At 35.5% G+C, this 115,343-nt stretch carries 125 protein-coding genes, 2 tRNA genes, 1 pseudogene and 2 other annotated features (2 of these 130 cut by a window edge); of the genes and pseudogenes, 119 read left to right on the top strand and 9 right to left on the bottom strand.

Translation table 11 applies throughout. The features are described from left to right. Nucleotides 1–2,678, top strand: partial view of a pyruvate:ferredoxin (flavodoxin) oxidoreductase gene (gene nifJ, locus THEWI_RS11735; RefSeq protein ID WP_014063524.1) — the 3' portion only. 835 nt of this gene lie to the left of the window's left edge; 2,678 of the gene's 3,513 nt are visible here — the last part of the coding sequence; its start codon lies beyond the left edge, outside the window; its stop codon occupies nt 2,676–2,678. Between the two features lie 26 nt (nt 2,679–2,704). Here the strand turns inward: nifJ and THEWI_RS14025 are convergent, their stop codons facing one another. Beyond that, nucleotides 2,705–2,866 carry a CDIF630_02480 family spore surface protein gene (locus THEWI_RS14025; RefSeq protein WP_003870730.1) on the bottom strand — a complete coding sequence of 54 codons (162 nt, stop codon included), beginning with the start codon at nt 2,864–2,866 and terminating at the stop codon, nt 2,705–2,707. Nucleotides 2,867–3,022: 156 nt separating this feature from the next. On the opposite strand from THEWI_RS14025, the gene THEWI_RS11730 reads away from it, so the two are divergent. Beyond that, nucleotides 3,023–3,430, top strand: a complete 408-nt coding sequence (locus THEWI_RS11730; protein ID WP_004400988.1) for a DUF1284 domain-containing protein — start codon at nt 3,023–3,025, stop codon at nt 3,428–3,430. A 6-nt stretch (nt 3,431–3,436) separates the two neighbouring features. Here THEWI_RS11730 and THEWI_RS11725 read toward each other — a convergent pair whose 3' ends face one another. The 4 genes from THEWI_RS11725 to THEWI_RS11710 are packed head-to-tail and all read right to left on the bottom strand — an operon-like array spanning nt 3,437 to nt 6,879. After that, the gene (locus THEWI_RS11725; protein ID WP_014063523.1) at nt 3,437–4,297 is read right to left on the bottom strand and encodes an ABC transporter permease; all 861 of its coding nucleotides are present in this window, start codon (nt 4,295–4,297) and stop codon (nt 3,437–3,439) included. Next, nucleotides 4,294–5,196, bottom strand: coding sequence for an ABC transporter ATP-binding protein (locus THEWI_RS11720; protein ID WP_014063522.1), 903 nt, complete (start codon nt 5,194–5,196; stop codon nt 4,294–4,296). Before THEWI_RS11720 ends, THEWI_RS11725 begins: the two co-directional genes overlap by 4 nt. A gap of 4 nt (nt 5,197–5,200) precedes the next feature. Further along, nucleotides 5,201–6,385: a DUF2275 domain-containing protein gene (locus THEWI_RS11715; protein ID WP_014063521.1), complete on the bottom strand. Its 1,185-nt coding sequence runs from the start codon at nt 6,383–6,385 to the stop codon at nt 5,201–5,203. 2 nt (nt 6,386–6,387) lie between these two features. After that, the gene (locus THEWI_RS11710) at nt 6,388–6,879 is read right to left on the bottom strand and encodes an RNA polymerase sigma factor SigX (protein ID WP_014063520.1); all 492 of its coding nucleotides are present in this window, start codon (nt 6,877–6,879) and stop codon (nt 6,388–6,390) included. Nucleotides 6,880–6,992: 113 nt separating this feature from the next. On the opposite strand from THEWI_RS11710, the gene THEWI_RS11705 reads away from it, so the two are divergent. After that, on the top strand, nt 6,993–7,934 hold the full coding sequence (locus THEWI_RS11705) for a DMT family transporter (protein ID WP_014063519.1): 942 nt from the start codon (nt 6,993–6,995) through the stop codon (nt 7,932–7,934). 270 nt (nt 7,935–8,204) lie between these two features. Here THEWI_RS11705 and THEWI_RS11700 read toward each other — a convergent pair whose 3' ends face one another. Beyond that, a complete protein-coding gene (locus THEWI_RS11700) occupies nt 8,205–9,608 on the bottom strand; it encodes an ISLre2 family transposase (RefSeq protein WP_041589293.1) in 1,404 nt (467 codons plus the stop codon). 146 nt (nt 9,609–9,754) lie between these two features. Here THEWI_RS11700 and THEWI_RS11695 point away from each other — a divergent pair, with 146 nt between their 5' ends. The 19 genes from THEWI_RS11695 to THEWI_RS11605 all read left to right on the top strand — a co-directional run bounded on the left by THEWI_RS11695 (nt 9,755) and on the right by THEWI_RS11605 (nt 28,545). After that, the gene (locus tag THEWI_RS11695) at nt 9,755–10,282 is read left to right on the top strand and encodes a class I SAM-dependent methyltransferase (protein ID WP_014063518.1); all 528 of its coding nucleotides are present in this window, start codon (nt 9,755–9,757) and stop codon (nt 10,280–10,282) included. Nucleotides 10,283–10,350: 68 nt separating this feature from the next. Beyond that, nucleotides 10,351–10,425: transfer RNA gene (locus tag THEWI_RS11690), tRNA-Glu, on the top strand. 143 nt (nt 10,426–10,568) lie between these two features. Further along, nucleotides 10,569–12,914, top strand: coding sequence for a stage II sporulation protein E (gene spoIIE, locus THEWI_RS11685; RefSeq protein WP_003870722.1), 2,346 nt, complete (start codon nt 10,569–10,571; stop codon nt 12,912–12,914). An 85-nt stretch (nt 12,915–12,999) separates the two neighbouring features. Further along, on the top strand, nt 13,000–13,590 hold the full coding sequence (locus THEWI_RS11680) for a vWA domain-containing protein (protein WP_004400971.1): 591 nt from the start codon (nt 13,000–13,002) through the stop codon (nt 13,588–13,590). 79 nt (nt 13,591–13,669) lie between these two features. Further along, complete coding sequence (gene tilS / locus THEWI_RS11675) at nt 13,670–15,046, top strand: tRNA lysidine(34) synthetase TilS (protein ID WP_014063517.1); 1,377 nt, start codon at nt 13,670–13,672, stop codon at nt 15,044–15,046. A gap of 25 nt (nt 15,047–15,071) precedes the next feature. Further along, nucleotides 15,072–15,617: a hypoxanthine phosphoribosyltransferase gene (gene hpt, locus THEWI_RS11670; RefSeq protein ID WP_003867797.1), complete on the top strand. Its 546-nt coding sequence runs from the start codon at nt 15,072–15,074 to the stop codon at nt 15,615–15,617. Between the two features lie 71 nt (nt 15,618–15,688). Beyond that, the gene (ftsH, locus tag THEWI_RS11665) at nt 15,689–17,524 is read left to right on the top strand and encodes an ATP-dependent zinc metalloprotease FtsH (protein WP_003870719.1); all 1,836 of its coding nucleotides are present in this window, start codon (nt 15,689–15,691) and stop codon (nt 17,522–17,524) included. Between the two features lie 162 nt (nt 17,525–17,686). Continuing rightward, the gene (locus tag THEWI_RS11660; protein ID WP_014063516.1) at nt 17,687–19,072 is read left to right on the top strand and encodes an ATP-binding protein; all 1,386 of its coding nucleotides are present in this window, start codon (nt 17,687–17,689) and stop codon (nt 19,070–19,072) included. Nucleotides 19,073–19,090: 18 nt separating this feature from the next. Continuing rightward, nucleotides 19,091–20,758: a formate--tetrahydrofolate ligase gene (locus THEWI_RS11655; RefSeq protein WP_014063515.1), complete on the top strand. Its 1,668-nt coding sequence runs from the start codon at nt 19,091–19,093 to the stop codon at nt 20,756–20,758. Between the two features lie 20 nt (nt 20,759–20,778). Next, nucleotides 20,779–21,144, top strand: coding sequence for a hypothetical protein (locus THEWI_RS11650; RefSeq protein ID WP_003867801.1), 366 nt, complete (start codon nt 20,779–20,781; stop codon nt 21,142–21,144). 122 nt (nt 21,145–21,266) lie between these two features. Continuing rightward, nucleotides 21,267–22,946: an acyl-CoA mutase large subunit family protein gene (locus tag THEWI_RS11645; RefSeq protein ID WP_003870716.1), complete on the top strand. Its 1,680-nt coding sequence runs from the start codon at nt 21,267–21,269 to the stop codon at nt 22,944–22,946. A 12-nt stretch (nt 22,947–22,958) separates the two neighbouring features. Then, nucleotides 22,959–23,360, top strand: a complete 402-nt coding sequence (icmB, locus tag THEWI_RS11640; protein ID WP_003870715.1) for a coenzyme B12-dependent isobutyryl CoA mutase small subunit — start codon at nt 22,959–22,961, stop codon at nt 23,358–23,360. Nucleotides 23,361–23,362: 2 nt separating this feature from the next. After that, nucleotides 23,363–24,298, top strand: a complete 936-nt coding sequence (gene meaB, locus THEWI_RS11635) for a methylmalonyl Co-A mutase-associated GTPase MeaB (protein ID WP_003870714.1) — start codon at nt 23,363–23,365, stop codon at nt 24,296–24,298. A 21-nt stretch (nt 24,299–24,319) separates the two neighbouring features. After that, nucleotides 24,320–24,721, top strand: a complete 402-nt coding sequence (gene mce / locus THEWI_RS11630) for a methylmalonyl-CoA epimerase (RefSeq protein WP_003870713.1) — start codon at nt 24,320–24,322, stop codon at nt 24,719–24,721. A 100-nt stretch (nt 24,722–24,821) separates the two neighbouring features. Further along, nucleotides 24,822–26,372 carry an acyl-CoA carboxylase subunit beta gene (locus THEWI_RS11625; protein ID WP_006569597.1) on the top strand — a complete coding sequence of 517 codons (1,551 nt, stop codon included), beginning with the start codon at nt 24,822–24,824 and terminating at the stop codon, nt 26,370–26,372. Between the two features lie 12 nt (nt 26,373–26,384). Further along, the gene (locus THEWI_RS11620; RefSeq protein WP_003870711.1) at nt 26,385–26,639 is read left to right on the top strand and encodes an OadG family transporter subunit; all 255 of its coding nucleotides are present in this window, start codon (nt 26,385–26,387) and stop codon (nt 26,637–26,639) included. A gap of 17 nt (nt 26,640–26,656) precedes the next feature. Beyond that, nucleotides 26,657–27,055 carry a DUF2118 domain-containing protein gene (locus tag THEWI_RS11615; protein WP_003870710.1) on the top strand — a complete coding sequence of 133 codons (399 nt, stop codon included), beginning with the start codon at nt 26,657–26,659 and terminating at the stop codon, nt 27,053–27,055. 140 nt (nt 27,056–27,195) lie between these two features. Further along, nucleotides 27,196–27,732: an ECF transporter S component gene (locus THEWI_RS11610; protein ID WP_003870709.1), complete on the top strand. Its 537-nt coding sequence runs from the start codon at nt 27,196–27,198 to the stop codon at nt 27,730–27,732. A 45-nt stretch (nt 27,733–27,777) separates the two neighbouring features. Then, the gene (locus tag THEWI_RS11605) at nt 27,778–28,545 is read left to right on the top strand and encodes a type III pantothenate kinase (protein ID WP_003870708.1); all 768 of its coding nucleotides are present in this window, start codon (nt 27,778–27,780) and stop codon (nt 28,543–28,545) included. 6 nt (nt 28,546–28,551) lie between these two features. Here THEWI_RS11605 and THEWI_RS11600 read toward each other — a convergent pair whose 3' ends face one another. Beyond that, a complete protein-coding gene (locus tag THEWI_RS11600; protein WP_003870707.1) occupies nt 28,552–29,661 on the bottom strand; it encodes a GerAB/ArcD/ProY family transporter in 1,110 nt (369 codons plus the stop codon). 96 nt (nt 29,662–29,757) lie between these two features. Here THEWI_RS11600 and THEWI_RS11595 point away from each other — a divergent pair, with 96 nt between their 5' ends. The 14 genes and pseudogenes from THEWI_RS11595 (at nt 29,758) to THEWI_RS11530 (ending at nt 42,689) form a co-directional block, all read left to right on the top strand. Further along, nucleotides 29,758–31,293, top strand: a complete 1,536-nt coding sequence (locus THEWI_RS11595) for a spore germination protein (protein WP_003870706.1) — start codon at nt 29,758–29,760, stop codon at nt 31,291–31,293. Nucleotide 31,294: 1 nt separating this feature from the next. Next, nucleotides 31,295–32,479: a Ger(x)C family spore germination protein gene (locus tag THEWI_RS11590; RefSeq protein ID WP_014063514.1), complete on the top strand. Its 1,185-nt coding sequence runs from the start codon at nt 31,295–31,297 to the stop codon at nt 32,477–32,479. 5 nt (nt 32,480–32,484) lie between these two features. Continuing rightward, nucleotides 32,485–32,712, top strand: a complete 228-nt coding sequence (locus THEWI_RS11585; protein WP_003871473.1) for a hypothetical protein — start codon at nt 32,485–32,487, stop codon at nt 32,710–32,712. A 110-nt stretch (nt 32,713–32,822) separates the two neighbouring features. Then, nucleotides 32,823–33,347, top strand: coding sequence for a helix-turn-helix domain-containing protein (locus THEWI_RS11580; RefSeq protein ID WP_003871472.1), 525 nt, complete (start codon nt 32,823–32,825; stop codon nt 33,345–33,347). Nucleotides 33,348–33,351: 4 nt separating this feature from the next. Continuing rightward, nucleotides 33,352–34,260: a hypothetical protein gene (locus THEWI_RS11575; protein ID WP_003871471.1), complete on the top strand. Its 909-nt coding sequence runs from the start codon at nt 33,352–33,354 to the stop codon at nt 34,258–34,260. Between the two features lie 13 nt (nt 34,261–34,273). Continuing rightward, nucleotides 34,274–35,362, top strand: coding sequence for an NAD(P)H-binding protein (locus THEWI_RS11570; protein ID WP_003871470.1), 1,089 nt, complete (start codon nt 34,274–34,276; stop codon nt 35,360–35,362). A gap of 163 nt (nt 35,363–35,525) precedes the next feature. Then, on the top strand, nt 35,526–35,999 hold the full coding sequence (gene greA / locus THEWI_RS11565; protein ID WP_003867815.1) for a transcription elongation factor GreA: 474 nt from the start codon (nt 35,526–35,528) through the stop codon (nt 35,997–35,999). A 19-nt stretch (nt 36,000–36,018) separates the two neighbouring features. After that, nucleotides 36,019–37,518: a lysine--tRNA ligase gene (gene lysS / locus THEWI_RS11560; RefSeq protein WP_014063513.1), complete on the top strand. Its 1,500-nt coding sequence runs from the start codon at nt 36,019–36,021 to the stop codon at nt 37,516–37,518. A gap of 107 nt (nt 37,519–37,625) precedes the next feature. Next, nucleotides 37,626–38,192: a GTP cyclohydrolase I FolE gene (folE, locus tag THEWI_RS11555; RefSeq protein ID WP_003871303.1), complete on the top strand. Its 567-nt coding sequence runs from the start codon at nt 37,626–37,628 to the stop codon at nt 38,190–38,192. 12 nt (nt 38,193–38,204) lie between these two features. Next, nucleotides 38,205–39,017, top strand: a complete 813-nt coding sequence (gene folP / locus THEWI_RS11550; protein WP_014063512.1) for a dihydropteroate synthase — start codon at nt 38,205–38,207, stop codon at nt 39,015–39,017. Continuing rightward, on the top strand, nt 39,014–39,514 hold the full coding sequence (folK, locus tag THEWI_RS11545) for a 2-amino-4-hydroxy-6-hydroxymethyldihydropteridine diphosphokinase (RefSeq protein ID WP_004400952.1): 501 nt from the start codon (nt 39,014–39,016) through the stop codon (nt 39,512–39,514). The genes folP and folK overlap by 4 nt, the downstream gene beginning before the upstream one ends. 3 nt (nt 39,515–39,517) lie before the next feature. After that, the gene (queD, locus tag THEWI_RS11540; protein WP_014063511.1) at nt 39,518–39,886 is read left to right on the top strand and encodes a 6-carboxytetrahydropterin synthase QueD; all 369 of its coding nucleotides are present in this window, start codon (nt 39,518–39,520) and stop codon (nt 39,884–39,886) included. Between the two features lie 10 nt (nt 39,887–39,896). After that, a pseudogene (gene sfsA / locus THEWI_RS11535) lies at nt 39,897–40,588 on the top strand (DNA/RNA nuclease SfsA). A 103-nt stretch (nt 40,589–40,691) separates the two neighbouring features. Continuing rightward, complete coding sequence (locus tag THEWI_RS11530; protein ID WP_014063509.1) at nt 40,692–42,689, top strand: S9 family peptidase; 1,998 nt, start codon at nt 40,692–40,694, stop codon at nt 42,687–42,689. A gap of 35 nt (nt 42,690–42,724) precedes the next feature. Here the strand turns inward: THEWI_RS11530 and THEWI_RS11525 are convergent, their stop codons facing one another. Further along, a complete protein-coding gene (locus THEWI_RS11525) occupies nt 42,725–43,363 on the bottom strand; it encodes a DUF1614 domain-containing protein (protein WP_003871308.1) in 639 nt (212 codons plus the stop codon). A gap of 147 nt (nt 43,364–43,510) precedes the next feature. Here THEWI_RS11525 and THEWI_RS14020 point away from each other — a divergent pair, with 147 nt between their 5' ends. The 20 genes from THEWI_RS14020 (at nt 43,511) to radA (ending at nt 67,695) form a co-directional block, all read left to right on the top strand. Further along, complete coding sequence (locus tag THEWI_RS14020; protein ID WP_003871309.1) at nt 43,511–43,738, top strand: DUF896 domain-containing protein; 228 nt, start codon at nt 43,511–43,513, stop codon at nt 43,736–43,738. A 20-nt stretch (nt 43,739–43,758) separates the two neighbouring features. Then, nucleotides 43,759–45,186, top strand: a complete 1,428-nt coding sequence (locus THEWI_RS11520; protein WP_014063508.1) for an aspartate aminotransferase family protein — start codon at nt 43,759–43,761, stop codon at nt 45,184–45,186. Nucleotides 45,187–45,207: 21 nt separating this feature from the next. Continuing rightward, nucleotides 45,208–45,693: a thioredoxin family protein gene (locus THEWI_RS11515; RefSeq protein ID WP_004400942.1), complete on the top strand. Its 486-nt coding sequence runs from the start codon at nt 45,208–45,210 to the stop codon at nt 45,691–45,693. A 178-nt stretch (nt 45,694–45,871) separates the two neighbouring features. Continuing rightward, entirely contained in the window at nt 45,872–48,184 is a 2,313-nt protein-coding gene (locus THEWI_RS11510) for a vitamin B12-dependent ribonucleotide reductase (protein ID WP_014063507.1), read from the top strand. Nucleotides 48,185–48,398: 214 nt separating this feature from the next. Continuing rightward, nucleotides 48,399–50,063: a sensor domain-containing diguanylate cyclase gene (locus tag THEWI_RS11505; protein ID WP_003870705.1), complete on the top strand. Its 1,665-nt coding sequence runs from the start codon at nt 48,399–48,401 to the stop codon at nt 50,061–50,063. 220 nt (nt 50,064–50,283) lie between these two features. Next, nucleotides 50,284–52,242 carry a BglG family transcription antiterminator gene (locus THEWI_RS11500; RefSeq protein ID WP_014063506.1) on the top strand — a complete coding sequence of 653 codons (1,959 nt, stop codon included), beginning with the start codon at nt 50,284–50,286 and terminating at the stop codon, nt 52,240–52,242. Next, nucleotides 52,229–52,678, top strand: a complete 450-nt coding sequence (locus tag THEWI_RS11495; RefSeq protein WP_003870703.1) for a PTS sugar transporter subunit IIA — start codon at nt 52,229–52,231, stop codon at nt 52,676–52,678. The genes THEWI_RS11500 and THEWI_RS11495 overlap by 14 nt, the downstream gene beginning before the upstream one ends. A 41-nt stretch (nt 52,679–52,719) precedes the next feature. Continuing rightward, nucleotides 52,720–53,772 carry a PTS fructose transporter subunit IIC gene (locus tag THEWI_RS11490; protein WP_014063505.1) on the top strand — a complete coding sequence of 351 codons (1,053 nt, stop codon included), beginning with the start codon at nt 52,720–52,722 and terminating at the stop codon, nt 53,770–53,772. Between the two features lie 58 nt (nt 53,773–53,830). After that, nucleotides 53,831–54,142, top strand: coding sequence for a PTS fructose transporter subunit IIB (locus THEWI_RS11485; RefSeq protein ID WP_003868415.1), 312 nt, complete (start codon nt 53,831–53,833; stop codon nt 54,140–54,142). Between the two features lie 180 nt (nt 54,143–54,322). Continuing rightward, complete coding sequence (gene ptsP, locus THEWI_RS11480; protein WP_014063504.1) at nt 54,323–56,044, top strand: phosphoenolpyruvate--protein phosphotransferase; 1,722 nt, start codon at nt 54,323–54,325, stop codon at nt 56,042–56,044. Between the two features lie 118 nt (nt 56,045–56,162). Further along, nucleotides 56,163–58,202 (top strand): elongation factor G, encoded by a 2,040-nt coding sequence (gene fusA, locus THEWI_RS11475; RefSeq protein WP_014063503.1) that lies wholly within the window; start codon nt 56,163–56,165, stop codon nt 58,200–58,202. Between the two features lie 106 nt (nt 58,203–58,308). Next, nucleotides 58,309–59,520, top strand: a complete 1,212-nt coding sequence (locus THEWI_RS11470; RefSeq protein WP_014063502.1) for an NAD(P)-dependent malic enzyme — start codon at nt 58,309–58,311, stop codon at nt 59,518–59,520. A gap of 24 nt (nt 59,521–59,544) precedes the next feature. Then, nucleotides 59,545–59,736, top strand: a complete 192-nt coding sequence (locus THEWI_RS11465) for a hypothetical protein (protein ID WP_004404899.1) — start codon at nt 59,545–59,547, stop codon at nt 59,734–59,736. Nucleotides 59,737–59,902: 166 nt separating this feature from the next. Next, on the top strand, nt 59,903–60,367 hold the full coding sequence (locus THEWI_RS11460) for a CtsR family transcriptional regulator (RefSeq protein ID WP_004404897.1): 465 nt from the start codon (nt 59,903–59,905) through the stop codon (nt 60,365–60,367). 14 nt (nt 60,368–60,381) lie between these two features. Further along, nucleotides 60,382–60,897: a protein-arginine kinase activator protein McsA gene (locus THEWI_RS11455; RefSeq protein WP_003868421.1), complete on the top strand. Its 516-nt coding sequence runs from the start codon at nt 60,382–60,384 to the stop codon at nt 60,895–60,897. Nucleotides 60,898–60,906: 9 nt separating this feature from the next. Next, a complete protein-coding gene (locus THEWI_RS11450; protein WP_014063501.1) occupies nt 60,907–61,926 on the top strand; it encodes a protein arginine kinase in 1,020 nt (339 codons plus the stop codon). Nucleotides 61,927–61,938: 12 nt separating this feature from the next. Then, complete coding sequence (locus tag THEWI_RS11445) at nt 61,939–64,389, top strand: ATP-dependent Clp protease ATP-binding subunit (RefSeq protein WP_003870696.1); 2,451 nt, start codon at nt 61,939–61,941, stop codon at nt 64,387–64,389. Between the two features lie 72 nt (nt 64,390–64,461). Continuing rightward, nucleotides 64,462–64,926 carry a metal-dependent transcriptional regulator gene (locus THEWI_RS11440; RefSeq protein ID WP_003870694.1) on the top strand — a complete coding sequence of 155 codons (465 nt, stop codon included), beginning with the start codon at nt 64,462–64,464 and terminating at the stop codon, nt 64,924–64,926. 95 nt (nt 64,927–65,021) lie between these two features. Beyond that, the gene (locus tag THEWI_RS11435) at nt 65,022–66,287 is read left to right on the top strand and encodes an Nramp family divalent metal transporter (RefSeq protein ID WP_003870693.1); all 1,266 of its coding nucleotides are present in this window, start codon (nt 65,022–65,024) and stop codon (nt 66,285–66,287) included. Between the two features lie 46 nt (nt 66,288–66,333). Continuing rightward, the gene (gene radA, locus THEWI_RS11430) at nt 66,334–67,695 is read left to right on the top strand and encodes a DNA repair protein RadA (RefSeq protein ID WP_003870692.1); all 1,362 of its coding nucleotides are present in this window, start codon (nt 66,334–66,336) and stop codon (nt 67,693–67,695) included. A gap of 26 nt (nt 67,696–67,721) precedes the next feature. On the opposite strand, the gene THEWI_RS11425 is transcribed toward radA, so the two are convergent. Continuing rightward, nucleotides 67,722–68,117: a nucleoside triphosphate pyrophosphohydrolase family protein gene (locus THEWI_RS11425; protein ID WP_003870691.1), complete on the bottom strand. Its 396-nt coding sequence runs from the start codon at nt 68,115–68,117 to the stop codon at nt 67,722–67,724. A gap of 282 nt (nt 68,118–68,399) precedes the next feature. Here THEWI_RS11425 and THEWI_RS11420 point away from each other — a divergent pair, with 282 nt between their 5' ends. The 63 genes from THEWI_RS11420 to THEWI_RS11115 all read left to right on the top strand — a co-directional run. After that, the gene (locus THEWI_RS11420) at nt 68,400–69,503 is read left to right on the top strand and encodes a PIN/TRAM domain-containing protein (protein ID WP_003868426.1); all 1,104 of its coding nucleotides are present in this window, start codon (nt 68,400–68,402) and stop codon (nt 69,501–69,503) included. An 82-nt stretch (nt 69,504–69,585) separates the two neighbouring features. After that, nucleotides 69,586–70,269, top strand: coding sequence for a 2-C-methyl-D-erythritol 4-phosphate cytidylyltransferase (ispD, locus tag THEWI_RS11415; RefSeq protein ID WP_006569578.1), 684 nt, complete (start codon nt 69,586–69,588; stop codon nt 70,267–70,269). A gap of 66 nt (nt 70,270–70,335) precedes the next feature. Then, on the top strand, nt 70,336–71,580 hold the full coding sequence (locus THEWI_RS11410; protein WP_006569577.1) for a lipase family alpha/beta hydrolase: 1,245 nt from the start codon (nt 70,336–70,338) through the stop codon (nt 71,578–71,580). Next, the gene (gene ispF, locus THEWI_RS11405; protein ID WP_014063500.1) at nt 71,573–72,070 is read left to right on the top strand and encodes a 2-C-methyl-D-erythritol 2,4-cyclodiphosphate synthase; all 498 of its coding nucleotides are present in this window, start codon (nt 71,573–71,575) and stop codon (nt 72,068–72,070) included. Before THEWI_RS11410 ends, ispF begins: the two co-directional genes overlap by 8 nt. 44 nt (nt 72,071–72,114) lie before the next feature. Next, nucleotides 72,115–73,827: a proline--tRNA ligase gene (locus tag THEWI_RS11400; protein WP_006569576.1), complete on the top strand. Its 1,713-nt coding sequence runs from the start codon at nt 72,115–72,117 to the stop codon at nt 73,825–73,827. 93 nt (nt 73,828–73,920) lie between these two features. After that, entirely contained in the window at nt 73,921–74,160 is a 240-nt protein-coding gene (locus tag THEWI_RS11395) for a hypothetical protein (protein WP_003870687.1), read from the top strand. Nucleotides 74,161–74,493: 333 nt separating this feature from the next. After that, nucleotides 74,494–75,951 carry a glutamate--tRNA ligase gene (gltX, locus tag THEWI_RS11390; RefSeq protein WP_006569574.1) on the top strand — a complete coding sequence of 486 codons (1,458 nt, stop codon included), beginning with the start codon at nt 74,494–74,496 and terminating at the stop codon, nt 75,949–75,951. Then, nucleotides 75,949–76,164: a binding site (T-box leader), on the top strand. Its footprint overlaps the gene before it by 3 nt. Before the next feature lie 34 nt (nt 76,165–76,198). After that, on the top strand, nt 76,199–76,864 hold the full coding sequence (cysE, locus tag THEWI_RS11385) for a serine O-acetyltransferase (RefSeq protein WP_003870685.1): 666 nt from the start codon (nt 76,199–76,201) through the stop codon (nt 76,862–76,864). Then, complete coding sequence (gene cysS / locus THEWI_RS11380; protein WP_004404864.1) at nt 76,851–78,251, top strand: cysteine--tRNA ligase; 1,401 nt, start codon at nt 76,851–76,853, stop codon at nt 78,249–78,251. Before cysE ends, cysS begins: the two co-directional genes overlap by 14 nt. Beyond that, nucleotides 78,236–78,664, top strand: a complete 429-nt coding sequence (locus tag THEWI_RS11375) for a Mini-ribonuclease 3 (RefSeq protein ID WP_003870683.1) — start codon at nt 78,236–78,238, stop codon at nt 78,662–78,664. Before cysS ends, THEWI_RS11375 begins: the two co-directional genes overlap by 16 nt. Nucleotides 78,665–78,673: 9 nt before the next feature. Continuing rightward, complete coding sequence (gene rlmB / locus THEWI_RS11370) at nt 78,674–79,417, top strand: 23S rRNA (guanosine(2251)-2'-O)-methyltransferase RlmB (protein WP_014063499.1); 744 nt, start codon at nt 78,674–78,676, stop codon at nt 79,415–79,417. Then, on the top strand, nt 79,417–79,923 hold the full coding sequence (locus tag THEWI_RS11365) for an NYN domain-containing protein (protein WP_014063498.1): 507 nt from the start codon (nt 79,417–79,419) through the stop codon (nt 79,921–79,923). Before rlmB ends, THEWI_RS11365 begins: the two co-directional genes overlap by 1 nt. Before the next feature lie 81 nt (nt 79,924–80,004). Beyond that, nucleotides 80,005–80,649: an RNA polymerase sporulation sigma factor SigH gene (gene sigH / locus THEWI_RS11360; protein ID WP_004404857.1), complete on the top strand. Its 645-nt coding sequence runs from the start codon at nt 80,005–80,007 to the stop codon at nt 80,647–80,649. Nucleotides 80,650–80,710: 61 nt separating this feature from the next. After that, nucleotides 80,711–80,786 (top strand) — tRNA-Thr (locus THEWI_RS11355). Between the two features lie 133 nt (nt 80,787–80,919). After that, nucleotides 80,920–82,122: an elongation factor Tu gene (gene tuf / locus THEWI_RS11350; RefSeq protein ID WP_003870265.1), complete on the top strand. Its 1,203-nt coding sequence runs from the start codon at nt 80,920–80,922 to the stop codon at nt 82,120–82,122. 184 nt (nt 82,123–82,306) lie between these two features. Then, nucleotides 82,307–82,456: a 50S ribosomal protein L33 gene (gene rpmG / locus THEWI_RS14015; RefSeq protein ID WP_004402360.1), complete on the top strand. Its 150-nt coding sequence runs from the start codon at nt 82,307–82,309 to the stop codon at nt 82,454–82,456. Nucleotides 82,457–82,485: 29 nt separating this feature from the next. After that, nucleotides 82,486–82,683 (top strand): preprotein translocase subunit SecE, encoded by a 198-nt coding sequence (gene secE / locus THEWI_RS11345; RefSeq protein WP_003870275.1) that lies wholly within the window; start codon nt 82,486–82,488, stop codon nt 82,681–82,683. A 32-nt stretch (nt 82,684–82,715) separates the two neighbouring features. Beyond that, nucleotides 82,716–83,240, top strand: coding sequence for a transcription termination/antitermination protein NusG (gene nusG, locus THEWI_RS11340; RefSeq protein ID WP_003868694.1), 525 nt, complete (start codon nt 82,716–82,718; stop codon nt 83,238–83,240). A 46-nt stretch (nt 83,241–83,286) separates the two neighbouring features. Further along, nucleotides 83,287–83,709 (top strand): 50S ribosomal protein L11, encoded by a 423-nt coding sequence (gene rplK, locus THEWI_RS11335; RefSeq protein WP_003868695.1) that lies wholly within the window; start codon nt 83,287–83,289, stop codon nt 83,707–83,709. A 46-nt stretch (nt 83,710–83,755) separates the two neighbouring features. Further along, a complete protein-coding gene (gene rplA / locus THEWI_RS11330) occupies nt 83,756–84,448 on the top strand; it encodes a 50S ribosomal protein L1 (protein WP_003870273.1) in 693 nt (230 codons plus the stop codon). Between the two features lie 47 nt (nt 84,449–84,495). Next, nucleotides 84,496–84,618 (top strand) — a sequence feature (ribosomal protein L10 leader region). Nucleotides 84,619–84,631: 13 nt separating this feature from the next. Beyond that, nucleotides 84,632–85,165: a 50S ribosomal protein L10 gene (gene rplJ, locus THEWI_RS11325; protein ID WP_014063497.1), complete on the top strand. Its 534-nt coding sequence runs from the start codon at nt 84,632–84,634 to the stop codon at nt 85,163–85,165. Between the two features lie 37 nt (nt 85,166–85,202). Beyond that, nucleotides 85,203–85,580: a 50S ribosomal protein L7/L12 gene (gene rplL, locus THEWI_RS11320; protein WP_014063496.1), complete on the top strand. Its 378-nt coding sequence runs from the start codon at nt 85,203–85,205 to the stop codon at nt 85,578–85,580. A gap of 220 nt (nt 85,581–85,800) precedes the next feature. Further along, nucleotides 85,801–89,520 carry a DNA-directed RNA polymerase subunit beta gene (gene rpoB / locus THEWI_RS11315; protein ID WP_014063495.1) on the top strand — a complete coding sequence of 1,240 codons (3,720 nt, stop codon included), beginning with the start codon at nt 85,801–85,803 and terminating at the stop codon, nt 89,518–89,520. A gap of 42 nt (nt 89,521–89,562) precedes the next feature. Next, on the top strand, nt 89,563–93,117 hold the full coding sequence (rpoC, locus tag THEWI_RS11310; protein WP_014063494.1) for a DNA-directed RNA polymerase subunit beta': 3,555 nt from the start codon (nt 89,563–89,565) through the stop codon (nt 93,115–93,117). Nucleotides 93,118–93,212: 95 nt separating this feature from the next. Beyond that, a complete protein-coding gene (locus THEWI_RS11305) occupies nt 93,213–93,467 on the top strand; it encodes a ribosomal L7Ae/L30e/S12e/Gadd45 family protein (RefSeq protein ID WP_003870268.1) in 255 nt (84 codons plus the stop codon). Between the two features lie 54 nt (nt 93,468–93,521). Continuing rightward, nucleotides 93,522–93,896: a 30S ribosomal protein S12 gene (gene rpsL, locus THEWI_RS11300; protein ID WP_003868702.1), complete on the top strand. Its 375-nt coding sequence runs from the start codon at nt 93,522–93,524 to the stop codon at nt 93,894–93,896. A gap of 79 nt (nt 93,897–93,975) precedes the next feature. After that, nucleotides 93,976–94,446 (top strand): 30S ribosomal protein S7, encoded by a 471-nt coding sequence (rpsG, locus tag THEWI_RS11295; RefSeq protein WP_003870267.1) that lies wholly within the window; start codon nt 93,976–93,978, stop codon nt 94,444–94,446. 51 nt (nt 94,447–94,497) lie between these two features. Then, complete coding sequence (gene fusA / locus THEWI_RS11290; RefSeq protein ID WP_014063493.1) at nt 94,498–96,567, top strand: elongation factor G; 2,070 nt, start codon at nt 94,498–94,500, stop codon at nt 96,565–96,567. 14 nt (nt 96,568–96,581) lie between these two features. Then, on the top strand, nt 96,582–97,784 hold the full coding sequence (gene tuf, locus THEWI_RS11285) for an elongation factor Tu (protein ID WP_003870265.1): 1,203 nt from the start codon (nt 96,582–96,584) through the stop codon (nt 97,782–97,784). Between the two features lie 190 nt (nt 97,785–97,974). Further along, nucleotides 97,975–98,283, top strand: coding sequence for a 30S ribosomal protein S10 (gene rpsJ, locus THEWI_RS11280; RefSeq protein WP_003868559.1), 309 nt, complete (start codon nt 97,975–97,977; stop codon nt 98,281–98,283). Between the two features lie 83 nt (nt 98,284–98,366). Next, a complete protein-coding gene (gene rplC, locus THEWI_RS11275; RefSeq protein ID WP_014063492.1) occupies nt 98,367–98,999 on the top strand; it encodes a 50S ribosomal protein L3 in 633 nt (210 codons plus the stop codon). Nucleotides 99,000–99,016: 17 nt separating this feature from the next. Further along, on the top strand, nt 99,017–99,637 hold the full coding sequence (gene rplD / locus THEWI_RS11270) for a 50S ribosomal protein L4 (RefSeq protein ID WP_003868561.1): 621 nt from the start codon (nt 99,017–99,019) through the stop codon (nt 99,635–99,637). Continuing rightward, nucleotides 99,637–99,930 carry a 50S ribosomal protein L23 gene (gene rplW / locus THEWI_RS11265; RefSeq protein ID WP_003870263.1) on the top strand — a complete coding sequence of 98 codons (294 nt, stop codon included), beginning with the start codon at nt 99,637–99,639 and terminating at the stop codon, nt 99,928–99,930. Before rplD ends, rplW begins: the two co-directional genes overlap by 1 nt. A 24-nt stretch (nt 99,931–99,954) precedes the next feature. Further along, nucleotides 99,955–100,782, top strand: coding sequence for a 50S ribosomal protein L2 (rplB, locus tag THEWI_RS11260; RefSeq protein WP_014063491.1), 828 nt, complete (start codon nt 99,955–99,957; stop codon nt 100,780–100,782). 22 nt (nt 100,783–100,804) lie between these two features. Next, nucleotides 100,805–101,086 (top strand): 30S ribosomal protein S19, encoded by a 282-nt coding sequence (gene rpsS / locus THEWI_RS11255; protein WP_003868564.1) that lies wholly within the window; start codon nt 100,805–100,807, stop codon nt 101,084–101,086. Between the two features lie 17 nt (nt 101,087–101,103). Further along, complete coding sequence (rplV, locus tag THEWI_RS11250) at nt 101,104–101,439, top strand: 50S ribosomal protein L22 (RefSeq protein ID WP_003868565.1); 336 nt, start codon at nt 101,104–101,106, stop codon at nt 101,437–101,439. A gap of 13 nt (nt 101,440–101,452) precedes the next feature. Continuing rightward, a complete protein-coding gene (rpsC, locus tag THEWI_RS11245; RefSeq protein ID WP_014063490.1) occupies nt 101,453–102,118 on the top strand; it encodes a 30S ribosomal protein S3 in 666 nt (221 codons plus the stop codon). 3 nt (nt 102,119–102,121) lie between these two features. Continuing rightward, nucleotides 102,122–102,556, top strand: a complete 435-nt coding sequence (gene rplP, locus THEWI_RS11240) for a 50S ribosomal protein L16 (protein WP_003870260.1) — start codon at nt 102,122–102,124, stop codon at nt 102,554–102,556. Continuing rightward, nucleotides 102,546–102,755: a 50S ribosomal protein L29 gene (gene rpmC / locus THEWI_RS11235; protein WP_003870259.1), complete on the top strand. Its 210-nt coding sequence runs from the start codon at nt 102,546–102,548 to the stop codon at nt 102,753–102,755. The genes rplP and rpmC overlap by 11 nt, the downstream gene beginning before the upstream one ends. Before the next feature lie 17 nt (nt 102,756–102,772). Next, nucleotides 102,773–103,027 (top strand): 30S ribosomal protein S17, encoded by a 255-nt coding sequence (rpsQ, locus tag THEWI_RS11230; RefSeq protein WP_003870258.1) that lies wholly within the window; start codon nt 102,773–102,775, stop codon nt 103,025–103,027. 21 nt (nt 103,028–103,048) lie between these two features. Beyond that, entirely contained in the window at nt 103,049–103,417 is a 369-nt protein-coding gene (gene rplN, locus THEWI_RS11225; RefSeq protein WP_003868570.1) for a 50S ribosomal protein L14, read from the top strand. 12 nt (nt 103,418–103,429) lie between these two features. After that, nucleotides 103,430–103,753 carry a 50S ribosomal protein L24 gene (gene rplX, locus THEWI_RS11220; protein ID WP_003870257.1) on the top strand — a complete coding sequence of 108 codons (324 nt, stop codon included), beginning with the start codon at nt 103,430–103,432 and terminating at the stop codon, nt 103,751–103,753. Nucleotides 103,754–103,777: 24 nt separating this feature from the next. Further along, nucleotides 103,778–104,317 carry a 50S ribosomal protein L5 gene (gene rplE, locus THEWI_RS11215; protein ID WP_003870256.1) on the top strand — a complete coding sequence of 180 codons (540 nt, stop codon included), beginning with the start codon at nt 103,778–103,780 and terminating at the stop codon, nt 104,315–104,317. Nucleotides 104,318–104,333: 16 nt separating this feature from the next. Further along, complete coding sequence (locus THEWI_RS11210; RefSeq protein ID WP_003868573.1) at nt 104,334–104,519, top strand: type Z 30S ribosomal protein S14; 186 nt, start codon at nt 104,334–104,336, stop codon at nt 104,517–104,519. An 18-nt stretch (nt 104,520–104,537) separates the two neighbouring features. Further along, a complete protein-coding gene (gene rpsH, locus THEWI_RS11205) occupies nt 104,538–104,936 on the top strand; it encodes a 30S ribosomal protein S8 (protein ID WP_003868574.1) in 399 nt (132 codons plus the stop codon). Nucleotides 104,937–104,958: 22 nt separating this feature from the next. Next, on the top strand, nt 104,959–105,501 hold the full coding sequence (rplF, locus tag THEWI_RS11200) for a 50S ribosomal protein L6 (RefSeq protein ID WP_003870255.1): 543 nt from the start codon (nt 104,959–104,961) through the stop codon (nt 105,499–105,501). Between the two features lie 11 nt (nt 105,502–105,512). Then, nucleotides 105,513–105,878, top strand: coding sequence for a 50S ribosomal protein L18 (gene rplR / locus THEWI_RS11195; RefSeq protein ID WP_012268641.1), 366 nt, complete (start codon nt 105,513–105,515; stop codon nt 105,876–105,878). 15 nt (nt 105,879–105,893) lie between these two features. Continuing rightward, the gene (rpsE, locus tag THEWI_RS11190) at nt 105,894–106,397 is read left to right on the top strand and encodes a 30S ribosomal protein S5 (RefSeq protein ID WP_004402350.1); all 504 of its coding nucleotides are present in this window, start codon (nt 105,894–105,896) and stop codon (nt 106,395–106,397) included. Nucleotides 106,398–106,425: 28 nt separating this feature from the next. Beyond that, entirely contained in the window at nt 106,426–106,869 is a 444-nt protein-coding gene (gene rplO, locus THEWI_RS11185) for a 50S ribosomal protein L15 (RefSeq protein ID WP_003870253.1), read from the top strand. A gap of 1 nt (nt 106,870) precedes the next feature. Next, nucleotides 106,871–108,127 (top strand): preprotein translocase subunit SecY, encoded by a 1,257-nt coding sequence (gene secY / locus THEWI_RS11180; RefSeq protein ID WP_014063489.1) that lies wholly within the window; start codon nt 106,871–106,873, stop codon nt 108,125–108,127. A 13-nt stretch (nt 108,128–108,140) separates the two neighbouring features. Next, nucleotides 108,141–108,794, top strand: coding sequence for an adenylate kinase (locus THEWI_RS11175; RefSeq protein ID WP_014063488.1), 654 nt, complete (start codon nt 108,141–108,143; stop codon nt 108,792–108,794). Further along, entirely contained in the window at nt 108,791–109,537 is a 747-nt protein-coding gene (gene map, locus THEWI_RS11170; protein ID WP_014063487.1) for a type I methionyl aminopeptidase, read from the top strand. Before THEWI_RS11175 ends, map begins: the two co-directional genes overlap by 4 nt. A 15-nt stretch (nt 109,538–109,552) precedes the next feature. Next, a complete protein-coding gene (locus THEWI_RS11165; RefSeq protein ID WP_003870249.1) occupies nt 109,553–109,819 on the top strand; it encodes a KOW domain-containing RNA-binding protein in 267 nt (88 codons plus the stop codon). A gap of 24 nt (nt 109,820–109,843) precedes the next feature. Next, complete coding sequence (gene infA / locus THEWI_RS11160) at nt 109,844–110,062, top strand: translation initiation factor IF-1 (RefSeq protein WP_003870248.1); 219 nt, start codon at nt 109,844–109,846, stop codon at nt 110,060–110,062. A gap of 15 nt (nt 110,063–110,077) precedes the next feature. After that, nucleotides 110,078–110,191, top strand: a complete 114-nt coding sequence (rpmJ, locus tag THEWI_RS11155) for a 50S ribosomal protein L36 (protein WP_003373491.1) — start codon at nt 110,078–110,080, stop codon at nt 110,189–110,191. Between the two features lie 11 nt (nt 110,192–110,202). Next, nucleotides 110,203–110,571 (top strand): 30S ribosomal protein S13, encoded by a 369-nt coding sequence (rpsM, locus tag THEWI_RS11150; protein ID WP_003868584.1) that lies wholly within the window; start codon nt 110,203–110,205, stop codon nt 110,569–110,571. A gap of 18 nt (nt 110,572–110,589) precedes the next feature. Beyond that, nucleotides 110,590–110,982, top strand: a complete 393-nt coding sequence (rpsK, locus tag THEWI_RS11145) for a 30S ribosomal protein S11 (protein WP_003870247.1) — start codon at nt 110,590–110,592, stop codon at nt 110,980–110,982. Between the two features lie 12 nt (nt 110,983–110,994). After that, entirely contained in the window at nt 110,995–111,615 is a 621-nt protein-coding gene (gene rpsD, locus THEWI_RS11140) for a 30S ribosomal protein S4 (RefSeq protein ID WP_003870246.1), read from the top strand. A gap of 47 nt (nt 111,616–111,662) precedes the next feature. After that, nucleotides 111,663–112,610 (top strand): DNA-directed RNA polymerase subunit alpha, encoded by a 948-nt coding sequence (locus tag THEWI_RS11135; RefSeq protein WP_003870245.1) that lies wholly within the window; start codon nt 111,663–111,665, stop codon nt 112,608–112,610. Nucleotides 112,611–112,623: 13 nt separating this feature from the next. Then, entirely contained in the window at nt 112,624–112,962 is a 339-nt protein-coding gene (rplQ, locus tag THEWI_RS11130) for a 50S ribosomal protein L17 (protein ID WP_003868588.1), read from the top strand. A gap of 82 nt (nt 112,963–113,044) precedes the next feature. Beyond that, the gene (locus THEWI_RS11125; protein WP_014063486.1) at nt 113,045–113,878 is read left to right on the top strand and encodes an energy-coupling factor transporter ATPase; all 834 of its coding nucleotides are present in this window, start codon (nt 113,045–113,047) and stop codon (nt 113,876–113,878) included. Continuing rightward, the gene (locus tag THEWI_RS11120) at nt 113,869–114,729 is read left to right on the top strand and encodes an energy-coupling factor transporter ATPase (RefSeq protein WP_014063485.1); all 861 of its coding nucleotides are present in this window, start codon (nt 113,869–113,871) and stop codon (nt 114,727–114,729) included. The genes THEWI_RS11125 and THEWI_RS11120 overlap by 10 nt, the downstream gene beginning before the upstream one ends. After that, nucleotides 114,722–115,343: the 5' portion of an energy-coupling factor transporter transmembrane component T family protein gene (locus THEWI_RS11115; RefSeq protein WP_014063484.1), read on the top strand. It continues 185 nt past the right edge of the window; the window shows 622 of its 807 coding nt (coding positions 1–622); the start codon lies at nt 114,722–114,724; its stop codon lies off the right edge, out of view. Before THEWI_RS11120 ends, THEWI_RS11115 begins: the two co-directional genes overlap by 8 nt.

Below are 115,343 nucleotides of genomic sequence, written 5' to 3'. Positions count from 1 at the left end.
GTGACACGATAGAAGAGACGATTGATTATTTAACAAAAAAAGGAGAAAAAGTGGGTTTAATTAAAGTACATCTCTACAGGCCATTTTCTGAAAAACACTTTTTTGAGGTTTTACCTGATACAGTTAAAAAGGTTGCCGTATTAGACAGGACAAAAGAGCCGGGTTCAATAGGAGAGCCTTTGTACCTTGATGTGGCTAAATTATTTTATAACAAAGATAAAAAGCCCGGCATAGTAGGAGGTAGATATGGTCTGGGCTCAAAAGATACAACTCCTTCTCAGATTATTGCAGTCTATGACAATTTAAAAAAGGACTCCCCCAAAGACCGTTTTACCATAGGAATTTTAGACGATGTGACTTACACATCATTAGAAGAAGGTGAATTTGTAGAGACTACTCCTGAAGGCACTGTAAGCTGCAAGTTTTGGGGATTAGGCTCTGATGGAACGGTTGGGGCGAATAAATCGGCTATTAAAATAATTGGGGACAACACAGACTTGTATGTGCAGGCATATTTTCAGTATGACAGCAAAAAATCAGGAGGCACCACTATTTCACATTTGAGGTTTGGTAAAAAGCCGATTAAATCTTCTTATTTGGTAAATCATGCTGATTATATTGCCTGTCACAATAAGTCTTTTATTTACAATTATGATGTTTTAAAAGGACTTAAACATGGTGGGACTTTTGTATTAAATTGTCCTTGGAGTAAAGAGGAGCTGGAGGAGAAGTTACCTGCTTCAATGAAAAGATATATAGCTAAAAACAATATCAATTTTTATACAATAGATGCCATATCAATTGCCCAAGAAGCAGGTTTGGGTGGCAGAATAAACATGATAATGCAGACAGTGTTTTTTAAACTTATAAATATAATACCTTTTGAAGAAGCAGTTGAGTATTTAAAAGATTCTATACAGAAGGCCTATGGCAAAAAGGGTCAGGATATAGTGGATATGAACTTAAAGGCTGTTGACAGAAGCGTAGAAGCTCTTGTAAAAGTAGAAGTGCCTGAGGAGTGGAAAAACGCAAAAGAAGGGCAAAAAATTGTAAAGCCAGAGCCTGATTTTGTTAAAAATATACAAAGACCTATGGAAAGAAATGAAGGAGACCTCCTTCCTGTAAGTGCTTTTGTCGGCATGGAAGATGGCACATTTCTTACTGGCACGACTGCCTATGAAAAGAGAGGAATTGCAGTATTGATACCCGAATGGCAAATAGACAACTGTATACAGTGTAACCAGTGCTCTTATGTTTGCCCCCATGCAGTAATACGGCCATTTTTATTAACAGAGGAAGAAATGAAAAAAGCGCCTTCAACTTTTAAACTGAAAAAAGCAATAGGAAGAGGATTAGAAGGGCTTTGGTATAGAATACAGGTAAGTCCTTTAGACTGTACAGGATGCGGCAATTGTGCAGATGTTTGTCCAGCACCTACAAAAGCTCTTATAATGAAACCCGCTGAAGAACAAATAGAAAAAGAAGCGAGAAATTGGGAGTATGCTGTAACTCTTGATGTCAAAGATAATTTAGTAGATAAGGCGACTCTAAAAGGCAGTCAATTTGCAAAGCCTCTGTTTGAATTCAGTGGCGCATGCCCCGGCTGTGGTGAGACTCCTTACATAAAGCTTTTGACACAGCTTTTTGGAGATAGGATGATGATAGCAAATGCCACAGGCTGCTCATCTATTTATGGGGCAAGTGCACCCTCTATTCCTTATACTACTAATAAAGAGGGAAAAGGGCCTGCGTGGGCTAACTCACTTTTTGAGGACAATGCCGAATTTGGCTACGGCATGTTTTTAGCAAATAAGCAGATAAGGGAAAGGCTTAGAGATTTGATGAAAGAAGCTATAAATATCCCTATTGACGATGAATTAAAAGCTGCATTCCAAGAGTGGATTGATGGGATGGAGGATGGAGATAAATCTAAAATTGCTTCTAAAAAGATTTTGGATATTATAAATAGAGGCGGGTATACAGAGAATGAGATAATAAAAGAGATACTTGACAAAAAAGATTTTCTTGTAAAAAAATCTCAGTGGATAATAGGGGGAGATGGATGGGCGTATGACATTGGCTTTGGAGGGCTTGACCATGTTATAGCATCAGGAGAAGATGTAAATGTACTAGTGCTTGACACAGAGGTGTATTCCAATACGGGAGGGCAATCCTCAAAATCTACGCCATTAGGGGCAGTTGCAAAATTTGCGGCAGCAGGTAAGAGGACAAGCAAGAAAGATTTAGGCTTGATGGCTATGAGCTATGAATACGTGTATGTGGCGCAAGTTGCAATGGGAGCAAATATGAACCAGACGATAAAGGCTTTTGTGGAGGCAGAAAAATACAAAGGGCCTTCACTTATAATAGCATACGCTCCTTGTATAAACCATGGCATAAAGTCAGGCATGGGGACAAGTATAATGGAGGAGAAAAAAGCAGTGGAGTCTGGTTACTGGCACCTTTATAGATTTAATCCAGAGCTTAAAAAAGAAGGCAAAAATCCATTTGTACTTGATTCTAAAGAGCCGACAAAGTCTTTCAGAGAATTTATTGAGGGGGAGATACGATATTCCTCACTTAAAAACGTATTTCCTCAGATTGCGGAAAAACTTTATCAGATGGCAGAAGATACTGCGAAAGAGAGATACGAAAGATATAGGAAGCTGGCAGAATAACAATTCCGGGCGTATGCCCGGAATTGTTATTTTTTGTTTTCTTCTACCCATTCTTTTGCGTTTATTACCTCATTTTTACTTGGGATAGGCACATTTGATTCTTCTTTTACATTTTGTATATTTGCCCAGGAAGCAGTCTTATGATTTTCTATTGGCACTTTGTGAGGTTTTTTTGGTTTTTTAGTCATACAATCACTCCTTTAAATGTATTATTTTCGATAATTGAAGAAATTATGACTATTATTGTGATAAACTGAGGGATGTAAATTTCTTTTCTTTCTTAGGTTACAGTTCAAATTAGCAGTATAATTATTGTTGTAATCCTGGGATGAGGAGAGATTGAAATGGAGATAAGAGGACATCATTTTTTATGTATATTAGGTTTTAGAGGGCTTGGTTATGATGAAAAATTTGTTAAAAATATGGATGAAATTATTAGAAAATTGAATAATGAACATGATATGTTGATAAAAGCTGTGGATAGTGTGGATAACATTTGCAGCATGTGTCCAAACAATGTAAATGGAGAATGTACAGAGGAAGAGTATCCAGGAAGTGTAAAAGGAAAAGATAGGGCAGTTTTAGAAGTTTTAGATATAAGGCCAGGGGAGATATTGAGCTATAGGGAAGTCACAAATAGAATTAAAGAGAAAATGACTGAAGAAAAAATGGAAAAGATATGCAGTAACTGTCAATGGTTTAGTCTTGGGTATTGTTTGGAAGGGTTTAAAAAGTTAAAAGGCGGTGTGTGACCGCCTTTATAAGTCTCTTTGTGAAAAGCGCTTTGCACCGTAATAGAGGAGAAATACCACGTAGAAAAAGATGTATATGAACATGTAAATACTGGGTTGAGACATGCCCCCAAAGAGTCCTTGTGTAATAAAACTTATCCCACTACTTTGTGTCAAAAGCTCTGCAGTCATTTTTCTATATATGACATCTGTAGGAAGGATGAGGCTTGTAATTATCCCTGCGTTTATAAGGCTTTCTCCGCTTTTTAAGCCAAAGGCACCGACTTGACTTTGTTGCATTGCTGTTCCAATTTGTTCAAGAACACCTCCGACGAGGGCAATTCCATAAGCCATAATAGAGATTATTCCTGTGTTTACAGTCGAAAAAATTGAGCTGGAAGCTATTATAAGGGCTAAAAATACAATCGGTCCTAAGTCGAAGAAAAAAAGTCCTCTTAAAATATTGCTTGCTTCAAAGGTTATTTTAGACCCCATAAAGATGTTTAAACCTACTACAGACAAAAACATGATGGAGCTGTATATTACAATCATAGCGCCTAAGCCTATAAATTTTCCCAACACCAGTTCATATCTTTTTATAGGTTTCGATAAAACGGCGTATATGGTGCCATTTTCTATTTCTCCTGATATAGCATTTACTGATGTCAAAACTACAAGAAAAGCCACTATGAAATTTGCGAAAAATAGACCGGCAGACAAAATTTCTGATTGAAAGATGATGTCATATATAGAATCGTTGGGACGCTCAAATATTTTACTTAAGCCAAAAGTATATATGGAAAGGTAGAGGAGGGACAAAAGGGAGACTAATAGAAAAGCCTGTTTTTTTAGCATTTCTTTAAAGGTGTATTTTATTATGGTAGTCACAAAACCTCATCCTTTCCAATCAAGTTTATGAATAAGTCTTCCAGCGAAGAAGTTTGGGTATTTAATTGATATAACTTGGCACCAGATTCTATTACCATTTTAGCTATAACTGGTATTTTTTCTTTATCATCTACTTTAAAGGTTAGCTTACCTTCTTTAAATTGAAATTCTTTTGATAAGCGAGAAATTTTTTCAATCAACTCTGAAGTATAGTCTGATACAATCATTTCTACATGGGTGTGCTCTTTTAATAAGTCATCCAGCTTTCCTTGTGCTATTACTCTGCCGTGATTTATTATAGCCACTTCATCACATACCATTTCCACTTCACTTAATAGATGGCTGTTTAGAAAAACAGTTTTTCCTTGCGATTTTAATTGTTTTATGATTTCTCTTACTTCAATTCTTCCAACAGGGTCTAAAGCTGAAGTGGGTTCATCTAAAAACACTATTTCAGGGTCGTTTAAAAGGGCTATTGCTATTCCAATTCTCTGCTGCATTCCTTTGCTGTAATTTTTGATGAGTTTATTTTCGTGACCTTTGAGTTTTACCAATTCTAAAAGTTCATCAATTTTTTTGCCTGGATTTTTTATTTTATAAAGCTCAGCATGGAAGCTCAAAAGCTCTTTTCCTGTCATCCAGTCGTGATATCTAAAATTTTCAGGCAAAAATCCTACTTTTTCTCTGGACTCTACAGTGCCTATAGGCTTCCCTAAAATCCATGCAAAACCAGAGGTGGGGTGCAAAAACCCCACCATTGTTTTTACAAAAGTGCTTTTTCCAGCACCATTTGGACCTAAGAATCCAAAAACTTGCCCCTTTTCTACAGAGAGAGTGACTTCTTTAAATCCGCCTTTTCCATTAAACTGCTTTGTAAGATTTTGTGTCTCTAATACCATTTGATCACCTCATTGAATTTGCAATTTGAATTAATGTATTTATATTTTGCTGTGTTATTAATTCATCATTTATTGTTTGTTTGTCTGTAGATGGTTCATAGGGTCCATAGATTGATAGACTATACATTACTCCGTTTTCATTCCATGCTATAGATGCCATATTTGGAGAATATTTATTTGTTAGAATAATAGCTGTATTTCCTCTTATATTTATTTCTTTAACATTTGTAGATTCATCCATTGGTATAGGTAATGTCTCCTTCCAGTCAGTTACACTTGCAATTTGTTTTTTTAAATTGTCGGGCAAAAATGGGAGGTTAGCCAAGGCATCAATTACCTTATCTATATTTGCCCCTTCTGGTACTACAATCTCAGGAGTTTTATTTATGGTAAGATAAATACTTTTTTTGATATTTTCTGTATCATTATTATCCTTTTTTTCTTTTATATCAATATTTATAGATGTGCCAACATTTATTGTAATAGGCTTATTGTTGAGCTCTTTAGGGAAAAGATGTGTGCCGCCAAATGTTTTAATTAATTCATTTATTTTGTCAACATTAAGTTTAAACTCTAATCCATCACCCTTTGATACATATATATGGTTAATTTCAAAATTTTCGTCAGTTGGCAGCTTAAATTTATAATCTACATCGGACTTTAGTTTGTCAATTTCATTTATTGAAACTTCATATCCTTCATAACTTCCAGACCTTAATATTTCACCATATTCTTTTAAGTCAATGTTCTTTATGTTTCTATTATAGAACTCATTTTGAATTTGTGTAATGTCATCAGGTGTAATAGTTATAATCTGCATTTTGTTAAGTCTCAATAAATTTAGAATTTTAGCCTCTGCATTTTTAAGGGGCGGGAAAAGCATTGAGGAAACTACAAATGCCACTACGACTAAGGCGGCAATAGCCTTTTTGTACTTTGTAAACATGGCAAACATTCCTCCTTTATTATTATTTTTACTCAATTTTTCATTTAGAGTAGCCCAAGTTTCATTTAAATCTATATTGCTTGCTTTTAAAGCTTTTGAAGTGAATTCATTTATGGATTTTAGTTGTTCAAGTTTTTCTCTACATACATCGCAAGTTTTTAAATGTTCTTCTACATTTTTTGCAGTGATTTCATCCAGTTCACTGTCTAGATATGCTTGAAGAGTTCCTTCATCGTAGCACATACTTACACCTCCTTTTCATATAATTCTTTAAACTTTTTTTGTGCTCTTGCTATGGTTGTGCCGACGGAGGTTTTCTTAATTCCCAATGATATTGCTATTTCTTCGTAACTATATCCTGAATGTTTAAGTATTAGACACATCATATCTCTTTTACTCATTTTTAGGAGGACTTCTTTCACTTTAGCTCTTTCAAACCTTTTAATTGCTATTTCTTCAGGGTCTTCAAAAAATTCCTCTTGCGTGTTTTTAAAAACTTCCAGTTCTCTTGTTTTTGTGTTTTTTTCACTGCGGATATAATTTAAGGCATGATTTATTGCCACTTTGGATAACCAACCTCCTATATTTTCATTGTGACGGGGAGGATTTTTAAAATACTTTATAAAAACTTCTTGAGTAATGTCTTCCGCTTTGAATTCGTCTTTTATCATCCAAGAAATTTGATTTAAAACTTTTGGATAATATTTTTCAAAGATATCTTTGAAACTTTCCTCTATTTGTCTGAATTTTTCAGATGAAAAGAACCGTCCCCTTCGTCTGGATTTTATTTTTTGTGGGAAGTGCTATATAATTATATCGGTGTTTTTAAAAAGGTGCGGGGGTGTTAAATTTGGAGAGGATAAAGAGTTATTATCCTTATTTAGCAGGAATAGGAATGGCATCAATTTTTGGATTTTCTTTTATGTTTACCTCTATGGGGCTTGATGTAGCTTCTCCTATGGAGCTTATAGCCTACCGCTTTTTACTTGCAGCATTTATGATTACTCTTTTGTGGGTATTTGGAATTATTAAACTTAATTATAGAGGGAAAAATCTGTGGCCATTGTTTTTATTGTCTCTATCAGAGCCTGTTGTGTATTTTATATTTGAAACATATGGTGTAAAATATACATCCTCTTCTCTTTCTGGTTTGATGATAGCTTTAATTCCTGTTGCTGTTACCGCTTTGGCGACGGTATTTTTAAAGGAAAAGCCTTCTTTGTATCAGCTTTTCTTTATTCTTTTGTCTGTTACAGGAGTTGCTTTTATAATTTTTATGACAGGTGTTGAAAGCCGTAATAGGTCAATTATAGGTTTTGTATATCTTTTAGGAGCAGTCTTATCTGCAGCTTTTTACAGTATTTTAGCAAGAAAGTCTTCTTTAGAATTTTCACCTATTGAGATAACCTTTGTCATGATGTGGTTTGCCGCAATTTCTTTCAATTTTTTAAATTTAATTGATAGATTAGCAAAAGGCTATCCTATTTCTGACTATTTCAGGGATTTAACTGATTACAGAGTACTTATTCCTGTGCTATATCTAGGTGTTTTATCTTCTGTTGTAGCGTATTTTTTAAACAATTACGCTCTTTCAAAATTGCCTGCATCTCAAGCTTCAGTTTTTGCAAATTTGACCACAGTAATTTCGGTAATAGCGGGGATCACCATAAGACGTGAAGCTTTTTATTGGTATCATATAATAGGAGCTATTATGATATTGATAGGAGTATGGGGGACAAATTATTTTGGAAAAGTGTCTCAACCGATTATTTCTTCAGAAGAAACACACTGAAATTCTGTATTTACATTACATAGAGAATGTGATATACTTTTAACGTAACCCTATACCATACGGGGGCATATATTAGTCCAAAAAGGATGCGGTATAAAAATACCGCATTTATTATAGAGGAGTGATTTTATTAGTACTTTAATTAGTATAGCATGTTTTTGCGTTTTATTAAAGTACAAAAAGAGAGATGATAGTGTCAAGATACTGTAGGATTTTTTTAAGACAACCCCTGAAACTTAGTTAATTTCCGCCTTCAACTTATCATGCATTTTATATAACTTGCGCATATTTTATTGCTCTTAAAACCTTATATATTGGTGTTACTTTCCCTATATTCAAAACCGTAATATTATTTATTTTTTCATTTGTAGACGTTTTAACTCTCCTTACCGCCTCTTTTATTTGCTTCTTCGTTAATTTGTAGCTCCCTTCATTTATATTCTCTTTCTTACCCCATTCTATTTCTCTCAAATCTCCTCCATTCTTGCTGAATACTCTTAATTTCGCCATTAACTTTAATCCTTCTCTACTCCATCCTAATGGATTCCTACTTAATCTAGAAGAAAATACATGACTTATATGCCCTTCTGCACTGCACCCTATTACATCTTTGTCTTTACTGTATATCTCTACTCCTTCCCAATTATTTAGTATGTACCTCTTCGCCTCTTTTACCTTCTCTTTTTCTCTCTCTTCCTTTGTTACCTTTATTAGTTCATTAAATACCTTCTTTAGTTCTTCTTTATCTCCTTCATTTATTGCTCTCCATATCTTATCCCTGTATTTTGGCTCTTTCGATGTAGCTTTTAATACGTATTTGTTTAAATGATATCTGTCTAACACAAACCTTGATTTTACTATCCACTCTAATCCCTCTTTTATCCACGGCGCTCCATCTCCTGCTATGTATATCTTCTCTATCTTCTCTTCCTTGTAATTTTCTTCTATGTAATTTGCTACATCTATCCATATGTCTTCAGCTTTCTCTCCTACGTATGCCTTGTAATACACATTTTTCAGTACGTTTCTTCCGTTTCTCTCTTCCCTCCCTTCATGTATGTACACCAATCGAGGTGTTTCATCTCCACCCTCTTGTAAAGGTACATGGTCTTCATCTGCCTCTATGTATAATACCCTTACTTCTTTCTTCTCTTTTATTTCTCTCTTTACTTCTACTTCCCCTATTTCCCTTATTGCGTTTAATACCGTCTGTTTACTTAGCTCCTCTGGACATGCTTTTTTACTACTTCTTTCATATGATTCTTCTATCGCGTTTTCTACTAACTTTATCTTTACTCCCTTTTCTATCCTATCGTGCCGCCCTATCTCTAATGCATCATCCACCAAATATGTATATCTCCCATCCTGCCTAGATTTGTAATATGTCCTCTCATATTCAATATCTCCAAGAATTGTCGTTAACCTCTTTTTATCTTTTCTTTCTACTATCCATTTTTCTTTCCTTCTCTTGTCTTCTTTTATTATCCTATCTAACTCTTCAATAATTGCTTCTATTACTTCACTACCTAGTTTGTCCGTGATTTCCTTTATTCTTGCTACAAGTCTTGTAATATCCATTCCTTCGTTTAATAAATCACCAAAAATTTCTATCACTTCTCTAGTGAAATTTAGAGCATTTTGTAGTATAATATCTTCAAAAATATATTTTTTCACAAGAGACACCCCTTTCTGTGATGTTTTGTTTCCTATTTCTATTTTATCACAGGGGTTGTCTCTTGTTTTTTTCACTTTAAAAATCCTACGATAATTTTACACTATCAAGAGAGATAATAAATATAAAAAGTTTTTGAGGTGAAACTATGGAGAGAGATGTAAAAGAAGCTGTGGAAATGTTAGGCAGAGGAAGTGGAAAAGCTCTTGATATTGGTACAGGACGGGGACGAATGGCAGCCGCTTTGGCTGAATACGGATATCAAGTCGTGTCTATTGATGAGAGTAAAGATGCTTTAAAAAGAGCAGAAGACCTTTTGAAAGAAAGTGTAATTTTGGAAAATATTTTGCTACTTCAGGGAGATGCTCACAATCTTCCATTTTTAGATGAAACCTTTGAGGTTGTGGCTACATACAATGCCATGCATCACATGAGGGATTATAAAAAGGTACTGGATGAGATGGTGAGGGTCTGTAAAAAAGGCGGTAGTATTCTTATATCCGAATTAAGCGAATATGGGAGGAAAGTTGTTGCTGAAAGACACAAAGAAAGAGGAAGCTATCATGAAGCAAATATAAGCATTGAAGATATTGCAAAGTATTTAGAAGTCGAATATGCTTTAATAGGAGAAATAAAAAAGTCAGAAAGGACAGATATTTTTATATCCAAAAAATGACAATTATTAAGGAAAAATTTATCGTTGACAAGACATGAAAATATGATAAAATAAGTAATGTCTTTTGTGGCCCCGTGGTCAAGAGGTTAAGACACCGCCCTTTCACGGCGGCAACACGGGTTCGAATCCCGTCGGGGTCACCATTTAAGTTAAGAAATAAAATGTCGCACAAAAGTGCGACATTATTTTTTATGTCGAAAGAAAAATTACATATATAGCAAAAATTAACAAATAAAACCATCGCCATGGTGCTATAATTTAGAAAAAAAGAGGTGGTGGTTTTTTTATGCAAAATATAAATATTTTACCTTATAAAAGAGTTATAAAAACTCCCTTGACAGAAAATACTCAAAAAAATCTTTCTAAAAACATTCAACAGATTATATTATTGTCAGTTATAAGCTTTTTTATAGGGCGAGCTGTTATTTTCAATAGTCTTTTGCCTTTCGGCATTGCTTTTTTTGCAACCCTTTTAATGTATAAAAAGCGATATCTTTTAACAGGAATAGGAGTATGGTTGGGAATATTAACTTTACCCAATGTCAATAGTTTTAAATACCTTTTAGCGCTTGTTTTGATCTTTTCATTAGAAGGGCTTCTAAAAATTAAACCTCAAAATATTATTAAAACCTCTTTCATTACTTTTATTTCTCTTTTTAGCGCAGATCTTATATTCAGCTATATTTATGGCTTTTTGCTTTTTGACATTATGATGAGCCTATATGAGTCTGTCACTGCAATGTTAATGGTTTTTATTTTTAACCACGCTGTTTCATTTATTTTGAATATAAACAGAAAAATTGTTTCCAATGAAGAGTTGATATCTTTGAGTATATTTATAGGGCTATTTATTCTAGGAATGAATCATTTGAATGTGTGGAAATTTACTCTCAATGGGATATTAGGGATATTTATAATACTTTTAGCCTCTTATATAGGTGGGGCTGGAGTAGGAGCAAGTATCGGCACAACTATGGGGCTTCTTGGAAGCTTATCTTTTTTCCAAATGCCAGTCTCCATAGGGCTTTTTGGATTTGCAGGCTTGTTGGCCGGTAGTTTGAAAAAATTGCATAGAATTGGAGTTATTATAGGCTTTTTAACTGCCATTTTTATTATTACATTTTATGTAACTTCAACTGTGGATATGCTTGTAAATCCTTATGATATTGTGTTAGCTTCTTTAATGTTTGTAGCACTTCCTAAGAAGTACATAGTAAAGGCGGAGGAAATAGTAAAGGGTAATAAAAATTTAAACAACAGAAATTACAATGAAAAATTAAAAGAAGTAGTGACAGGCAAACTTAAAGAGTATTCTCAAGTATTTGAAGAGCTCTCTAAAAGTTTTAAACAAGTAAATGAAAAGGTATTAGACCACAAAGATATTTCTTATTTGTTTGAGGAAATTGCCAATAAGACCTGTACTCAATGTGTCATGTATAAAACTTGTTGGGACAAGGAGTTTTACAATACTTATAAAAGCATGTTTGAGTTGATAGAACATCTTGAAAAAAATAGTAGTATTGAGGACAATAAACTGTATAGAAAATGTATAAGATTTTCTGAACTTATGAGTACAACTAAATATTACTTAGGCATTTACAAAATAAGCATGCAGTGGAGAGAAAGGCTAAAAGATGCTAAAGGACTTATTGCTACTCAGTTAAAAGGAGTTGCTGATGCAATATCTAATATGGCTAGTGATATTAGCATGAATGTCACTTTTAAAGATGAATTAGAACAAATAATGATGGTGGAATTGGACAAAAAGGGCATACCTGTGGAGGATGTGCTAATTTATGACACAGGAGACGAAAATGTTAACGTAAAAATATATAAAAAGGCATGTTTTGCTAAGGAATGTGACAAAAAGATTGTCCCTATTGTATCTGAAATTATGGGGGAAAGATATGAGAGAAAAAGTAGGTTATGCTCTATAGACCACAATGGAAGATGTGTACTTACTCTTACAAAAGCAGAGAGCTTGCAAGTCTTAACGGGTATAAGCAGAGTTAGTAAGTCAAAAGCCAAGATTTCTGGAGATACTTATTCTTTTATGGACTTAGAAGATGGAAAATATATGGCAGCTTTAAGCGATGGAATGGGGATTGGATATAAAGCGGCTGCAGAGAGCACTACTACCATTTCTTTGCTGGAGAAATTTATAGAGGCAGGCTTTGATAAACATTTAGTTATTCAAACATTAAACTCTATTTTGGCTTTGCGGTCTGCAGAAGAAATGTTTTCTACTGTGGATATAATGTTTCTGGACAAGTTCACTGGAGAAGCAGAATTTATAAAAATTGGCTCTTGTGCTACCTTTATAAAAAGAGGGAATGAGGTTGAGATTATAGAATCCAGTTCTTTGCCCATTGGCATTTTGGAAGATATAGAGGCAGATATACATGAAAGAAAATTAAAAGATGGAGATTTTGTGATTTTAGTCACTGATGGAGTGTTGGAGTGTTTTGAGAAGGATAAAGAAGTAGAATTTTCAAGGTTAATTAGTGAAATCAACACGAGGAATCCTCAGGATATGGCAGATGCGTTAATGAAAAAATGTTTGGAATTGTGTAATAATACTCCAAAGGACGATATGACAATTTTGGTTTCAAAGGTATGGAAGAAAATATAAAAGTTAATAAATTGGAATAACCCTTCCACAATGTGGAGACAATATATCGAGGCGATTAAAGGAATACTTTTGTGGAGGGGTTTTTGTGTCTATAATTTTAAAAGAAATGGTCATTATTACTGACGGCGATATAACTGATTTGTCAGCAAAATGGGAGCAAATTATAGAGATGATGAGAAAAAGAGGTGTAATTGTAAATGTCATAAGTTTATTAGAAAAGGAAAGCTTTAATGAGAAGATGATGGAGACAATTGAAAAATTAGGGGGAATAAGATGTTATACATCTATTCAGCTTTTAGATAAAACTTTGTCCAAAGTGGTAGAAGAATCTGTGAAATTGACTTTAAAAAATGTTATTGACCAGAGTATAAAAAATATTAGTGGCAAAAGTTTAGAAAAAATGCATCCTTATATAAAAGTGCAAATTATAAATTATGTCGCAAATTTAAGTGAGTATGTAGATCTAAAACTTGCTCTTTTGTTAGAAATAAGCAAAGGAGAGGCAAATTATGTTATAAATAATAAAAGAAAACTTTTTAAATATCTTAACAAAAGAAAAGGTAAAATTGATTTGTACGTAGCTTATGCAAAAACGCTAATGGACTTTGAAATGGAAAAACTTATTCTTTTCTTTGAAGAAAAAGAGATAAATGCCGAAAATATAGTAGGAATATAAAAAGAGGTTTGATTTAAAAAGGAGGATATTATATAATCATTATATAACATGAGTATATATCGCTATAAGGGGTTAAGAAATGATTGATAAGGTTATTTCAACAATTAAAAGGTATAAAATGATTGAGGCAAATGATAAAATTGTAATGGGGGTTTCCGGCGGACCTGATTCTTTGTGTATGCTGGATATTTTATACAATTTAAAAGATTTATTTAATCTTAAGTTGTATGTAGTACATGTTAATCATATGATAAGAGGAGAAGAAGCTAAAAGGGATGCGCAATTTGTTGAAGATATGTGCCGCAAACTGAAACTCCCATTTTTTTTATTTGAAAAAGATGTAAAAAAAATAGCCAAAGAAATGGGATATTCGGAAGAAGAGGCTGGACGATATGTGAGGTATCAGGCTTTTGAGGAAGTATTAAGAGAAGTTAAGGGTAATAAAATAGCAGTAGCCCATAATAAGAACGACGTAGTGGAAACAGTTTTTTTAAATTTAATAAGAGGTTCTGGAATGGCTGGCCTCATTGGAATAAAACCGGTAAATGGAAATATAATAAGGCCTCTCATTGAAATAGAAAGGGAAGAAATAGAGAATTACATCAAGGAAAAAGATTTAAAGCCGGTAATAGATTTTACAAATTATGAAGATTTATATAAGAGAAATAAAGTAAGACTTAAATTAATTCCCTATATAAATGAAACTTTTGAAGTAGATATAATAGAAAATATCTACAGGATGGCAAAAATTATTTTAGAGGAGAATGACTATTTAGAAAAAGAGTGTGAAAAGATTTTTAATGAGGTTTGCTATTTTAATCAAGAGGAAATTTTTGCTGATATAAAAAAACTGAGGGCACAGCATCCAGCTATTCAGCGACGCTTAGTTAGGCTTATGTACCAAAAATTAAAAGGAGATATTTATGGATTAGAATACATCCATGTAGAGGATGTTTTAAGCCTTTTAGACAAACCAACTTCCTCAAAAATTGATTTACCCTTTGAAATTGAGGCTTTAAAAAGCTATAATAATCTTATAATGAGAAAAGTAAAAGAAAAAGAGGCCAAGACTTTTTGGGCAAAATTAAATATTCCTGGAATTACTAAGATATGTGGTGTTGGGCAATTTAAAGCTAGTGTTTTAGGGATTGAAGAAATAAAAAAACTTAACATAGGAAAATACACGAAATTTTTTGACTATGATAAAATACAGGAAGATGTGGTAGTTAGAAATAGGCAAGCAGGGGATATTTTTTCTCCTCTTAACCTGGGGGGGAGTAAAAAATTAAAAGAATTTTTTATTGACGAGAAAATACCCCGCGAAATAAGAGATAGCATTCCTTTATTAGCCATAGACAATGAAATTGTGTGGGTTGTAGGTTATAGAATGAGTGATAAATTTAAAGTAGATGAAAATACAAAAAATGTCCTTGTGATAGAGTATACCAAAGGATAAAATAAAAAAAGAGGAGGTTAAATTTATGTCGAGTCCAACACAAGATATACAGGAGATTTTGATTACGGAAGAGCAATTAAAAGAAAAAGTGAAAGAGTTAGGACAAATAATTACAAAAGACTACCAAGGGAAAGACCTTGTCCTCCTTGGGGTTTTAAAAGGAGCAATAATGTTTATGGCAGACTTATCTCGTGCGATAGATTTACCTTTATCAATAGATTTTATGGCAGTCTCCAGTTATGGTTCTTCTACTCAGTCTTCTGGAATAGTAAAAATAATTAAAGACCATGACATAAACATTGAAGGGAAAGATGTGCTCATAGTTGAGGATATTATAGATAGCGGTTTAACACTTTCTTATTTAAGAAAGACTTTATTAGAAAGAAAACCTAGAAGTTTAAAAATTTGCACTATTTTAGATAAACCTGAAAGAAGAGAAGCAGACGTTAAAGTAGATTATTGTGGATTTAAAATTCCTGACAAATTTGTAGTTGGTTATGGATTAGATTTTGATGAAAAATACAGAAATCTCCCATTTATAGGGGTTTTAAAGCCAGAGCTGTATAAATGATTTGGTTTTTTAAAGGAGATATGATATTATAGATTAAAGGTAGTTGGACTTGTTTGAAGGAGGGGCCTTATTTGAACGATAATAACAAGATAATTAGAAGCATGGTGCTCTATTTGCTAATCTTTATAGCTATTTATGCTATGGTACAGTTGTACTCTCAAAGTACACCACCGCTAGCAAATATAGATTATGGAGAGTTAATTAGGTATATTAACTCTAACCAAGTAAAAAGCATCACTCTTGCGGGAAATGAAGTTAAAGGAACTTTAAAAAATGGGACAGAGTTTAAGAGCAGTATTCCGGATGTGACAAATTTTATGAATTTTGTAAATCCATATATTTTAGAGGGAAAATTAGACTTTAAAAATGAACCGCAAGTAGGTCCACCTTGGTGGGTTCAGATGCTTCCTTCCTTGTTTTTGATTATTGTTTTGGTTATATTTTGGTATATTTTTATGCAACAGGCACAAGGTGGGGGAGGAAGCAAAGTGATGTCTTTTGGTAAAAGTAGAGCAAGGATGGTTACTGATAAAGACAAAAGAGTTACTTTTAATGATGTGGCAGGAGCGGATGAAGAAAAAGAAGAATTACAAGAAATTGTTGAATTTTTAAAATACCCTAAAAAATTTATTGAGTTAGGAGCCAGAATACCTAAAGGGGTTCTTTTAGTAGGGCCTCCAGGTACAGGAAAAACCCTTCTCGCAAAAGCTGTAGCAGGAGAAGCGGGGGTTCCATTTTTTAGCATAAGCGGTTCTGATTTTGTAGAAATGTTTGTTGGTGTAGGTGCTGCAAGAGTAAGAGATTTATTTGATCAAGCCAAAAAGAATGCGCCTTGTATTGTTTTTATTGATGAAATAGATGCAGTGGGAAGACAAAGAGGTGCAGGTTTAGGTGGCGGACATGATGAAAGAGAACAGACACTGAACCAATTGTTAGTTGAAATGGATGGTTTCAGTGTCAACGAAGGTATAATTGTGATTGCCGCAACAAACAGGCCAGATATATTAGACCCTGCTCTTTTAAGACCAGGAAGATTTGACAGGCATATTACTGTTGGTATTCCTGATATAAAAGGAAGAGAAGAAATTTTAAAAATACACGCGAGGAATAAGCCATTGGCTCCTGATGTATCTTTGCAAGTGCTAGCGAGAAGAACTCCAGGATTTACTGGAGCAGACCTTGAGAATCTCATGAATGAAGCAGCTTTATTGGCGGCGAGAAGAGGACTTAAGCAGATAACTATGGCAGAGCTGGAGGAGGCCATAACAAGAGTTATAGCAGGGCCTGAAAAAAGAAGTAGGATTATGTCTGAGAAAGACAAAAAATTGGTGGCATACCATGAGGCAGGCCATGCAGTTGTCGCTAAGCTTTTACCTAATACCCCACCTGTTCACGAGGTTACAATAATTCCAAGAGGAAGAGCTGGAGGATATACTATGCTTCTTCCGGAAGAAGATAAATACTATATGTCAAAGTCCGAGATGATGGATGAGATAGTTCACCTTTTAGGTGGGCGTGTGGCAGAGAGTTTAGTGCTAAATGATATAAGCACAGGAGCACAAAATGACATTGAGAGAGCTACAAATATTGCGAGAAAGATGGTTACAGAGTATGGCATGAGTGAAAGATTAGGGCCTATGACTTTTGGTACGAGAAGTGAAGAAGTATTTTTAGGGCGTGATTTAGGAAGAACGAGAAATTACAGTGAAGAAGTTGCTGCCGAGATAGATAGAGAAATAAAAAGGATAATTGAGGAGGCATATAAAAGAGCAGAAACCCTTTTAAAAGACAATATGGATAAGCTCCATAGAGTTGCAAAGGCTTTGATTGAGAAAGAGAAACTTAATGCAGAAGAGTTTGAAAAAGTTTTTCATGGAGAAGAGATAAATGGGGTGCAGTTTGCATAATAATGTATAAGTCGTAAGACTTATACATTATTTTTTTACAAAAGTTTTAGTTAACAATAAAAAAATTATTGAAAAGAAGAAGGATTTTTATAACTTTGTGTCTAATATATTAGTAAAAGGAAATTTTTAAACAAAAGATAAGGGAGAAAAAGGGGGGATACCGTGAAGTTATACAAAGCTTCTGATTCTAGCAAAAATCCGTTGCAATGGATATGTAATCTTTTGGATAATGCCCATGATTTTTTTATATTGAAAGATTTAAGTGGCAAAGTGGTCTACATAAATAAGAGGCTTCTTGAGATATTGGGGTATAGTGTTGATGATGTAGAAAATTATGATTATTTTTTTTACCATATCTTAAAGTATAAGGAAATAGGGCCCTATGAGGATGGGCTTATTATAGAGCTTACAGCAAAATATAACATAAAAATGTCATTTAGCATAAGGTTGAGTTCTATAACTAACACTGCAGGGGATAAAATAGCCTATTTAGGTTTTGTAAAATTGAGAAATTATTTTAAAATAGAACCAGGACATTATTTTAATTTGTTTAAAAGTCCTACAGATGTTATGGATATTACAGAAGAAGGAGTTATAGTAGTTGACGGCAAATTCAACGTAGTTTATATAAATAACAAGGCTTGTGAATTATTTGGTATAAAATATACGAGATTTGTAAATGAAAAATTTTTCGAAATTATAAAAAAATACGATCTCAATGCATCAGAAGAAGGATTAGTCAAAGGTGAGAAAATTGTAATTCCTTCCAAAAATAATATTGAAGAAAGAGTGCTTTTACTAAAGTATGGTAAGCTAAATAATGACCATTGGAAAGTTATCACTGTAAAGAATATAACTGAGGATTTAAAATATAAAAAATTGATTGAGCAAACTGAGAAATACACAATTGCTGGGGAATTTGCGGCAACAACTATTCATGAGATAAAAAATTCTCTAACTTCTATAAAAGGTTTTATACAGCTTTTACAGGCTAAGCATCCAGATAGTTCTACTTATTATGAGACTATTTTAGATGAGGTAAATAGAGTATTGGGCTTAATAAAAAATTACCTTGGCATAGTGAGAAACAGTGAAGAAGAAGGGGAAGCTGAAATAGACATAAATACTGTTATAAGTCAGTATTTGCTTCTTTTTGAAGCGGAAGCTACCAAAAAAGGGGTTAAAATAGAAAAGCGTTTTGGCGATGTTCCACTTGTGAAAATGAACAAAAATCATCTTAAACAGCTTATTTTAAATATTGTACAAAATTCCCTTCACGCTATTGAAGAGAATGGTAAAATAATATTGAATACAAAATATAATCATCACACAAAAAAGATAATAATAAGGGTTGCGGATAATGGAGGTGGTATAGAGAAAAAATATCTTAAACGAGTTCTTGAGCCACTTTTTACAACTAAGAAAGAAGGAACAGGATTAGGACTTGCGATTTGCAGAAGCATAGCAGAGATGTACAATGGAGATATTAAAATTTTTAGTAAAAAAGGTAAAGGTACACTTGTAAAAATAATTTTAGGTGATAAATGAAAAGCTGGAGGGGAAAATATGAAAACTGATATTGAAATAGCTCAAGAAGCGAAAATGCTTCATATAAGGGATGTTGCAAAAAAGTTAGACATTGATGAAGATTACTTAGAATACTACGGCAAGTATAAAGCAAAAATTTCTCCTGCGTTATGGGAGAAAATAAAGGACAGAAAAGATGGCAAGCTTATTCTTGTCACAGCGATAACTCCCACCCCTGCAGGCGAGGGTAAGACTACACTTACTGTAGGATTAGGACAGGCTCTTGCCAAAATAGGTAAAAAAGCCATGATAGCCTTGAGGGAGCCCTCATTAGGACCTTCTATGGGAATAAAAGGTGGAGCGGCTGGGGGAGGATATTCTCAAGTTGTACCTATGGAGGACATAAATTTACACTTTACAGGAGATTTACATGCGATTACTGCTGCTCATAATCTACTAGCTGCTATGATTGACAATCACATCCATCATGGAAATGAACTTAATATTGACATAAGGACTATTACATGGAAAAGAGCTATGGACATGAATGATAGGGCTTTAAGAGAAGTAATAGTAGGACTTGGAGGAAAAGCAAATGGATATCCAAGACAAGATGGTTTTATAATAACTGTGGCGTCGGAAATAATGGCAATTTTGTGTTTAGCTCGAGACCTGATGGATTTAAAAAGAAGAATTGGCGACATAATTGTAGCATATGATAAAGATGGCAATCCTGTAACTGCAAGAGACTTAAAGGCCGATGGAGCTATGACAGTCTTATTAAAAGATGCTATAAAGCCTAATTTAGTGCAGACGATTGAAAACGTTCCAGCATTTGTTCATGGAGGGCCTTTTGCAAATATTGCTCATGGATGTAATAGCTTAATTGCCACTAAATATGGTTTGAAATTGGCAGATTATCTTGTAACAGAGGCAGGCTTTGGTGCTGATTTAGGGGCTGAAAAATTCTTTGACATAAAGTCAAGGTTTGGAGGACTAACACCCAATGCAGCCGTCATAGTAGCGACTGTAAGAGCTTTAAAGATGCATGGAGGAGTTAAGAAGGAAGACTTACAAAAAGAAGATGTGGAAGCAGTAAGAAGAGGAATAGAAAATCTTGAAAAGCAAGTTGAAAATGTGAGGAAATTTGGGGTACCAGTGGTTGTAGCTCTCAACAGGTTTGTTTTTGATACTGAAAGGGAAATTGAAGAGGTAAGAAAGGCCTGCGAAGAAATGGGAGTAGATATGGCAGTAGCGGAAGTTTGGGAAAAAGGAGGAGAAGGCGGAATAGAGTTAGCTGAAAAAGTTGTGAAAGCTTGTGAGACACCTTCCAACTTCCACGTTTTGTATGATGAAACACTTCCAATTAAAGATAAATTGCACATAATTGCAACAGAAATATATGGAGCTGATGGAGTAGAATATACTGCTTCTGCTCTTAAAGATATAGCAAACCTTGAAAGACTAGGCTTTGACAAGATGCCAATAGTTGTGGCAAAAACTCAATATTCTCTTTCTGATGACCCTAAACTTTTAGGCCGTCCAAGAGGATTTAAGATAACAGTAAGAGAATTGAGAGTTTCAAGGGGTGCAGGATTTGTTGTGGTTTTCACAGGAGATATAATGACAATGCCAGGCCTTCCAAAGCATCCTGCAGCAGAAAACATAGACATTGATGAAAACGGAAGAATAACAGGACTGTTTTGAGGGAGTGTAGATGAAAGTAGATGAAAAAAGAAATATTAGATATACAAAATTTGTCACAGGCGAAAAAGGAACTTAGCCAAATAAAAGCTGAAGAAATTTCTGTAGATATTATGGCACCAAAAGCCGTTTTCAGGGTTGTCAAGCTCTTTGATGTACATCCAGCAGCTGCTAACATAATAAAACAGGAGATGCTAGCTATAGGAGGAGAAGCAGCTGTAGCAAGAGGTTGCGTAAATATGAGTGTTGAAAAATCTGACGTTATTATAATGGGAACATTAAGACAATATCAAAGGCTTTTGGCAAAACTTAAGATGCAAAAGGGCTATTTTGGGCTTAATGAAGTTGTAGAAGAATTAAAAAGTGTTATTGAGGAAATGTCTAGATAGGCGGCGAAGAGGTCTTCTCTTTGGCCGCTTTTTTGCTAAAAAAGAAACTTCTAATGAAAAGGTAAACATTTGTTAAAAATTTGTGTTATAATGTTAAGGGGAAAATTAAAGGAGGGTTTTTTATGGTTGACAAGGAAGAATTAGAAAAAATTAAGCGCAAGAAAGAAGAATGGGAAGTCAATCAAAGGCAAAAGGTGTTAACTAAGTTTCCTGAGAGGAAAAAGGAGTTCAAGACCTCGTCTGGGATAGAGATTAAGGAGATTTACACACCTTACGACATAAGTGATATAGATTATCTCGAAAAGATTGGTTTTCCAGGAGAATATCCTTATACAAGAGGCGTACAGCCTACTATGTATAGAGGCAAATTTTGGACTATGAGGCAATATGCAGGATTTGGAACTGCAGAAGAGTCGAATAAAAGGTTTAAATATCTTTTGTCTCAAGGGCAGACAGGTTTGAGCGTAGCTTTTGACTTACCTACACAGATAGGCTATGATTCTGACCATCCAATGGCTGAAGGAGAAGTTGGTAAAGTCGGTGTAGCCATAGATTCACTTTACGACATGGAAATTCTCTTTGACGGCATTCCTCTCGACAAAGTCAGTACTTCTATGACGATTAATGCACCTGCTGCAATACTTCTTGCAATGTACATTGCAGTTGCAGAAAAGCAAGGGGTATCTCCAGATAAGTTGAATGGGACTATTCAAAACGATATTTTAAAAGAATATGTGGCTCGTGGAACTTATATTTTCCCAACAGGTCCTTCTATGAGGCTTATCACTAACATTTTTGAGTATTGTTCCAAGTATGTTCCTAAGTGGAATACCATAAGTATAAGCGGTTATCACATAAGAGAAGCAGGAGCAACAGCAGTACAGGAAGTGGCCTTCACTTTGGCAAATGGGATAGCTTATGTAGAGGCAGCCATAAAAGCAGGTCTTGATGTGGATGAGTTTGCTCCAAGATTGTCCTTTTTCTTCAATGCCCACAACGACCTTTTCGAAGAAGTCGCTAAATTTAGGGCAGCAAGAAGAATGTGGGCAAAGATAATGAAAGAAAGATTTAACGCCAAAGACCCAAGGTCAATGATGATGAGATTCCACACACAAACGGCAGGTTCCACTCTTACTGCGCAACAACCAGACAACAATATTGTCAGAGTTACTATTCAAGCTTTGGCTGCGGTTTTAGGAGGTACTCAGTCACTACATACAAACAGTAGAGATGAAGCTCTTGCTCTTCCAACAGAAGATTCAGTGAGAATTGCCTTAAGGACGCAGCAGATTATTGCTTATGAAAGTGGTGTTTGTGAGACTCCAGATCCATTGGCCGGAAGTTACTATGTTGAAAAATTGACGGATGAAATTGAAAAGAGGGCTTTTGAATATATAAAGAAAATTGACGAATTAGGAGGAGCGGCAAGAGCTATTGATTTGGGATATATACAAAAAGAAATACAAGAAAGTGCATATAGATATCAAAAAGAAATAGAATCTGGTGAAAGAGTAATAGTAGGGCTTAACAAATTCCAAATTGAAGAGGAGCCGCCAAAAGGGCTTTTAAAAGTAGACCCTGCTGTAGAAGAATTGCAAAAACAAAAAATCGCTAAAGTAAAAGAAATGAGAAACAATGCCAGTGTGAAAAAGACTTTAGAGGCATTGAAAAAAGCTGCAGAAGGAGACGACAACTTGATGCCTTGGATATTAGATGCAGTAAGGGAATATGCGACATTAGGTGAAATTACAGATGTGCTGCGTTCTGTTTTTGGAGAATATCAGCAGCAGATTATACTGTAAAGGAGGATAAATATGGACAGACCTATAAGAGTATTAGTGGCAAAGCCGGGATTAGACGGTCACGACAGGGGAGCAAAAGTAATTGCAAGAGCTTTAAGAGATGCGGGAATGGAAGTGATATACACAGGGCTTAGGCAAACTCCTGAGCAAATTGCAGAAGCTGCCATACAAGAAGACGTAGATGTTGTAGCTTTAAGCATTTTGTCAGGAGCTCACAACACTTTATTTCCCAAGATAACCAAGCTTTTAAAAGAAAGAGGAGCAGATGACATACTAGTAATAGGAGGAGGAATCATTCCCGAAGAAGACATACCTTTTTTGAAAGAGAATGGAATAGCGGAAATTTTTACACCCGGTACGCCTACCTCTGCAGTGATTGAATATATAAAACAACATGTCAATAGGGCGGTATAAAAATGGAGAACTTAGAAGAACTTTTGATAAAAGGGGATAAAAGGGCTATTGCCAGAACTATAACTTATGCGGAAAACTATGAGGATAAAGCCAAAGAGATAATAAAAAAGCTTTATGAAAGGTCTGGTAATGCTTATATTATAGGCATTACCGGGCCGCCGGGTGTTGGTAAGAGCACATTGACAGACAAATTAATTAAAAATTTAGTTGATGTAGGTAAAAAAATAGGAGTAATAGCAGTAGACCCCACTAGCCCTTTTACAGGGGGTTCACTTTTAGGAGACAGGATAAGAATGCAGGATTTATCTCAGCATCCTAATGTTTACATAAGGAGCATGGGCACAAGAGGTCATCTTGGTGGTCTTTCCAAAGGGACATATATGGCAGCGAGAATTTTAGATATAGCCGGCATGGATTACATTTTTATAGAGACAGTGGGAGTAGGCCAGTCAGAGATTGACATAGTAAAAATTGCCGATACAGTAGTGATGGTTTTAGCCCCAGGCTTGGGGGACGATGTACAAGCTATAAAAGCTGGAATCATGGAAATAGGGGATATTTTTGTCGTAAACAAATGTGACAAAGAGGGAGCAGACAAAACCGTAGTTGAACTTAATATGATGTTGGATTTGGATGAAAAAAAAGATTGGAGACCACCGGTAGTAAAAGTGGCTGCGCAAGAAAATAAAGGGATTGATGAACTTATTGATAAAATTGATGACCATAAAAGTTATTTGATAGAAAGTGGAACTTTTCAAGAAAGGAGAATTGAAAGATTAAAAATGGAAATAATTGAAAGCATAAAAAATAAATTGATGAAGAATATCTTTGACAAAATTCAAGAAAAGGAATTTTCATCCAGGCTGCAACAGGTGATAGATAAAAAAATAGACCCTTACACTTTTGCAGATGAATTGTACAAAGATGTTTTTAATTAGATTTTATGAGGAGGTATTAAAATGATAAAAAAAATTGACCACATAGGTATTGCGGTTAAAAGTATTGAAGAAGCATCAAAATTTTATAAAGATGTATTAGGTCTTGAAATAACAGGGGTAGAAGTAGTAGAAGAGCAAAAGGTAAAGACAGCTTTTATTCCAGTAGGAGATAGTGAGATAGAGCTTTTGGAGTCTACTTCCGATGATGGCCCTATAGCAAAGTTTATAGAAAAAAGGGGAGAGGGTATACAGCACATTGCCCTTCAAGTAGATGATATTGAAAAGACTTTGGAAGAATTAAAACAAAAGGGAATTAAACTTATAGATGAGGTACCGAGATATGGAGCTGGAGGTGCTAAAATAGCTTTTGTACATCCTAAAAGTACAAATGGAGTTCTTTTAGAGCTTTGCCAGAGGGATTAAATTTATTGTGTATTTGGAAAGTATGTGGTATATTATTTTGGGAGGTACTAATAATAACTGCTACTATTAAATTGCAGTAAGGCTATAAGGAGGAAATTGTATGAGCGTCCATGATATGATAGAAGAACTTAAAAGAAGGAAAGAAAAAGTTTTAGAAGGTGGAGGAGCTAAGAGAATAGCTGTTCAGCACGAAAAGGGAAAATTGACTGCAAGAGAGAGAATATATAAGCTTCTTGACAAGGACAGTTTTGTAGAAATAGACCCTTTTGTGGAGCATCGTTGTTATGACTTTGGCATGGAAAAGCAAAAATATCCTGGAGAAGGGGTTGTGACAGGTTACGGTACGATAGACGGAAGATTGGTATATGTATATGCGCAGGACTTTACTGTATTAGGTGGTTCATTAGGAGAATATCATGCAAAAAAAATAACTAAAGTGATGGACATGGCAATGAAGATGGGAGCACCTATAATAGGTCTTAACGACTCAGGAGGTGCTCGCATACAAGAGGGAGTAGATGCTCTTTCAGGTTATGGAAACATATTTTACAGAAATACCTTAGCCTCCGGCGTTATACCTCAAATTTCAGTGATAATGGGTCCAAGTGCGGGAGGGGCCGTCTATTCACCGGCATTGACAGATTTTATTTTTATGGTGGATAAAACCAGCCAGATGTTTATAACAGGTCCTCAAGTTATAAAGGCAGTAACTGGAGAAGAGGTTACTCCTGAAGAATTAGGCGGTTCAATAACCCACAATAGGGTAAGTGGTGTTGCACATTTTAGAGGGCCTAATGATGAAGAAGTTTTAAAAATGGTGAGGAATTTATTGAGTTATTTACCTTCTAACAATTTAGAAGACCCTCCTCAATATGAGACGGGGGATAATCCTAATAGAATATCTCAGAAGCTTATGGAGATAATTCCAGACAACCCTAATAAGCCTTATGATATGAAAGAATTAATAAGAGAAATAGTGGACAATGGAGAATTTTTAGAGTCACAGGAGATGTACGCAGAAAATATAATTACAGCTTTTGCAAGGCTTAATGGCAAGACAATAGGAATTGTGGCAAATCAACCAAGAGTATTAGCAGGAGTGCTTGACATAAACGCCTCTGATAAAGCAGCAAGATTTATTCGTTTTTGTGATGCTTTTAACATTCCCATACTAAGCATAGTTGACGTACCTGGATTTTTGCCTGGGACAAATCAGGAATATGGCGGGATAATAAGACATGGGGCAAAAATGCTTTACGCTTATTCTGAGGCTACTGTACCAAAAGTGACTTTAATTGTGAGAAAAGCTTATGGTGGTGCTTATCTTGCAATGTGCAGCAAAGACTTAGGGGCTGACATAGTATTTGCATGGCCTACGGCAGAGATTGCGGTTATGGGTCCAGAAGGAGCAGCAAACATTGTATTTAAAAATGAAATCAATGAGGCAGAAAATCCTGCAGAAGTGAGGCAGCAAAAGATAAATGAATACAGAGATAATTTTGCAAATCCATACAGGGCTGCAGCTCGTGGCTATGTAGATGATGTAATTATTCCTTCTGAGACAAGGCCAAGGCTTATATCAGCTTTTGATATGCTCTCTAGCAAAAGAGAGAGTCGTCTTCCTAAGAAACATGGCAATATACCTCTATAAGGTGGTGCTTTTATGGAAGGTTTTTTGGAGTTTTTAAAAAAAGTCTTTAGTGATGAGGAAAAAGAAGAAGTAAAAAGTATTGATAAGGAAGTAAATGAGGGAAAAGAAGAAGATACAGAGCTTATCGCTGCAATTACAGCGGCAATAGCTTTGTATCTACAAGCTGATACAAGTACTTTTTATGTAAAGTCTATAGTAAGATTTCCAGAGACTGCTCCAGTCTGGGCTAGAGTGGGGCGGCAGGAGCAAATGAGAACAAGATTGTAACTGAAGGAGGAATTTTTGTGAAGAAATTTAAAGTGACAGTAAATGGCAAAGTATATGAAGTTGAAGTAGAGGAGATAAAAGAGAAGGATGAAGTTTCTAACATAACACAAATGGCAACTGTTTCACAGCCTAAAGTAACTCAAACTCAGACGACTCTAGAGCCAGTTTCAAAAGCTGAAGCTCCTTCTCCGGCAGCTAAAGGCTCTAAAGTAATTTCTGCGCCTATGCCAGGCACAATTCTTGATGTAAAAGTTAAAGAAGGTGACAGGGTAAAGCGGGGAGATGTCGTAGTAATTTTAGAGGCTATGAAGATGGAAAATGAAATAATGGCGCCTGAAGAAGGAGTTATAGCAAGCATACATGTTTCTAAAGGCTCTTCCGTAAACACAGGAGATATTTTAGTGACTATGAATTAAAAAATTATTGATGAGTAAGACTTTTTTTGGTAAAATAGAGTTGCGGGTATCGTCTTCGAACCTGACAACCGATAAAAATTTAATATTGTTGGGCGTTCGGAACGGTATCCTGAAAAGGAACCGGAACGGGGGTGAGTAGGTTGCAAATTAAAGCAGTTAGAGAAAAGGAAAAAGGCAAGTTAACGAAGATTTCTTTAAGGCAGATCACTGTAGCAGGGATGTTGGCTGCAATATCTATTGTTTTATCTACCACTATTTTGGGCTACATTCCATTAGGGATTGCTAATGCTACTACAATGCATATCCCGGCAATTATAGGTGGAGTATTAGAAGGCCCTATTGTAGGAGCTTTTATAGGCTTGATTTTTGGCCTTACCAGCTTTATAAGGCAAAATACACCTCTTTTTGCTGACCCTATAATTGCCATATTGCCTAGAATTTTTATAGGAGTGGTAGCTTATTATACTTACAAATTAACTAAAAATGTTGGTATTGCAGCAGCATTAGGTACTTTAACAAATACCATCGGTGTTTTGGGTTTAGCAGTGCTTCTAAAATATATGCCACTTAAGGTTGCATTATTTGTAGCTTTAAAAAATGGCATATTTGAGATTATTGTAGCTGTGATATTGACAACAATGATAGTAAAGTCTTTGAAAAAAGTGTATAATAAATAACAAGCAGGCTTATGCCTGCTTAATTTTAATAAGAAGGTGATGGATTTGCTTTTAGCTTTTGATGTAGGAAATACAAATATTGTAATGGGGATTTTTAAAGGGAAGAAACTCTTGCATTCTTTTAGAATATCTACAGACAAGAATAAAACTTCTGACGAATATGGGATGTTGATAAATCAGCTTTTTGAATACAATGGTTTAAAGCTTAGAGATGTAGATGCAGTTATAATTTCTTCTGTTGTACCTCCTATTATGCACACACTTGAATCAATGACTATAAAATACTGCAATACCAAGCCTTTAATCGTGGGTCCTGGGATAAGGACAGGAATAAACATAAAATATGATAATCCAAAAGAAGTAGGGGCAGATAGGATTGTAAATGCTGTAGCTGCTTATGAAATATATGGAGGCCCTGTGATAGTAATAGATTTTGGTACAGCTACTACTTTTTGTGCAATTTCTAAAAATTGTGAGTATTTAGGTGGAATAATTGCTCCTGGATTGGCAATATCTGCTGATGCACTTTTTCAAAGAACTGCTAAACTTCCTAAAATTGAACTTACAAAACCGCCTACTGTTATTTGCAAAAATACAGTGGCCAGCATGCAATCAGGCATCATATATGGACATGTTGGAATGGTGGATTATATAGTAAGTAGAATGAAAGAAGAATTTGCACCAGATGCATATGTAGTAGCAACAGGCGGTTTTGCAAAAATGATTGCAGAGGAGTCAAAAACTATTAATACAGTAAATGATATGCTGACTTTAGAAGGGTTAAGAATAATATATGAGAGGAATGTAGACTAATTCCTCTCATTTTATTTTTCTAATTTTTGCGATTATATAAAGAAGTATAGGGAAAAACACTTCAAACCAAAAGACCTCAAAGGGAAAACATCTTTGAAAATAAGTGTACAATCCATCTAAACTTTCAGACACATTTTCGGAAAGTGGGATTAACAAAGTAGCAAGTGGCAGCAAAATAAAGCGGTAATCTGGGGATTTTATCGTTTCAGCCAATCCTTTTGCGAAGAGATAAGTAAATATTACAATTTTAAGATAAATTCCCATTAACCACATTGCCATTACCAATGAATCAAATCGCTGTATGTAATCGCTAATTCTTATATTTCTCACCATTTCCAAAGCTGTAAATTGGAAATTCGCTGCAGTTTTTGCTCCAAATATTCCTATTGCTAAAACTCCCAACATCATGCTAAGAGCTAATATTCCAAGGCTTAATATCCCTCCTTTTAAAGCCTTTTCTTTTTCTGAGATATGAGGGAATATAAGAAGTATTATTACCGTTTCAAGCATGAAGGAAGTAATGAGGATTGAACCTATTATTGGCGGCTTTATGCCGTCTTCAAGTATTGGGAGAAAATTTGTCATATCAACTTTTGGAAGGTCCAAAGTGATTACAAATGCCAATAGGAGCATTCCAAAAGGAAATAAAAACTCATTTAGTTTGACAATTGCTAAAAAACCTTTTGAGACGGTGTACATTACTGATATCATCAAGACTACATAGAAAACTATTGGGGGGGTGTGAGGCATAAAAGCATTGACCATGATCTCTATTAATTCTCTCATTACTAAAGAAATACCGTGTAAAATAAACAATAAATAAAGGAAAGCTATTATTTTGCCTATAAATTTTCCAACTATCTTGTCCACATAAGAAAAAAGTATTTCCTCTTTAAAGAGCATTGCTAGTTTATAATAAAAGACAAAGACAATACTGGAGGTTACAAAAGATATTAAGACTGAAATCCAAGAGTCTTGTTTTGCAGCTAATGCCACAAAAGAAGGCAAAAAAACGTCTGCTGTTGAGATCACAGTTGTGACCAATAAAAATATCATTTGTTTTGTAGAAATTTTCTTTTCTGAAGTCTTTTCATATTGTTCCATTCTTTTAAACATAACCGACTCCCAAACCCATTTTTTTTTATTATTTGTCCGACACTAACATAATATTCTAAAAAAAACTTGAAATAATAATATTTGGAGGTGTATAAAATGCCCCATAAATTGCCTGATCCACAGTATGTAAAAGAAAATTATCAATACATGACTCTTAGCAAAGAATTAGAAGAAAATATATATATATTTCAAGTGCTTTTAAAAGGGAATAATGACATGGTTTTTAGGCAAATTAGCATAGGAGATAAAAAAGTTAAAGCTTTTTTAGTATATGTAGATGGAATGGTAGATAAGTTGTTAATTACTCGAAATATTTTAGAGCCAATAATGATAGAGACAAGAAAGTTGAATAAAATCATATACACTAATGACCAACTCTTTAATTATATAAATGAATATTTTATAACAACTTCAGAAGTAAATGTAAAAGATAAAATTGGAGATATAATAGACGACTTACTTTCTGGAGAGACAATACTTTTAATTGATGGAGTGGAAAAAGCATTAATCATTTCTACAAAGGGATGGGAAGGAAGAAATATAGCTGAGTCTACTACAGAATCCTATGTAAGAGGTCCTAAAGAGGCTTTTGTAGAAACTTTAAGAATAAATACTTCTATGCTTAGAAGGAGAATAAAACACCCTGATTTTGTAATTGAAAATATGAAAATAGGTAAATATTCTAAAACTGATGTTTCTATTGCTTATATAAAGAGTATTGCAGAGGATAAAGTAGTTCAAGAAGTGAAAAAAAGATTAAAAAAAGTTCAAATTGATGGAGTAATTGACAGTGGCTATTTAGAAGAATTTATAGAAGATAATCCTTTTTCTCCTTTTCCCCAAATAGCTCATTCTGAAAAGCCGGATAGAGTAAGTGCAGAAATTTTAGAAGGGAAAGTAGCAATATTGGTAGATGGTTCACCTTTTGTGCTTACAGTTCCTGCAATTTTTGTACAATTTTTTCAAGCAGGGGAAGATTATTATGAGAGATATTTTTTATCTTCAGCTCTTAGAGTTTTGAGGATTATAGCTATGCTGACGGCTTTGTTATTTCCTTCAATATACATTGCAGAGACTACTTTTCATCAAGAAATGATACCTACGCAACTGGCTATTTCTGTAGCTGCACAGCGGGAGGGAGTACCTTTTCCTGCTCTTTTAGAGGCTTTATTCATGGAAGTCACTTTTGAAATACTTAGAGAAGCAGGAATTAGGCTTCCTATGCAAGTAGGTCAGGCTGTGAGCATTGTTGGAGGTCTTGTAATAGGACAAGCAGCTGTGCAAGCAGGACTTGTATCGCCTGCAATGGTTATTGTGGTGGCATTGACGGGAATAGCTTCCTTTGCAATTCCGGCTTTTAATATAGCCATAACTTTTAGGCTTTTAAGATTTATCATAATGATTGCGGCTGGGACTTTAGGGTTTTTTGGGATAATAATGGTGGTTATGATGATACTAGCTCATATGGCATCACTAGAATCTTTTGGAGTGCCATATCTTGCACCTATGGCACCAAGTAAGACTCAAGAGTTGTCTGATGTGCTTATAAGGATACCATGGTGGGCAAAGATATTAAGACCTCGAACTATACAGAGAAAAAATATTGTAAGGCAGGAGGATACAAGAGGATAATATGAAAAGATTTATAATATTAATTTTGACAATTGCCATTTTACTGACGGGTTGCTGGGACAAGAGAGAAATAAATCAATTAGCATTTGTCCAGGGATTAGGTATTGAAAGAGGAAAAGACGACATGATATATCTCATTGTAGAAATTTTAAAACCGGGCCTTCTTACAGCAGGTGGAGGCGGTACCGGTGGGACTGGAGGAGGAAGTGCAGCTGGCAAACCTTATGCTGTCTTCCAAGCCAGTGGTGTAGATTTTGCGAAAGCTTTTGCTAATTTAAATGATGAGTTGCCAAGGAGCCTTTTTATGCAATATAACGAAATAATATTTTTAGATGAAAAATTTGCGCGCTCAGGGATATATCAAACTTTAGACTTTATGACGAGAAATCCTGAGTTTAGGAGGACTGCCTATATATTAGTTGTAACAGGGGGAAGCATACAAGAACTTTTTAATCTTCCCAGCTCTAATGAACTGGAAAGATATCCTTATAAAGAAGTTATGGGGCTTATATCAAATCAGGCAAATACGGCTTCTTCTTATGTTTCTGATTTAAATGAATTTATTGAAACATTGGAAATTCCTAAAAAAGCGCCTATTACAGGAAGACTCGTGATTGTAAAAAAAGATGGAAAAGCCACAGGGATTAGACTGTCTGGCTCTGCAGTGTTTGACAATGACAAATTAATTGGCTTTTTAGAAGAACAAGATACAAAAGCAGTTGCTACACTTATGAATAAATTAAAAAGAAGTACCTTGACTTTAGATAAAGGTCTAAAAGGAGAAAAGGCCCATATCTCTCTTGTAGTTACTAAAGCGCGCACACAAATTTCTCCTAAAATAAAAGATGGTGATATTTCTTTCGACATAAAAGTAAATGTAGAAGCTTATTTAAATGAGCAAGAAACAAAATATGAGTTAACTGAGCCAGAAAACCTGGAGAAATTGCAAACCATGGTAAGCAAAAAAATAAAAACTGCCATAGAACATGCCCTTTTTATACTTCAAAAGAAGTACAATGCTGATGTAGTAGGGTTTGTAGACATTTTGCACAAAAGAAATCCTGCATTATGGAAAGAAGTTAAAAAAGATTGGGATAAAATTTACCCTGATGTGAAATTTAACGTAGCAGTAAAATCAGTTATAAAAAGGTCAGGACTGTCTTCTAAGCCTATACATCCGAGGTGAGATAAATGATTTTTAAAGTGATTATGCTTACTCTTTTATTTGTCCTTTTTTCTTTTATTGAGGTGCCAAGACTTGTAAGAGAAAAAAAGGTCAAGGAGGTTGTTGTGTTTTTTGTCTTTTTAATTGCAGGATATGTATTTAATCTTCTTTACCTTTTAAATGTTCAAATTACTTCCACTAATAGAATAATTAATCATTTATTAAAACCTATTGAGAAGTTTTGGGGCCAATAGTCCAGAAAAGTTTCTGGATTATTTTTCTTTTTAGTATTGAAATTTTTTTAAAAAAGTATTAAAATTGTAATTAATGTGAGCACAAAATGTGCACACTGGAGGTTGTGCAAATGAAATTTATTAAAATTGGTGATAAGACTATAAATTTAGAGAAATTGCACGGCATAATAGATAAAATAATTGAAATGAGACAAAATGGTCTTTCACAGCAAGAGGTTGCCTCTCGCTTTAAAGTTGACAGAAGTTTTGTCTCGAGACTAGAAAGTTTAGGTGAGGTTAGAAAAGGAGGAAATATTGCTGTAGTAGGTTTTCCTATAAAAAATAAAGAGGAATTGGAAGAGCTTTTAAGAGAGTGGGGAGTTAATTTTACACTTCTTTTGTCTGAGAAAGAGAGATTGAGCTTGGCTGAAAACATGAGTGGTGTGGAGCTTTTTAACATGGTAATGGACTTGATTGCTAAAATTCAATCTCACGACGTGATAATATTTTTAGGTTCAGACAAAAGGAGCCAATTGGTAGAAGCTATATTTGACAGAGATATCATAACTATAAATATTGGACATTCTCCTTTGACAGAAGATGTATATGTTGACCCTGAAGTAGTAAAAGAGATATTGAATTCATTGAAAGGGTGAAAATATGAAGAGGGTTGTAAGTATAAGCATAGGTTCTTCCACAAGAAATAAAACAGCAGAGGTAGAGATTTTAGGAGAAAAATTTATAATAGAAAGAATAGGAACTGATGGGGACTTGAAAAAAGCCATAGAACTTATTAAAGAGTTGGATGGAAAAGTTGACGCTTTTGGAATGGGAGGAATAGATTTATACCTTTCAGCAGGCAATAAAAGATATATCATAAAAGATGCATTGCCGTTAAAAAATGCAGCAAAGATTACGCCAATTGTGGACGGCTCGGGGCTTAAAAATACACTTGAAAGAAAAGTAATAAAATACATACAGAAAAAAGGAATAGTTGATTTAAAAGGGAAAAAAGTGCTTATGACAAGTGTTATGGACAGGTTTGGCATGGCACAAGCTTTTTATGAAGAGGGTGCACGACTTATTATAGGGGATTTGATGTTTGCTTTGAATATCCCTATACCCTTGCATTCCTTAAAGGTTGTGTATTTTCTTTCTTTTATCATTGTGCCGATTGTGGTACGTCTTCCCTTTGAAATGATTTATCCCACAGGAGACAAGCAATTGAAAATAGATAGTAAAAAATATGAAAGATTTTATAAAGAAGCAGACATAATTGCAGGGGATTTTCTTTTTATCAAAAAATACATGCCTGAAAGGCTTGATGGGAAGATAATTGTGACTAACACAGTTACACAGGAAGATGTGGAAATGATAAAAGAGAGGGGGGTGGAACTATTAATTACTACTACCCCCAACATCAATGGCAGGTCTTTTGGAACAAATGTGATGGAAGGAGTTCTTGTGGCAATAGCAGGTAAAAAACAAGAAGAAATGACGCCACAAGATTACGATGAACTTTTGGATAAAATAGGTTTTGAACCTAGAATAGAATATTTACAAAAATAGGGAGGTAATAAATATGCATAAATTTGGTTTTATAATACATCCTATAGAGTACGAAGATGTAAGCCGCAAGTTTAAAATAATGGAGAAGTTTCCCAAAAGAGTTGTGGAAGGTTTTACAAGACTTCTTCCTCCTATGAAAGTTTCCGAAATAACAGGGGTTAAAAGCGAATATGCTGAGACAGAAGGTTGGTTTGTGGCGGTTCCTTTGACCTCTGAACAAATGTTAAAATTGCCTGAGGACTATGTTTTAAATAAAATAATAAAAGCGGTAAAAATTGCAGAAAATTTAGGTGCAGAAGTTGTCGGCTTGGGGGCTATGACCTCTGTTGTAGGAGATGCAGGGATAACAATTGCTAAAAATTCAAACATCGCTGTAACTACTGGCAACAGTTATACAGTCGCTACAGCAATAGAAGGAGCAGTAAAAGCCGCAGAGATGATGGGTAAAGATGTAAGAGATTCTCATGTCGTTGTGATAGGAGCGACAGGCTCAATAGGCAAAGTCTGTGCAGAAATTTTGTCCCGAGATGCTAAATACATGACACTTGTAGCACGAAATAAAGAAAAATTGCAAAACTTTAGAGACTATCTTTTAACAAAAACGGGTATGTCTGCCCATATCACTTCAGATGTAAAAGAAGCCTTAGAAGACGCGGATATAATAATCACTGTTACAAGTGCAGTAGATACGGTGATAAAACCCGAATATCTAAAACCAGGGGCTGTTGTATGCGATGTAGCAAGACCGAGAGATGTGTCAAAGGAAGTTGCAGATAAAAGAGATGATGTTTTAGTCATAGAAGGTGGAGTAGTAGAGGTGCCTGGCGATGTAGACTTCCACTTTAACTTTGGTTTTCCACCTAAAACAAGTTATGCCTGTATGGCAGAGACAATGATTCTTGCTATGGAAGGACGAATTGAGAATTATTCTTTAGGGCGAGATTTGACTGTAGAACAAGTGGATGAGATATCAAAACTTGCTAAAAAGCATGGGTTTAAATTGGCGGGATTTAGAAGTTTCGAGCGAGAAGTTACAATGGAAAAGATAGAATCTGTGAGAAAAAACGCTAAAAAGAGATTACAAGAGTGGAAATTTGCATAATTTAGACTTGACTTTATTTGTTAACTGATTTATAATAATCCACATGGAAAATTACACAAGCACTGCTGAAGCAGTGCTTGTGTATTAATATTAACATAAATTTCATTATTGCTACATATGAATAAAATACAATTTTCAATTTTTATAAAAAGGAGAATCGTCTATGAGCAAGCCTGTAATTTTAACTTATGAAGGACTCAAAAAATTAGAAGAAGAATTAGAATATTTAAAGACGGTCAAAAGAGCTGAAGTAGCAGAAAAGATAAAACAAGCGAGAGCATTTGGAGATTTAAGTGAAAACTCAGAATACGACGAAGCAAAAAACGAGCAAGCATTTATAGAAGGAAGAATAGCTACCTTAGAAGCCATGCTTAAAAATGCAAAAGTGATTGACGAAGAAGACATAAAACTTGACCAGGTTAGCATTGGCTGTACTGTAAAAGTGTATGACGAATCCTATAATGAAGAAGTAGAGTATACAATTGTAGGTTCAGCAGAAGCAGATCCTATGAACAACAAAATATCTGACGAATCTCCTATTGGAAAAGCTTTATTGGGGAAAAAAGTAGGAGATGTTGTCTCTGTTGAAGTTCCTGCTGGAATTATAAAGTTAAAAATATTAGAAATACGCAAATAAAGGGTGATGGAGGTATAATATGTCTAATTCAAATGATAACATTTGGAACAACACTGAAGAACTCAATGAACTTTTGCGAATAAGAAGAGAAAAATTAAATATTTTAAGAAGCATGGGAGTAGAACCTTACGGTATTGACAGGTTTGAAAGGACTAATGTATCCTCTGATATTAAAAACGATTACGAGAATTTTGAAGGCAAAGTAGTGACTCTTGCAGGACGAATTATGTCCAAAAGAGCCCATGGCAAAGCTTCTTTTGCAGATATTCAAGATAGAGATGGCAGGATACAGATTTACATTAAGTATGATACAGTAGGAGAGAAGAATTATGAAATTTTTAAAATCCTCGACATTGGAGATATAATAGGGGTTACAGGCGAGGTATTTAAATCTAAAACTGGTGAAATAACTATTCGCGTAACAGACTTTAAGCTTTTGTCTAAATCTCTTCAAATACTTCCAGAGAAATGGCACGGTTTAAAAGACCCTGATTTGCGTTATAGACAGAGATATACGGATTTAATAATAAATCCCGAAGTAAAAGAGGTATTTTTAAAGAGGACGAAAATAATAAAGGCGATAAGAGAATTTCTTGACAATAGAGGATTTTTAGAAGTGGAGACTCCTATTCTTCATACTATTGCGGGTGGGGCTGCAGCACGACCTTTTATTACTCATCACAATGCTTTAGACATTGATATGTACTTGCGAATTGCTTTAGAGCTTCACTTAAAAAGACTTATTGTGGGTGGACTTGAAAAAGTATATGAAATGGGCAGAGTTTTTAGAAATGAAGGAATGGATATAAGGCACAATCCGGAATTTACTTTGTTGGAACTTTACGAAGCCTATACGGATTATTACGGTATGATGGAACTTACAGAACAATTATTTGCCTATGTGGCCCAAAAGGTTAACGGTACTACGAAAATAGTTTATCAAGGGACAGAAATAGATTTGACACCTCCTTGGAAGAGAATTACTATGGTGGATGCAATAAAAGAATATGTAGGTGTAGACTTTAATGAAGTTAAGACAGATGCAGAAGCAGTAGAGATAGCGAAGAGATTAAACCTTGAGACAAAAGAAGGAATGAAAAAGGGAGAAGTAATAGCACTTGTTTTTGATGAGCTGGTAGAACAACATTTGATACAGCCAACTTTTGTTATGGATTATCCTGTAGAGATTTCTCCTTTAGCTAAGAGAAAACACGACAATCCAGCATTTACTTCTAGATTTGAAGCCTTTATTTACGGAAGAGAAGTGGCTAATGCCTTTTCAGAATTAAATGACCCTATAGACCAAAAAGAAAGGTTTTTAGAACAATTAAAACAAAGAGAAGCCGGTGACGAAGAAGCCCATATGATGGATGAAGATTTTATAAATGCTCTTGAGGTTGGTATGCCACCGACTGGAGGATTGGGCATAGGGGTAGACAGACTTGTGATGTTTATGACAGATGCTTATTCTATAAGAGATGTGATATTATTCCCGACAATGAAACCTAGAAATGATTAGAAAAGCAGTCGAAAGACTGCTTTTTAACTTTTTTGTAAGGACTGGCTTTTTAGAGATAAAAATAATATAATAAAGTTGTCGACTTTTTAAATAAAGGGGTATCACATATGATAGATAAAGAAAAGATTAAAAAAGCGGTAAGAGACATACTTGAAGCCATAGGTGAAGATCCGGATAGGGAGGGGCTCCTTGAGACTCCTGATAGAGTTGCAAGGATGTATGAGGAAATTTTTGCGGGTCTTCATACGGATGTAAAAGATGTTATAAAGATTTTTCAGGAGGATGAACATCAAGAAATAATACTTGTAAAAGATATTCCGCTTTATTCTATGTGCGAACATCATCTCTTGCCTTTTATAGGAGTTGCCCATGTGGCCTATTTGCCTAGAAAGGGTAAAATTTTAGGCCTTTCAAAATTAGCCCGTATAGTAGACATTTTAGCAAAAAGACCACAGCTTCAAGAGAGGTTGACAAGTGAAATTGCAGATACCATAATGGAAGCAGTGAATCCCTTAGGTGTTGCCGTTGTCATTGAGGCAGAACATTTGTGTATGACAATGAGAGGTATCAAAAAACCGGGGGCTAAGACTGTTACTTCTGCTTTGAGAGGAATATTTAGAACAGATGAAAAATCAAGGGCAGAGGTAATGTCTTTGATAAACTCTAAAAGATAAGGGAGGTAGATTATGCTATTTAGGTGCAGGGATAAAAGCTTGGAGATTGGAAAAAGAACTTACATAATGGGAATTTTAAATGTGACTCCTGATTCTTTTTCAGATGGGGGAAAATATAATACTTTAGAAAAAGGCATAGAAAGAGCTCTTCAAATGATAGAAGAAGGAGCTGACATAATAGATGTAGGTGGAGAGTCTACAAGGCCGGGACATACTCCAGTGGATGAAGAAGAAGAAATGAGAAGAGTTATACCTGTCATTGAAAAGCTTTCAAAAATTTCAAATGTCATTATATCTGTGGATACTATGAAATCAAATGTGGCACTTCGAGCTTTAGAAGCAGGTGCTCACATAGTAAATGATGTATGGGGACTTCAAAGGGACCCCAAAATGGCGGAAGTAGTTGCAAAATACAATGCAGGTGTAATAATGATGCATAACAGCAATGTAGCAGAATATGAAGATGTTGTTCAGGATATAATAAAATTTTTACAAAAAAGCATAGAGATAGGAGAAAAAGCAGGAATTGATAAAAGTCAAATGGTAGTAGATCCAGGGATAGGTTTTGGAAAAACTTTAGATCATAATCTTGAGGTCATGAATCGATTAGAAGAATTAAAAGTTTTAGGACTTCCTGTGCTTTTAGGTACTTCTAGGAAATCCATGATTGGAAAAGTTTTAAACCTTGAAGTAGAGGATAGATTGGAAGGGACTGCTGCAACAGTTGCTGTTGGGATTGTAAAAGGGGTTGATATTGTACGCGTTCACGATGTAAAGCAGATGTTAAGAGTTGCTAAGATGACTGATGCGATGGTGAGAAAATGAGTGAAGTGTATTTATCTTTAGGTTCTAATTTAGGAGATAGGGAAGAAAATTTAAAAAGAGCCGTTTTTGAGTTAGAACACTGGGAAGGCATAATTTTAAAGAAGCTTTCTCCTATTTATGAAACAAAACCTGTAGGATATTTAAACCAGGATATGTTTTTAAATATTGCAGTTGAAGTGGAGACAAACATTGGGCCTTATGACTTATTAAAAGTTGTAAATGAAATTGAAAAAAAATTAAAACGAGAAAGACTCATAAGATGGGGTCCAAGGACTATTGATATTGACATACTGTTGTACGATGATATTGAATTAAAGGATGAAGTGTTGACTATTCCTCATCCGAGAATGTGGGAGAGAGCTTTTGTGTTGATTCCTCTTTCGGATATAAACCCTTTTATAAAAAAAGGAGATGTGTATATTAAAGATTTAATAGCGGAGTTGCCTGATAAAGAAGGAGTTAAGCTGTATAAAGAGAATTGGTACAATGGGGTGTAAAAAATGAAAGTGACAAAAATATTTACTTTTGACAGTGCCCACAATCTTATAAATTACAATGGGAAGTGTGAAGAGCTTCACGGTCATACCTATAAGCTGGAAGTTACAGTTGAGGGGAAGCCTGACGGAGAAGGAATGGTAATAGATTTTGTGAAGCTTAAAGAAATAGTAAATGAGAAAGTTGTAAAAAAGCTTGACCATAAGTATTTAAATGAAGTTTTAGAATTTAACACTACTTGCGAAAATATTCTTTTGTGGATATGGAAAGAATTGGAGCCTGTGCTAAAAGGAGATAACTATCATCTTTATAAATTGAGATTGTGGGAAACCCCTACAAGTTTTGCAGAAATTACTGAAAAAGATTTTGTATGAGGTTTTTAAAATGGTGATTACAAATCCAATTGTTTACGGGAAATTCATAAAGAGAATCAATAGATTTGAAGCTTATGTAGAGTTAAATAGCGGAGAAAAGACTTTAGTACATGTGCCTAATACGGGAAGGTGTAAAGAGATATTTGTCCCGGGAGCAGAGGTTATCCTTGAAGTAAGAGATAGGCAAGGCAGAAAAACACCCTTCGAGTTGGCTTTTGCTTATAAGGGGAAAAGACTTATATCTATCGATTCACAAGTGCCTAATAAAGTAGTTTTAGAGAGCATAAAGATGGGGCTTATTGAGGAATTTAAAGGCTATGACATTGTAGAAAAAGAAAAAACTTTTGGGAACAGTAAATTTGATATAAAACTTACAAAAGGAAAAGAGATATGCTATGTAGAAGTCAAAGGAGTAACTCTGGAAGTAGAAGGTGTTGCAAAATTTCCTGATGCTCCCACAGAAAGAGGAAGGAAACATTTAAAAGAGCTTATAAAAGTAAAAAAAGAAGGTATGAGGGGAGCAGTAATTTTTTAATTCAAATGGATGATATAAAATATTTTACCCCTAATGACGAGCAAGACCCGGAGTTTGGGAAGTTTCTAAGAGAGGCTGTAGGTAAAGGAGTAGAAGCCTATGCCTATACCTGTGATGTTGGAGAAAACTACGTGTTTTTAAAAGACAGGGTGGAAGTTGTGTTATGACCCTGCCTTTTTTAGCGTCTCTTGATGTAATTTTTTATTTTTAGATTTTTAGCAAATATATGTTATAATGAAGTTGTAAACATTTTTAATGGGGGCGATTTTAATGGAAAAATTACAGCTTGAGGACTTTACAAGGTTTAAATTTTTGTCTGGTTTGAAATACTCTCCAAATGGCGATTATGCAGCTTTTGTAGCACATAGAATGGATGTAGAAGAAAACAAATATCTTTCTAACATATGGCTCTTAGATATAAAAAGTAGGAAATACTTTCAATTAACTTCTTTTAATGAGGAAAGGGGTTTTGTGTGGCTAGATAATGAGAACATACTTTTTTCAGGTAGCAGGAATCCTAAAGATAAAGAAAAGGCAGAGAGTGGAGAGGAATTTACTAGGTATTATAAAATAAACATCCATGGAGGAGAGGCATTAGAGGCTTTTGTAATTCCTAAGAAGGTTATGAATATTGAACCAATTGATGAAAACACTTTTTTACTGACAGCAATATATAACGTAAATGAAAAAGAGTTGGAAGGGTTAAGTGAGGAAGAAAAACAAAAAGAGCTAAAGAAAAGGAAAGAAGAAAAAGATTACAAAGTTTTAGATGAAATTCCCTATTGGGTAAATGGAGCAGGTTTTATAAATAAGAATAGAGAGAGGTTGTATTTATATCGTGCTAATGAAAATAAGTTACAACCTATTACTGACGAATACACAGATGTATCTTTGTTTAAGTTAAACAGTGATAAAAGTAAAGCGGTATTCATAGGGCGGACTTATAAAGATAAAATGAACCTTGTAAGCAATGTGTATATTTATGATGTTGCATCTAATGAAGTAAAGAAAATTAATAGAGACGAAGATTTTTCCTATAGATATGCTGACTTTTTAGGAGACAAAATAATTTGCACAGGTACTGACATGAAGAAATATGGAATCAATGAAAATAGCAAGTTTTACCTTTTAGATATTGATTCAGGTGAGAAAAAGTGCATAACTCCTGATTTGGATATGAGTTTAGGCAATTCTGTTGGATCTGATTCTAGATATGGTTCTGGCTATAGTTTTAAAGTAGAAGGAGATTATCTGTACTTTATATCTACAGAAAGGTATAATGCATACCTTAACAGGATAGATGTAAATGGGAAAATAGAAAAAGTGATAGCATCAGATGGGTCTGTTGACATGTTTGATGTAAAAGGGGAAAATATTCTCTTTATCGGTTTTAGAGGTTTAAAGCTTTTAGAGCTTTATGAGTATAAAAATGGAGAGGAAAAGCAATTAACAGATTTTAATGAATGGGTTCAAAAAGAGAGGAAGCTTTCCAAGCCTGAGAGAGTGGAAGTAGAGACAAGAGCTGGTCATGTTATAGATGGATGGATTATGAGACCTATAGACTATGAAGAAGGCAAAAAATATCCTGCTATATTGGATATCCATGGAGGACCAAAAACTGTATATGGCGAAATTTATTTTCACGAAATGCAGTACTGGGCGGCAGAAGGATACTTTGTATTTTTCTGCAATCCAAAAGGAAGCGATGGAAGGGGCAATGAGTTTGCTGATATAAGAGGTAAATACGGTACAATAGATTATGAGGATATAATGAAATTCACAGATTATGTATTGGAAAATTACAAAGACATTGACCCTTCAAGAGTAGGAGTGACAGGGGGCTCTTATGGAGGATTTATGACAAATTGGATTATAAGTCATACAGATAGATTCAAAGCAGCCGTTTCTCAAAGAAGTATATCTAATTGGACAACAGAATTTGGGACTACAGATATAGGTTATTATTTTGTCCCTGACCAAATAGGAGGAACACCTTGGGATAATTTTGAAAAGCATTGGGAACATTCGCCTTTAAAATACGCTGATAGAGTAAAAACTCCTACTTTGTTTTTGCATTCAGATGAAGACTATAGATGTTGGATGGCAGAAGCCCTGCAAATGTTTAGCGCTCTTAAATATTTTGGCGTGGAATCAAAACTGGTGCTTTTCCACGGTGAAAATCATGAACTTTCAAGAAGTGGCAAGCCTAAACACAGAATAAGAAGGCTTAAAGAGATAACAGAGTGGTTTAATAAGTATTTAAAGTAAAATAAAAACACCCTACTTTCACAGTAGGGCGTTTTTTAAGCTAATAAAGCGGCTACTACACCTACTAAAAAGATTCCATCAAATATACCTGCGCCTCCTATACTTATGGCATGAGAGGTTAAATCTTTAAAGTGAGGCAAATTTAAAAGGTCTGCTCCAATTAATGTGCCTAAAACTCCCGAGATATATGCAACAGGTGCTGCATTGTGGGGAGATAATAAAATTGCAGAGGCAGCTGCCACAAGAGGCGGTATAAAGGCAGGGAGGGTAATGCCTACTCCTTGTACAGGTTTAGCTAGTGCTTTTGCTACAATTGTAACTATTATAGTAGCTATTATAGTTGGGAGTAGTGGTGCCCTCGGCAAAAGGTACAAACTGAGAATGACGGGAACTACAGCTCCCCCTACGTTTACTGCAATTACTTGCTCTTGCACTCGTGGGGGATAGTAAAAAAGGAATGGGGAAAAATACCGCTCTTCTTCATGGACAATAATTTTTTTTCGAGATATAGGAATGTTGATCACACTTCCTATTAAAGATAAACTAAAAACAAAAACTGCCATTTGGGGAGATAATCCCAATTTTGCAAAAGAAAAAGTTGTTGCCTGCACAAAAAATGTAAATATCAAAAAAGGAAACAACAATATTAGGGAAAGTATCCAAATTAAAGGCATTACAAAAACCTCCTTAAATATTTGCTACTATATTGTTATAATATCATAAAAGTGATGGTCATATCCATTACTTTATAAAAATTCTTTTGTTTTTTGGGAAAAAGGAATATAATATATTTGTCAAAATTTATTCGACGAGGTGAAGCAATGATAACAAAAGAGATGATAGATAGAATAAATTTCCTTTATCACAAATCACAAACAGAAGGACTGACTGAAGAAGAGAAGGAAGAGCAGAAGAGGTTAAGGCAAGAATATGTTAAGGAAATACGGGAAAGGGTTAAAAGAGAGTTGGATAGTATTAAATATGCTGAAAATAGTTGCAACCATTGTGGACATGACCATAATCACCATCATCACCACCACAGACATTAAAGATAAAGGAGAGATGAAAAATGTATGAAGGAACAAAGGGGAAAGTGAAAGACGACATTCCAGAATGTATCACTTTAGAAGAGGCACTTACTTTGAACAAAAATCAAGTCAGAGAAAATTACAAAGAATACATAAATTCAGTGTTTGTCTCTATGCTTTCAATGCTTCAGTTTGATAAACTTTTTGTAAGAGCTAAGGGAGTTTCAGTATGGGACAATGAAGGAAATGAGTATTATGATTTTTTAGGAGGATATGGTGCTTTAAATTTGGGGCATAACCCTGATGAAGTCATTGAAGCTGTAGAAAAAGTAAAATATATGCCTAATATATTGCAAGCGGCTATTGGAAATTTGCCAGGAGTTCTTGCTCATAATCTTGCAAAAGTGACACCAGGGAATCTTAAAAGGAGCTTTTTCTGTAACAGCGGAGCTGAAGCAGTAGAAGGAGCTTTAAAACTTGCTAAAATTGCTTCAGGGAAACAAAAAATAGTTTACTGCCAAAACTCTTTTCACGGCAAATCCATGGGTGCCCTTTCAGTGACGGGACGAGAAAAATATCAAAAGTATTTTAAACCACTTGTGCCGGAGACAGTTCCTATTCCATTTGGAGATGAAAAAGCTTTGGAGGAAGCTTTGAAAGGTAGAGATGTTGCTGCTTTTATAGTAGAGCCTATCCAAGGGGAAGGCGGAGTTATCGTTCCTCCTGAGGGATATTTGAAAAAGGTAAGAGAGCTCTGTACTAAGTATGATGCTTATTTGATTTTAGATGAGGTGCAAACTGGGTTTGGAAGAACAGGAAAAATGTTTGCATGTGAGCACGAAGGAGTAGTTCCAGACATAATGTGCCTTGCGAAGTCTTTAGGTGGAGGAGTTATGCCTATCGGTGCCTATATAACCACAGAGGAGATATGGCAAAAAGCTTATGGGACTATGGAAAAAGCTCTTTTACATACTTCTACTTTTGGCGGTAATACCTATGCTTGTGCAGCTGCGATTGCTTCAATACAAGCTATTATAGAGAAAAAGCTTCCTGATGCTGCAAAAGAAAAAGGTGAATACTTTTTAGGTCGACTGAAAGAATTAAAAGAAAAACATCCAAAACTTATAAAAGATGTTAGAGGAAAGGGGCTTTTAATAGGAATAGAGTTTAATCAACCAGAAGGTGGACTTCTTGACAAAATTTCTGGAGGAGCTATTTCAAAGCTTTCAAGTGAATACCTCGGCTCTTTAATTGCTGGAGAGCTTCAAAATAAACACAGAATTATAACGGCTTACACTTTGAATAACCCAAATGTAATAAGATTAGAGCCACCTTTAATTGTGACAAAAGAACAAATTGACAAAGTTGTAGATGCTTTAGATGAAATTCTCACAAGAAATAGTAGCTTCTTAGGGATTACTGTCTCGGGAGCAAAAACTGTTTTAGGATCGTTATTTAAAAGGCAGTAAATTGAAAGAGGTGAATTAACTTTGAGAGAATTGTTTGAAAAAGGAATAACTTTTGAGGAATTTGTAAAAGAATCGGAGGAGAACATTGCTAAAAGAATAAAAGAGAGATATGAAAAGACAGTCTTAGATGAAGACTTGATAGAGAAAATAAAATTTAAAGATGAGATAAATATTTTGGCATTTGCTGAGAGTTGGTGTCCTGATTCTCAAGTTAATGTGCCTATAGTTGCAAAAATCGCAAGTTATAATAAAAATTTTAAACTGAGAATTTTAAAAAGAGAAGGTAACGAAGAGCACATGAAACCTTATTATATAGATGGTAAAGCTAAAATACCCACTTTTGTATTTATGAATAAAGATTTTAAAGAAATTGGTCATTGGATTGAAAGGCCTGAAATAGTAAAAGAACTTGCAAAAAGTGGAGAAGGAGAGTGGAAAAGAGATTATCTTAAAGGGAAATATGATAAAAACATAATTGAGGAAATTGTTAATATTTTGTCCCGGTAATTGTGCCGGGTTTTTTAAATTCGTTTAATTTATTAAGCTTTTAAACGAAAATTAATAGTAAAGGGAGATAATAAAGTTAATCGGATAGTTTTGGAGGTTGCAGAATCCACAATAAAATGTATAATTTAATAAGTAACATACAAAATATTGTGGTTTTACATAAGAGGAGGAATTTCCTGTGAAAATTACTGAGAATGCGAGGAAGGTTCTGGAGAGAAGGTATTTAGCTAAAGATGAAAATGGCAAGCCTATTGAGACAGTTGAGGAAATGTTTGAAAGGGTTGCAAAGACTATCGCTGAAGTGGATTTAATCTATGACAAAAATGCTGATGTAGAAGCAGTAAAGAAGAGATTTTATGATATGATGGTAGCTCTGGATTTTTTACCTAATTCTCCTACGTTAATGAATGCCGGTAGGCCATTAGGTCAGCTTTCTGCCTGTTTTGTTCTTCCTGTGGGAGATTCTATGGAAGAGATTTTCGACGCGGTAAAGTACGCGGCAATTATTCACAAAAGTGGTGGGGGTACGGGATTTAGCTTTTCTCGCTTACGACCCAAGGGAGCTACAGTCAGATCCACTGGAGGCGTTGCATCAGGACCTGTTAGTTTTATGAAAGTTTTTAATGCAGCGACAGAAGCGGTGAAACAAGGTGGTACTCGTAGAGGAGCAAATATGGGCATTCTGCGTGTTGACCACCCTGATATATTGGAGTTTATACAGTGTAAAAAAGATAACAATGAAATAACAAATTTTAATATAAGCGTGGCTATTACAGAAGAATTTATGAAGGCTGTTGAGGAAGATAGGGAATACGATCTAATAGATCCTCATACGGGTAAGGTTGTAAATAGATTAAGAGCAAGAGAAGTCTTTGACCTGATTGTAGAAATGGCTTGGAGAAATGGGGAACCGGGTATTGTATTTTTAGACAGAATAAATGAGAAAAATCCTACCCCTGAAGTTGGAGAGATTGAGTCTACCAATCCCTGTGGTGAACAGCCACTTTTACCATATGAATCTTGTAACTTAGGTTCAATTAATCTTGAAAATATGTTAAAAAAGGTAGAAGGTAGATACGCAATAGATTATGACAAACTTAGAGAAACGGTCTATGATGCAGTACATTTTTTGGATAATGTAATAGATGCCAATAAATATCCTCTTCCACAAATTGAGGAGATGACAAAAGGGACAAGAAAAATAGGTCTTGGCGTAATGGGATTTGCTAACATGCTTTTGAGATTAGGCATTCCCTATGATTCTGAAGAGGCTGTAGAGTTAGGCGAAGAATTGATGGAGTTTATTGATGAAACTTCCAAAGAAGCATCGATTAAATTAGCAGAACAAAGAGGTACCTTTGGTTTCTATGATAAGAGTATTTACAAAAAAATGGGTATAAAAATTCGAAACGCTACAACTACTACTATTGCCCCGACTGGCACCATATCTATCATTGCAGGTACTTCTAGTGGCATAGAACCGGTGTTTGCAATAGCTATGACGCGAAATGTTATGGATAATACAGAACTGGTGGAAGTAAACCCTGTATTTAAAGAGGTTGCCATTGAAAGAGGATTTTATTCAGAAGAACTGATGCGAGAAATTGCTCGAAGGGGAAGTCTAAAAGACATAAAGGGTATACCAGAAGATGTTAAAAGAGTCTTTGTGATAGCTCATGATATTGACCCTGAGTGGCATGTTAAAATGCAAGCAGCTTTTCAAAAACATGTTGACAATGCAGTTTCTAAAACGGTGAACTTTAGAAATGAAGCTACAGTAGAGGATGTTAGAAGAACTTATCTTCTTGCCTATGAACTTGGTTGCAAAGGGGTTACTATATACAGAGATGGAAGTCGTGAATCGCAAGTATTGAATTTGGGCATAAAAGAGAAAAAAGTAGAAACAAAACCTATAGAAGAGCAAACTAAAAATGAACCTTTAAGACCAAGGCCAAGACCTCCTGTGACAAGAGGAATAACTGAAAAAGTGAGAATAGGTTGTGGAAATCTTTATATAACAGTTAATTATGATGACCAAGGCATATGTGAGGTATTTACAAATCTTGGAAGAGCAGGTGGATGCCCTTCACAGTCAGAAGCTACAAGTAGGCTTATATCTATAGCATTGCGCTCAGGCATTGATGCTAAGACAATTGTAGAGCAATTAAAAGGTATAAGATGTCATTCTACTTTAAGGCAAATGGCTACAAACAAAGAAATAAAAGTGTTATCTTGCCCTGATGCTATTGGCAAGGTTATTGAGAAAGTGATGAAAATCCGAGTGGAAGAGGAGCAGCAATTTGCACCTATCGATGTACCTATATATGAAAATAATCATAATGGCGATGAAGATGACCCTAAAGAAGAAGTTGCATTGAGTGAAGCTGACTTATTAGACGAAGAAAAGTTTTGCCCTGAGTGTGGCAGCCCAATAGAGCATGAAGGCGGATGTGTGGTGTGTAAAAACTGTGGCTATTCTAAATGCGGTTGATATTTATAAAAAACCTTCTGTAGCAATTGCTACAGAAGGTTTTTTATAAATATTTAAAGGGAAGTACAAGATTCGACATATTATGATGGGGATTTGTGGTACAATTGGCTCTGATAAATAAATGTGATCAATTTTATAAACCTTATCAGCCCAAGAAGGATTTTTGAAATAAATGTAGAATACTAATATGATTCGGAAAAACGAGGGGATTAGTATGGGGAAGTACAGGGAACTGGTTTTTAATATAACCTTAATTACAATAGGAAGTATATTATTTGTGTGGGCACTTTACCGCTGTGGTATTGGAATTGATTGGAGAGTCTTTTTGATTTTATTAGCTTTCGCAATAATTTTGGATAATCTTGGCATAATGTATACAGATATAAAATTATCTTTAAGCCCTACAATAGGAATAACTACTTTTTTGATTTTTGGCACGGTTGGAGCGGCTACTCTCATGGTATCCTCTGTTATGTTTGATACTATTGTAGTAAGAAAAAAGATAAAAAATGGGCTTTTAAATGGAGGAATGTTTTCTATTGCATATTTAGTGGCAGGATGGTTTTATGAATTCATAGGTGGAAAAATTGGCATAGTTTCTTTTTCGCAAGTTAAATATATTTTAAGTTACGTCATAATAAGTTTCCTTTTGAATAATTTTATACTGTACTATGCTTTAAAAGTACAGGGGAAGATTTTGTTTAAAGAGTATTGGAATGAGAGTGTATTATTAGAGTTGGGTACTTATATAGTTATGATTCCTGTTTCATTACTTCTTGCATATATTTATTTTAAACATAGCCTTCTGTTTTTTGTGTTATCTTTAACTCCACTTATATTCATAGCATATGCTTTTAGGATGATTAGAGATTTGATTAAGGCAAATAAAAGGCTTAACGCCATATATGAGATGGTTAAAATGATAAATTCGAAGTTAGAGTTGGAGCAAATATTAGATACTATTATAGAAGTTATTTCTCAAGTTGTTTCAGTATCTGCAGCAGCAATATATTTGACAGATTCTAATGGGGTAGCTGCTTTAGTAAAATCGATAGGTAATAGAGAGGGAGAGGAAGGCTTTAAAGAAAATTACTTCAAAGATGAGGGAATAATAGGAAAGTGTATATCTTCTAACAAAACAATAGCAATTAAGGATTTAAAGCAGGATAAAAGATTTTTAAAAGAACAATTTTTAAATAACTATGGCAGTGTAGTAGTAGCTCCTTTAAGGTTTTCGGGATCTGTCGTTGGATGTCTTATGGTGTTGCATGTAGAGACAAATGTGTTTGATGAGGATTCTGTTAAAATCATAGAGATAATCGTAGATCAAGCTTCTGTTGCGATAACCAATGCTAAACGATATTATGAAGTCACCAAAAAATCTATTACTGATCCTTTAACAAAGACTTATAATAGAAGATATTTTAATGATGCATTAATGGAAAATATTATGAGGGCAGATGAGACTAGTGAGCCTGTGAGCCTTATAATGTTTGATTTGGATAATTTTAAACTGATAAATGATACTTATGGCCATTTAGTTGGAGATGAAGTACTTAAGGAAGTGGCAAAACGGATAAAAAACAATGTGAGAAGTGATGATATTGTAGCGCGATTTGGTGGAGAAGAATTTGCAGTGATTTTGCCGAAACTTACTGCAGAACAAGCCTATATGATTGCAGAGAGGATAAGAAATGAAGTATCATCAAGGCCAATTAGGACAGATAAAGGAGATATATATGTAACCATAACGGGTGGAGTAGCAGATTATCCGGAAAAGGCTGATTCTGCAGAAAAACTTATAAGCCATGCAGATAGAGCTTTATATGCAGGTGGCAAAAGTAAAGGAAGAAACAAAATTGCCATATATGAAGTGTGAAAAAGGCTTAAAGAAAAGACTGGGAGAATATTTTCCTGGTCTTTTTTGTTTTATCTCTTGATTTGAATAATTAATAAAGTTTTACCACATTAATAAGGCATAAAAAGTTACACTTAAATTCCTTGAAAATAAACGTTTTTTAGGTATAATATTAATCGAAAGCTGAAATAAATTTGTTAATATAGTTACCACATTAAATGTGGTAAAAGGGTGATTAATTATGGATAGGATACTTGAGATTATAAATATGCTTTTAAATAGCGAACAGCCACTTACGGTTGATTATATCGCAAATACACTGAAAGTATCGAATAAAACAATAAGGAATGATTTAAAAAAAGCTGAAGAATTTGTACAACAAAAAGGCGTAAAAATTATCAAAAAACCAAGAGTAGGTATTGTACTAGAGGGGCCTAGAAATAAAAAGCTTGAGCTTGCTGATGAGATTAAAAAGAGTTTAGACTTTGAAGAACCTTTTTCGCCTGAAGCAAGAAAAAACTACATTTTAAAGCGATTGTTTATGAGTAAAGGAAGTGTAACTACAAAAGAACTAGCGGAGGAACTTTATGTAAGTAGGGTTACAATACACAAAGACTTACAAAGTGTTGAAAAATGGCTTAACAAATTTAATCTAAAACTTCTAAAAAAACCTAACTATGGCATTGAAGTGGTAGGCGATGAAGAGAATTGGCGAAATGCAGTGGCAAGCTTAATTGTTTCAACTAAAGAACAAAAAGAATTAAAAGAATTTTTATATAATGATTACACTGGTAGGATAGATTATAGAACATTAATGCAATTAAGGGAACTTTTTGATATTGATTACAAGCAACTTGAAAAAATAGTTAGTAATGCTGAATCAAAACTCAAATTTAGATTTTCGGATGAGGCTTTTATAAGTTTGGTTATACATGTAGCTATTTCTATCGAAAGACTAAAGCATAAAAAAGATGTTAAATTATCAAAGGCGGTCTTAAATAATCTAAAGCAAAAAGATGAATATGTAATAGCTCAACAGATGGCGAAAGAGATAGAAGCGAAATTTAATGTAGTTCTTCCTGAATCAGAAATAGGATATATTGTATTGCATATCATTGGTACTAAAATGCAGCAAAATAAAATTGAAGATGTGAATTTAGAGTTGGAAGATGAAGAAAGTATTGAGCTAGCGGTTATTATGTCAAAAGAAATTATAAATATTGCTGAAAGGGCATTATCTCTTGATTTAAGCAATGATAAGCAATTGTTAAATGGTTTGATACTACATTTAAGACCAACTATAAATAGGCTTAAGTATGGTTTAACACTAAGAAATCCACTATTAAACGATATTAAAGAGAATTATCCTGAAATATATGGGGTTGCATGGATGACAAGTGTTGTGTTTGAGAAGTATTTAGGTAAAAAAGTTGCAGAAGAGGAAATAGGTTATATTGCACTACATTTAGGTGCTGCAGTTGAACGAGCTAAAAAACCACTTAAAGCCCTGGTTGTTTGTACAACTGGCATTGGAACAGCACAACTTCTTGCGGCAAGGCTTGAGAAATCTTTTAAACAGATAGAAATAAAAGACATAGTTTCTTCTGTTTCGCTACATGAGAGCATCTTAAATGACATAGATATAGTTATCTCTACTGTACCTATTGAGATAAATAAACCTTTTATAAATATAAGTCCTTTATTAACTCAAAATGATATAAGACGGCTTGATGAATTTATACAAGCTCTAAATAAGAGATCTAATTTAATTGATACGCAGTTACTTGATGTTGACGGTATTTACCTAAAAAAAGAAGATTTATTAAGTAAGGTATGTATGGAGTTGCATAAAAAAGGATATGTAAAGGAGGAATATATTCAAGATGTTATAACCAGAGAAAAAAGAGCTTCTACTGCTATAGGAAATGGTATTGCAATTCCACATGGTTTACCAGAACATGTTAATAAATCAGTATTTACAGTGGTAAGACTAAAAAATCCTATAGCTTGGGATGAAGAAAAGGTAGATATGTTATTTATGATATCTTTAACTCAAAGTGATATAGCAAAATCCAGGTATATATTTAGAAAATTATATAATAAACTTGAATCACCGGAATTTGTAGAAAATATAAAAAAAGCAAAAAACAGAGAAGAAATTATAAAGTTATTGGAGGTAATTTACGATGCTGATAAATAAAAATCTTGTTACACTAAATCTTGAGGCAAAAAACAAAGAAGAGGCAATTATAAAATTGGCGGAATTGGCGCAAAAAGAAGGGAAAATAACTTCTGTAGAGGAGTATGCGAGAAGTGTGCTTGATAGAGAAAAAGCATATACAACGGGGGTGGGGAATGGAATCGCGATACCACATGGAAAATCAAAAGCTGTAAAGGAGGCGATGATAGTATTTGGTAAAACAACTGATGGAATAGAATGGGATTCATTAGATGGCAAACCTGTCAATTTAATTTTTCTCTTAGGGGTGCCTGAAGAAAATGTGGATAATGTTCATCTCAAAATATTGTCACAGTTATCACGAAAATTAATGAATGATAGTTTTATTGAAATGCTAAAAAAGGCAGTAACTGTCGAGGAAATTTTAAATGCTTTAAGTGATATCCAAGTAAGTTAAAAATAAACAAAAATAAAATCGATAAGGAGGATAAAAATACGATGAAGGAAGAATTAAAAAGGATTAGAGAATACTTAATGACAGGCGTATCTTACATGATACCTATAGTTGTCATAGGTGGTGTTTTAATAGCTTTTTCAATTGCATTAAGTGGTGTGCAGGCTGGTAAAGGTGCAGTTGTTACAAATCCAGTGTTAAAAAGTATGATGGATATTGGTACAGCTTCTTTTTCAATGATGGTGCCAGTTCTTGCAGGATTTATAGCTTTTGGAATAGCTGATAGACCTGGACTTGCTCCTGGACTTGTTGGTGGAGTGCTTGCAAACCAGTTGAAGGCAGGTTTTTTAGGTGGAATTATTGCAGGCTTTATCGCAGGATATGTTGCAAGGTGGATAAAGAGTTGGAGAGTTCCTAAGAATTTAAGACCTATAATGCCGATTTTTGTAATCCCGTTGTTATCAGCACTTATTGTAGGTTTTCTTATGATATATGTACTCGGTAATCCTATAAGCAGTGCAATGACAGCTATGACAAATTGGTTAAAATCCATGAGTACAGGAAATGCTGTGATTTTAGCAATGATAATGGGTGCGATGATAGCTTTCGATATGGGAGGGCCTGTAAACAAAGTTGCATTCTTATTTGCTGCAGCAATGATAGGAGAAGGCGTATATACAATTATGGGACCAGTAGCAGTAGCAATATGCATTCCCCCGCTTGGGATGGGTGTTGCTACATTGTTAGCACCCAACAAGTACACTAAAGCAGAAAAGGAAGCAGGATATGGTGCACTTGCGATGGGTATGATTGGTATTACAGAGGGTGCTATACCTTTTGCTGCAGCCGATCCATTAAGAGTAATACCATCTATAATGGTAGGCTCATCTATAGGTGCTGCGGTAGCAGCAATAGGGAAGGTTGGAGACCATGCACCACATGGTGGACCTATTGTGTTGCCGGTTGTAGATAATAAAATCATGTTTATAGTAGCTGTACTAATAGGTATTGCGGTTACTGCATTAATGGTAAATGCATTAAAAAAACCTGTTATTGAAGAAGTTGAAGATGAGAGTGAAGTTGCTGAGCAAAACTAAAAATAGTTTCAAGATTATGTAAATAATTTACAAAATTTTATAGAAAGAGGGATGGAATATGAAAATAGTTGCAGTTACAGCTTGTCCTACAGGTATTGCTCATACCTATATGGCGGCTGAAGCATTAGAGAATGCAGCAAAAAAACTTGGGCACAAAATTAAAGTTGAAACGCAAGGTTCAATTGGCATAGAGAATAAAATAACTCAGAAGGAAGTTGATGAAGCAGATCTTGTTATTTTCGCAGCAGATGTAGCAGTTAAAGAAGAATCTCGATTTAAAGATAAGCCCATCTATAAAGTTGAAGCTCAAAAAGCTATAAAAAACGCTAAAGCTGTTATTGAAGAAGCATTAAAATTGGTTAATAAATAAAGAACTGATTGTTGAGTCAGGAAAGGGATTGCCTTTCCTGATTTTGCTTTTGCGGCTATCTAAAAAATGATTTGTCAAATTTGCTTTATTTTTTTATTTTATTATTGTGCAAAAGTTTCACACTGGGACGAAAACTATGTTATAATAGACGTTAGAACTAATTTTAAGGAGGGTTAACAAATGCTAAAAGGAGTTGCGGCATCCCCAGGGATAGCGATTGGGAAGGTTTTCTTATATACTAAAGAAAAAGCAGAAATCAACATGAAAAACATAGATGAATCAAAAGTAGAGTACGAAATTGAAAGGTTTAAGAAAGCTTTAGAAGTGACGAAGGAGCAAATACAAAAAATTAAAGAAGATGCATTGAAAGAATTTGGGAAGGATAAGGCAGAAATTTTTGAGGCACATTTAATGCTAGCAAGTGACCCCGAACTTATTGAAGGGGTAGAAAACATGATAAAGACTGAACTTATAACTGCTGATAATGCGGTAAATAAAGTAATTGAACAAAATGCTTCTGTAATGGAAAGTTTAAATGATGAATATTTAAAAGAAAGAGCTGTAGATTTAAGGGATGTAGGAAGCCGTATAATAAATAATCTTTTAGGAGTAAAAAGCGTGAATCTTTCTGAACTTGATGAACAAGTGGTAGTTATAGCCAAAGACTTAACCCCTTCAGATACAGCTACCATGAAAAAAGAAATGGTTTTAGGATTTGCTACAGATGTAGGCGGAAGAACTTCTCATACAGCTATAATGGCACGTTCCTTAGAAATTCCTGCTGTAGTAGGATTGGGTAATGTTACCTCTCAAGTTAATAATGGAGATACCATAATAGTAGATGGGTTGGAAGGGGTTGTCATTGTAAATCCTGACGAAAATACAATAAACGAATATAAGGCTAAAAAAGAGAATTATGATAAAAAGGTGGAGAAATTAAAGAAATTAAAAGATTTGCCTGCAATAACTCCCGATGGCAAAAAAGTCATGTTAGCGGCAAATATAGGAACTCCAAAAGATGTAAAAAGTGCGCTGGCCAATGGAGCAGAAGGGGTTGGACTTTTTAGAACTGAATTCTTATACATGGATAGAACTACTCTTCCTACAGAAGAAGAGCAATTTGAAGCCTACAAAGAAGTTGCAGAAAAAATGGAAGGCCGGCCTGTTACTATAAGAACACTGGATATAGGAGGAGATAAGGAACTTCCTTATCTTGATATGCCTAAAGAGATGAATCCTTTTTTGGGATATAGGGCTATAAGGCTTTGCTTGGATAGGACAGACATATTTAAGACTCAATTAAGAGCAATTTTAAGAGCAAGTGCTTATGGAAATATTCACATAATGTATCCTATGATATCTTCTGTAGAAGATGTAAGAAAAGCAAATACCGTTTTAAACGAAGTAAAAGCTGAGCTTGATAAAGAAGGCATAAAATATGACAAAAACATAAAAGTAGGTATAATGGTGGAAATACCTTCTGCTGCAATAACTGCAGACATATTGGCTAAAGAAGTGGACTTCTTTAGCATAGGAACTAATGACTTGCGTCAGTATACTCTTGCTGTTGACAGAATGAATGAACACGTAAAAGATTATTATCAACCTTTTAATCCTGCTATTTTAAGACTTATAAAACTGGTTATTGATGCAGCCCATAAAGAAGGCAAATTTGCGGCTATGTGCGGTGAAATGGCGGGAGATCCTTTAGCTACAGTTATATTGTTAGGACTTGGCTTAGACGAATTTTCTATGAGTGCAACTTCTATACCTACAGTTAAAAATATCATCAGAAATGTGGAATATGAAAGAGCAAAAGAAATAGCGGAAAGGGTGCTAAATATTGCTGAGGCAGAAAAGATACAAAAAATGATGGAGGACATAATTAAAGACATTGAGTAAATCTCTGGCTTTTGCCAGAGATTTTTTATTAAAAAAATATCAAAAAAATAAAGGAAAATTTCAAAATGTATAGAATAATAATATTAAAGATTATTTGCGATAAGATAGGGGGATATGTATGAAGGATTACAAAACTAATCAAATAAGAAATGTAGGATTGGTTTCCCACGGTGGAGCCGGTAAAACTACATTAACTGAGGCATTCCTTTTCAACACAAAAGTCATTGATAGAATGGGGCGCGTAGAAAATGGCACTACTGTATCTGACTATGACCCAGAGGAAATTGCCAGGCAGATATCTATTTCCACATCAGTAATTCCAGTGGAGTGGAGAGAGTGTAAAATTAATATATTAGATATGCCAGGGTATTTTGATTTCTTTGGAGAAGTTGTAAGTGGCTTGCGGGTTGTAGACAGTGTTATAATACCTGTGTGTGCTGCTTCTGGTGTAGAAGTTGGAACTGAAAAAGTGTTTAGTTTGGCTCAAAAGAATAAGTTGCCTATTATATTTTTTATTAACAAAATGGATAGAGAAAATGCAGATTATTTTAAAACATTAAATCAATTGATGGAGAAATTTGGTAATAAGGTTATTCCTTTGACATTTCCTATTGGAAGCGAACAAAGTTTTAAAGGTTATGTAGATGTTCTTACTCAAAAAGCATACGTTTACGATGAAAAAGGGGTAAAGGAGACAGAAGTACCGGCAGATTTGATGGATAAAGTTTTATCGGCCAAAGAGGAATTGATTGAGAACATTGCTGAAAACGATGAAACTTTAATGGAAAAGTACTTTGGAGGAGAAGAATTTACACAAGAAGAAATGAAAGAAGGAATCAAAAACAGCATAAGAATTGGAGAGTTAATGCCTGTTTTATGCGGTTCAAGCCTTAAAAATATTGGAACAGATAAATTATTAGATGCTATTGTGGAATTTTTGCCATCACCTCTGGATATAGAAAGAGAAAAAGCTAGTGAAAATGGACCAGTAGCCGCATTTGTATTTAAAACTATAGCAGATCCTTATGTGGGCAGACTATCTATTTTCAAGGTTGTATCAGGTACTCTAACTTCTGATTCTACACTACTTAATTCAAATAAGCAGATGCAAGAAAAAATAAGCCAGCTTTACATTTTAAGAGGGAAAAAGCAGATGCCTGTATCTAAGTTAGTAGCTGGAGATATAGGAGCAGTTGCAAAGCTTCAATATACAATGACAGGAGATACCTTATGTGACACTTCTAATCCTGTTACGTTGTCAGCAATCGAGTTTCCTCAGCCTACACTTGCTCTTGCAATTGAACCTAAATCCAAAGGAGACGAAGAGAAAATCAGCAATGGGCTTCAAAGGCTACAGGAAGAAGATCCGACTTTTAAAGTAGAAAAGAATTTAGAGACAGGTCAAATGATAGTTTATGGAATGGGAGAGCAGCATATAGAAGTAATTTCTAAAAAGTTGATGAACAAGTTTGGAGTAGAATGCACCTTGACAGACCCAATTGTACCCTATAGAGAGACGATAAAGGGTAAAGTCAAAGTAGAAGGAAAGCATAAAAAGCAGACAGGTGGACATGGACAATATGGTCATGTGTGGATTGAATTTGAGCCAAATCCCAACAGTGAATTTGAGTTTGAAGATAAAATCTTTGGTGGAGCTGTTCCTAAACAATATATTCCAGCAGTAGAAAAAGGCTTGAGAGAAAGTATGAAAGAAGGTGTGCTTGCTCGTTATCCTGTTGTAAACATTAAAGCTACTTTGGTAGATGGTTCCTACCATCCTGTTGATTCTTCTGAAATGGCTTTCAAAATTGCTGCATCTCTTGCTTTTAAAAAGGGAATGGAACAAGCAAATCCAGTTCTTTTAGAACCTATTATGAGAGTAGAAGTGGTGGTACCTGAAGAATACATGGGAGATATCATTGGGGATTTGAATAAGAGAAGAGGAAGAATTTTAGGCATGGAGTCAAAAGACAATTTAGAAGTAATCACAGCAGAAGTGCCTTTGGCTGAAATGAATAGATATGCGACAGATTTAAGGTCTTTGACACAAGCAAGAGGAGACTTCAAAATGACTTTTGCAAGATATGAAGAAGCTCCACCTAATGTGGCACAAAAAATAATAGAAGAAAGGAAGAAATTAAAAGAAAAAGAAGAATAAGCCTGCTTTTGCAGGCTTTATTTTTATTGCAGCTAATAACTTTTTTCTAAAAAATATTTAAGTTATAATATAAGAAAACACGGGTATTAGAGGAGGACTTTATGAAATGAATATAAGAGAAGAAACTTTAAAACTTCACAAAGAAAATAGAGGCAAACTTGAAATTATAAGCAAAGTAGAAGCGAAAAATGACAAAGATTTAGCTTTAACCTATACCCCAGGTGTTGCAGAGCCTTGTAAGGAGATACATAAAAATAGTGATTTAGTATATGAATATACTACAAAGAGCCACATGATTGCGGTTGTGACAGATGGTTCAGCTGTTTTAGGTTTAGGAAACATAGGGCCCTACGCAGCACTACCTGTTATGGAAGGAAAAGCAGTTTTATTTAAAGAATTTGGAGGCGTTGATGCAGTACCTATATGTCTTGCTACTCAAGATGTTGAAGAAATTATAAAAACTGTGGTGAATATTTCACCTGCTTTTGGAGGTATAAATCTTGAAGATATTTCTGCTCCTCGCTGTTTTGAAATAGAAAGAAAGTTGGACGAAATTTTGGATATACCTGTATTTCATGATGACCAGCATGGAACGGCAGTTGTAACTTTGGCTGCTTTAATAAATGCTTTAAAAATTGTAGAAAAGGAATTAAAAGAAGTTACTGCCGTTGTAAATGGAGCTGGAGCGGCAGGGATTGCTATTGCTAAATTTTTAATAAAAGCGGGTATAAAAGATGTAATAGTTTGCGATAGAAGTGGTATCATATATGAAGGAAGAGAAGATGAAGACTTCTCTAAAAAAGAGATTGCAAAAATATCAAATAAAGGAAGATTAAAAGGGCTTTTAAAAGATGCTTTAAAAGGAGCAGATGTGTTTATTGGAGTATCAGCACCTAATGTATTAAATAAAGAAATGATAAAAACAATGGCAAAAAAACCAATAGTTTTCGCATTAGCTAATCCAGTGCCTGAGATATATCCTGATGAAGCAAAAGAGGCAGGAGCTTATGTAGTAGGTACTGGCAGATCTGATTTTCCAAACCAAATAAATAATGTGTTAGCTTTTCCGGGTATATTTAGAGGGGCATTAGAAGTTAGGGCTACTACAATTAATGAAGAGATGAAAATTAGTGCTGCGTATTCTATTGCCCAGACTATTTCAGAAAATGAACTTACTCCGGAATATATAATTCCAAAGCCTTTTGATAAAAGAGTTCTTAAAAATGTAGCAATAGCAGTTGCGAAAGCAGCAATAGAGACTGGGGTAGCAAGAGTCAATTTAGATTTAAAAGAGTTTGAAAATAGCTTTAATAAATAATAAAGTGAGCAAGAGGTGGAGGATATGAATAAAAGTCAAAAATTTTTCAAAGGAAAGCTATATAAATCTGTAAGAGGGAATTTTTTTGAAGAAGAGACTTACGAAAATACGGATAGAAAGAATTTAAAGGGAAAAAGCAATTTTTCATCTCTTATAAATCAAGAAGACCGTCAAGAGTTGGCAGATGAAGAGGAAGAAAACTATGAAAATGAATGAAAAATGGTGAAAATTTTAGAATATGAGAGATATTTTTATTATTTGATGAAAATATTAGAAAAAATCACTTGCTTTAGCGTGAAAAAGCTATTGACGAGAGGACAAAAAAATGCAAAAATATATTCGAAGGTCAAAGAAAGTCAAAGTAAAAGTAAGAGACGTGGTGATGGCGATGGCAAGGCTTAGTGATTTGATTGAAAATTTTATAAAAGAGCTAATGGAAGAGGCTGGTAAGCATTATGTAGAAATTCAAAGAAATGAATTAGCAAATGTTTTTAATTGTGCGCCATCTCAAATAAACTATGTGTTAGAGACGCGTTTTACTATTGACAGAGGATACATCATAGAAAGTAAAAGAGGCGGCGGAGGTTATATAAAAATTTATAAAACTTCTATATCAAACAATTGGATAAATAAAATAATAGAAAACATAGGGGATAATATTTCTGAGAGTAAAGCTAGATACTACATTGATGCTCTTTTAGACCACAATATTATAACGTCCAGGGAAGCAGCTTTGATGAAAGCTGTAGTTAATGATAAAATTCTTCCTTTTTCTCAGGAAGATAAGAATATGTTGCGAGCATTACTACTTAAGGCAATGCTTATGGAAATTGCTCGCAACAAGTAAAGGAGGTAATTTTTATGATGTGTGATAAATGCAAAATAAGGCCTGCTACAGTTCATTACACTAAAATAGTAAACGGAGTAAAAACTGAAATGCATTTGTGTGACCAGTGCGCAGCAGAAGAGGGAATTTTAAATACAGAAGTTTTTTCAACTTTTACACCTTTTTCAGTTCAAAATTTATTGTCAGGGTTAATGGACTTTTTGCCTGGAGTAGATGACTTTACAAAAAAAACTTTGAAATGCAGTCACTGTGGTATGACTTACGAAGATTTCAAAAAAATTGGAAGATTAGGTTGTAGTTTCTGCTATGATGCTTTTGCTGAAGAATTAAATCCTCTTATGAGGAGAATACACGGCAGTACAGAACACAGAGGGAAAATTCCTAAAAAAGCTGGCGGTAAAATGAGAGTAAAAAGAGAAATTGAGGAGTTGAAATATCAATTGGAAAAAGCTATTAAAGAAGAAGCTTATGAAAAAGCAGCAGAATTAAGGGATAAAATCAGAGAATTGGAGAAAGAATTAGGAAAGTAGGTGACCGAAATGCTACAGTACGATAAAGATGTGGTATTGTCCAGTAGAATTAGACTTGCTCGGAATATAAAAGATATTCCTTTCCCTACTATTATGACAGAAGAGCAGGGACGAAAGGTTATAGATTTGGTTAGAAAGGCTATATTAGGTAGTAATACTATTTTATCTACCCAATTTATAGAATATGATATGAAGAAATTGACTCCTATTGACAGGCAATCACTTGTAGAAAAGCACCTTATAAGCCCTGACCTTTCACAGAATACAAAGAGTGGTTATGCTCTTATAAAAGATGACAATACAGTAAGTATAATGGTCAATGAAGAGGACCATCTTAGAATACAATGCATATTAGAAGGATTAAGGCTTAATGAAAGCTGGGATACTGCCGATAAAATTGACGATTTGATTGAAGAAACTATCGACTATGCCTATGATGAAAAGATAGGTTATTTGACTTCTTGTCCTACTAACGTAGGAACAGGGATACGAGCCTCAGTCATGGTTCATCTTCCAGCTCTTACTATCACTGGGCAAATAAGCAATATTTTAAACTCTGTTTCTAAAATAGGTATGGCAGTGAGAGGGATATACGGTGAAGGTACTCAAGCTTTAGGAGATATTTATCAAATTTCTAATCAAGTCACTCTTGGCCAAAGCGAAAGAGAAATAATTGAAAATATTGAAGGAGTAGCAAGACAAATTATCTCTAGCGAAAGAAAAGCTAGAGAGGATTTATACAAAAAACAAAGAATTCAAATAGAAGATAGAGTAGGAAGGGCTTTTGGAATTTTATCTCATGCAAAAGTGATGTCTACAAAGGAATACATGACTTTAATGTCTGACGTGAGATTAGGAGCAATTTTAGGAATATTAGATGTGGATATAAATAAAATTGATGTTCTCACTACACATATACAACCAGCTAATTTACAAAAAATTTATGGCATTCAATTAGACCCCTATGAGAGAGATGTTAAAAGGGCAGAATATGTAGTAAGTCAAATAAACAAAAAAGATAATTTATAGGAGGTGTTTGTTATGGCGATGTTTGGAAGATTTACAGAAAGAGCTCAAAAAGCTCTTTATTTGGCTCAAGAGGAAGCGAGGTCTTTTTATCATAACTATGTAGGGACAGAACACATTTTATTAGGATTGTTAAAAGAAGATGAAGGAATTGCAGCAAGAGTTTTAAAAAAACTGGGAGTAACTTATGAAACTACAAGAGAGAAGGTATTGTCTTTGATTGGAATGGGAAATATTCCAGGAGACGTCGTAGGTTATACCCCTCGGGCAAAAAGAGTACTAGAGCTAAGTCTTAGTGAGGCAAGGAGATTTAATACCAGCTATGTAGGGACAGAGCATATTTTGTTAGGACTTTTAAGAGAAGGCGAAGGAGTTGCTGTAAGAATTTTAATGGAACAAGGTATAGATTTCAATAGGGTGAGAGAGGAGATTGTAAAAATGCTTAATGAAGAGCCTGCAGGAGGACCTGCAAAGGCTGCAAAAGTTAAAAATACCAATACACCTACTTTAAATCAATTTGGAAGAGATTTAACTGAGCTTGCAAGAGACGGCAAACTTGACCCTGTAATAGGAAGAGAAAAAGAGATTGAAAGAGTTATACAAATCTTAAGCAGAAGGACAAAGAATAACCCTGTCCTAATAGGTGAACCGGGTGTCGGTAAAACTGCTATTGTAGAAGGTCTTGCGCAAAAGATTGTAGAAGGAGAAATTCCTGAAATTTTGAAAGATAAAAGAGTTGTAACTTTAGACATGGCTTCTATGGTAGCAGGTACAAAGTACAGAGGCGAATTTGAAGATAGGTTAAAAACAGTATTAAATGAGGTTATAAAGGCAGGAAATGTGATACTATTTATAGATGAGATGCACACTTTGATAGGAGCAGGTGCAGCAGAGGGTGCAATAGATGCATCAAATATTCTAAAACCGGCACTTGCAAGAGGTGAAATTCAAGTAGTTGGAGCTACTACTTTGGATGAGTACAGAAAATATGTAGAAAGAGACCCTGCATTAGAGAGACGATTCCAACCAATAATTGTAGATGAACCAACTGTGGAGGAGACTATTGAGATATTAAAGGGCTTGAGAGATAAGTATGAAGCCCATCATAGGGTTAAAATTACTGACGAAGCTTTAGAAGCAGCAGCTAGACTTTCTCACAGATATATTGCAGATAGATTTTTACCTGATAAAGCTATAGACTTAATAGATGAAGCAGCTTCTCGCGTAAGACTAAAGACAGTGACAGCTCCTCCAGAGATAAAAGAACTGGAAGATAAAATCAATGACCTTATAAAAGAGAAGGAAGAAGCGATAAGAACTCAAGAATACGAAAAAGCTGCAAAAATAAGAGATGAAGAACAAAAATTGAGAGAAGAATTAGAAAAATTAAAAGCTAAATGGCAACAAAATTCTCTTTCTAATGAAAAAAGTGTAGGACCTGAAGAAATCGCACAAGTCGTATCTCTGTGGACAGGAATACCTGTTAAAAAGTTAGCTGAAGAGGAATCAGAGAGATTGCTCCACTTAGAGGAGGTATTGCATGAAAGAGTTATAGGACAAGATGAAGCAGTAGAAGCAGTGGCAAGAGCTATAAGAAGGGCAAGAGTAGGCTTAAAAGATCCAAAAAGGCCAATAGGTTCATTTATCTTCTTGGGTCCTACTGGTGTTGGTAAAACAGAACTTACAAAGGCTTTGGCAGAAGCTCTTTTTGGTGACGAAAATGCTATGATTAGGCTTGATATGTCAGAATACATGGAAAGACACACTGTATCTAAACTTATCGGTTCACCTCCAGGATATGTAGGATTTGAAGAAGGAGGACAATTAACAGAAAAAGTAAGAAGAAAGCCCTATTCAGTAATCTTGCTGGATGAAATTGAAAAAGCGCATCCTGACGTGTTTAACATTCTCCTTCAAATATTAGAAGATGGACGACTCACAGATTCAAAAGGTAGAACTGTGGACTTTAAAAATACAGTTATAATCATGACATCAAATGTGGGAGCAGAACTTTTGAAAAAGCAATCTACCTTAGGATTTATGCCTCAAGAAAAAGAAGACAAAGCCTCTTATGACAAAATAAAAGAAACATTGATGGCAGAGTTGAGAAAGACCTTTAGACCTGAATTCTTAAATAGGGTGGATGAGATAATTGTATTTCATCAACTCTCAAAAGAAGATATTGAAAAGATTGCTGATATAATGATTAAAGAATTGAATAATAGACTAAAAGAGAACAACATTAAACTGGAGTTTACTCCTGAAGCCAAAGAGGAAATTATCAAACAAGGATATGACCCCAACTACGGTGCAAGGCCTTTAAGAAGAGTTATACAAAGAATTGTAGAGAATCAATTATCAGAATTGATGTTGCAAGGGGAAGTCAAACCAGGAGATGAACTTATTGTAACTGCTAAAGATGGTAAAATAGACTTTGTAAAAAAAGATGCTGTGCAAAAGGCTTAGCCTCGTGCTAAGTCTTTTTTTTATTTAAAGATAATATATATGCTATTGAAGGATTAAAAAAGGTGTGAGCATATGGAAAAAGATAGGTTTTATACTGTAAGAGGTTACCAAATTCATTCCCAGGAGAGGAAACATCTTACATCAGCTATGGAAGACTATATAGAAATGATTTATAGGGAAAGTCTAAAAAACCCATATATCCGTGTAAATCTTCTCTCTGAACTTTTAAATGTAAAAGCCCCTTCAACTACTAAAATGCTTCAAAGGTTAAAGGAATTAGGATTTGTGGAGTATGAAAAATATGGAGTGATAGGTTTAACAGAAAAGGGCAAAGAAATGGGTAAGTTTTTATTGGATAGGCATTCTACTGTGGAGGAATTTTTAAAAAATTTAGGAGTTAAGGAGGGATTGTTAGAGCAAACAGAATTAATTGAACACAATATATCTATTGAAACGCTAGAAAAAATGAGAAAATTTAATAGGTTTTTGGAGGAAAATCCAGAAATAAAAGAAAAGTATCAGAAAAATAACCCGTAAATGCGGGTTGTTTTTTTATGTAACAGGACAAAAAAGAAACACATATTTTAAATAAGGCAAATAAATTTAGCTTTGTCTAAAATGGGGGGATTTATTTGGAAAATCGTGAGTCCATCATAGCGACTAAAAAATTTTTTTCTCTCCGTGAGACCTTTAAAAAAGTTTTAAAATATTTTGGACCAGCTTTTGTGGTAAGTGTTGCCTATGTTGATCCTGGAAATTTTGCCACGAATATAAGTGGGGGTTCTATATTTAACTACCATTTAATATGGGTGGTACTTTGTAGCAATATTATGGCCATATTTTTGCAAAATATGTCTGCAAAATTAGGAATTGCAACGGGACGCAATTTACCGGAAATGTGTAATTTGATTTTTAAAAGGAAAGTTAATTGGCTTTTGTGGATAGCAGCAGAATTGGCGGCTATGGCTACAGATTTGGCGGAGTTTTTAGGTGGTACTTTAGGATTGTATTTGCTTTTTCACATTCCTCTTATGTATGCAGGCCTTTTGACAGGAGTGATCACATTTATCATTGTTTACTTAGAAAAATATGGTCAAAAGATAGTTGAAATAGTGATTTTTGCTTTAGTTGCTATTATTAGCCTTTCTTATGCTTTTGAGCTTTTTTTGGCAAAACCAGATTGGGGAAAAGTGATGTATCATACTATAATTCCTTCTATACCAAGTGGAGAAGCTATGCTAATAGCTGTGGGAATATTAGGGGCGACAGTAATGCCTCATGTGATTTATTTGCATTCCCAGTTAGTTCAATATAGAAATACAGGAAATACATTAGAAGAAAAGAAGGAACATTTGAGGATGGAAAAGATAGATATTTTAGTAGCAATGAATATAGCATTTATAATAAATGCGGCTATGTTAATAGTGTCAGCAGCTGTTTTTTATAAAAACGGCATGGTGGTTGAGTCTATTGAAGAGGCTCACATGTCTTTAAAACCATTGTTAGGGTCTTTGTCTAGTTGGGCTTTTGGCATTGCACTTTTGGCTTCTGGTTTGTCATCATCTGCAGTAGGTACAATGGCAGGGCAGACTATAATGAAAGGTTTCGTAGGGTTAAATATTCCACTAAATGTAAGAAGACTTATAACCATGATGCCAGCACTAATAATTATTTTATTAGGTATTGACCCTTTGAAAACCCTTATCATAAGCCAAGTAATTTTAAGTTTTGAACTTCCTATGGCTATAATACCAATGCTTTTAATTACTTCTCAGAAAAAGTTTATGGGAGAATTTGTAAACACACCCATTGAAAAAGTCATTGGCATAATTGTGGCTTCTGTTATAATCTTTTTAAATGGGCTGCTTCTGTATTTCACTTTTATGGGAGAGGTTTAAAAGTGTGATATAATTAAAAGAGAATTTTGCGAAAGATGGTGGAGGTATGGCCAAATCAACTACAAAATTTGTGTGTAGAGAGTGTGGCTTTGAAAGCAGTAAATGGATGGGAAGATGTCCTAATTGTGACAGCTGGAATTCTTTTGAGGAAGAAACGATAGAGGATTCAAAAAATTTTAGGAAAAATAAAGATAGATCGCAAATATTTCTTCTCGAAGATGTAACTTTTTCAGAAGAAGAAAGAATAAAGACAGGGATTGAAGAGTTTGACAGGGTTTTAGGTGGCGGAATTGTAAAAGGTTCTCTTGTTTTAATAGGTGGTGACCCAGGAATTGGGAAGTCTACTTTGCTATTACAAGTAGCAGGTAATATTTCTGATAACAGAAAGGTACTTTATGTGTCAGGAGAGGAATCAATTCAACAGATTAAACTGAGGGCAGATAGAATTTTGAAAGAAAAGCAACAAATATATCTCTTGTGCGAAACAAATATAGAAGAGATAGAGAGAAAAATTGATGAGAATAAGCCGGATTTTGTTATTATTGATTCTATACAGACAATGTACACTGAGGAAAGTGAGACAATACCAGGAAGTGTGTCTCAGGTAAGGCAAGTGACTCAAAGGCTGATGGAGATTGCAAAACAAAAAGACATAAGTATTTTTTTGATAGGACATGTTACAAAAGAAGGGGCAATAGCAGGCCCTAAAGTTTTGGAACATATGGTAGACACAGTTTTGTATTTTGAAGGGGATAGGACCCAGTCTTTTAGGATATTGCGGGCTGTAAAAAACCGTTTTGGCGCAACTCACGAAATAGGAGTTTTTGATATGGAGGAGGATGGGCTTTGTGAGATAAGCAATCCTTCTGAATTTATTCTCTCAAATAAGCCGAAAGATGTTTCAGGGACTGCTGTTGTATGTTCTATTCAAGGGACGAGGCCAATTTTAATGGAAGTGCAGTCTTTGATATGTAAGACTACTTTTGGAGTGCCGCGAAGAATGGCCACTGGATTTGACTACAATCGTTTTATATTGCTTTTGGCAGTTATAGAAAAAAGACTGGGCATAAATCTTTCACAATTTGATGCATATGTAAATGTGGCTGGAGGAATGAAAATTCAAGAGCCAGCTGCTGACCTTGGAATAATTGCTTCATCTCTTTCTGGATATTTTAATATACCTATTCCTGAAGATGTTTGTTTTATAGGAGAGGTGGGATTGACGGGAGAAGTGAGAGGAGTCAGCAATATAGATAAACGAATAGGTGAAGCACAAAAGATGGGATTTTCTCAAGTTTTTATTCCTGAGATGAAAACAAAAGAAATAAAAAAGTTTGAGAATATAAAAATTATTAAGGTAAGAGATATAAAAGAAATTATGGATTTTTTAAGAAAGATAAAACAATAAGCGTCTTCCTAAGGAAGACGCTTATTTTATAACATGTTAAATATGCCTAAAGTGTTTAACTCTTTGTGTTTTTTTAGGAGTATGTCGTAAAAATTAAGTCCTAAAACATTACACAAAGCGATTATGTAAAAGATATTGTTACCTATTTCTGCTTCTATAACTTCTTTACAGTTTTCACAGAGTTGGCCCTCAAGATGGGTTTTGAAATATTTGTGGGCCTCTTCCAAAGTTGCATCCGGGGGAGTTTCTTGTTTGCTAGCATTTATCCTTATGCAACCGCACTCGGTTACTGATTTAGCAACAGCTCTATTTATGCGGGCACTGCTCTCTTGTATTTTTGTCATTATATCCATAATACTTCTATGGCGCAGAAGGTATTCATCTACTGTGTTTTGAAGGTCGTCTACAATAATATCCTTCATTTTTTTGTCCACTCCCGTTCTATGAGTTTTTAAGATTTCTCTTGCTTTTATTATAGACTTAAACCATTACCATGTCAATATTTAGAATGGCATTTAAATACATTATATAGCATTAATGTAATTTTAATCTTTTGTTAAATTGACAATCCATCTACATAAGTAGTATACTGTAATTAACAACCACTTTATACGTGTAAAAATTGTGAAATATTTTTAATTATTCCCCCAAACTGCTTATAATAATGTGAAAAATAGCCAATAATAGAGATAGGAGGTGAAAAAGTGTTGTATAAAATTATAAGAAGTGGAATTGGATTACTGGGAATGGCGGCGGGTTTTGAATTGACAAAGCTTTTGCTAGATCTTGTAAAAGACCAGAATTTTGTGCCTATACAGTTAAATTATTTTTCAACAGTGATAGCTTATATTATAGGTACTTTAATAGGTGGAATCATATTTTATGTCATTTCTCCTAAATTTATAAAGTGGGGGAAAGACTTTGAACAGTGGTTGGAAGCAAAACTTCAGAATATGCCGATTGATGAAATTTTAATAGGAGCATTTGGGTTAATAGTAGGGCTTATTGTGGCTAATTTGCTAAGCGCGCCTCTCTATTCTATTTTTATTGTAGGTAAAGTAGTGCCAATTCTTTTGAATTTATTTTTGGGGTATTTAGGCATTAGAATTTCTTTAAAGAAAAAAGAAGATATTTTAAATGTGTTTTCCTTTATGAAAAAATTGGGACCGCAAAAGACTGTTAAAAACGAGTATAGTGGAATCCCAAAAATTTTGGATACCAGTGTAATTATAGATGGCAGGATATTTGACATATGTAAGACAGGCTTTATTGAAGGACCTTTAATAATTCCGGCTTTTGTATTAGAGGAATTAAGGCATATTGCGGATTCTTCTGATTCTTTAAAGAGAAATAGGGGTAGACGAGGACTGGATGTTTTAAATAAAATACAGAATGAGTTAAATATCAAAGTGGAAATTGTAGATAAGGAAATTGATGCGGCAGAAGTAGATACAAAACTTTTGAAACTTGCCCAAATGCTAAAAGGCAAAATAATAACTAATGATTATAATTTAAACAAAGTAGCGGAATTTCACAGGGTCCCTGTTTTGAATATAAATGAACTTTCCAATGCGGTAAAACCAATTGTTCTTCCTGGAGAAGAAATGGTGGTGCAAGTTATTAAAGATGGCAAAGAGGCCGGGCAGGGAGTTGCTTATTTGGACGATGGCACGATGATTGTTGTAGACGGTGGTAAAAAATTCATAGGTAATACTATAGAAGTGCTTGTTACTAGTGTTTTGCAAACTGCCGCAGGGAGGATGATATTTGCAAAGCCCAAACAAGCAGAACAAGAAAAGGCTATATGAAAAAACGCAGGGAAACCTGTGTTTTTTTGTGGGGAAATGATATAATTGGAGTGTGCATTATTTTACTTGTGAGGTAGAGAAAATGAATGCAAGTGCAGTTGTAGTGGCGGCAGGTAAAGGCATTAGAATGGGGCACACAGTAAATAAAGTATACCTTACTATAGCAGGTAAACCAGTTTTGTATTATTCTCTCAAAGCCTTTGATGAAATTGATTGGATTAAGGAAATTGTTGTTGTTGTATCAAAGGAAGAAATGGAATATTGCCAAGAAAATGTAGTAAAAAAGTATATTTTCAAAAAACCAATTAAATTAGTAGAAGGAGGTAGTGAAAGGCAGTATTCTGTTTATAATGGAATTACAAATACAAAGGTAGATTGCGAAATTATAGCAATTCATGATGGAGCAAGGCCTTTAATTGAGAAAGAAACAGTTATAAAAGCTTTAAAAGAAGCTTATTTGCATAAAGCAGTAGCATTGGGAGTACCTGTCAAAGACACTATAAAAGTAGTTGATGGGAAAAATTTTATTTTAAATACCCCTGATAGAAAATATTTATGGGCAATTCAAACCCCTCAGGTATTTGAAAGGAATTTGATTATTAAAGCTCATCAAAAGGCACTGGAGGATGGTTTTTTGGGGACAGATGACACAGTATTAGTGGAGAGATTGGGTTATAAAGTAAAAGTAGTTGAAGGGGACTATAGAAATATAAAGATAACTACGCCCGAGGATTTGATTGTAGCAGAGGCTTTTTTAAAAAAATAACGTTTTTCGCGAATCCTCATATAATTTAATAGAGAATTTTCTATTAAATTGTATGAGGGTGATTTTATGGATAACCCTGTAGTTTTTGTACACGGTATGTTTGGTTCTATTTTTACTCCAACTCCTTTAGGGAAAATATGGAGTTTTGGTCCTGCGGCTTATGCTTATAATCCTTTTATAGAAAATTTGGGCAAATTAGGCTTAGTAGAAGGGAAAAATCTATTTATATGTTATTATGAATGGTGGAAAAGTGTGCCGGATTCTGTTGATACCCTTAAACTGACTATTGAAGAGGCAAAAGCTAAGACTGGCAGCCATAAAGTAGATTTGATATGCCATAGCATGGGAGGACTTTTGGCGAGAAGTTATATTCAAAGCGATAAATATCAATTTGATGTGGATAGATTGATATTTTTAGCTACTCCCCATTTTGGAGCGGCAAATGCTTATTATGGTTGGGAAGGGGGTACTGTAGCCCCAGAGGATGATGATTTTATAAACATGCTCTTTAAAGGGTTTTTGTGGATTTTTTCAAAAATAAAAGGAGAGAGTGATGCCATAACTGTTATTAGAAAATATATCCCATCTGTGAAAGACTTAATGCCTTCTCGCGAATATGGGAATTATATTTTTATGTATCCTACTCGATATGATAAAATTTTGTTTAAAAATATTGAGTATATGAAAGTTATAAATGAATTTTTGAATAGTTTAAATGAGCAAGTAGGAGTTTTATACGACAGAGTCAAGAAAATCTATGTTTTTTCAGGAGATGGAATATATACTAATAAGTTTATTCAAGTAGAAAAACCAGTAAGTGAGATAGTATGGCCAGATGGCAAGCCAGTAGGTGTAATAAGGGACGATAAAGGGGACGGTACAGTCCTTAAAAAGAGCGCGTTAGGGGTAGAAGGAGAAAAATTTATTGTAAAAACAGGTCATATTGGGATTTTAAATGATTCTATTCCTTATTTGCAACAAATATTGGGTGTTAAAGAAAGGCCACAAGTTTCTATTTTAGAAAAAGTTGTATCATATTTGAGCATGATAACAGACAAAAAAATTGTGGTGCTGGACAGAAGTAAAAATGCTACAAGTTATGATATCTTGGGAAAATACACATGGCATCTAAATTTAAAACCTGAAGGAGAATATCGCATTTCTGTAAGAGAGCCTTTTGTTTCGGAGGTATATATTGAGACTAATAAGGGGAATTTTGTAAAAAAGATTAAAACATCTCGCTTTGCAAGAGGTGTAAGCATGAGTTTAGAAGTTGATAAAGAAGGGAATTTTAGAGTAAAGGATGGTTGAAGTGAGAGTAGGGTTGGGATATGACGTCCACAAGTTTGAAAAAGGAAGAAAGTTAATACTGGGGGGAGTAGAAATTCCCCATGATAAAGGTTTGGCAGGCCATTCTGATGCAGATGTTTTGATACACGCCTTAATTGATGCTATTTTAGGAGCAGCTGGTTTAGGGGATATAGGGGAGCACTTTCCTGATACGGAGATAGCCTATAAAGATATTGATAGTAGCCTTTTATTAAAAAAAGTGTTGGCAATAATAGAGAATAAATTCAGAGTAAATAATGTGGATTGTATTATTGTAGCGCAAAGGCCTAAGTTATTTCCTCATAAAGAGCAAATAAGAATAAAATTATCGGAATTATTAAAAATTGAGAAAGAAAGAATAAATGTAAAAGCAAAAACAGAGGAAGGATTAGGTTTTACAGGTAGACAAGAGGGAATAAAAGCCTATGTTATTGTCAGTTTAGAAGAATTAGGTGTTGACATAAAAAAGTAGGTAAAATAAAATTTACTTAAAATTATGTACTTAGGAGGATGAAAATGAGACTATCGCAGCTGTTAGTTCCGACTTTAAGAGAAATTCCTGCTGAAGCTGAAATTCCCAGCCATATTTTAATGTTAAAGGCTGCATTGATGAGGAAATTGGCTTCAGGGGTATATATTTACTTGCCATTAGGACAAAGGGTACTTAGAAAAGTGGAGCAAATTGTAAGAGAAGAGATGGACAGAGCTGGCAGTCAAGAGGTATTAATGTCTGCTCTTATTCCAGCAGAACTTTTGAAAGAAAGTGGAAGATGGGATGTATTTGGCCCTGAGATGTTTAAGCTAAAAGATAGAAATGAAAGGGACTTTTGCTTAGGGCCTACACACGAAGAGGTTTTTACAGACCTTATTAGAAATGAAGTGAAGTCTTATAGGCAGCTTCCTCTTATTTTATATCAAATTCAAACTAAGTTTAGAGATGAAAGGCGCCCGAGATTTGGCGTCATGAGAAGTAGAGAATTTATAATGAAGGACGCTTACAGCTTTGATGTGGATTGGGAAGGGTTGGATAAGTCCTTTAATAAAATGTATGAGGCTTACTGCCGAATATTTGATAGATGTGGACTTAAATATTTGGTCGTAGAAGCTGATTCAGGTGCTATGGGAGGAAAAGACTCAAAAGAGTTTATGGTAATTTCTGGTGTAGGGGAAGCAGTAATAGCTTACTGTGACAATTGTGGTTATGCTGCAAATGAGGAAAAGGCAGAATGCCTTATCAACCAAGAAATAGATGAAGAGATGTTGCCAAAAGAAAAAGTATATACACCAAATGTTAGAACAATTGAAGAGTTGGTTAATTTTTTGGGAATTACTCCTGATAAATTTGTAAAAACTCTTATATACAAGGCAAAGGACAACGTTATAGCAGCATTAGTTCGTGGAGATAGAGACTTAAACGAAACAAAGCTTTTAAATATTTTAGGAATAAGAGAAGAGGAATTAGAATTGGCAGATGCATCAATAGTTGAAAAGGTTACAGGAGCAAAAGTGGGATTTGCAGGACCTATAGGATTAAAAGGAGAAGTAATGATAATAGTAGATAATGAGATTCCGCAAATGAGGAATTTTATAGTAGGAGCAAATGAGACAGATTATCATATTAAAAATGTCAACTATGGTAGAGACTTTAAAGCTGATGTTGTGGCAGATATCAAGAATGTTATTGAAGGAGATAAGTGCCCAAGGTGTGGTTCACCGCTTAAAATTGACAGAGGTATAGAAGTAGGACATATTTTTAAGTTGGGGACAAAGTACAGTGATGCATTAGGAGCTAAGTATGTAGATGAAGAGGGAAATGAAAAGCCAATTATAATGGGCTGCTATGGAATAGGAATTAATAGAACGGTTGCTGCTATTATAGAGCAACACCATGATGAGAAAGGTATTATATGGCCTATGAGTGTTGCACCTTATCATGTGATTATAGTACCTGTGAATGTTTCTAATGAAGCTCAAAATCGAGTAGCCGAAGATATATATGCTGCTTTGCAAAAAGAGGGAATAGAGGTTTTAATAGATGATAGAGATTTGAGAGCTGGTGTCAAATTTAATGACGCCGATTTGTTAGGAATACCTATAAGGATTACAGTAGGGAAAAAAGTAGATGATGGAATAGTGGAAATAAAATTGAGAGAAAAAGAAGAAGCAGAAGAGGTAAAAATTTCTGATGTTGTGGAAAAGGTGAAAAATATTATAAAAGAGAAGATGTGAGGGGTTCCTTGAAGGGAATCCCTTATTTTGCATAAAGAAAGTTTGTATGTGAAAAAATATTTGTCAAAAGGTTGATAAAAAGGAGGGACTCTTGTGAATATTTATATAATGGGTATTAGTGTGGAGAAAAGGAGCGAATTTGGCCCAAAAGTTCAAGAAGTTTTGACAAAGCACGGAGACCAGATAATTGCAAGGTTTGGAATACATGATTCACAAAATGGCAGCGGTTTCATTACTTTGAATGTAAGAGGAGAACAAAAATTTATGGAGGAATTGGCGGAGGAATTAAGTGCTATTCCTACAGTGAAGGTAAAATACATGAATTTAAAATAAAGTTTTTTAAAGCTGACGTTTTGCACCACTTGCTCTGGTGACCTCACAGGCTAAACTAACGCTCGACCTCAGACTCCGGCGGGGTTCCGGGCACAATCGGCTTCCATGCCTCAGGTGCCCGCCTCCGGCATCCTTGCCTCCGGCCCCGCCTTCATCTTTCGGTCTCGCTAAGTTTAGCAACTGTTCAGTCAAGTCGCGCGCTTTGCGCAAAACGTCACCTAATCTACAAAATTTTACACACACAATTGTCACTTCATCTATTTAAAAAGCGGAAAATTTGTTATAATTAAATCTAGTATAAAGTATTAACTAAAAAAGGATGGAGTGACACACATGAGCAATTTGAGAGTTAGATTTGCGCCAAGCCCAACTGGAGCTATTCATATAGGGAATATAAGAACTGCTTTATTTAATTATCTTTTTTCTAGAAGTGAAGGGGCTACTTTTGTTTTAAGGATTGAAGACACGGACTTAGAAAGGTCTTCAAAAGAGTTTGAAGAATTAATCTTTAAAGAATTAGAGTGGTTAGGTATAGAATGGGACGAAGGGCCAGACAAACCAGGTCCCTATGGTCCTTATAGGCAAAGTGAAAGACTTGAAATTTATCATAAATTTGCCCAGAAACTTATTGAAGAAAAAAAGGCATATAGATGCTATTGCACTCCGGAGGAATTAGAAGAAGATAGAAGAAATGCAGTAGAAAGAGGAGATATACCTCGTTATTCTGGAAGGTGTAGGTATCTTACAAAGGAGCAAGAAGAGGCCTTTATAAGAGAGGGAAGAAAACCTGTAATAAGGTTTATTATTCCTGACGATGAAGTTATAGAGTTTGAAGACATGATAAAAGGAAAAATTACAATAAAAAGTGATACTTTAGGCGGGGACATGGTAATTGTCAAATCAGACGGAATGCCTACTTACAATTTTGCAGTTGTAATAGATGACGCTCTTATGAAGATTACCCATGTCATAAGAGGAGAAGACCATATATACAATACTCCGAAGCAGATACTCATTTACAAGGCTTTAGGATTTGAAATTCCTAAGTTTGCCCATGCACCTTTAATATTGGGACCAGATAGGACTAAACTTTCTAAAAGGCATGGGAATACTTATATAGGCCAGTATAGAGAATTGGGATATTTGCCAGAAGCTATGTTTAACTTTTTATCTCTTTTAAGTTGGTCACCGGAGGATAATGTAGAAATCATGTCAAAAGAAGAAATAATAAAGAAATTTAATTTCAGAAGGATTCACAGTGCTAATCCTGTTTTTGACATTGAAAAGCTTAATTGGATGAATCAACAATACATACAAAAAAGTTCTATTGAGAGAATTGTTGATTTGGCTATTCCTCATTTAAAAGCGGCAGGATACATTGACGAAATAGATGATGTGATGTATAATTGGCTAAAGGATGTAATATTCCTTTACAAAGATGGACTCCAATATGTGGCTCAAATTACTGAGAAAGCTAAGATGTTTTTCGTAGAAGAAGTTGAGTATACTGATGAAACGATGAAAATATTGAATAGTCCAAATAGTAAAACTGTACTAGAAGCAGTTAAAAAAGCCATAGAGGAAGCTGATGAAATAACAGAGGAATATGTTAAAGATTTGCTTAAAAAATTGCAAAAAGAAACGAATGTAAAAGGGAAAGAATTTTTCATGCCAATCAGAGTAGCAATAACAGGAGAAGACCATGGACCTGAATTGGTGAAGATTATTCCTCTTTTGGGGAAGGATAAAGTGATAAATAGGCTTAAAAAAGCGATAAATTTAATAAAGTAAAAAGCGATGAGGAGAAGAGTATTATAACATAAGCCTTCAGAGAAGAGCTACCATAGGCTGCGAGTAGCTCGAGGATATGTTATAAGAAGTGCATCTCCGAGCTGTATCCCTGAACTTTGAGTAGGGGGTTACCGGCCTTTGCCGTTATCTAAAATGAGTGGAGTTTAAAACTCAAGCAGAGTGGAACCACGGGAGTCCCCCCTCGTCTCTGAGATGAGGGGGGTAAATTTTTAAGGAGGTGTTTGGTATGTTTAAAACTTTAAAAGAAGACATCCAAGTTATTTTTGAAAGAGACCCTGCTGCCAAAAGCGTGCTGGAGGTTATATTATGTTATCCCGGGCTCCACGCTATAATACTACACAGAATTGCCCACTATTTGCATAAAAAAGGTTTAATTTTAATTCCCCGGCTTATTTCGCAGTTTAATAGATTTCTCACAGGGATTGAAATACATCCCGGTGCTAAGATAGGTAGGAGATTTTTTATCGATCACGGTATGGGAGTTGTAATAGGGGAGACTACAGAGATTGGTGACAATGTGACAATATATCAAGGGGTAACTTTAGGAGGTACAGGAAAGGAAAAAGGTAAAAGACATCCTACTATAAAAGATAATGTGGTTATAGGAAGTGGTGCGAAAGTATTAGGCCCTATAGTAGTAGGAGAAAATTCTAAAATTGGTGCGGGTGCAGTTGTTTTAAAAGATGTACCACCTAATAGCACAGTAGTCGGAGTACCTGCTCGCTGTGTAAAAAAAGATAATATACGTATAGCTTCTCCATATGTGGTGGATTTAGAGCATGGTAAACTTCCTGACCCTGTGGAAGAGGAATTGCAAAAATTAAGAAAGAGGATTGAAAGGTTAGAGCAAATTTTAATTGAAAGGAAGGAAGAGAAAGATGAAGCTGTATAATACTCTTTCAAGGACAAAAGAAGAATTGGAACCTTTAAATGATAAGATAGTGAACATGTATGTTTGTGGACCTACTGTATATAATTACATCCACATAGGAAATGCGAGGGCTTTTATTGTATTTGATACGGTGAGAAGATATTTAGAATATAAAGGTTATAAAGTAAATTACGTTCAAAATTTTACTGATATTGACGATAAAATAATTAAAAGAGCCCAAGAAGAAAATGTTACTACAAAAGAAGTAGCGGAAAAATATATAGACGAATATTTTAAAGATGCAGATAATTTGGGTATAAAAAGAGCAACAGTTCATCCTAAAGCGACAGAGCATATAGAAGATATAATCGAATTTATAAAGATTTTAATCGACAAAGGATATGCTTATGTGGTAAATGGAAATGTTTATTTTGAAACTGCGAAATTTAAGGATTACGGGAAGCTTTCTCACAAAAATATAGAAGAATTGCAGGCAGGCGCAAGAATTGAGATAAATGAAGAAAAGAAAAATCCATTGGATTTTGTTCTCTGGAAAGCTCAAAAGCCCGGTGAACCTGCGTGGGACAGTCCATGGGGAAAGGGAAGGCCAGGATGGCATATAGAATGCTCTGTTATGTCTACGAAATATTTGGGCAAAACTTTAGATATCCATGCTGGTGGTCCTGATTTGGTCTTTCCTCATCATGAGAACGAAATTGCTCAGAGTGAAGCAGCATATGAACAACCATTTTCTAAATATTGGATGCATATAGGGTATTTAAATATAAACAATGAAAAAATGTCAAAATCTAAAGGGAATTTCTTTACAGTAAGAGAAATAACAGAGAAATACAATCCTGAAGTTTTAAGACTTTTTATGCTTATGGCTCACTACAGAAGCCCCATTAATTTTAGTTTAGATTTAATGGAGCAGGCAAATTCTGCTTATGAAAGATTGTTAAATGCAGTGGCCAATTTAAAACATTTGGCAAATGTGTGCAAGGATGGGGGATTAAATGAAGAAGAGAAGAAGTTGATGGAAAAGTTTGAAGAATATAAAAAAGAATTTGAAGAGGCAATGGATGACGATTTTAACACTGCGGATGCCATATCAGTTTTGTTTGAAATGGCAAAAACCTCCAATGCAAATCTCAGTAGAAATTCTTCAAAGAAATTGGTAGAATATATTTTAGATATGTTTTTAAAACTCTCAGAAGTTTTAGGACTTTCTTACAGAGGCGTGGAGACTGAGCTCAATGACGAAGAAATACTTGCTTTAATAGAAGAAAGGCAAAAAGCAAGAAAAGAAAAGAATTGGAAGTTAGCTGATGAAATAAGAGATAGACTGAGAGAAAAGGGAATAATTTTGGAAGATACGCCAGAGGGAGTAAGATGGAAAAGAGTATGATGGGGTTTTTAGAAAATTCAGAGTTGCTTACGAAGAAGGGGGTGTTAAGTTTATCCCCCCTTGTTTTAGCTTTTATTGGAGATGCTGTGTATAGCTTATACATTCGCACCATGATTGCAGCAAAAGAAAATCGGTCTGTTAATTTTTTGCACAAAGAGACAGTTAAGTATGTAAAAGCTAAATCTCAGGCAGAATCTGTAAAAAGAATTTATGATTTTCTCACAGAAGAGGAAAAAGACGTAGTTAGAAGAGGAAGAAATGTAAAGTCTAATACTATGCCTAAAGGAGTAGAAGTACAGGCCTATAGGTATGCTACGGGATTTGAAGCTTTGCTAGGTTATTTATATCTTGCAGGAGAATTTGAAAGATTAAAAAACATTCTTGAGCTTTCTGTACAAGTTATTGAAGAATAGGTGATGATTATGGAAGAGCAGAATGTAATTCTTGGTAGAAATCCAGTAATCGAAGCTATAAAAAGTGGGAAGGAAATTGAAAAAATATACGTTTCTAAAACAGCAGGAGGAAATATTTCAAAGATAATAAATCTTGCCAAAGAAGCAGGTATTGTAGTTTCTACTACTGATAATGATATTTTAAGTAAACTAGCCGGTAGTCAAAATCACCAAGGGGTCGTGGCTGTAGGTGCTGTATATAAATACTTCGAAGTAGATGACCTTTTGGAATATGCTGAACAAAGGAAAGAAAAGCCTTTTTTGTTGATATTAGATGAGATAACAGACCCTCACAATTTGGGTGCGATTATAAGAAGCGCAGAGGCTTTTGGAGTCCATGGGATAATAATTCCAAAAAGGCGGGCTGTAGGAGTAAATGCTACTGTTGTAAAAACTTCTGCCGGAGCAGTAGAACATATGAGAATAGCAAAAGTATCAAATATTAACAATACAATACGAGGTTTAAAAGAAAGAGGCTTATGGATTGTTGGAACAGATGTAAATGCGGGAAAAAGTTTTGAAGAGCTGGATTATGATTTTCCTCTTGCTATTGTAATTGGCAGTGAAGGAAAAGGGGTTTCTAAATTGGTTTTACAAAATTGCGATTTTGTGGTTAAGATACCGATGAAGGGTAAAATAAATTCTTTAAATGCTTCTGTAGCAGCCTCCATTTTGATTTATCAGGTAGTATCAAAAAGAAAAGGTAAGGCGTGATGTCCTTGTACATGTTGGTAGACGGCTATAATGTAATAAACAACTGGCAGATACTAAAAGAAAAAGCGCAAAAAAACTTGGAAGATGCGCGGGACAAGTTAATAGATATGTTGGCTGATTTTAAAGGATATTCGGGGATAAATATAATATTAGTTTTTGATGCAATGTATGTAAAAGGAAGTCTAGAAAAACATGAAGAAATCAATGGTATTGAGGTTGTTTACACAAAAGAAGGAGAATCGGCAGATCACTTTATAGAGTTAAAAGTAGTAGAATTAGCGAAAAAAGAACAGGTTGTTGTGGTAAGTTCCGATTGGACTGTGCAGCAGGTGGTTTTAGCTCATGGTGCAATAAGAATGTCTGCAAAAGAACTTTATGAAGAAATGAATAGATATATTGAAAGACATAAAAAAAGCTATGTGAATACAGTTTATAAAGACAATTTGGAAGAGCGACTTGATAATGAAATAGTAAAAAAACTGCGCAAAATGGCAGAAAACAGTTAAAATTAGCTTGACTACCTTTACCAATATAATGTATAATTATAACGTATAAAGTTGCCGGAATAATAAATGGGGGCGGTATTCGTGAAATCTGGGGCGCAGCAGGATTACTATCAACCATATGACCAAATGGAAGAGGAGGAGGTCGTTTTTAGAGCTCAAAAAGGAGACGAAGTTGCTTTAGAGTACCTTATTGAAAGGTATAAAAGTTTTGTAAAAGCAAAAGCTCGTGCCTATTTTTTAGTAGGTGCCGATAAGGAAGACATTATTCAAGAAGGAATGATAGGCCTTTATAAAGCAATTCGAGATTACAAAAGTGACAAGCTCACCTCTTTCAAAGCTTTTGCGGAATTATGTGTGACTCGTCAAATTATTACTGCAATTAAAACCGCAACAAGACAGAAACACATACCGCTTAATTCTTATGTTTCCCTCAATAAGCCCATCTTTGATGAAGAATCTGATAGGACTCTTATGGACGTTGTTTCTACCCAATGCATTGCCGACCCTGAAGAGTTAATAATAAGCAAAGAGGAATACGTTAACATTGAGAGCAAGATGGAAGAATTATTGAGTGGATTAGAGTGGGAGGTCTTGGTATCATATTTGGATGGTAAATCATATCAAGAAATTGCTGAAGATTTAAACAGGCATGTTAAATCTATAGACAATGCTTTACAGCGTGTAAAAAGAAAATTAGAAAGATATCTTGAAATGAGAAACAGCTAACTATTGACATTTAGAAGACTTTATAGTAAAATCAAAAATCGGAGTCGTGATATTCCCTTTTGCCCACGTAGCTCAGTAGGCAGAGCGTCGCCTTGGTAAGGCGGAGGTCACCGGTTCGATCCCGGTCGCGGGCTCCAATTTTGTTATTGATGTTTTTTTTTATCATAGAAGTTGTGCTTTTTAATCCTATTAATTTATAAAGGGTTACTTTTATGACACAATTTTAAGAAACACCAGGACAAGTTTATTGAAGTAAAGGAGGAAAAGAGGATGGCGAAGCAAAAATTTGAGAGGAAGAAGCCCCACGTAAACGTAGGGACGATAGGTCACGTAGACCATGGTAAGACGACGTTGACAGCAGCGATAACGATGGTATTATCGAAGGCAGGAATGGCAGAGGCGAAGGGATATGACGAGATAGACAAGGCGCCGGAGGAGAGAGCAAGGGGAATAACGATAAACACGACTCACGTAGAATATGAGACAGAGAAGAGGCACTATGCGCACGTAGACTGTCCAGGTCATGCTGACTATGTAAAGAACATGATAACAGGGGCAGCACAGATGGACGGGGCGATATTAGTAGTATCAGCAGCAGACGGACCGATGCCACAGACGAGGGAACACATATTATTGGCGAGGCAGGTAGGAGTGCCATATATAGTAGTATTTTTAAACAAGGCAGACATGGTAGACGATCCAGAATTAATAGAATTAGTAGAGATGGAAGTAAGGGAATTATTGAATGAATATGAGTTTCCGGGGGATGACACACCGATAGTAGTAGGGTCAGCACTTAAGGCATTAGAGTGTGGATGTGGCAAGAGAGAGTGCGAATGGTGCGGGAAGATATGGCAGTTAATGGATGTAGTAGACGAATATATACCGACACCGGAGAGAGACATAGACAAGCCATTCTTAATGCCAGTAGAGGACGTATTTACGATAACAGGAAGAGGAACTGTTGCGACAGGGAGAGTAGAGAGAGGGAAGGTAAAGGTAGGAGACGAAGTAGAGATAATAGGATTGACGACGGAATCAAGGAAGACAGTAGTAACAGGGGTAGAGATGTTCAGGAAGACACTGGATGAGGCGCAAGCAGGAGACAACATAGGAGTATTATTAAGAGGAGTACAGAGGGACGAAGTAGAGAGAGGGCAAGTATTAGCGAAGCCAGGGACGATAAAGCCGCACACGAAATTTGAGGCACAAGTTTACGTATTGACGAAGGAAGAAGGAGGAAGGCACACACCATTTTTCAATGGATACAGGCCACAATTTTACTTTAGGACGACAGACGTGACAGGTGTAATAAACTTACCGGATGGAGTAGAGATGGTAATGCCAGGGGACCACGTAACGATAAAAGTAGAGTTAATAACACCGATAGCGATGGAAGAAGGTTTGAAGTTTGCTATAAGAGAAGGCGGCCGTACAGTAGGTGCTGGCGTCGTGTCAGCTATCATAGAGTAAAGAGAAGCCGGGTTCAAACCTGGCTTCTTTTGAGTTAAATCAATGCTTTAGCAAACTGTGCAAAATGTCAACTAATGAGCTACCTACAAATCTTTGACACAGACTTTTTGTTTTTGGTGATTGACAAGAAGTTATATTTATGATAAATTTGACTAAGCAGTCGAATCACCGGGAGGTGTAATAATTGAGAGTAAAAATTACATTGGCATGTACTGAGTGTAAGAATAGAAACTATCATACGACAAAAAATAAGAAGAATGACCCTGATAGGTTAGAATTAATGAAATACTGCAAATTCTGCAAAAAGCATACCTTGCATAGAGAGACTAAGTAGTTTTTAAAACTTTAAGAGGATGTGAGGAAATGGCCGGTGAAGGAAGAAAAATTGTCAAGTTTTTCAAAGATGTAAGGGCAGAAATGAAAAAGGTGACATGGCCAAGCAGAGAAACTATGATAACTTATACGGAAATTGTATTAATAGTAGTAGCTCTTTTTACAGTATTCATTTTTTTGATTGACTCAGTTTTTAGTTATCTATTAAAGCTCATTATTAAAGTTTAAAGGAGGTTGGGGCGAGTCCCCAGAGGTTGACTATGCCAGAAAAAGAAAATGCAAAGTGGTATGTGGTTCATACCTATTCTGGATATGAAAACAAAGTTAAGGCTAATTTAGAGAAAATTGTAGAGAATAGGAATTTGCAGCATTTAATTCACCAAATCATCGTACCTACGGAAAAAGTTGTTGAGATTAAAGACGGTAAAAAGAAAACTGTCGAGAGAAAGATTTTCCCGGGTTACGTTTTGGTGAAAATGGTTATGACAGATGATACTTGGTACGTTGTGCGAAATACCAGGGGTGTTACAGGATTTGTAGGCCCTGGATCTAAACCTGTACCATTAACTGAAGCGGAAGTTAGAGCTTTAGGTATAAAAGAGATTCCAACTGCAGTTGACCTTAATGTAAAAGATACTGTCAGGGTTATTTCTGGGCCTTTTGAGAATTTTATTGGAGTAGTTCAAGAGATTTATCCAGAAAGACAAAAGGCGAAAGTTTTAATTTCCATGTTTGGGAGAGAGACACCGGTTGAATTTGACCTTGTACAACTTCAAAAAATATAAAAGTAGAAACTCATAAGCTATTTTAATTTGGTAAGGAGGTGTAATCATGGCAAAGAAAGTGGCAGCAGTTGTAAAAATACAGTTGCCAGCGGGAAAAGCTACTCCTGCGCCACCAGTAGGTACTGCTTTAGGACCTCACGGTGTTAATATAATGGCTTTTTGTAAAGAGTTCAATGAAAGGACAGCCAAAGACGCAGGGCTAATAATTCCTGTTGTTATTACAATATATGCAGACAGGTCATTTAGTTTTATAACTAAAACTCCACCAGCAGCTGTGCTACTCAAAAAGGCAGCTGGAATAGAGTCAGGTTCTCCGCAACCTAACAAACAAAAAGTAGGAAAAATTACAAGGGAGCAGCTTAGAGAAATTGCTGAAATCAAGATGAAAGACTTAAATGCTTCTGATATAGAGGCTGCTATGCGGATGATAGCAGGTACTGCAAGAAGCATGGGTATAGAGATTGTATAAAAATAAGTGGGAGGAAAGTCCGATAATACCACAAGGAGGTTAGAAAATGAAACGTGGGAAAAAATATTTAGAGAGCTTAAAGTTATATGACAAAACACAGCAGTATTCCAGTGATGAAGCAATAGATATTGTTTTGAAAACTGCAAAGGCAAATTTTGACGAAACAATTGATTTAGCTGTAAGACTAGGTGTTGACCCAAGACATGCTGACCAACAGGTAAGAGGTACAGTAGTGCTTCCTCACGGAACAGGAAAAAGTGTGAAAGTATTAGTTTTTGCAAAAGGGGAAAAAGCTAAAGAAGCAGAAGCAGCAGGTGCTGATTATGTGGGAGCAGAAGAATTAGTTGCAAAAATTCAAAATGAAAATTGGTTTGATTATGATGTTGTAGTTGCAACTCCTGATATGATGGGAGCTGTAGGGAGATTAGGTAAAATATTAGGTCCAAAAGGATTAATGCCAAACCCTAAATCAGGTACTGTGACTTTTGATTTAGAAAAAGCTATTAAAGAAATTAAAGCTGGTAAGATTGAGTACAGGGTGGATAAAGCAGGTATAATTCACGTTCCTATAGGGAAAAAATCCTTTGGGAAAGAGAAGTTATTAGAAAACTTCAGAGCAGTTATGGATGCTATAATCAAGTCCAAACCAGCAGCCGCAAAAGGACAATACATCAAAAGTGTAGTGTTATCTTCTACAATGGGACCAGGTGTGAAGGTTAATCCTTTAAAGATTTTTTAATAAAAGTTGTTGACAGACAAAAAGATGTAAGGTATAATAAGTGACGTTGAAATTGAATAAAAAGACCGTAGACAGTGGGTGTGCTTTTGCACGTAAATCCCACCGAGGTTTTTAAAAATAAATTCCCAAAAGGGATCCTCGTGTCTACGGGATCCTTTTTAAATTTTTTAAGGAGGTGGGAAGGTGGGCACAGCAAAAGAGAAAAAGCAACAAATCGTAGCAGAGTTTAAAGACAAATTGTCACGAGCACAAACAGTGATTTTTTCAAACTTTAGTGGCTTGACTGTAGAAGATGATACTATATTAAGACGCAAATTTAGAGAAGCTAATTCTGAGTACAAAGTCTACAAAAATACTTTAATGACTATTGCAGCTAAGGAACTAGGCTATGGAGATGATTTAATTAAATATTTTGAAGGGCCGACTTCTGTAGCTTTTGGATATGATGACCCTGTTGCGCCTGCTAAAGTTCTTGTGGAATTTATGAAAGACCACAAGGGAATTGAGTTAAAAGCAGGTCTTGTAAATGGGAAGTTAGTGACAGTTGAAGAAATTAAGGCTTTGGCAGAGCTTCCTTCAAGGGAAGAGCTTGTGGCGAAAGCTTTGGGCAGCATGAAAGCTCCTATTACCAACCTCGTTTTCGTGTTGTCTGGCACGTTGAGAAGTCTTGTATATGCTTTAAATGCAGTGAAAGAGAAAAAGCAAGCTGAAGCTTGAAAACAAAAATAAAAATTTTAAGATGGAGGTAGAGAAAATGAACAAAGAGGAAATTTTGGAAGCCATAAAAAATATGACAGTTCTAGAATTAGCTGAATTGGTAAAAGCTTTAGAGGAGGAATTTGGCGTATCTGCGGCAGCTCCTGTAGCAGTTGCAGCAGCTCCAGCAGCTGGAGTACCAGCAGCAGCACCAGCTGAAGAAAAAACGGAATTTGATGTTATTTTACAAGAAGTAGGTAGCGACAAGATAAAAGTTATCAAGGTTGTGAGAGAAGTAACAGGCTTAGGACTAAAAGAAGCAAAAGATTTAGTAGAAAGTGCTCCAAAGCCAGTTAAAGAAGGAGTAAGCAAAGACGAAGCAAATCAAATCAAAGCAAAATTCGAAGAAGTTGGTGCAAAAGTAGAAATAAAATAAGGGCAAAAATTTTGCCCTTATTTTTTTATGGGGAATTGTTGACATAAATCTTCACTTGTGCTATTATAATAAATTGCATTAATAGTGGCCTTTTTTATTTGTTAATATATGTATAAGAGGACGACTGTTGGTGAATAATAATGGTAAAATAGGGTTCTTTTGTGCACAATCCAAAAGTTGAAAACTTTTGGTAATTTACATTTTTTAAGGGGTGAAATGGATGGTACGTCCTGTACAAGTGGGCAACAAGACAAGAATGAGCTTTGCCAAGATCGACGAAGTATTAGAAATGCCCGACCTTATTGAAGTTCAAAAGAAGTCCTACAAATGGTTTTTAGAGGAGGGATTGAGAGAAGTCTTTAGAGAAATTTCCCCAATAGAGAGCTTTACGGGGAATTTGGCTTTAGAATTTGTTGATTATCGATTAGAAAATAACCCCAAGTATTCAGTAGAAGAATGTAAAGACAGAGATACTACATATGCTGTGCCGATGAAAGTCAAAGTACGCCTCACCAACAGAGAGACTGGGGAAATTAAGGAATCTGAAGTATTTATGGGAGATTTCCCTTTAATGACAGAAAAGGGTACTTTTATTATAAATGGCGCAGAACGTGTAATTGTAAGCCAATTGGTTAGGTCTCCAGGAGTCTATTATGAACAACAATTTGATAAATTTGGGAAAAAATTAATTTCTGCAACTGTAATTCCAAATAGAGGCGCTTGGCTAGAATATGAAGAAGATTCCAATGATATAGTATATGTTAGAATTGACAGAACAAGAAAAGTTCCAATTACTGTATTATTAAGGGCTTTGGGTTATAGTACTGATATTCAAATTCTTGACCTTTTAGGGGAAGAGGAAAAATTAAAAGCTACTTTAGATAAAGATACTACAAAATCTGAAGAAGAGGCTTTAATAGAAATTTATAAGAGATTAAGACCGGGGGAGCCGCCTACTGTCGAGAGTGCTAAAAGCCTTTTGTATGCATTATTTTTTGATGCAAAAAGGTATGATTTAGCAAAAGTTGGACGCTATAAATTTAATAAAAAACTTGCGTTAAAAATGAGAATTGCAAACTTAAAGAGTGCAAAAAAGATTGTCAACCCTGTTACAGGTGAGATATTAGTAGAAGAAGGAGAGAAAATTTCAAAAGAAAAGGCAGAAGAAATTCAAAATTGCGGCATAAATGTAGTAGAAGTGTTAGTAGAGGGTAAAGTAGTAAAAGTAATAGGCAATAATACGGTGGATATAAATAAATATCCAATGCCTTATGATGTATCTAGCTTAAATATAAAAGAAGCAGTAAATTTAAGTATATTAAAAGAAATACTTGACAATTTCTCTGATGAAGAGGCGGTAATAAACGAAATAAAAAATAGAATGGATGAACTTGTTCCTAAGCACATTACTAAAGATGACATTATAGCCACTATAAGTTACCAATTAAATTTAACTCATGGAATAGGTTCAATAGATGATATAGATCATTTAGGAAATAGGAGACTGCGGTCTGTAGGGGAATTATTGCAAAACCAATTTAGAATTGGACTTGCGAGATTAGAAAGAGTAGTCAAAGAAAGAATGACAATCCAAGATGTGAATGAAATTACTCCTCAAAACCTTATAAACATTCGCCCAGTTGTAGCAGCCATTAGAGAGTTTTTTGGAAGCTCCCAGCTTTCTCAATTTATGGACCAAACTAACCCTTTGGCAGAACTTACTCATAAGAGAAGAGTAAGTGCTTTAGGTCCTGGAGGACTTAGTAGAGAAAGAGCGGGTTTTGAAGTAAGAGACGTTCATTATTCTCACTATGGAAGGATATGTCCAATTGAGACTCCTGAAGGACCTAATATCGGTTTGATTGGATCTTTGACTACCTATGCTCGTGTAAATGAATATGGATTTATTGAAGCTCCATATAGGAGAGTAGATAAAACTACTGGTACAGTTACAGATGAAATTGTATATATGACTGCAGATGAAGAAGATGAATATATTATAGCTCAAGCTAACGAACCATTAGATGAAAACAACAGGTTTATTAATGAGAAAGTGGTATGTAGATTAAAAGAAGAGATAATAGCTGTACCTCCAACAGAAGTGGACTTCATGGACGTTTCACCAAAACAGATAGTGTCTGTTGCTACTTCTATGATACCTTTCTTGGAAAATGATGATGCGAATAGAGCCTTGATGGGGTCTAACATGCAGAGGCAAGCAGTACCCCTTATAAAACCTGAAGCGCCAATAATTGGAACGGGTATAGAATATAAGGCAGCTGTTGATTCTGGTGTAGTAGTATTAGCGAAAAACGATGGAGTAGTGGAAAAAGTTGCTGCTGATAAAGTTGTAATTAGAACAAAGGACGGTAGAAGGGATGAGTATAATTTACTTAAATTTAAGAGGTCAAACCAGGGAACTTGTATAAACCAAAGGCCTATTGTAAATGAAGGAGATGAAGTGAAAAAAGGGCAAGTTATATGCGATGGACCTTCTACTGACCACGGTGAACTTGCACTTGGGAAAAATGTCTTAGTAGGATTTATGCCTTGGGAAGGTTACAACTATGAAGATGCTATTTTGATAAGTGAAGAATTGGTTAGAGATGATTCTTTAACTTCTATTCACATTGAGGAGTATGATGCAGAAGCAAGAGATACGAAATTAGGTCCAGAAGAGATAACGAGAGAAATACCGAATGTAGGCGAAGATGCTTTAAAAGATTTAGACGAGAGAGGAATAATACGTATAGGTGCAGAAGTTACCGCTGGTGACATATTGGTAGGTAAAGTTACTCCAAAAGGTGAGACTGAACTTACAGCTGAGGAAAGACTTTTAAGAGCTATTTTTGGAGAAAAGGCAAGAGAAGTAAGAGATACTTCTTTGCGTGTTCCTCACGGTGAGTCAGGTATAGTAGTAGATGTTAAAGTTTATTCCAGAGAAAATGGTGATGAATTGCCACCAGGAGTCAACCAGATGGTAAGAGTATTTGTTGCTCAAAAGAGGAAAATTTCTGTTGGAGACAAAATGGCAGGGCGCCACGGTAACAAGGGTGTTATTTCAAGGATACTTCCAGTAGAAGATATGCCGTTTTTGCCAGACGGTACCCCTTTGCAGATATGCTTAAACCCATTAGGTGTTCCATCCCGTATGAACATTGGTCAGGTTTTAGAAGTTCACTTGGGTCTTGTTGCAAAAGCATTGGGATGGCAGATTGCTACACCTGTTTTTGATGGAGCAACAGAAGAAGACATACAAGAGCTTTTAGCTAAATCGGGTTTTTCTCCTGACGGCAAGGTGCAATTGTACGATGGAAGAACAGGCGAGCCTTTTGATAATAAAGTTACAGTAGGTTATATGTACATGCTGAAACTTCACCATCTTGTTGATGATAAGATGCATGCAAGGTCTACTGGACCATATTCTTTGGTTACTCAGCAACCTTTGGGTGGAAAAGCTCAGTTTGGTGGACAGAGATTTGGTGAGATGGAAGTATGGGCATTAGAGGCATATGGTGCAGCTCACACTTTACAAGAGATTTTGACTGTGAAATCTGACGATGTATCAGGTCGTGTAAAAACCTATGAAGCTATTGTCAAGGGTGAAAACATACCAGAACCAGGTATTCCTGAATCCTTTAAGGTATTGGTTAAGGAACTTCAAAGCTTAGCATTAGATGTCAAAGTTATCACAGAAGATAATCAAGAAATTCCATTAAAAGAATTTGAAGATGATGACGATTCTGATGTGCCAGATGCTACTCTTAATATCAATATAGAAGGCCGCGAAGATACGCCACCAGAAGAAGTGTATGATGAAAGCTACGAAGAAGGCTTTGAAGAAGAGATTGAAGAACTGCCAGAGGATATTGATTTTGAGCCAGATAGTTTTGATATAGAAAATGACGATTTGATGATTGACGAAGATTTTGACATTTAATTAGTTAAAACCAAAATTTTTTGAAGAAAGGAGCGACACTCCTTGTTTCAGTTAAGAAATTTTGAGGCTATTAAAATTGGGTTAGCATCACCTGAAAAAATAAGAGAATGGTCAAGAGGTGAGGTGAAAAAGCCTGAAACTATCAATTATAGAACGTTAAAACCAGAAAGGGATGGCCTTTTTTGTGAAAGAATTTTTGGACCTACAAAAGACTGGGAATGCCATTGCGGTAAATACAAGAGAGTGAGATACAAAGGTGTAGTTTGTGATAGATGTGGAGTTGAAGTTACAAGGTCCAAAGTTAGAAGGGAAAGAATGGGGCACATTGAACTTGCTGCCCCTGTTGCACATATATGGTATGTAAAGGGGATTCCAAGTCGAATGGGGCTTCTTCTTGATATGTCTCCAAGAGCATTGGAAAAAGTGCTGTACTTTGTATCATATGTGGTTATTGACCCCGGCGATACTCCTCTTACTAAAAAGCAATTATTATCAGAAAAAGAATATAGGGATTACCTTGATAAATATGGCAACAGATTTAGAGCAGGGATGGGAGCCGAAGCTATAAAAGAATTGTTACAAGAAATAGATTTAGAAAAATTGAGCAAAGAATTGAGAGCTGAAATACGTGAATCTACTGGCCAAAAAAGGGTAAGAGCAATTAGAAGGTTAGAAGTAGTGCAAGCTTTTATAGATTCCGGCAATCGCCCTGAATGGATGATTTTAGATGTTATACCTGTAATTCCGCCTGATTTAAGACCTATGGTGCAGTTGGATGGTGGGCGCTTTGCAACTTCAGACCTTAATGATTTGTATAGGAGAGTAATCAATAGAAATAACAGATTGAAAAAGCTTTTAGACTTAGGGGCTCCAGATATTATAGTAAGAAATGAAAAAAGAATGCTACAAGAAGCAGTAGATGCTTTGATAGACAATGGCAGAAGAGGTAGACCTGTTACAGGCCCAGGCAACCGACCTTTAAAATCCCTTTCTGATATGCTAAAAGGTAAGCAAGGAAGATTCAGACAAAATCTTTTAGGTAAAAGGGTAGATTATTCAGGTCGTTCCGTTATAGTAGTGGGGCCGGAGCTTAAAGTTTATCAATGTGGTTTGCCAAAAGAAATGGCATTAGAGCTTTTTAAGCCTTTTGTAATGAAGAAATTAGTAGATGAGGGTTTGGCGCAGCATATAAAAAGTGCTAAGAGAATGGTTGAAAAGGTAAAGCCTGAGGTATGGGATGTATTAGAGGAAGTTATTAAAGAACATCCTGTGTTACTAAACAGAGCACCTACACTTCATAGATTGGGTATTCAAGCTTTTGAACCGGTGTTAGTTGAAGGAAGAGCTATAAAGCTTCATCCTCTTGTGTGTACGGCTTACAATGCAGACTTTGATGGTGACCAGATGGCTGTCCACGTACCTCTTTCAATGGAAGCACAAGCTGAAGCGAGATTTTTAATGCTGGCTGCTAATAACATACTCAAGCCCCAAGATGGAAAGCCTGTTATGACTCCTACTCAAGATATGGTATTAGGTTGTTATTACTTAACAGCAGATGAAGAGGGAGTTCCAGGTGAGGGCAAATATTTCTCCAGCCCTGAAGAAGCTATTATGGCATATCAACTGGGATACATTCACATCCATGCTAAGATAAAAGTGAAGATGACAAAAGAAATTGATGGAGTCAAAAAATCAAAAATAATTGAGACAACAGTTGGAAAAATTATATTTAATGAAGCAATTCCACAGGATTTAGGTTATGTAGATAGAACTAATCCTGAAACTGCTTTTGACTTAGAAATTAATGATTTAGTAGATAAATCTAAATTGGGGAAAATTTTAGATAGAGTATACAGATTACACGGGCCAACAAAGACAGCAGAAACTCTTGATAAAATCAAAGAGTTAGGTTTCAGATATTCTACAAAAGCAGCTATTACTGTCAGTGTATCTGACATGGTAATACCTAAAGAAAAAGAGAAGCTTCTAAAAGAAGCAGATGAAATGGTAAGTAAAATTGAAAGCCAATTCAGACGTGGTCTCATATCCGAGGAAGAAAGATATGAGAGCGTAATAAGGACATGGAACATGACTACAGAAAAAGTTACAGAAGCTTTGATGGCAAGCTTGGACAAATTTAATCCTATATTTATGATGGCTCATTCAGGAGCAAGAGGAAGTAAAAACCAGATAAGGCAGTTAGCAGGTATGAGAGGTCTTATGGCAGACCCTTCAGGAAGAATTATTGAGCTTCCTATAAGGTCTAACTTTAGAGAGGGTCTTAATGTGTTGGAATTCTTCATATCTACTCACGGTGCAAGAAAAGGTCTTGCGGATACAGCTTTAAGAACTGCAGACTCTGGTTATTTGACGAGAAGATTAGTTGATGTGAGCCAAGATGTCATAGTCAGAGAAGATGATTGTGGAACCGATGAAGGAATTTATGTAGAAGAAATAAGAGAAGGAAATGAAATAATTGAAAAATTAGCTGACAGAATAATAGGAAGAGTTGCGGCTGAAGACGTGGTTGATAATGAAGGCAATATAATTGTCAGAAGAAATGAGTTGATAAACGAAGAGGAAGCAGAAAAAATCGAAAAAGCAGGTATTACAAAGCTAAAGATAAGGTCACTTTTGACATGTAAGTCAAGACACGGCGTATGTAGAATGTGTTATGGTAGAGACCTTGCAACAGGTGAACTTGTAAATATAGGCGAAGCAGTGGGCATTATTGCTGCACAAGCTATAGGCGAACCAGGTACACAGCTTACAATGCGAACATTCCATACTGGCGGTGTAGCTGGTGCAGATATTACACAAGGTCTTCCAAGGGTAGAAGAGCTTTTTGAGGCAAGAAAACCAAAAGGACTTGCTGTAATTTCTGAAATCTCTGGTGTTGTAAGAATCAATGAGTCAAAGAAGAGAAGAGAAGTCATTGTAACAGATGAAGAAAACAATATTTCTAAGACTTATCTCATTCCCTATGGTTCAAGACTTAAAGTTCATGATGGTCAGGTAATACAAGCTGGGGATGAGTTGACAGAAGGGTCTGTAAATCCTCATGACCTTTTAAAGATAAAAGGAATATTTGCAGTACAGACTTACTTGCTACAAGAGGTTCAAAAGGTTTATAGATTGCAGGGTGTTGAAATAAATGATAAGCATATTGAAGTAATAATAAGACAAATGATGAGAAAAGTAAAAGTAGAAGACCCAGGAGATACTTCAATGCTTCCTGGAGAGCTTATAGATATGTTTAAATTCGAAGATGAAAACAAAAAAGCAATTGAAAAAGGATTAAGACCCGCTACTGGAAGAAGAGCTCTTTTGGGAATTACAAAGGCGGCTCTGGCAACAGATTCTTTCTTATCAGCTGCTTCTTTCCAAGAGACGACAAGAGTGCTTACAGATGCGGCTATAAAAGGTAAAGTAGACCCGCTCTTAGGATTAAAAGAAAATGTGATAATAGGTAAACTAATTCCTGCTGGAACAGGTTTGTCACGCTATAGAAATATTTCTGTTGTAAAAAAAGTGAATGACCAACAGGAAAGACAAGATAAAGAAAAAGAAGAAACAGAAGTAAAGGCAAGCAACTAAAGATTGAAACGAAATTCTACTGTTGACAGCTAAACTGCTTAATGATAAAATTATTAAGTGTGTTAAAAACCGCTGTCCTGATGGGAGGAAGGCGAATGGCGGGACAAGATTGCCCTTCTAAGCGGGTGGTTGGAGCGAAGCAGACTCTAAAAGCAATAATGAATTGCAATGTACTTCAGGTCTACATTGCAAAAGATGCGGAAGAACATGTTACTAAAAAAATAAAAGAACTATGTGAAGAAAAATCAATTAGAATAGTGTACGTCGATACTATGAAAGAACTTGGGGTAATGTGTGGTATTGATGTAAATGCTGCCGCTGCAGCGGATATTATAGGTGAAAAGAAATAATTACCCCTTTGAGGGGGTAATTATTTCTTGATTTATTTGGAAGGAGGTGCAAAAATGCCAACAATAAATCAGTTAGTAAGACAAGGAAGAAAGCCAGTAAAATATAAATCTGCTGCTCCAGCTTTAGAGGGTAATCCTCAAAAGAGAGGAGTTTGTGTTGTAGTAAAGACTACAACTCCTAAGAAGCCAAATTCAGCATTGAGAAAAATAGCAAGGGTAAGGCTAACAAATGGTACAGAGGTTACAGCGTACATCCCTGGTATAGGTCACAATTTGCAGGAACACTCTGTAGTTTTAGTAAGAGGTGGAAGGGTTAAAGACCTCCCAGGTGTAAGGTACAAGATTATCAGAGGAGCCCTTGATGCTGCGGGTGTTGCCAATAGAAAGCAAGCTCGTTCAAGGTATGGCGCTAAAAAGCCTAAAAAGTAAAAAAAAGATGAAATGGAGCTATAAATGTATCTAGTAGAGTTAATTAGTGTAAAGTTTTTACACAAAAGGAGGGAAAAGGATGCCAAGAAAAGGTCATGTAGAAAGAAGAGAGGTCCTTCCTGATCCTGTATATAATAGTAAAAAAGTTTCAAAACTAATTAATAAAGTAATGTGGGATGGTAAAAAGAGCTTAGCTCAAAAAATTTGTTATGGAGCTTTTGACATAATAAGAGAAAAGACAGGAAGAGATCCTCTTGAAGTTTTTGAAGAAGCTTTAAATAATGTCATGCCTGTTCTTGAGGTAAGGCCTCGAAGAGTAGGTGGTGCCACTTACCAAGTTCCTGTGGAAGTAAGGCCTGAAAGAAGGCTATCTCTTGGAATAAGATGGCTTGTAGAGTATGCAAGGCAAAGAAGTGGCAAATCTATGATGGAAAAATTAGCAGCAGAAATAATGGATGCTGCAAATAATACTGGTGGAAGTGTTAAGAAGAAAGAAGATACTCATAAGATGGCGGAAGCTAACAAGGCATTTGCTCACTATAGATGGTAAAAGTAGTTTATAGGGGGTAGTGAACTAAGGGACAAGAAAGGAGGATGGAAGATGCCAAGAGACTACAGCTTAGATAAAGTTAGGAACATTGGTATTATGGCGCATATAGATGCAGGAAAAACCACTACTACCGAGCGAATACTTTTTTACACAGGAAAAGTTCATAAGTTAGGAGAAGTCCACGAAGGTACTGCTACAATGGACTGGATGGTACAAGAGCAGGAAAGAGGTATAACTATAACTTCTGCGGCTACTACTTGTTATTGGAAAGGGCATAAAATAAACATTATTGATACGCCGGGACACGTGGACTTTACTGTAGAAGTTGAAAGGTCTCTAAGAATATTAGACGGAGCTGTTGCGGTTTTTTCTGCAAAAGAGGGTGTTGAACCTCAATCTGAAACTGTATGGAGACAGGCTGACAAATATCATGTTCCGAGAATTGCTTATGTAAATAAAATGGATATAATAGGTGCTGACTTTTTCAATGTAATAAAAATGATAAAGGAAAGATTGGGAGCTAATCCTGTAGCTATACAAATTCCTATTGGAAAAGAAGATACTTTCAGAGGCATTGTGGATTTAATTAAAATGGAAGCCATAATATATGAAGATGATTTAGGTACTGTAATGGATGAGACTGAAATACCTGATGATTTAAAAGATTTAGCTGAGGAGTATAGAGAAAAACTATTAGAGGCAGTTTCTGAGCAAGATGAAACTATTTTAGAAAAGTATTTAGAAGGTGAAGAAATAACTGAAGAGGAGATCCACAAAGCCTTAAGAAAAGGAACTATAAATGGTGAATTAGTACCAGTTGTCTGTGGTTCTTCATATAAAAATAAAGGGATTCAGCCTATGTTGGATGCGATAGTGAGATATCTTCCTTCTCCACTTGATTTGCCACCGGTAAAAGGTATGGCATTAGGCACAGGAGAAGAGATAGAGAGAAAAGCTGATGATTCAGAGCCTTTCTCAGCGTTGGCATTTAAAATTATGGCGGACCCTTATGTAGGTAAACTTGCTTTTTTTAGAGTATATTCAGGGACTTTAAATGCGGGGTCATATGTGTTGAATTCTACAAAAGGTAAAAAAGAAAGAGTAGGAAGAATCCTTCGAATGCATGCAAATCACAGAGAAGAAATTGATGCTGTATACACAGGTGATATAGTTGCAGCCGTTGGACTAAAAGATACTACAACAGGAGATACGCTCTGTGATGAGAATCATCCAATACTTTTAGAATCAATGGATTTTCCAGAACCAGTTATTTCTGTTGCTATAGAGCCTAAGACTAAAGCTGCTCAAGAAAAAATGACTATGGCTTTATTGAAACTAGCTGAAGAAGACCCTACTTTTAAGACATATACTGACCAAGAGACAGGACAGACAATAATAGCTGGTATGGGAGAATTGCACTTAGAGATAATTGTTGATAGGCTAAGAAGAGAGTTTAATGTTGATTGCAATGTAGGTAAGCCTCAAGTTGCTTACAAAGAGACTATCACTAAACCTGTTAAAATTGAAGGTAAATTTATCAGGCAGTCTGGTGGACGTGGTCAGTATGGTCATGTTTGGCTGGAGATGGAACCTGCTCCAAGAGGAGAAGGCTATACATTTGAAAACCGCATTGTAGGAGGAGTTATTCCAAAAGAATATATTCCTGCAGTTGACGCAGGTGTTCAAGAAGCTATGCAAAACGGTGTTCTTGGAGGATATCCTGTTATCGATGTAAAAGTGGCATTGGTAGATGGTTCTTACCATGAAGTTGACTCCTCAGATATGGCATTTAAAATAGCTGGTTCTATAGCATTTAAGGAAGGTATGAAAAAGGCAAATCCTGTTCTTTTGGAACCTATTATGAAAGTGGAAGTTGTGGTTCCAGAAGAATACATGGGAGATATAATAGGAGATATAAATGCACGACGTGGAAGAGTTGAAGGAATGGAAGCAAGAGCTGGAGCCCAAGTTATAAGAGCATTTGTGCCACTTGCTGAAATGTTTGGATATGCCACTGATTTAAGGTCAAAAACTCAAGGAAGAGGAACTTACACTATGCAGTTCCATCATTATGAGGAAGTTCCTAAAAATATTGCTGATCAAATATTAGAAAAGAAGTAAAGGAGGAAAAGAGGATGGCGAAGCAAAAATTTGAGAGGAAGAAGCCCCACGTAAACGTAGGGACGATAGGTCACGTAGACCATGGTAAGACGACGTTGACAGCAGCGATAACGATGGTATTATCGAAGGCAGGAATGGCAGAGGCGAAGGGATATGACGAGATAGACAAGGCGCCGGAGGAGAGAGCAAGGGGAATAACGATAAACACGACTCACGTAGAATATGAGACAGAGAAGAGGCACTATGCGCACGTAGACTGTCCAGGTCATGCTGACTATGTAAAGAACATGATAACAGGGGCAGCACAGATGGACGGGGCGATATTAGTAGTATCAGCAGCAGACGGACCGATGCCACAGACGAGGGAACACATATTATTGGCGAGGCAGGTAGGAGTGCCATATATAGTAGTATTTTTAAACAAGGCAGACATGGTAGACGATCCAGAATTAATAGAATTAGTAGAGATGGAAGTAAGGGAATTATTGAATGAATATGAGTTTCCGGGGGATGACACACCGATAGTAGTAGGGTCAGCACTTAAGGCATTAGAGTGTGGATGTGGCAAGAGAGAGTGCGAATGGTGCGGGAAGATATGGCAGTTAATGGATGTAGTAGACGAATATATACCGACACCGGAGAGAGACATAGACAAGCCATTCTTAATGCCAGTAGAGGACGTATTTACGATAACAGGAAGAGGAACTGTTGCGACAGGGAGAGTAGAGAGAGGGAAGGTAAAGGTAGGAGACGAAGTAGAGATAATAGGATTGACGACGGAATCAAGGAAGACAGTAGTAACAGGGGTAGAGATGTTCAGGAAGACACTGGATGAGGCGCAAGCAGGAGACAACATAGGAGTATTATTAAGAGGAGTACAGAGGGACGAAGTAGAGAGAGGGCAAGTATTAGCGAAGCCAGGGACGATAAAGCCGCACACGAAATTTGAGGCACAAGTTTACGTATTGACGAAGGAAGAAGGAGGAAGGCACACACCATTTTTCAATGGATACAGGCCACAATTTTACTTTAGGACGACAGACGTGACAGGTGTAATAAACTTACCGGATGGAGTAGAGATGGTAATGCCAGGGGACCACGTAACGATAAAAGTAGAGTTAATAACACCGATAGCGATGGAAGAAGGTTTGAAGTTTGCTATAAGAGAAGGCGGCCGTACAGTAGGTGCTGGCGTCGTGTCAGCTATCATAGAATAGCATCATATTTTTGTGCTAATAGCAGCTGCTACTAGCACAAAAATATTGATATGTCAAGTCTTGCAATGATTTAGAACTTGAGATAAAATATTAAAGCTGGTGTCGCAGGTAAGATTTTTTTTGACAATAAAACGCCTGGATATGTGGATATAGAAAAGTGTTGAGGATTGATAGAAGGAGGGAAAGTAAAATGCCCAAGCAAAAAATTCGCATACGTTTAAAGGCTTTTGACCATGCTATTTTAGATCAATCGGCTCAAAAGATAGTGGAGACTGCAAAGAGGACAGGTGCAGAGGTTTCTGGACCTATTCCATTGCCAACAGAAAAAGATATTATAACTATTTTAAGAGCTCCTCACAAATATAAAGATTCAAGAGAACAGTTTGAGATAAGAACTCATAAGAGATTAATTGATATTTTAAATCCAACACCTAAGACAGTAGATGCTCTTATGAGATTAGATTTACCATCTGGTGTGGATATTGAAATAAAACTGTAAAAGGTAATAAGGAAAGAAACAAAAAAATAAAAAAGAAATTAAGACGCAAAAGCGTCCGCTGATTTCAGGAGGTGGATAAAAGAATGAAAAAAGGTATTTTAGGTAAAAAGCACGGTATGACACAAATATTTAATGAAAAAGGAGAAGTAATTCCTGTCACAGTAATTGAAGCAGGTCCTTGTGTTGTCGTACAGAAAAAAACAGTGGAGACTGATGGATACAATGCTATTCAAGTTGGTTTTGGAGATGTTAAAGAGAAAAGACTTACAAAACCTTTAATAGGGCATTTTAAAAAAGTAGGAGTGCCTTTTAAGAGATATTTAAGAGAATTTAAGTTAGATGACATAAATGGATATGAAGTAGGTAGCGAAATAAAGGTAGATATTTTTAAACCAGGAGATAGAGTAGATGTAACAGGTATTTCAAAAGGTAAAGGCTTTGCAGGTGTTGTAAAGAGATATGGCGCTAATAGAGGACCTATGTCTCACGGTTCCAAATATCATAGAAGAGTAGGTTCGATGGGTGCTACCACAGACCCAGGAAGAACTTTTAAAGGCAAAATTATGCCTGGGCATATGGGACATGAAAGAGTAACTATACAAAACCTCGAAGTTGTAAAAGTTGATCCTGAATTAAATTTATTGTTAGTAAAAGGATCAGTGCCAGGACCTAAAGGTTCCTTGCTCATTATAAAAGATTCCGTGAAGAGCAAGTGATGAAAGGAGGAAGAAAGATGCCTAAGGTAGCGGTTTACAACGTAAAAGGGGAACAGGTAGGAGAAATAGAACTAAAGGATTCAGTTTTTGGCGTGCCAGTAAATGTTCCTGTTATGCATGAAGCAGTGCTAAATTATTTGGCGAATCAAAGGCAGGGTACCCATTCGACCAAAACCCGCGGCGAAGTTCGTGGTGGTGGAAGAAAGCCTTGGAGACAAAAGGGAACAGGAAGAGCACGTCAAGGAAGTATAAGAGCTCCTCAATGGATTAAAGGTGGTATTGTCTTTGGACCAAAGCCAAGAGATTACAGCTATAAGTTACCTAAAAAAGTAAAAAGATTGGCTTTAAAATCTGCTCTTTCATCTAAAGTTAGAGATAACGAGATAATTGTATTAGATGAATTCAAATTAGATCAGCCAAAGACTAAAAAAGTTGTTGAACTCCTTAAGAATTTTAATGTTGATAGCGCGTTAATAGTGGTACCTGAAGGGGAAAAGAACGTAGAACTTTCAGCAAGAAATATACCAGGTGTTAAAACTTTATATGCTAATTATTTGAATACTTATGATATTTTAAAATACGACAAGTTTATCATAACAAAGGATGCCGTGGGCATAGTCGAGGAGGTGTACGCCTAATGGAGGCACGCGACATTATAATACGCCCAGTAATAACTGAAAAAAGTATGAACCTCATGAGTGAGAGAAAATATACTTTTATTGTGGATAAAAGAGCAAATAAAATTCAAATAAAGAAAGCTGTAGAAGACATATTTGGGGTCAAGGTGGAAAAAGTATATACAATGAATTACAAAGGAAAGCCAAAGAGAATGGGAAAATATGAAGGAAGGACAGAAGCTTACAAAAAAGCAATAGTGAAGCTTACTCCAGATAGTAAAGGTATCGAATTCTTTGAAGGGTTGCAGGCATAATTTTAAGTTTAAGGAGGGAAAGAAATGGGAATAAAATCTTTTAAGCCGACATCTCCCGGCAGACGTCAAATGACGGTATTAACTTTTGAGGAAGTTACTAAGGATAAGCCAGAGAAATCCTTAGTTGTTACTTTAACTAAAACAGGTGGAAGAAATGTATACGGGAGAATTACTGTCAGACATCGTGGTGGCGGACATAAGAGAAAATATAGGATTATAGATTTCAAGAGAGATAAGGACGGAGTACCAGGAAAAGTTGCTGCTATTGAGTACGATCCAAATAGAACAGCTTATATTGCACTTATACATTATTTAGATGGGGAAAAAAGATATATCATTGCTCCTTATGGACTAAAAGTGGGAGATATAGTAGAATCTGGTGAAAATGTGGACATTAAGGTAGGAAATGCTTTGCCTTTAAGGAATATTCCTGTAGGTACAATAATCCATAACATCGAGCTTATACCAGGAAAAGGTGGACAATTAGTGAGAGCGGCAGGTACAGCGGCACAGCTTATGGCTAAAGAGGGGGATTATGTTCAAGTTAGAATGCCTTCAGGAGAAATTAGATTGATAAAGGCTGACTGTCGTGCAACCATTGGACAAGTATCAAATTTAGACCATGAAAATGTAAAGATAGGTAAAGCAGGAAGGTCAAGATGGCTTGGAAGAAGACCAACTGTTAGAGGTTCAGCGATGAATCCGGTTGACCATCCACATGGTGGTGGTGAAGGTAAAGCACCTATCGGACATCCAGGGCCACTTACACCATGGGGCAAGCCTGCATTGGGTTATAAGACACGTAAGAAAGGTAAAGCTTCTGATAAATTTATCATTAAGAGACGCAAATAGTTGGTGAAAGGAGGTCAATGCCTTGAGCAGATCTGTAAAAAAAGGTCCCTATGTTGATCCAAAACTTCTTAAAAAGATTGTTGAAATGAATAAAAAGAATGAGAAAAAAGTAATCAAAACATGGTCAAGGAGCTCGACAATTGTGCCAGAAATGGTTGGACATACAATAGCTGTTCATGACGGCAGAAAGCATGTACCTGTTTATATAACTGAAGCGATGGTAGGGCACAAGTTAGGAGAATTTGCTCCTACTCGAACCTTCCACGGACATGCTGATACTGAAAAAACTTCCAAAGTTAAATAGGCAAAGGAGGAGATAACGTGGAGGCAAGGGCAATAGCCAGATATGTAAGAATTTCGCCTCGAAAGGTAAGATTAGTTCTTAACCTGATTCGTGGCAAGCATGTGGATGAAGCCTTAACTATTTTAAGGTTTACTCCAAAAAGAGCCTCAGGAATAGTTGCCAAGGTTCTTAAATCAGCCATTGCTAATGCTGAAAATAACCATGGAATGAATAGAGATAATCTGTATGTAGCAAAGGCTGTGGCAGATGAAGGCCCTACAATGAAGAGAGTTTTCCCAAGAGCGATGGGAAGAGCAGATATTATGAGGAAGAGAACCAGTCATATAACGATAGTCGTGAAGGAAAAAGAATAAAGGAGGGATATGCGTGGGCCAAAAGGTACATCCATATGGACTTAGAGTTGGAGTTACACAAGATTGGCTAGCTAAATGGTATGCGAATGACAAAGATTTTTCAAAACTCTTAATAGAAGATATTAAAATAAGAAACTATATAAAAGAAAAACTGTATTCAGCTGGGATTCCTAAAATAGTTATTGAGAGAGCGTCCAATAGGATAAAAATAGATATTCATGCTGCAAAACCAGGAATGGTAATTGGCAAAGGTGGAGCAGGTATTGACAAGTTAAGAGAAGAATTGGAAAAAATGACTAATAAGACAGTTATCCTTAATATTGTGGAAGTCAAAACTCCTGAACTTAGTGCACAACTAGTAGCTGAGAATATTGCAGCTCAAATTGAAAAAAGGATATCCTATAGAAGGGCTATGAAACAAGCTATAGCAAGAGCGATGAAATTAGGTGCTAAAGGTATCAAAATTGCTTGTTCGGGTAGATTGGCTGGTGCAGAAATTGCTCGTACTGAAAGGTATCATGAAGGAGTTGTACCGCTTCAAACTTTAAGAGCGGATATTGACTATGGCTTTGCAGAGGCAAATACTACTTATGGGAAAATAGGAGTAAAAGTTTGGATAAATAAAGGAGAGATACTGCCACAGCCTAAAAAGCAGGTAACCGCGGAAGGAGGTAAGTAAAACATGTTAATGCCAAAAAGAGTGAAATACAGAAAACAACAACGGGGCAGAATAAAAGGAAATGCTACTCGTGGTAATACCCTGACTTATGGAGAATATGGGTTGCAAGCGCTGGAACCTGGTTGGATTACAGCCACCCAAATTGAGGCAGCAAGGGTTGCAATGACGAGGTTTATAAAAAGAGGCGGAAAAGTGTGGATAAAAATTTTCCCTGATAAGCCGGTTACTAAAAAACCTGCTGAAACTCGTATGGGTTCAGGGAAGGGGTCACCAGAATTTTGGGTAGCAGTTGTAAAGCCAGGTAGAGTTCTTTTTGAAATAGGTGGAGTATCAGAAGAAGTTGCAAAAGAGGCTTTAAGGCTTGCAATGCATAAACTGCCTATAAAGACAAAGTTTTTAAAACGTGAAGAATTGGGTGGTGAAGATAATGAAAGCTAAGGAAATAAGAGAACTTACCAATGAGGAATTGCTTCAAAAGCTTTCGGACTTAAAAGCAGAGCTTTTTAATTTGAGATTTCAACTTGCTACCGGCCAATTAGATAACCCTATGAGGATAAGAGATGTAAGAAAAACAATTGCGAGAATAAAGACAATTTTGAGAGAGCGGGAATTGGGTATTAGGCAAAATAAAGCATAAGGAAGGAGGGCATTCACTTGGAAAGAGGTCACAGGAAAGTTAGAATTGGAACAGTAGTAAGCAATAAAATGCAAAAAACTATTGTAGTTGCTGTAGAAGACAGAGTAAGACATCCTCTTTATGGAAAGACAATAAAAAGAACTAAAAAGTTCAAAGTTCACGATGAAAATAATGTATGCAATGTTGGAGATATAGTAAAGATAATGGAAACAAGACCACTTAGCAAAGAAAAAAGATGGAGATTAGTTGAAATAGTTAAAAGAGCTGAATAATTTGAAAGGAGGTAAACTCAAATGATTCAACCTCAAACTCGATTGAAAGTAGCAGATAATACAGGTGCAAAAGAAATTATGTGTATTCGCTTGGAAGGCGGTTCAAATAGAAAGTTTTCAAATGTAGGAGATGTAATAGTTGCTTCTGTAAAAAGTGCAACACCCGGTGGTGTTGTGAAAAAAGGTGAAGTTGTTAAAGCAGTAATCGTAAGGACAAAGAAAGGAATTGCTCGAAAAGATGGCACTTATATAAGATTTGACGATAATGCTGCGGTTATTATAAGGGATGATAAACAACCAAGAGGTACTCGTATTTTTGGACCAGTTGCAAGAGAATTGAGAGAAAAAGACTTCATGAAAATTATTTCTTTGGCTCCTGAAGTGCTTTAAGGAGGGTGGAAAATGGCACAGAATAAATTGCACGTAAAAAAAGGAGATATGGTTGTTGTAATTTCAGGTAAGGATAAAGGTAAGAAAGGCAAAGTATTGCAAGCCTTTCCTAAAGAAGGCAAAGTAATTGTGGAAGGCGTTAATGTTGTGACAAAACACAGGAAATCGACAAATCCGCAAAAACCAGGTGGAATAATTCACCAAGAAGCGCCAATTTACAGTTCGAAGGTTATGCTCTATTGTGAAAATTGTGGAAGAGGAGTTCGCTATGGGGTAAAAGTCCTTGAAAATGGCGAAAAAGTACGTTACTGCAAGAGGTGCAATGAAACGCTATAATTATAAAAAGGAAGGAGGCTCATTATGTCAAGGCTGAGAGAAAAATACGAAAAAGAAGTTGTGCCAGCGCTGATGGAACGTTTTGGCTATAAAAATATAATGCAGGTTCCTAAAGTTGAAAAAGTTGTTATAAATATAGGTGTGGGTGAAGCAAAAGAAAATCCTAAGGCGCTGGAAGCAGCAGTCAATGATTTGACAATGATTGCGGGACAAAAACCAGTTATTACAAGAGCTAAAAGGTCAATCGCAAATTTCAAAATTCGTAAGGGAATGCCAATTGGAGTAAAAGTTACTTTGCGCGGAGAAAGAATGTATGAATTTATGGATAAACTTTTCAATATAGCTTTGCCTCGTGTGAGAGACTTCAAAGGAGTTTCTCCTAATTCTTTCGATGGAAGAGGGAATTATGCTTTAGGAATCAAAGAACAATTAATTTTTCCTGAAATTGACTATGATAAGATAGATAAGATAAGAGGAATGGATATAATTATTGTTACAACTGCTAAAACCGATGAAGAAGCGAAGGGATTGTTAGAACTTTTAGGTATGCCATTTGCAAAGTAAAGGAGGGTAAAATTATATGGCAAGAAAGGCTTTGATAGTAAAGCAGCAAAAGCCTCAAAAATACAAGACAAGAGAATACAATAGGTGCAAAATTTGTGGCAGACCTCATGCATACTTGAGGAAATTTGGCATGTGCCGTATATGCTTCAGAAAGTATGCCCATCAAGGAATGATACCAGGTGTTAAAAAAGCAAGTTGGTAAAAGAGGGGAGGTAGTACAATGGTAATGACAGATCCTATAGCAGATATGCTAACTCGAATAAGAAATGCGAACATTGCAAGACATGAAACAGTAGAAATACCTGCTTCAAACATGAAAAGGGCTATTGCAATGATTATGCTAAAAGAAGGGTTTATAAAATCAGTAGAAGAAATAGACGATGGAAAAGGTGGTATTCTCAAACTAACATTAAAGTATGGCCCTAACAAAGAAAGAGTTATATCTGGTTTGAAAAGAATAAGCAAACCTGGTTTGAGAGTATATGCAAGGCACGATGAATTGCCAAGAGTATTAGGAGGATTGGGTATTGCAATTATTTCAACATCAAAGGGAATCATGACAGATAAAGAAGCAAGAAAAGCAGGAGTTGGAGGAGAAGTTATTTGCTACATTTGGTGATTTTAATAAGGAGGTGTGGTCAGTGTCTAGAATTGGTAGATTGCCAATAGAAATACCAAAGGGAGTAGAAGTTAAAGTAAGTCCTGATAATGTAGTAACTGTAAAAGGTACAAAAGGCACTTTAGAAAAAAAGTTTCCGCCGATTGTAAATATAGAAGTAAAAGATAATCAAGTAATTGTAACTCGAAATGGCGACGATAAAGAAGAAAGAGCAATGCACGGAACTACAAGAGCAATAATAGCAAATATGGTAAAAGGCGTAACTCAAGGCTTTGAAAAAACATTAGAGATTGTAGGGATAGGATATCGTGCAGCAAAACAAGGGAAGAAATTAGTGTTAAATGTTGGATACTCTCATCCGGTAGAAATAGAAGAAGAGCCAGGGATTGAAATTGTTGTAGAAGGTAATAACAAAATAATTGTAAGAGGAGCCGATAAAGAAAAAGTAGGTCAAGTTGCTGCAAACATCAGAAGAGTCCGTGAACCAGATGCTTATCAAGGCAAGGGTATAAGATATGCAGGAGAAGTTGTGAGATTAAAAGAAGGTAAAACTGGTAAGAAGTAAGGGGTGAGATGATGATTACAAAACCAAATAGGAACGAATTAAGAAAAAGACGTCATTTAAGAGTAAGAAAAAAAGTTTTTGGAACACCAGAAAGACCACGTCTTAATGTTTTTAGAAGTTTGAAACACATTTATGCGCAAATTATCGATGATACTAAAGGGCATACTCTTGTCCATGCTTCTACGTTAGATCCTGAACTTAGAGGTATTGCAAAAGGAGCAAATAAGCAGTCTGCTAAATTGGTAGGAGAGCTGATTGCAAAGAGAGCTTTAGAAAAAGGCATAAAAGATGTTGTATTTGATAGGGGCGGCTATATTTATCACGGTGTAGTAAAAGAATTGGCTGATGCTGCACGGCAAGCGGGATTAAATTTCTAACAAGGAGGGAAATGAATGGCTCGAGTTGATTGGACAAAGTTAGATTTAAAAGAAAGAGTCGTAAGCATAAATCGTGTTGCAAAAGTTGTGAAGGGCGGTAAGAATTTTAGATTTAGCGTCACAGTTGTAGTTGGAGACGCCGATAAAGGCTATGTAGGAGTAGGAAGAGGTAAAGCTGCAGAAATTCCAGATGCAATTAGAAAAGCTATAGAGGATGCAAAAAAACACTTAATTAAAGTTCCAATTGTAGGAACTACTATTCCTCATGAAGTCATAGGGGAATTTGGCGCTGGAAAAGTACTCTTGAAACCTGCCAGAGAAGGTACTGGTGTTATTGCAGGAGGACCTGTTCGCGCAGTGTTAGAGTCTGCAGGCATAAAAGACGTTTTGACTAAGTCACTTGGGTCTTCTAATGCAACTAATATGGTTTATGCTACAATTGAAGGGTTAAAAAGACTTAGAACAGCAGAAGAAGTAGCGAGATTACGCGGAATTCCAGTAAGCCAACTGTTTGAATAAACACAAAAGCAATATAGGAGGTGCAAAGATGAGACTGCACGATTTAAAACCAGCTGAAGGAGCACGACGTGAAAGAAAAAGAGTAGGAAGAGGAATAGGTTCTGGCCATGGTAAAACTTCAGGCAGAGGACAAAAAGGGCAAAAAGCAAGAAGTGGCGGTGGAGTGCGTCCGGGTTTTGAAGGAGGCCAAATGCCACTTACAAGAAGACTCCCAAAAAGAGGTTTTACTAACATATTCAAAAAAGAATATGCAATTGTAAATGTTGGAACTTTAGAAGAAAGGTTTGAGGATGGAGCGGTAATTACTCCTGAAGTTTTAATAGAAAGTGGTATAATTAAAGATGTAAAAGATGGGGTTAAGATATTAGGTGACGGAGATTTAAGCAAAAAATTCACTGTTAAGGCTCATAAATTCAGTCAAAGTGCCATTGAAAAAATACAAGCCGTTGGGGGAAAGGCAGAGGTGATTTAAAATGTTTCAAACCCTTGTCAATGCTTGGAAGGTTGATGATATAAGGAAAAGGATACTTTATACTTTAGGAATGCTAGTGATATTTAGATTAGGGTCCCATATTCCTGTGCCAGGAGTTGACCCAAAGCTGATTGCTCAAATACTTGGTCAAGGGCAATTGTTCGGATTTTTTGACATAATATCCGGTGGTGCTTTTCGAGAATTTACGATTTTTGCCATGAGCATTGTGCCTTACATTAACGCTTCAATTATAATGCAACTTTTGACAATAGCAATTCCCTCTCTTGAACAAATGGCAAAAGAAGGGGAAGAGGGAAGAAAGAAAATTGCTCAGTATACCAGATATTTAACAGTTGTACTTGCCTTGATACAAGCTATAGGAATGACAATTGGGCTAAAGAGTGCAGTTATCAATCCTACATTTTTTAACTTGACGGTCATTGTTATAACTTTGACGGCAGGTACTGCTTTTCTGATGTGGTTAGGTGAAAAAATTACTGAAAATGGAATAGGCAACGGAAGTTCATTAATAATTTTTGCGGGGATAATTTCTAGGATTCCTAACATGATATATCTGACAAGTGAATATATTCAAGCAGGTACTGCTAATATTTTTGGTGCTATTGCTTTTGTAGTTGCGGAGCTTATAATGATAGTATTGATAATTCTAGCAACAGAAGGGCAAAGAAGAATTCCGGTGCAATATGCCAAAAGGGTTGTTGGCAGAAAAGTTTATGGTGGCCAAAGTACTCACATTCCTATAAGAATAAACATGGCAGGGGTTATTCCTATTATATTCGCTCTTTCACTATTACAGTTTCCGCAACAATTAGCAACCTTTTTCCCACGGTCGTCATTTTACAACTTTGTGCAAAAATGGCTTAGCACAAGTGGGCTAATATACAATATTTTAGATATATTATTGATAATAGGATTTACTTATTTCTATACAGCAGTAATCTTCAATCCAGTAGATGTCTCAGATAATTTAAAAAAATATGGTGGATTTATTCCTGGAATAAGGCCAGGGAAACCAACTACAGACTATCTTACAAGGGTATTGAATAGAGTTACTTTTGTAGGAGCATTATTCTTAGCATTTATTGCTACAATGCCAGTAATTTTAATGAATGTAACGGGGTTACAACTTTACTTTGGAGGTACAGCACTTTTAATAGCAGTTGGTGTGGCACTTGATACTATGAAACAAATTGAGGGACACCTTATCATGAGGAACTATCAAGGATTTTTGAAATAAAGGGGGAGGATTTATGAGAGTAATACTTTTAGGACCCCCAGGTGCTGGCAAAGGGACACAAGCTGTGAAAATTGCTAAGGAGTTTGACATTCCTCATATTTCGACAGGAGATATTTTTAGACAAAATTTAAGAGATAATACTGACTTAGGGAAACTAGCAAAAGAATACATGGACAAAGGCTTATTGGTCCCCGATGAGGTTACGAATAAAATAGTGGAAGATAGATTAGAAAAAGATGATTGCCAAAAAGGGTTTTTGTTAGACGGATATCCAAGAAATGTAACACAAGCGGAAGAATTGGATAGATTTTTGCAGCAAAAAGGAACCTATCTTGATTGCGTTCTAAACATTAAAGTTGAGAAAGATGCTTTGATAGAAAGGATTACTGGCAGGAGAGTATGTCCTAATTGTGGTGCTACTTATCACATAAAGACTTCTCCTCCTGCAGTTGACAATGTATGTGACAAATGTAGCACAAAACTTATACAGCGTTCCGACGATAAGTTAGAATCAGTTGTGAAAAGACTAGAAGTTTATGAAAGTCAAACTAAGCCTTTGATTGAGTATTATACAAAGAAAAACATTTTAGTGAATATTGATGGAAATAAATCGGTAGAAGAAGTATTTGAAGATATAAAAAAGGCTTTGGGAGACAGAGGCAAATGATATATATCAAGTCTAAAAATGAGATTGATTTGATGAGAACAGCTGGCAAGGTAATAGCAAATCTCTTTGAGGTTTTAGAAAGGGCAATTAAGCCAGGAGTTACGACGTTAGAGCTTAATAGAATTGCAGAAGACTTTATAATAAAAAATGGCTGTAAACCTGCCTTCAAAGGTTTATACGGTTTTCCTGCTAGTATTTGCGCTTCAATAAACGAAGAAGTAGTTCATGGGATACCAAGTTTAAGAAAACTTAAAGAAGGCGATATTATAAGTATAGACCTTGGAGCTACCTATAAAGGGTATAATGCAGATGCAGCAAGAACTTTTCCTGTTGGAGATATATCGAAAGAAGCACGAAAATTGATTGAGGTCACAAAAAATAGTTTTTTTGAGGGTATAAAATACGCGAGAGAAGGGAATAGGTTATCTGATATTTCTCACGCAATACAAACTTATGTAGAAAGTCATGGCTTTTCAGTAGTAAGAGAATATGTTGGACATGGGATAGGTATAAAAATGCATGAAGATCCACAGATTCCTAATTTTGGTCCCCCTGGAAGAGGGCCTAGATTAAAAAGAGGTATGTGCCTTGCTATAGAACCGATGGTAAATGCGGGACATTATGCAGTAAGAACATTAGAAGATAATTGGACAGTAGTGACTGTTGATGGCAGTTTATCAGCCCATTACGAAAATACTATTGTTATTACGGATGGGGACCCAGAAATACTGACCATTTTATAAGAGGTGAATTTATTAATGGAAGACTTGCAAATTGGTCAGGTAGTGAGGAGCAAAGCAGGTCGCGACAAAGGCAGAGTTTTTGTAGTTGTAGGAAAGTTTGATGACCAACACGTTCTTGTAGCTGATGGGGACCTTCGAAAGATAGAAAAACCTAAGAAAAAAAAGTTTAAACACCTTCAAAGATATAATGACGTGATTTGGCAGATTAAAGAAAAAATTCAAAAGGGCGATAAATTAACTAATGAAGAAATCAGAAAATTTTTAGAACCTTATAAATCCTAAGTCAATAAGGAGGAATGGATATCCTTGGCAAAAGATGATGTTATTGAAGTTGAGGGCACAGTGATAGAGGCTTTACCAAATGCTATGTTTCAAGTACAATTAGATAATGGGCATAAAGTATTAGCCCATGTATCCGGAAAACTGAGAATGAATTTTATACGAATACTTCCAGGAGACAGGGTGACAGTAGAATTGTCTCCTTATGACTTGAGTCGTGGAAGAATAGTATGGCGTGGAAAGTGATAAGGAGGGTGCGAGATGAAGGTGAGACCATCTGTAAAACCTATTTGCGAAAAATGTAAAGTTATAAAAAGAAAAGGTAGAGTTATGGTAATTTGTGAAAATCCAAAGCATAAACAAAAACAAGGCTAGGAGGTGTGAAAATGGCGAGAATTGCAGGCGTTGACTTGCCAAGAGATAAACGAGTGGAAATAGCTTTGACATATATATATGGTATTGGCCGTTCTCGTTCAAATGAGATACTTGCTAAAGCAGGTGTAAATCCAGACACAAGGGTCAAGGATTTAACAGAAGAAGAAGTTTCTAGATTGAGAGAGATAATTGATAAAGAATACAAAGTTGAAGGCGACTTAAGAAAAGAAGTTGCTATGAACATCAAAAGGTTAATGGATATAGGATGCTACAGAGGAATAAGGCATAAAAGAGGACTACCCGTAAGAGGACAAAGAACAAGGACTAATGCTAGAACGAGAAAGGGTCCAAGGAAAACTGTTGCTAAGAAGAAGAAGTAAGAATAAGGAGGGGAAATAATGGCTAAAAGAGTAAAAAGAGCTGGCAGAAAACGCGAGAAAAAACACGTAGAAAGAGGAATTGCCCATATTCATTCTACGTTTAACAATACCATTGTGACTATAACGGATCCTGCTGGAAATACAATTTCTTGGGCAAGTGCTGGTACAATAGGCTTTAAAGGCTCAAGAAAATCAACTCCCTTTGCAGCACAAATGGCGGCAGAATCAGCAGCTAAGGCAGCAATGGATCATGGAATGAAAACAGTTGATGTTTATGTTAAAGGACCTGGTGCAGGTAGAGAAGCAGCAATAAGGGCTTTACAGGCTGCTGGCCTTGAAGTGAGTCTTATAAAAGATGTGACTCCAATTCCTCACAATGGCTGCAGACCACCTAAGAGGAGAAGAGTATAAGGAGGTGCGATTATGGGAAGATATATAGGACCAACTTGCAGATTGTGCAGAAGAGAAGGCATGAAATTATATTTAAAAGGAGATAAATGCTATACAGACAAATGTCCTGTTGCAAGAAGAGGATATGCACCAGGACAACATGGACAAGAAAAGAAAAAACTCACTAACTACGGCATGCAACTACGAGAAAAACAAAAACTCAAAAGGTACTATGGCGTTTTAGAGAGACAATTTGTCAGATATTATGAAGAAGCAGAGAGAATGAAAGGAATCACAGGAGAAAATTTGTTACAACTTTTAGAAAGACGTCTTGATAATGTAGTGTATAGGTTGGGCTTTGCAGCGTCTCGGCCACAAGCGAGACAATTGGTAAGCCATGGTCATATAGAAGTAAATGGTAAGAAAGTTGATATACCATCTTTCTTAGTAAAGCCAGGAGATGTAATATCTGTGAGGGAAAAGAGCCGTTCAATGGAATTAATAAAGAATAATTTAGAAGTATCAAGAAATGTACCTGATTGGTTAGAACTCAATAAAGATGCTTTTGAAGGTAGAGTAGTTTCATTGCCAAGAAGAGAACACATAGATCTACCTATCCAAGAGCACTTGATTGTTGAGTTGTATTCTAAGTAATGATATAATCGGTTACCCTCATAAAACAGTTAAAAGGAGGGTTCACAGTGTTTGAAATGATTGAACCAAAAATAGAGATTGTTGAGCAGTCGGAAGATGGGACGTATGGGAAATTTGTAGTGGAGCCTTTAGAAAGAGGATATGGCATAACTCTTGGGAATTCCTTAAGAAGAGTACTTTTGTCCTCTCTTCCTGGTGCTGCTCCTAAATCTGTCAAAATAGATGGAGTATTGCATGAATTTTCAACCCTACCAGGAGTTAAAGAGGATGTAGTAGAAATTATACTTAACCTTAAAGAAGTGGCAGTTAAATTGCATTCAGATGAACCGGTGGTAGGGCGCATAGATGTAGAAGGAAAAGGAGAAGTTACTGCAGGTCATATAAAAGGCAGTGCTGATATAGAAATTTTAAACCCTGACCATCATATAGCTACTTTAAGTGATGATGGTAAACTCCATATGGAGATTGTGTTTGTCAAGGGAAAGGGTTATGTGCCTTCAGATAAAAACAAAGAGCCTAACCAACCGATAGGCGTTATTCCAGTTGATTCTATTTTTACACCAGTAAAAAGGGTAAGCTACAATGTAGAAAATACTCGTGTAGGCCATGTTACAGACTATGATAAACTTACTTTGGAAGTATGGACAAATGGAACTATAACGCCAAAAGAAGCTATTAGTATGGCTTCTGATATGTTGATTAAGTACTTTCAAAAGTTTATATCTTTTACTGGCGAATACAAAAGTTCAGATATTTTTGTGGACAAACCTGAGAAAAAAGTCGAGAAACCTCTTGATATGACAATTGAAGAATTAGACTTGTCTGTTAGGTCCTATAATTGTTTAAAGAGAGCTGGAATAAATACAGTACAAGAGCTCACTCAAAAGACAGAAGAAGAGATGATGAAGGTCAGAAATTTGGGTAAAAAATCTTTAGAAGAGGTTAAACAAAAACTCGAAGCATTAGGACTTAGCTTAAAAAAGGCAGACGAATAAAGGAGGGTTGAAGGTGGGTTACAGAAAATTAGGCCGTCCTTCTGACCAGAGGAGGGCTATGCTTAGAAATTTAGTCACAGACTTTTTGAAATATGGTAGAATAACTACAACAGAGGCACGAGCAAAAGAGGTTCGCAGCATTTCTGAAAAAATGATTACTCTCGGTAAAAGAGGCGATTTACACGCAAGAAGGCAGGCTTTAGCCTATATCTTAGATGAAAGTGTAGTAAAGAAGTTATTTGACGAAATAGCACCAAAATACAAAGACAGACAAGGTGGTTACACGAGAATTTTAAAGCTTGGGCCTCGCAGAGGAGATGGCGCACCATTAGTAATTATTGAATTAGTGTAAACAATCGAAGGGGTTAAGTTTGGTGCTGCAACTTAATCCCTATTTTTCATAAAGGAGTTTAACTTAAAAGAAGGTGTCCTTAATGGAACACATAATAACTACACAAAATTTATCTTTTGAATATCATGCCGAAGAACAAACTCGACACCTAGTTTTAAAGGATATAAATTTACAGTTTGAAAAAGGACAGTTTATAGGGATAATTGGTCATAATGGGTCAGGTAAATCAACACTTGCTAAACACTTTAATGCACTTTTATTGCCGACAGAGGGAAAAGTACAAGTAAAAGGAATGGACACCAAAGATACAAATCATTTGTGGGATATAAGACAGACTGCTGGGCTTGTTTTTCAAAATCCAGATAATCAAATAGTTGCTACTATAGTTGAAGAGGATGTAGCTTTTGGCCCAGAAAATTTAGGTATTCCACCTGATGAAATAAGAGAAAGAGTTGAATACGCCCTTAAAGCGGTAGGTATGTGGGAATACAAAGATTATCCTCCTCACATGCTCTCAGGTGGACAAAAGCAAAGAGTTGCCATTGCTGGGATAATTGCAATGAAGCCAGAGTGCATAATTTTAGATGAGCCAACGGCAATGCTTGACCCAATAGGAAGAAGGGAAGTCATTTCTACCATAAAAAAGCTCAACAAAGAAGATGGGATTACTGTAATACTCATAACACATTTTATGGAAGAAGTAGTAGATGCAGATAGAGTTATTGTAATGGATAATGGAAAAGTAGTGTTAGATGGTACTCCTAAAGAAGTATTTAAAGAAGTTGCTCTTTTAAAAAAGATTGGCCTTAGTGTGCCCCAAGTTACAGAGTTGGCATACCAATTGAAGAGAGAAGGCTTTGACGTCCCTTTAGATATTTTAACAGTAGAAGAAATGGTGGAATTTTTATGCCGATAAAAGTAGAAAATTTAAGCTTTGTGTATAATGAAGGGACGCCATATGCTACTGTTGCTTTAAATAATGTTACTTTTGAAATACAGGATGAAGAGTTCGTGGGAATCATCGGGCACACAGGGTCGGGTAAATCTACGTTAATACAACATTTAAATGGGCTTTTAAAACCCACTTCAGGGAAAATATATATAAATGGAGTAGATATAACAGACAATAAAGTCAGTTTGAAAGATGTACGAAAAGAAGTAGGATTAGTTTTTCAATATCCTGAATATCAACTTTTTGAAGAAACCATTTTTAAAGATATAGCCTTTGGTCCTACTAATTTGGGACTTAGCGAAGAAGAAATTGAAAAAAGAGTATATGAAGCAATGGATATTGTTGGAATCAGTAGAGAATTAGCAGATAAATCCCCTTTTGAAGTATCAGGTGGCCAAAAACGTAGGATTGCGATAGCAGGAATATTGGCGATGAAGCCTAAAATTTTGATATTAGATGAACCTACTGCAGGCCTTGATCCAAAGGGGAAGGAAGAGATTTTAAACAAAATTAAAGAAATTCACGATAAATATAAGATGATAACAATTTTGGTATCCCATAGCATGGAAGATATAGCTAGATTTGCAGATAAAATAATTGTGATGAACAAAGGAAGAATAGAAGTTATTGGAACTCCAAGAGAGGTATTTAGAGAAGCCGAAAAATTGGAAAAGATGGGATTAGGGGTACCACAAATAACTTCTCTCGCAAGAGAATTACAAAAAAAAGGCGTAGCAATTCCAGAAGATATATTAACAATTGAAGAAGCAAAGGAATATATAATTCGTTATCTCAGGGGGACTAAAAATGTTTAGAAATATAACTATTGGGCAATATATCCCTGGTGATTCGGTAGTTCATAAGTTGGATCCGAGAATCAAAATAATTATCACTTTTATATTTATAGTGGCCATATTCTTTATAAATAAAATTTCAGGTTACATTTTTGCAGTTTTTTACCTTTATTTGGTAATAACAATTTCAAAAATACCTTGTAGCTATATTTTAAAAGGATTAAGACCAGTTATTATAATTCTTTTACTGACGGTGAGTTTAAATATGTTTTTTACCCCTGGGGGAACGATATTGTATACTTTAGGACCCTTGAAAATTACTACTAGTGGGTTGCGATTAGCTGTATTTATGGGGTTAAGACTCATATTTTTGATTATCGGTACTTCACTACTTACTTTAACTACTTCTCCTATCTCTTTGACAGATGGAATAGAGCATATTTTAAAACCCTTTAGTCGGATAGGGGTACCGGCTCATGAATTAGCAATGATGATGACAATTGCTTTAAGATTTATACCTACATTAATAGAAGAAGCAGAAAAAATCATGAAAGCTCAAATGGCAAGAGGAGCCGATTTTGAAAGTGGCAATATAGTAAAAAGGGCAAAAGGACTAGTGCCTCTTTTAGTACCTC

The sequence above is a fragment of the Thermoanaerobacter wiegelii Rt8.B1 genome (assembly GCF_000147695.2).
In the GTDB taxonomy this organism is placed as follows: Bacteria; Bacillota; Thermoanaerobacteria; order Thermoanaerobacterales; family Thermoanaerobacteraceae; genus Thermoanaerobacter; species Thermoanaerobacter ethanolicus.
The sequence above is the reverse complement of the archived record's forward strand: the minus strand, read 5'-3'. Positions and strand labels throughout refer to the sequence as shown.

Coding starts and splice junctions, on each gene's coding strand:
- THEWI_RS14025 (WP_003870730.1), bottom strand. CDS start 2,866: ATGACTAAAAAACCAAAAAAACCTCACAAAGTGCCAATAGAAAATCAT.
- THEWI_RS11730 (WP_004400988.1), top strand. CDS start 3,023: ATGGAGATAAGAGGACATCATTTTTTATGTATATTAGGTTTTAGAGGG.
- THEWI_RS11720 (WP_014063522.1), bottom strand. CDS start 5,196: ATGGTATTAGAGACACAAAATCTTACAAAGCAGTTTAATGGAAAAGGC.
- THEWI_RS11715 (WP_014063521.1), bottom strand. CDS start 6,385: ATGTGCTACGATGAAGGAACTCTTCAAGCATATCTAGACAGTGAACTG.
- THEWI_RS11695 (WP_014063518.1), top strand. CDS start 9,755: ATGGAGAGAGATGTAAAAGAAGCTGTGGAAATGTTAGGCAGAGGAAGT.
- spoIIE (WP_003870722.1), top strand. CDS start 10,569: ATGCAAAATATAAATATTTTACCTTATAAAAGAGTTATAAAAACTCCC.
- tilS (WP_014063517.1), top strand. CDS start 13,670: ATGATTGATAAGGTTATTTCAACAATTAAAAGGTATAAAATGATTGAG.
- hpt (WP_003867797.1), top strand. CDS start 15,072: ATGTCGAGTCCAACACAAGATATACAGGAGATTTTGATTACGGAAGAG.
- THEWI_RS11655 (WP_014063515.1), top strand. CDS start 19,091: ATGAAAACTGATATTGAAATAGCTCAAGAAGCGAAAATGCTTCATATA.
- THEWI_RS11650 (WP_003867801.1), top strand. CDS start 20,779: ATGAAAAAAGAAATATTAGATATACAAAATTTGTCACAGGCGAAAAAG.
- THEWI_RS11645 (WP_003870716.1), top strand. CDS start 21,267: ATGGTTGACAAGGAAGAATTAGAAAAAATTAAGCGCAAGAAAGAAGAA.
- icmB (WP_003870715.1), top strand. CDS start 22,959: ATGGACAGACCTATAAGAGTATTAGTGGCAAAGCCGGGATTAGACGGT.
- meaB (WP_003870714.1), top strand. CDS start 23,363: ATGGAGAACTTAGAAGAACTTTTGATAAAAGGGGATAAAAGGGCTATT.
- mce (WP_003870713.1), top strand. CDS start 24,320: ATGATAAAAAAAATTGACCACATAGGTATTGCGGTTAAAAGTATTGAA.
- THEWI_RS11625 (WP_006569597.1), top strand. CDS start 24,822: ATGAGCGTCCATGATATGATAGAAGAACTTAAAAGAAGGAAAGAAAAA.
- THEWI_RS11620 (WP_003870711.1), top strand. CDS start 26,385: ATGGAAGGTTTTTTGGAGTTTTTAAAAAAAGTCTTTAGTGATGAGGAA.
- THEWI_RS11600 (WP_003870707.1), bottom strand. CDS start 29,661: ATGTTTAAAAGAATGGAACAATATGAAAAGACTTCAGAAAAGAAAATT.
- THEWI_RS11595 (WP_003870706.1), top strand. CDS start 29,758: ATGCCCCATAAATTGCCTGATCCACAGTATGTAAAAGAAAATTATCAA.
- THEWI_RS11590 (WP_014063514.1), top strand. CDS start 31,295: ATGAAAAGATTTATAATATTAATTTTGACAATTGCCATTTTACTGACG.
- THEWI_RS11585 (WP_003871473.1), top strand. CDS start 32,485: ATGATTTTTAAAGTGATTATGCTTACTCTTTTATTTGTCCTTTTTTCT.
- THEWI_RS11580 (WP_003871472.1), top strand. CDS start 32,823: ATGAAATTTATTAAAATTGGTGATAAGACTATAAATTTAGAGAAATTG.
- THEWI_RS11575 (WP_003871471.1), top strand. CDS start 33,352: ATGAAGAGGGTTGTAAGTATAAGCATAGGTTCTTCCACAAGAAATAAA.
- THEWI_RS11570 (WP_003871470.1), top strand. CDS start 34,274: ATGCATAAATTTGGTTTTATAATACATCCTATAGAGTACGAAGATGTA.
- greA (WP_003867815.1), top strand. CDS start 35,526: ATGAGCAAGCCTGTAATTTTAACTTATGAAGGACTCAAAAAATTAGAA.
- lysS (WP_014063513.1), top strand. CDS start 36,019: ATGTCTAATTCAAATGATAACATTTGGAACAACACTGAAGAACTCAAT.
- folE (WP_003871303.1), top strand. CDS start 37,626: ATGATAGATAAAGAAAAGATTAAAAAAGCGGTAAGAGACATACTTGAA.
- folP (WP_014063512.1), top strand. CDS start 38,205: ATGCTATTTAGGTGCAGGGATAAAAGCTTGGAGATTGGAAAAAGAACT.
- folK (WP_004400952.1), top strand. CDS start 39,014: ATGAGTGAAGTGTATTTATCTTTAGGTTCTAATTTAGGAGATAGGGAA.
- queD (WP_014063511.1), top strand. CDS start 39,518: ATGAAAGTGACAAAAATATTTACTTTTGACAGTGCCCACAATCTTATA.
- THEWI_RS11530 (WP_014063509.1), top strand. CDS start 40,692: ATGGAAAAATTACAGCTTGAGGACTTTACAAGGTTTAAATTTTTGTCT.
- THEWI_RS11525 (WP_003871308.1), bottom strand. CDS start 43,363: ATGCCTTTAATTTGGATACTTTCCCTAATATTGTTGTTTCCTTTTTTG.
- THEWI_RS14020 (WP_003871309.1), top strand. CDS start 43,511: ATGATAACAAAAGAGATGATAGATAGAATAAATTTCCTTTATCACAAA.
- THEWI_RS11520 (WP_014063508.1), top strand. CDS start 43,759: ATGTATGAAGGAACAAAGGGGAAAGTGAAAGACGACATTCCAGAATGT.
- THEWI_RS11505 (WP_003870705.1), top strand. CDS start 48,399: ATGGGGAAGTACAGGGAACTGGTTTTTAATATAACCTTAATTACAATA.
- THEWI_RS11500 (WP_014063506.1), top strand. CDS start 50,284: ATGGATAGGATACTTGAGATTATAAATATGCTTTTAAATAGCGAACAG.
- THEWI_RS11495 (WP_003870703.1), top strand. CDS start 52,229: ATGCTGATAAATAAAAATCTTGTTACACTAAATCTTGAGGCAAAAAAC.
- THEWI_RS11490 (WP_014063505.1), top strand. CDS start 52,720: ATGAAGGAAGAATTAAAAAGGATTAGAGAATACTTAATGACAGGCGTA.
- THEWI_RS11485 (WP_003868415.1), top strand. CDS start 53,831: ATGAAAATAGTTGCAGTTACAGCTTGTCCTACAGGTATTGCTCATACC.
- ptsP (WP_014063504.1), top strand. CDS start 54,323: ATGCTAAAAGGAGTTGCGGCATCCCCAGGGATAGCGATTGGGAAGGTT.
- fusA (WP_014063503.1), top strand. CDS start 56,163: ATGAAGGATTACAAAACTAATCAAATAAGAAATGTAGGATTGGTTTCC.
- THEWI_RS11470 (WP_014063502.1), top strand. CDS start 58,309: ATGAATATAAGAGAAGAAACTTTAAAACTTCACAAAGAAAATAGAGGC.
- THEWI_RS11465 (WP_004404899.1), top strand. CDS start 59,545: ATGAATAAAAGTCAAAAATTTTTCAAAGGAAAGCTATATAAATCTGTA.
- THEWI_RS11460 (WP_004404897.1), top strand. CDS start 59,903: ATGGCGATGGCAAGGCTTAGTGATTTGATTGAAAATTTTATAAAAGAG.
- THEWI_RS11455 (WP_003868421.1), top strand. CDS start 60,382: ATGATGTGTGATAAATGCAAAATAAGGCCTGCTACAGTTCATTACACT.
- THEWI_RS11450 (WP_014063501.1), top strand. CDS start 60,907: ATGCTACAGTACGATAAAGATGTGGTATTGTCCAGTAGAATTAGACTT.
- THEWI_RS11445 (WP_003870696.1), top strand. CDS start 61,939: ATGGCGATGTTTGGAAGATTTACAGAAAGAGCTCAAAAAGCTCTTTAT.
- THEWI_RS11440 (WP_003870694.1), top strand. CDS start 64,462: ATGGAAAAAGATAGGTTTTATACTGTAAGAGGTTACCAAATTCATTCC.
- radA (WP_003870692.1), top strand. CDS start 66,334: ATGGCCAAATCAACTACAAAATTTGTGTGTAGAGAGTGTGGCTTTGAA.
- THEWI_RS11425 (WP_003870691.1), bottom strand. CDS start 68,117: ATGAAGGATATTATTGTAGACGACCTTCAAAACACAGTAGATGAATAC.
- ispD (WP_006569578.1), top strand. CDS start 69,586: ATGAATGCAAGTGCAGTTGTAGTGGCGGCAGGTAAAGGCATTAGAATG.
- THEWI_RS11410 (WP_006569577.1), top strand. CDS start 70,336: ATGGATAACCCTGTAGTTTTTGTACACGGTATGTTTGGTTCTATTTTT.
- ispF (WP_014063500.1), top strand. CDS start 71,573: ATGGTTGAAGTGAGAGTAGGGTTGGGATATGACGTCCACAAGTTTGAA.
- THEWI_RS11400 (WP_006569576.1), top strand. CDS start 72,115: ATGAGACTATCGCAGCTGTTAGTTCCGACTTTAAGAGAAATTCCTGCT.
- gltX (WP_006569574.1), top strand. CDS start 74,494: ATGAGCAATTTGAGAGTTAGATTTGCGCCAAGCCCAACTGGAGCTATT.
- cysE (WP_003870685.1), top strand. CDS start 76,199: ATGTTTAAAACTTTAAAAGAAGACATCCAAGTTATTTTTGAAAGAGAC.
- cysS (WP_004404864.1), top strand. CDS start 76,851: ATGAAGCTGTATAATACTCTTTCAAGGACAAAAGAAGAATTGGAACCT.
- THEWI_RS11375 (WP_003870683.1), top strand. CDS start 78,236: ATGGAAAAGAGTATGATGGGGTTTTTAGAAAATTCAGAGTTGCTTACG.
- rlmB (WP_014063499.1), top strand. CDS start 78,674: ATGGAAGAGCAGAATGTAATTCTTGGTAGAAATCCAGTAATCGAAGCT.
- THEWI_RS11365 (WP_014063498.1), top strand. CDS start 79,417: ATGTCCTTGTACATGTTGGTAGACGGCTATAATGTAATAAACAACTGG.
- tuf (WP_003870265.1), top strand. CDS start 80,920: ATGGCGAAGCAAAAATTTGAGAGGAAGAAGCCCCACGTAAACGTAGGG.
- secE (WP_003870275.1), top strand. CDS start 82,486: ATGGCCGGTGAAGGAAGAAAAATTGTCAAGTTTTTCAAAGATGTAAGG.
- nusG (WP_003868694.1), top strand. CDS start 82,716: ATGCCAGAAAAAGAAAATGCAAAGTGGTATGTGGTTCATACCTATTCT.
- rplK (WP_003868695.1), top strand. CDS start 83,287: ATGGCAAAGAAAGTGGCAGCAGTTGTAAAAATACAGTTGCCAGCGGGA.
- rplA (WP_003870273.1), top strand. CDS start 83,756: ATGAAACGTGGGAAAAAATATTTAGAGAGCTTAAAGTTATATGACAAA.
- rplL (WP_014063496.1), top strand. CDS start 85,203: ATGAACAAAGAGGAAATTTTGGAAGCCATAAAAAATATGACAGTTCTA.
- rpoB (WP_014063495.1), top strand. CDS start 85,801: ATGGTACGTCCTGTACAAGTGGGCAACAAGACAAGAATGAGCTTTGCC.
- THEWI_RS11305 (WP_003870268.1), top strand. CDS start 93,213: ATGGCGGGACAAGATTGCCCTTCTAAGCGGGTGGTTGGAGCGAAGCAG.
- rpsL (WP_003868702.1), top strand. CDS start 93,522: ATGCCAACAATAAATCAGTTAGTAAGACAAGGAAGAAAGCCAGTAAAA.
- rpsG (WP_003870267.1), top strand. CDS start 93,976: ATGCCAAGAAAAGGTCATGTAGAAAGAAGAGAGGTCCTTCCTGATCCT.
- fusA (WP_014063493.1), top strand. CDS start 94,498: ATGCCAAGAGACTACAGCTTAGATAAAGTTAGGAACATTGGTATTATG.
- tuf (WP_003870265.1), top strand. CDS start 96,582: ATGGCGAAGCAAAAATTTGAGAGGAAGAAGCCCCACGTAAACGTAGGG.
- rpsJ (WP_003868559.1), top strand. CDS start 97,975: ATGCCCAAGCAAAAAATTCGCATACGTTTAAAGGCTTTTGACCATGCT.
- rplC (WP_014063492.1), top strand. CDS start 98,367: ATGAAAAAAGGTATTTTAGGTAAAAAGCACGGTATGACACAAATATTT.
- rplD (WP_003868561.1), top strand. CDS start 99,017: ATGCCTAAGGTAGCGGTTTACAACGTAAAAGGGGAACAGGTAGGAGAA.
- rplW (WP_003870263.1), top strand. CDS start 99,637: ATGGAGGCACGCGACATTATAATACGCCCAGTAATAACTGAAAAAAGT.
- rplB (WP_014063491.1), top strand. CDS start 99,955: ATGGGAATAAAATCTTTTAAGCCGACATCTCCCGGCAGACGTCAAATG.
- rplP (WP_003870260.1), top strand. CDS start 102,122: ATGTTAATGCCAAAAAGAGTGAAATACAGAAAACAACAACGGGGCAGA.
- rpmC (WP_003870259.1), top strand. CDS start 102,546: ATGAAAGCTAAGGAAATAAGAGAACTTACCAATGAGGAATTGCTTCAA.
- rplN (WP_003868570.1), top strand. CDS start 103,049: ATGATTCAACCTCAAACTCGATTGAAAGTAGCAGATAATACAGGTGCA.
- rplX (WP_003870257.1), top strand. CDS start 103,430: ATGGCACAGAATAAATTGCACGTAAAAAAAGGAGATATGGTTGTTGTA.
- rplE (WP_003870256.1), top strand. CDS start 103,778: ATGTCAAGGCTGAGAGAAAAATACGAAAAAGAAGTTGTGCCAGCGCTG.
- THEWI_RS11210 (WP_003868573.1), top strand. CDS start 104,334: ATGGCAAGAAAGGCTTTGATAGTAAAGCAGCAAAAGCCTCAAAAATAC.
- rpsH (WP_003868574.1), top strand. CDS start 104,538: ATGGTAATGACAGATCCTATAGCAGATATGCTAACTCGAATAAGAAAT.
- rplR (WP_012268641.1), top strand. CDS start 105,513: ATGATTACAAAACCAAATAGGAACGAATTAAGAAAAAGACGTCATTTA.
- rpsE (WP_004402350.1), top strand. CDS start 105,894: ATGGCTCGAGTTGATTGGACAAAGTTAGATTTAAAAGAAAGAGTCGTA.
- rplO (WP_003870253.1), top strand. CDS start 106,426: ATGAGACTGCACGATTTAAAACCAGCTGAAGGAGCACGACGTGAAAGA.
- secY (WP_014063489.1), top strand. CDS start 106,871: ATGTTTCAAACCCTTGTCAATGCTTGGAAGGTTGATGATATAAGGAAA.
- THEWI_RS11175 (WP_014063488.1), top strand. CDS start 108,141: ATGAGAGTAATACTTTTAGGACCCCCAGGTGCTGGCAAAGGGACACAA.
- map (WP_014063487.1), top strand. CDS start 108,791: ATGATATATATCAAGTCTAAAAATGAGATTGATTTGATGAGAACAGCT.
- THEWI_RS11165 (WP_003870249.1), top strand. CDS start 109,553: ATGGAAGACTTGCAAATTGGTCAGGTAGTGAGGAGCAAAGCAGGTCGC.
- rpmJ (WP_003373491.1), top strand. CDS start 110,078: ATGAAGGTGAGACCATCTGTAAAACCTATTTGCGAAAAATGTAAAGTT.
- rpsM (WP_003868584.1), top strand. CDS start 110,203: ATGGCGAGAATTGCAGGCGTTGACTTGCCAAGAGATAAACGAGTGGAA.
- rpsK (WP_003870247.1), top strand. CDS start 110,590: ATGGCTAAAAGAGTAAAAAGAGCTGGCAGAAAACGCGAGAAAAAACAC.
- rpsD (WP_003870246.1), top strand. CDS start 110,995: ATGGGAAGATATATAGGACCAACTTGCAGATTGTGCAGAAGAGAAGGC.
- THEWI_RS11125 (WP_014063486.1), top strand. CDS start 113,045: ATGGAACACATAATAACTACACAAAATTTATCTTTTGAATATCATGCC.
- THEWI_RS11120 (WP_014063485.1), top strand. CDS start 113,869: ATGCCGATAAAAGTAGAAAATTTAAGCTTTGTGTATAATGAAGGGACG.